Source organism: Aliivibrio thorii (genome assembly GCF_057368585.1).
In genome coordinates, this window is sequence record NZ_CM170654.1 from 461,371 (window position 1) to 576,713 (window position 115,343).

At 39.6% G+C, this 115,343-nt stretch carries 92 protein-coding genes, 1 tRNA gene, 3 rRNA genes and 1 other RNA gene (3 of these 97 cut by a window edge); 58 read left to right on the plus strand and 39 right to left on the minus strand.

Features of this window, described 5'->3' with window-relative positions; genetic code table 11:
- Together AC2IP4_RS02060 and AC2IP4_RS02065 are read right to left on the minus strand one after the other, a co-directional pair.
- Nucleotides 1-714 carry the 5' portion of a GntP family permease gene (locus tag AC2IP4_RS02060; protein WP_130046224.1) on the minus strand. The gene continues 552 nt to the left of window position 1, outside the view, so only the first 714 of its 1,266 coding nucleotides appear in the window; the start codon lies at nt 712-714; its stop codon lies off the left edge, out of view.
- A gap of 126 nt (nt 715-840) precedes the next feature.
- Nucleotides 841-1,986 (minus strand): sugar diacid recognition domain-containing protein, encoded by a 1,146-nt coding sequence (locus AC2IP4_RS02065; RefSeq protein ID WP_486306745.1) that lies wholly within the window; start codon nt 1,984-1,986, stop codon nt 841-843.
- Nucleotides 1,987-2,119: 133 nt separating this feature from the next.
- Between AC2IP4_RS02065 and AC2IP4_RS02070 the strand changes: the two genes are divergently transcribed.
- The 6 genes from AC2IP4_RS02070 to AC2IP4_RS02095 all read left to right on the plus strand — a co-directional run bounded on the left by AC2IP4_RS02070 (nt 2,120) and on the right by AC2IP4_RS02095 (nt 8,166).
- A complete protein-coding gene (locus AC2IP4_RS02070) occupies nt 2,120-2,488 on the plus strand; it encodes a YacL family protein (protein ID WP_375321196.1) in 369 nt (122 codons plus the stop codon).
- A gap of 167 nt (nt 2,489-2,655) precedes the next feature.
- Nucleotides 2,656-2,994 (plus strand): P-II family nitrogen regulator, encoded by a 339-nt coding sequence (gene glnK, locus AC2IP4_RS02075; RefSeq protein ID WP_375321195.1) that lies wholly within the window; start codon nt 2,656-2,658, stop codon nt 2,992-2,994.
- 17 nt (nt 2,995-3,011) lie between these two features.
- Nucleotides 3,012-4,241 (plus strand): ammonium transporter, encoded by a 1,230-nt coding sequence (locus tag AC2IP4_RS02080; RefSeq protein ID WP_486306743.1) that lies wholly within the window; start codon nt 3,012-3,014, stop codon nt 4,239-4,241.
- Nucleotides 4,242-4,413: 172 nt separating this feature from the next.
- On the plus strand, nt 4,414-5,427 hold the full coding sequence (locus tag AC2IP4_RS02085) for a Fe(3+) ABC transporter substrate-binding protein (RefSeq protein WP_375321193.1): 1,014 nt from the start codon (nt 4,414-4,416) through the stop codon (nt 5,425-5,427).
- 67 nt (nt 5,428-5,494) lie between these two features.
- Entirely contained in the window at nt 5,495-7,126 is a 1,632-nt protein-coding gene (locus AC2IP4_RS02090) for an ABC transporter permease (protein WP_486310507.1), read from the plus strand.
- Nucleotides 7,126-8,166 carry an ABC transporter ATP-binding protein gene (locus AC2IP4_RS02095; RefSeq protein WP_375321191.1) on the plus strand — a complete coding sequence of 347 codons (1,041 nt, stop codon included), beginning with the start codon at nt 7,126-7,128 and terminating at the stop codon, nt 8,164-8,166. The genes AC2IP4_RS02090 and AC2IP4_RS02095 overlap by 1 nt, the downstream gene beginning before the upstream one ends.
- Nucleotides 8,167-8,257: 91 nt before the next feature.
- Here AC2IP4_RS02095 and AC2IP4_RS02100 read toward each other — a convergent pair whose 3' ends face one another.
- The 15 genes from AC2IP4_RS02100 to hemL all read right to left on the minus strand — a co-directional run bounded on the left by AC2IP4_RS02100 (nt 8,258) and on the right by hemL (nt 31,997).
- On the minus strand, nt 8,258-9,670 hold the full coding sequence (locus tag AC2IP4_RS02100; protein WP_130046217.1) for a phosphoglucomutase/phosphomannomutase family protein: 1,413 nt from the start codon (nt 9,668-9,670) through the stop codon (nt 8,258-8,260).
- A gap of 79 nt (nt 9,671-9,749) precedes the next feature.
- The gene (locus AC2IP4_RS02105; protein WP_486310508.1) at nt 9,750-12,155 is read right to left on the minus strand and encodes a glycoside hydrolase family 94 protein; all 2,406 of its coding nucleotides are present in this window, start codon (nt 12,153-12,155) and stop codon (nt 9,750-9,752) included.
- A gap of 38 nt (nt 12,156-12,193) precedes the next feature.
- Nucleotides 12,194-14,095, minus strand: a complete 1,902-nt coding sequence (locus tag AC2IP4_RS02110) for a beta-N-acetylhexosaminidase (protein WP_375322822.1) — start codon at nt 14,093-14,095, stop codon at nt 12,194-12,196.
- Nucleotides 14,096-14,117: 22 nt separating this feature from the next.
- The gene (locus AC2IP4_RS02115; RefSeq protein ID WP_486310509.1) at nt 14,118-14,993 is read right to left on the minus strand and encodes a glucosamine kinase nucleotide-binding domain-containing protein; all 876 of its coding nucleotides are present in this window, start codon (nt 14,991-14,993) and stop codon (nt 14,118-14,120) included.
- Nucleotides 14,994-14,995: 2 nt separating this feature from the next.
- A complete protein-coding gene (locus AC2IP4_RS02120; RefSeq protein WP_486310510.1) occupies nt 14,996-16,714 on the minus strand; it encodes a glycoside hydrolase family 9 protein in 1,719 nt (572 codons plus the stop codon).
- Between the two features lie 48 nt (nt 16,715-16,762).
- On the minus strand, nt 16,763-17,758 hold the full coding sequence (locus tag AC2IP4_RS02125; RefSeq protein WP_375321188.1) for an ABC transporter ATP-binding protein: 996 nt from the start codon (nt 17,756-17,758) through the stop codon (nt 16,763-16,765).
- A gap of 22 nt (nt 17,759-17,780) precedes the next feature.
- Nucleotides 17,781-18,764, minus strand: a complete 984-nt coding sequence (locus tag AC2IP4_RS02130) for an ABC transporter ATP-binding protein (protein WP_060994148.1) — start codon at nt 18,762-18,764, stop codon at nt 17,781-17,783.
- Nucleotide 18,765: 1 nt separating this feature from the next.
- Nucleotides 18,766-19,791 carry an ABC transporter permease gene (locus tag AC2IP4_RS02135; protein WP_060994147.1) on the minus strand — a complete coding sequence of 342 codons (1,026 nt, stop codon included), beginning with the start codon at nt 19,789-19,791 and terminating at the stop codon, nt 18,766-18,768.
- 2 nt (nt 19,792-19,793) lie between these two features.
- Nucleotides 19,794-20,780 carry an ABC transporter permease gene (locus AC2IP4_RS02140; RefSeq protein ID WP_105055449.1) on the minus strand — a complete coding sequence of 329 codons (987 nt, stop codon included), beginning with the start codon at nt 20,778-20,780 and terminating at the stop codon, nt 19,794-19,796.
- Nucleotides 20,781-20,924: 144 nt separating this feature from the next.
- Complete coding sequence (locus AC2IP4_RS02145; RefSeq protein WP_486310511.1) at nt 20,925-22,598, minus strand: ABC transporter substrate-binding protein; 1,674 nt, start codon at nt 22,596-22,598, stop codon at nt 20,925-20,927.
- A gap of 598 nt (nt 22,599-23,196) precedes the next feature.
- Nucleotides 23,197-24,531 carry an IS4 family transposase gene (locus AC2IP4_RS02150; RefSeq protein ID WP_486310247.1) on the minus strand — a complete coding sequence of 445 codons (1,335 nt, stop codon included), beginning with the start codon at nt 24,529-24,531 and terminating at the stop codon, nt 23,197-23,199.
- A 133-nt stretch (nt 24,532-24,664) separates the two neighbouring features.
- Nucleotides 24,665-28,045: a response regulator gene (locus AC2IP4_RS02155; RefSeq protein WP_486310512.1), complete on the minus strand. Its 3,381-nt coding sequence runs from the start codon at nt 28,043-28,045 to the stop codon at nt 24,665-24,667.
- A gap of 164 nt (nt 28,046-28,209) precedes the next feature.
- Nucleotides 28,210-29,229, minus strand: a complete 1,020-nt coding sequence (gene rsmC, locus AC2IP4_RS02160; RefSeq protein WP_486310513.1) for a 16S rRNA (guanine(1207)-N(2))-methyltransferase RsmC — start codon at nt 29,227-29,229, stop codon at nt 28,210-28,212.
- A 125-nt stretch (nt 29,230-29,354) separates the two neighbouring features.
- Nucleotides 29,355-30,440 carry an AI-2E family transporter gene (locus AC2IP4_RS02165; protein WP_375321185.1) on the minus strand — a complete coding sequence of 362 codons (1,086 nt, stop codon included), beginning with the start codon at nt 30,438-30,440 and terminating at the stop codon, nt 29,355-29,357.
- Between the two features lie 261 nt (nt 30,441-30,701).
- Nucleotides 30,702-31,997: a glutamate-1-semialdehyde 2,1-aminomutase gene (gene hemL, locus AC2IP4_RS02170; protein ID WP_486306736.1), complete on the minus strand. Its 1,296-nt coding sequence runs from the start codon at nt 31,995-31,997 to the stop codon at nt 30,702-30,704.
- 234 nt (nt 31,998-32,231) lie between these two features.
- Here hemL and erpA point away from each other — a divergent pair, with 234 nt between their 5' ends.
- From erpA to AC2IP4_RS02185, 3 genes are all read left to right on the plus strand, one after another.
- Nucleotides 32,232-32,573, plus strand: coding sequence for an iron-sulfur cluster insertion protein ErpA (erpA, locus tag AC2IP4_RS02175; protein WP_045101254.1), 342 nt, complete (start codon nt 32,232-32,234; stop codon nt 32,571-32,573).
- Between the two features lie 138 nt (nt 32,574-32,711).
- Nucleotides 32,712-33,824 (plus strand): efflux RND transporter periplasmic adaptor subunit, encoded by a 1,113-nt coding sequence (locus tag AC2IP4_RS02180; RefSeq protein WP_486310514.1) that lies wholly within the window; start codon nt 32,712-32,714, stop codon nt 33,822-33,824.
- A gap of 9 nt (nt 33,825-33,833) precedes the next feature.
- A complete protein-coding gene (locus AC2IP4_RS02185; protein WP_486310515.1) occupies nt 33,834-36,929 on the plus strand; it encodes an efflux RND transporter permease subunit in 3,096 nt (1,031 codons plus the stop codon).
- Between the two features lie 60 nt (nt 36,930-36,989).
- Here the strand turns inward: AC2IP4_RS02185 and shyC are convergent, their stop codons facing one another.
- The 4 genes from shyC to mtnN form a co-directional block, all read right to left on the minus strand.
- Nucleotides 36,990-38,297 carry a peptidoglycan DD-endopeptidase ShyC gene (shyC, locus tag AC2IP4_RS02190; RefSeq protein WP_181044627.1) on the minus strand — a complete coding sequence of 436 codons (1,308 nt, stop codon included), beginning with the start codon at nt 38,295-38,297 and terminating at the stop codon, nt 36,990-36,992.
- A gap of 187 nt (nt 38,298-38,484) precedes the next feature.
- Nucleotides 38,485-39,096: a TRIC cation channel family protein gene (locus tag AC2IP4_RS02195; RefSeq protein WP_105055440.1), complete on the minus strand. Its 612-nt coding sequence runs from the start codon at nt 39,094-39,096 to the stop codon at nt 38,485-38,487.
- A gap of 43 nt (nt 39,097-39,139) precedes the next feature.
- Complete coding sequence (locus AC2IP4_RS02200; protein ID WP_375321181.1) at nt 39,140-40,093, minus strand: cobalamin biosynthesis family protein; 954 nt, start codon at nt 40,091-40,093, stop codon at nt 39,140-39,142.
- Nucleotides 40,094-40,157: 64 nt separating this feature from the next.
- Complete coding sequence (gene mtnN, locus AC2IP4_RS02205; RefSeq protein ID WP_486310516.1) at nt 40,158-40,853, minus strand: 5'-methylthioadenosine/S-adenosylhomocysteine nucleosidase; 696 nt, start codon at nt 40,851-40,853, stop codon at nt 40,158-40,160.
- A gap of 464 nt (nt 40,854-41,317) precedes the next feature.
- Between mtnN and AC2IP4_RS02210 the strand changes: the two genes are divergently transcribed.
- The 4 genes from AC2IP4_RS02210 (at nt 41,318) to rrf (ending at nt 46,545) form a co-directional block, all read left to right on the plus strand.
- Nucleotides 41,318-42,860: ribosomal RNA gene (locus AC2IP4_RS02210) — 16S ribosomal RNA — on the plus strand.
- A 65-nt stretch (nt 42,861-42,925) separates the two neighbouring features.
- Nucleotides 42,926-43,001, plus strand: a tRNA-Glu gene (locus AC2IP4_RS02215).
- A 403-nt stretch (nt 43,002-43,404) separates the two neighbouring features.
- Nucleotides 43,405-46,295 (plus strand): 23S ribosomal RNA (locus AC2IP4_RS02220).
- A gap of 134 nt (nt 46,296-46,429) precedes the next feature.
- A 5S ribosomal RNA gene (gene rrf / locus AC2IP4_RS02225) occupies nt 46,430-46,545 on the plus strand.
- Together the 16S, 23S and 5S rRNA genes with 1 tRNA gene alongside form the textbook arrangement of a ribosomal RNA operon.
- A gap of 485 nt (nt 46,546-47,030) precedes the next feature.
- Here the strand turns inward: rrf and AC2IP4_RS02230 are convergent.
- The 3 genes from AC2IP4_RS02230 to gltB form a co-directional block, all read right to left on the minus strand.
- Entirely contained in the window at nt 47,031-47,465 is a 435-nt protein-coding gene (locus AC2IP4_RS02230; protein ID WP_486310517.1) for a DUF1499 domain-containing protein, read from the minus strand.
- 110 nt (nt 47,466-47,575) lie between these two features.
- Nucleotides 47,576-49,048, minus strand: coding sequence for a glutamate synthase subunit beta (locus tag AC2IP4_RS02235; protein ID WP_486310518.1), 1,473 nt, complete (start codon nt 49,046-49,048; stop codon nt 47,576-47,578).
- Nucleotides 49,048-53,595 (minus strand): glutamate synthase large subunit, encoded by a 4,548-nt coding sequence (gene gltB / locus AC2IP4_RS02240; protein WP_486310519.1) that lies wholly within the window; start codon nt 53,593-53,595, stop codon nt 49,048-49,050. The genes AC2IP4_RS02235 and gltB overlap by 1 nt, the downstream gene beginning before the upstream one ends.
- 569 nt (nt 53,596-54,164) lie before the next feature.
- Here gltB and mnmL point away from each other — a divergent pair.
- The 3 genes from mnmL to AC2IP4_RS02255 are packed head-to-tail and all read left to right on the plus strand — an operon-like array spanning nt 54,165 to nt 57,979.
- Nucleotides 54,165-55,106 (plus strand): tRNA modification radical SAM protein MnmL/YtqA, encoded by a 942-nt coding sequence (mnmL, locus tag AC2IP4_RS02245; RefSeq protein WP_486310520.1) that lies wholly within the window; start codon nt 54,165-54,167, stop codon nt 55,104-55,106.
- 54 nt (nt 55,107-55,160) lie between these two features.
- Nucleotides 55,161-57,524, plus strand: coding sequence for an aerobic respiration two-component sensor histidine kinase ArcB (gene arcB, locus AC2IP4_RS02250; RefSeq protein ID WP_486310521.1), 2,364 nt, complete (start codon nt 55,161-55,163; stop codon nt 57,522-57,524).
- Between the two features lie 8 nt (nt 57,525-57,532).
- The gene (locus AC2IP4_RS02255) at nt 57,533-57,979 is read left to right on the plus strand and encodes a membrane lipoprotein lipid attachment site-containing protein (RefSeq protein ID WP_375321174.1); all 447 of its coding nucleotides are present in this window, start codon (nt 57,533-57,535) and stop codon (nt 57,977-57,979) included.
- A gap of 80 nt (nt 57,980-58,059) precedes the next feature.
- Here the strand turns inward: AC2IP4_RS02255 and arcA are convergent, their stop codons facing one another.
- The gene (gene arcA / locus AC2IP4_RS02260; protein WP_060991794.1) at nt 58,060-58,779 is read right to left on the minus strand and encodes a two-component system response regulator ArcA; all 720 of its coding nucleotides are present in this window, start codon (nt 58,777-58,779) and stop codon (nt 58,060-58,062) included.
- A 446-nt stretch (nt 58,780-59,225) separates the two neighbouring features.
- Here arcA and AC2IP4_RS02265 point away from each other — a divergent pair, with 446 nt between their 5' ends.
- The 4 genes from AC2IP4_RS02265 (at nt 59,226) to thrC (ending at nt 64,806) form a co-directional block, all read left to right on the plus strand.
- Nucleotides 59,226-59,702, plus strand: a complete 477-nt coding sequence (locus AC2IP4_RS02265; protein WP_375321173.1) for a putative 4-hydroxy-4-methyl-2-oxoglutarate aldolase — start codon at nt 59,226-59,228, stop codon at nt 59,700-59,702.
- A gap of 406 nt (nt 59,703-60,108) precedes the next feature.
- Complete coding sequence (gene thrA / locus AC2IP4_RS02270; RefSeq protein ID WP_486310522.1) at nt 60,109-62,568, plus strand: bifunctional aspartate kinase/homoserine dehydrogenase I; 2,460 nt, start codon at nt 60,109-60,111, stop codon at nt 62,566-62,568.
- Nucleotide 62,569: 1 nt separating this feature from the next.
- Nucleotides 62,570-63,526 carry a homoserine kinase gene (thrB, locus tag AC2IP4_RS02275; protein ID WP_151654501.1) on the plus strand — a complete coding sequence of 319 codons (957 nt, stop codon included), beginning with the start codon at nt 62,570-62,572 and terminating at the stop codon, nt 63,524-63,526.
- Nucleotides 63,523-64,806, plus strand: coding sequence for a threonine synthase (gene thrC, locus AC2IP4_RS02280; RefSeq protein WP_375321171.1), 1,284 nt, complete (start codon nt 63,523-63,525; stop codon nt 64,804-64,806). Before thrB ends, thrC begins: the two co-directional genes overlap by 4 nt.
- Nucleotides 64,807-64,942: 136 nt before the next feature.
- Here the strand turns inward: thrC and grcA are convergent, their stop codons facing one another.
- Nucleotides 64,943-65,320, minus strand: a complete 378-nt coding sequence (gene grcA / locus AC2IP4_RS02285; RefSeq protein ID WP_060991789.1) for an autonomous glycyl radical cofactor GrcA — start codon at nt 65,318-65,320, stop codon at nt 64,943-64,945.
- A gap of 362 nt (nt 65,321-65,682) precedes the next feature.
- Between grcA and nfo the strand changes: the two genes are divergently transcribed.
- From nfo to AC2IP4_RS02300, 3 genes are all read left to right on the plus strand, one after another.
- The gene (gene nfo / locus AC2IP4_RS02290) at nt 65,683-66,528 is read left to right on the plus strand and encodes a deoxyribonuclease IV (protein WP_375321170.1); all 846 of its coding nucleotides are present in this window, start codon (nt 65,683-65,685) and stop codon (nt 66,526-66,528) included.
- A 2-nt stretch (nt 66,529-66,530) separates the two neighbouring features.
- Nucleotides 66,531-67,199, plus strand: coding sequence for a uracil-DNA glycosylase (ung, locus tag AC2IP4_RS02295; RefSeq protein WP_375321169.1), 669 nt, complete (start codon nt 66,531-66,533; stop codon nt 67,197-67,199).
- A gap of 99 nt (nt 67,200-67,298) precedes the next feature.
- A complete protein-coding gene (locus AC2IP4_RS02300) occupies nt 67,299-67,826 on the plus strand; it encodes a hemerythrin domain-containing protein (protein ID WP_105055426.1) in 528 nt (175 codons plus the stop codon).
- Between the two features lie 185 nt (nt 67,827-68,011).
- On the opposite strand, the gene AC2IP4_RS02305 is transcribed toward AC2IP4_RS02300, so the two are convergent.
- The gene (locus tag AC2IP4_RS02305; protein WP_060991785.1) at nt 68,012-68,191 is read right to left on the minus strand and encodes a DUF3545 family protein; all 180 of its coding nucleotides are present in this window, start codon (nt 68,189-68,191) and stop codon (nt 68,012-68,014) included.
- Nucleotides 68,192-68,932: 741 nt separating this feature from the next.
- Here AC2IP4_RS02305 and AC2IP4_RS02310 point away from each other — a divergent pair.
- The 4 genes from AC2IP4_RS02310 (at nt 68,933) to AC2IP4_RS02325 (ending at nt 73,213) form a co-directional block, all read left to right on the plus strand.
- Complete coding sequence (locus AC2IP4_RS02310; RefSeq protein WP_375321168.1) at nt 68,933-70,366, plus strand: alanine/glycine:cation symporter family protein; 1,434 nt, start codon at nt 68,933-68,935, stop codon at nt 70,364-70,366.
- Between the two features lie 113 nt (nt 70,367-70,479).
- Entirely contained in the window at nt 70,480-71,259 is a 780-nt protein-coding gene (gene yaaA, locus AC2IP4_RS02315) for a peroxide stress protein YaaA (RefSeq protein WP_486306732.1), read from the plus strand.
- Between the two features lie 255 nt (nt 71,260-71,514).
- On the plus strand, nt 71,515-72,375 hold the full coding sequence (mscS, locus tag AC2IP4_RS02320; RefSeq protein ID WP_486306731.1) for a small-conductance mechanosensitive channel MscS: 861 nt from the start codon (nt 71,515-71,517) through the stop codon (nt 72,373-72,375).
- A gap of 142 nt (nt 72,376-72,517) precedes the next feature.
- A complete protein-coding gene (locus AC2IP4_RS02325) occupies nt 72,518-73,213 on the plus strand; it encodes an oxidative stress defense protein (protein WP_375321165.1) in 696 nt (231 codons plus the stop codon).
- A gap of 87 nt (nt 73,214-73,300) precedes the next feature.
- Here AC2IP4_RS02325 and serA read toward each other — a convergent pair whose 3' ends face one another.
- The 5 genes from serA to zapA form a co-directional block, all read right to left on the minus strand.
- Entirely contained in the window at nt 73,301-74,530 is a 1,230-nt protein-coding gene (serA, locus tag AC2IP4_RS02330; RefSeq protein WP_375321164.1) for a phosphoglycerate dehydrogenase, read from the minus strand.
- Between the two features lie 202 nt (nt 74,531-74,732).
- Nucleotides 74,733-75,389 (minus strand): ribose-5-phosphate isomerase RpiA, encoded by a 657-nt coding sequence (gene rpiA, locus AC2IP4_RS02335; RefSeq protein ID WP_375321163.1) that lies wholly within the window; start codon nt 75,387-75,389, stop codon nt 74,733-74,735.
- Nucleotides 75,390-75,581: 192 nt separating this feature from the next.
- A complete protein-coding gene (locus AC2IP4_RS02340; protein WP_375321162.1) occupies nt 75,582-76,163 on the minus strand; it encodes a 5-formyltetrahydrofolate cyclo-ligase in 582 nt (193 codons plus the stop codon).
- Between the two features lies 1 nt (nt 76,164).
- A non-coding RNA gene (ssrS, locus tag AC2IP4_RS02345) (6S RNA) lies at nt 76,165-76,345 on the minus strand.
- A gap of 38 nt (nt 76,346-76,383) precedes the next feature.
- Nucleotides 76,384-76,710: a cell division protein ZapA gene (gene zapA / locus AC2IP4_RS02350; protein WP_375322820.1), complete on the minus strand. Its 327-nt coding sequence runs from the start codon at nt 76,708-76,710 to the stop codon at nt 76,384-76,386.
- A 252-nt stretch (nt 76,711-76,962) separates the two neighbouring features.
- Here zapA and AC2IP4_RS02355 point away from each other — a divergent pair, with 252 nt between their 5' ends.
- From AC2IP4_RS02355 to AC2IP4_RS02365, 3 genes are read left to right on the plus strand one after another with little or no spacing between them, the layout of a single operon-like run.
- Nucleotides 76,963-77,532, plus strand: coding sequence for a YecA/YgfB family protein (locus AC2IP4_RS02355; RefSeq protein WP_486310523.1), 570 nt, complete (start codon nt 76,963-76,965; stop codon nt 77,530-77,532).
- A gap of 14 nt (nt 77,533-77,546) precedes the next feature.
- The gene (gene ubiH, locus AC2IP4_RS02360; RefSeq protein ID WP_375321160.1) at nt 77,547-78,734 is read left to right on the plus strand and encodes a 2-octaprenyl-6-methoxyphenyl hydroxylase; all 1,188 of its coding nucleotides are present in this window, start codon (nt 77,547-77,549) and stop codon (nt 78,732-78,734) included.
- Between the two features lie 2 nt (nt 78,735-78,736).
- Nucleotides 78,737-79,948, plus strand: coding sequence for an FAD-dependent 2-octaprenylphenol hydroxylase (locus AC2IP4_RS02365; RefSeq protein WP_375321159.1), 1,212 nt, complete (start codon nt 78,737-78,739; stop codon nt 79,946-79,948).
- A 72-nt stretch (nt 79,949-80,020) separates the two neighbouring features.
- On the opposite strand, the gene AC2IP4_RS02370 is transcribed toward AC2IP4_RS02365, so the two are convergent.
- On the minus strand, nt 80,021-80,224 hold the full coding sequence (locus AC2IP4_RS02370; protein WP_375321158.1) for a DUF1107 domain-containing protein: 204 nt from the start codon (nt 80,222-80,224) through the stop codon (nt 80,021-80,023).
- A gap of 539 nt (nt 80,225-80,763) precedes the next feature.
- Nucleotides 80,764-81,720: a tRNA-modifying protein YgfZ gene (gene ygfZ, locus AC2IP4_RS02375; protein WP_375321157.1), complete on the minus strand. Its 957-nt coding sequence runs from the start codon at nt 81,718-81,720 to the stop codon at nt 80,764-80,766.
- A gap of 181 nt (nt 81,721-81,901) precedes the next feature.
- Between ygfZ and AC2IP4_RS02380 the strand changes: the two genes are divergently transcribed.
- Nucleotides 81,902-82,162 (plus strand): FAD assembly factor SdhE, encoded by a 261-nt coding sequence (locus AC2IP4_RS02380; protein ID WP_060991771.1) that lies wholly within the window; start codon nt 81,902-81,904, stop codon nt 82,160-82,162.
- 70 nt (nt 82,163-82,232) lie between these two features.
- A complete protein-coding gene (locus tag AC2IP4_RS02385) occupies nt 82,233-82,523 on the plus strand; it encodes a hypothetical protein (RefSeq protein ID WP_181044593.1) in 291 nt (96 codons plus the stop codon).
- A 40-nt stretch (nt 82,524-82,563) separates the two neighbouring features.
- Here AC2IP4_RS02385 and nadB read toward each other — a convergent pair whose 3' ends face one another.
- On the minus strand, nt 82,564-84,183 hold the full coding sequence (nadB, locus tag AC2IP4_RS02390; protein ID WP_375321156.1) for an L-aspartate oxidase: 1,620 nt from the start codon (nt 84,181-84,183) through the stop codon (nt 82,564-82,566).
- A gap of 317 nt (nt 84,184-84,500) precedes the next feature.
- On the opposite strand from nadB, the gene rpoE reads away from it, so the two are divergent.
- The 11 genes from rpoE (at nt 84,501) to acpS (ending at nt 93,708) form a co-directional block, all read left to right on the plus strand.
- The gene (gene rpoE / locus AC2IP4_RS02395; RefSeq protein WP_061003248.1) at nt 84,501-85,079 is read left to right on the plus strand and encodes an RNA polymerase sigma factor RpoE; all 579 of its coding nucleotides are present in this window, start codon (nt 84,501-84,503) and stop codon (nt 85,077-85,079) included.
- Between the two features lie 30 nt (nt 85,080-85,109).
- Nucleotides 85,110-85,730 (plus strand): RseA family anti-sigma factor, encoded by a 621-nt coding sequence (locus tag AC2IP4_RS02400; protein ID WP_375321155.1) that lies wholly within the window; start codon nt 85,110-85,112, stop codon nt 85,728-85,730.
- Nucleotides 85,730-86,707: a sigma-E factor regulatory protein RseB gene (gene rseB / locus AC2IP4_RS02405; protein ID WP_375321154.1), complete on the plus strand. Its 978-nt coding sequence runs from the start codon at nt 85,730-85,732 to the stop codon at nt 86,705-86,707. The genes AC2IP4_RS02400 and rseB overlap by 1 nt, the downstream gene beginning before the upstream one ends.
- 5 nt (nt 86,708-86,712) lie before the next feature.
- Nucleotides 86,713-87,198, plus strand: a complete 486-nt coding sequence (locus AC2IP4_RS02410; protein ID WP_375321153.1) for a SoxR reducing system RseC family protein — start codon at nt 86,713-86,715, stop codon at nt 87,196-87,198.
- An 89-nt stretch (nt 87,199-87,287) separates the two neighbouring features.
- Nucleotides 87,288-89,081 (plus strand): translation elongation factor 4, encoded by a 1,794-nt coding sequence (gene lepA, locus AC2IP4_RS02415; protein ID WP_105055407.1) that lies wholly within the window; start codon nt 87,288-87,290, stop codon nt 89,079-89,081.
- Nucleotides 89,082-89,199: 118 nt separating this feature from the next.
- Entirely contained in the window at nt 89,200-90,102 is a 903-nt protein-coding gene (gene lepB / locus AC2IP4_RS02420) for a signal peptidase I (protein ID WP_375321152.1), read from the plus strand.
- A 10-nt stretch (nt 90,103-90,112) separates the two neighbouring features.
- On the plus strand, nt 90,113-90,784 hold the full coding sequence (gene rnc, locus AC2IP4_RS02425) for a ribonuclease III (RefSeq protein WP_060991764.1): 672 nt from the start codon (nt 90,113-90,115) through the stop codon (nt 90,782-90,784).
- Complete coding sequence (era, locus tag AC2IP4_RS02430) at nt 90,784-91,749, plus strand: GTPase Era (protein WP_105055404.1); 966 nt, start codon at nt 90,784-90,786, stop codon at nt 91,747-91,749. Before rnc ends, era begins: the two co-directional genes overlap by 1 nt.
- A gap of 134 nt (nt 91,750-91,883) precedes the next feature.
- Nucleotides 91,884-92,600, plus strand: coding sequence for a DNA repair protein RecO (gene recO / locus AC2IP4_RS02435; RefSeq protein ID WP_486310524.1), 717 nt, complete (start codon nt 91,884-91,886; stop codon nt 92,598-92,600).
- The gene (pdxJ, locus tag AC2IP4_RS02440; protein ID WP_375321150.1) at nt 92,597-93,328 is read left to right on the plus strand and encodes a pyridoxine 5'-phosphate synthase; all 732 of its coding nucleotides are present in this window, start codon (nt 92,597-92,599) and stop codon (nt 93,326-93,328) included. Before recO ends, pdxJ begins: the two co-directional genes overlap by 4 nt.
- Nucleotides 93,328-93,708 (plus strand): holo-ACP synthase, encoded by a 381-nt coding sequence (gene acpS / locus AC2IP4_RS02445; RefSeq protein WP_486310525.1) that lies wholly within the window; start codon nt 93,328-93,330, stop codon nt 93,706-93,708. Before pdxJ ends, acpS begins: the two co-directional genes overlap by 1 nt.
- A 38-nt stretch (nt 93,709-93,746) precedes the next feature.
- Here the strand turns inward: acpS and barA are convergent, their stop codons facing one another.
- Nucleotides 93,747-96,536, minus strand: coding sequence for a two-component sensor histidine kinase BarA (gene barA / locus AC2IP4_RS02450; RefSeq protein ID WP_375321148.1), 2,790 nt, complete (start codon nt 96,534-96,536; stop codon nt 93,747-93,749).
- A gap of 174 nt (nt 96,537-96,710) precedes the next feature.
- On the opposite strand from barA, the gene rlmD reads away from it, so the two are divergent.
- From rlmD to rpoS, 15 genes are all read left to right on the plus strand, one after another.
- On the plus strand, nt 96,711-98,027 hold the full coding sequence (gene rlmD, locus AC2IP4_RS02455; protein ID WP_375321147.1) for a 23S rRNA (uracil(1939)-C(5))-methyltransferase RlmD: 1,317 nt from the start codon (nt 96,711-96,713) through the stop codon (nt 98,025-98,027).
- A gap of 71 nt (nt 98,028-98,098) precedes the next feature.
- Nucleotides 98,099-100,336 carry a GTP diphosphokinase gene (relA, locus tag AC2IP4_RS02460; RefSeq protein ID WP_375321146.1) on the plus strand — a complete coding sequence of 746 codons (2,238 nt, stop codon included), beginning with the start codon at nt 98,099-98,101 and terminating at the stop codon, nt 100,334-100,336.
- Between the two features lie 203 nt (nt 100,337-100,539).
- A complete protein-coding gene (locus AC2IP4_RS02465; RefSeq protein ID WP_375321145.1) occupies nt 100,540-101,673 on the plus strand; it encodes a flagellin in 1,134 nt (377 codons plus the stop codon).
- Between the two features lie 875 nt (nt 101,674-102,548).
- A complete protein-coding gene (gene ltrA, locus AC2IP4_RS02470) occupies nt 102,549-103,784 on the plus strand; it encodes a group II intron reverse transcriptase/maturase (protein ID WP_375321735.1) in 1,236 nt (411 codons plus the stop codon).
- A 109-nt stretch (nt 103,785-103,893) separates the two neighbouring features.
- Complete coding sequence (mazG, locus tag AC2IP4_RS02475) at nt 103,894-104,715, plus strand: nucleoside triphosphate pyrophosphohydrolase (protein WP_375321144.1); 822 nt, start codon at nt 103,894-103,896, stop codon at nt 104,713-104,715.
- A gap of 131 nt (nt 104,716-104,846) precedes the next feature.
- A complete protein-coding gene (pyrG, locus tag AC2IP4_RS02480; RefSeq protein WP_375321143.1) occupies nt 104,847-106,487 on the plus strand; it encodes a CTP synthase in 1,641 nt (546 codons plus the stop codon).
- Nucleotides 106,488-106,566: 79 nt separating this feature from the next.
- Nucleotides 106,567-107,865, plus strand: coding sequence for a phosphopyruvate hydratase (gene eno, locus AC2IP4_RS02485; RefSeq protein ID WP_130047765.1), 1,299 nt, complete (start codon nt 106,567-106,569; stop codon nt 107,863-107,865).
- A 172-nt stretch (nt 107,866-108,037) separates the two neighbouring features.
- Nucleotides 108,038-108,322, plus strand: coding sequence for a cell division protein FtsB (ftsB, locus tag AC2IP4_RS02490; RefSeq protein ID WP_375321142.1), 285 nt, complete (start codon nt 108,038-108,040; stop codon nt 108,320-108,322).
- A gap of 3 nt (nt 108,323-108,325) precedes the next feature.
- Nucleotides 108,326-109,036, plus strand: coding sequence for a 2-C-methyl-D-erythritol 4-phosphate cytidylyltransferase (gene ispD / locus AC2IP4_RS02495; RefSeq protein WP_375321141.1), 711 nt, complete (start codon nt 108,326-108,328; stop codon nt 109,034-109,036).
- The gene (gene ispF / locus AC2IP4_RS02500; RefSeq protein ID WP_486306726.1) at nt 109,036-109,512 is read left to right on the plus strand and encodes a 2-C-methyl-D-erythritol 2,4-cyclodiphosphate synthase; all 477 of its coding nucleotides are present in this window, start codon (nt 109,036-109,038) and stop codon (nt 109,510-109,512) included. The genes ispD and ispF overlap by 1 nt, the downstream gene beginning before the upstream one ends.
- A 12-nt stretch (nt 109,513-109,524) precedes the next feature.
- Nucleotides 109,525-110,571, plus strand: a complete 1,047-nt coding sequence (truD, locus tag AC2IP4_RS02505) for a tRNA pseudouridine(13) synthase TruD (RefSeq protein ID WP_375321139.1) — start codon at nt 109,525-109,527, stop codon at nt 110,569-110,571.
- 19 nt (nt 110,572-110,590) lie between these two features.
- Nucleotides 110,591-111,364 carry a 5'/3'-nucleotidase SurE gene (surE, locus tag AC2IP4_RS02510; protein ID WP_375321138.1) on the plus strand — a complete coding sequence of 258 codons (774 nt, stop codon included), beginning with the start codon at nt 110,591-110,593 and terminating at the stop codon, nt 111,362-111,364.
- Complete coding sequence (locus AC2IP4_RS02515; RefSeq protein ID WP_375321137.1) at nt 111,364-111,990, plus strand: protein-L-isoaspartate(D-aspartate) O-methyltransferase; 627 nt, start codon at nt 111,364-111,366, stop codon at nt 111,988-111,990. Before surE ends, AC2IP4_RS02515 begins: the two co-directional genes overlap by 1 nt.
- 83 nt (nt 111,991-112,073) lie before the next feature.
- Nucleotides 112,074-113,000 (plus strand): peptidoglycan DD-metalloendopeptidase family protein, encoded by a 927-nt coding sequence (locus tag AC2IP4_RS02520; RefSeq protein ID WP_375322819.1) that lies wholly within the window; start codon nt 112,074-112,076, stop codon nt 112,998-113,000.
- Between the two features lie 55 nt (nt 113,001-113,055).
- The gene (gene rpoS, locus AC2IP4_RS02525; protein WP_105055389.1) at nt 113,056-114,018 is read left to right on the plus strand and encodes an RNA polymerase sigma factor RpoS; all 963 of its coding nucleotides are present in this window, start codon (nt 113,056-113,058) and stop codon (nt 114,016-114,018) included.
- An 83-nt stretch (nt 114,019-114,101) separates the two neighbouring features.
- Here rpoS and AC2IP4_RS02530 read toward each other — a convergent pair whose 3' ends face one another.
- Nucleotides 114,102-114,725 (minus strand): CDP-alcohol phosphatidyltransferase family protein, encoded by a 624-nt coding sequence (locus AC2IP4_RS02530; RefSeq protein WP_486306725.1) that lies wholly within the window; start codon nt 114,723-114,725, stop codon nt 114,102-114,104.
- A protein-coding gene (locus tag AC2IP4_RS02535; protein ID WP_375321135.1) for an ATP-binding cassette domain-containing protein crosses the window boundary here: on the minus strand, nt 114,718-115,343 show its 3' portion. It continues 22 nt past the right edge of the window; the window shows 626 of its 648 coding nt (coding positions 23-648); its start codon lies off the right edge, out of view; its stop codon occupies nt 114,718-114,720. Before AC2IP4_RS02535 ends, AC2IP4_RS02530 begins: the two co-directional genes overlap by 8 nt.
- Nucleotides 115,325-115,343: the final stretch of an ABC transporter permease gene (locus tag AC2IP4_RS02540; protein ID WP_375322818.1), read on the minus strand. The gene runs 1,679 nt beyond the window's last position; only the last 19 of its 1,698 coding nucleotides appear in the window; its start codon lies off the right edge, out of view — the gene reads right to left on this strand; its stop codon occupies nt 115,325-115,327. Before AC2IP4_RS02540 ends, AC2IP4_RS02535 begins: the two co-directional genes overlap by 41 nt.

A 115,343-nucleotide genomic window follows, 5' to 3' on the forward strand; every position in this document is an offset into this window, starting at 1 on the left:
AGGACGTAAAGCAAGAAGGCTAATAGCAACAAGAGGAGCGACGATTGAAGTAACGAAACTTGGTAAACGAGAGTGATCAACTGCTACGACTTCGTGCTCTTGAACTTTGCTGCCTTTGTTAACTAATTTCTTAGCGATGAAGTAAGCGAAAACTAAGCCGAATAAACCAGGGATCACTCCTGCCGCCATTACTGAAGTTAAAGGAACATTAAATGCGTCAGCTGCTGCAATGGCGTTTGGATTCGGTGACATAACGTTACCCGCTTTACCACCACCAACCATAGCTAATAGAATCGCCATTTTGGAAAGATCAGCACGACGAGCAATGGCCAGTGCAATAGGAGCCACAGTGATAACAGCAACATCAACAAAAACCCCAACGGCGGTTAAGATCATTGTTGCTACCGCTAAAGCCAGTAAAGCTCGAGTTTCCCCGACTTTCTTTACAATGGTTTCAGCAATAGAGGTTGCGGCACCAGATTCGATTAGAACACCAGCAAGAACACCAGCAGCTAGAATACGAAGCACAGCAGTAACAATACCTTGAGCGCCACCGATCATTAAGTTAACGGTATCTGTAAGTGATACACCACCAATAACACCACCGATTAAAGCACCAATGATCATGCCATAAGCTGGTGGTACTTTTTTCAAAATGAGTGTTATTGCAACGGTTAAGGCGGCGAGTGCACCTAAAGTCGATACTTCGATCATATTAACGTTCCATTTAATAATTAAGATGTCAGTAATCTATCTTTAAGTGTGGAAATAAGCTTTAGACGAATGAACAAATTTTATCGCTGGGGTGTACTTTTGATTGTGCAATTGCACAAATGTGTATTATTTATAACTTGATAACGTCGCTAAATATAAATAAGTGCGATCATTTATCTTATTGATATCTAAGCCGGTTTCGTGCTGTATTTTGTCTATTCGGTAACGAAGTGTATTTCGATGAATATGTAGTGCATTGCAGGTTTGAGCTGAATCACAATTATGATTAAAAAAAGTGCGTAATGTTTTTAGTAAACTTCCTTTTGTATCAACAGTTAATAGCTTTTGTAGTGGCAACATTAATTGTTTTGAACGCCACGTATCACTACGCAAGCCATCAATAAGAACCGGTAATACGTTATCTTGATAAAATAGAATGCGACTTTTAGAATTTGCAGTATTCATTGTCGCTTTCGCAGTCATATAAGATTGTGCAATTCCTTCTAAGTTAGGGAAGTAATCACCAAGCGCTATTTTTATTGTGAATTTTTCATCATGGGAGATCCGTTGGAAAAGTTGACGAATACGTTTTTCTTCATGACTTCTATTCCACCCTGATTCAGTTAATGTGATTGGTTTTAAAACGACGACTTCATTTAAAGTTACAGAGCTTATCGCAACCAAATTATCTCTTTCAGGAAATTCAAGTAAGTGGACTAATTTTTGTAAATGAGTGAGAGATAGGTTTTCCCCATTAAATGAATCGACTTTAATGATGGTCGCAATTCGAGGTTGATTAAGATCGAGTTCTAATCGTTCTGCAATCGAATACAATTGCTGAGTATTGAGATCTGAGGGTTGGATAAGTTGCAGTACTAATTCTTCTTTGTGTCGTTTACTCCACTGTATTTCTGTCATTAGCGCTGCTTGCTCAATAATCAGCTCTGCAGTCATTTTTACTAACTCACCGTATTGCTGAATATCAACAGGTTTTCCTGAAATACCAACGACCCCAATTACATTATTCTGAAAAATAATAGGAAGGTTGATCCCAGCTTTTACCCCTCGTAATTGTTGGGCTGTCGCATGATCTATTTCCACAATCCTATTTTCATTAATCGCTAAAATTGCACCTTCATGACGGCAGTTAAGACGAGATGGATCGCCAGAACCAATAATGACACCATATTCATCCATGACATTTACGGAATGTTTAATGATTTTCATTGAGCGTTCAACAATCTGTTTCGCTATTACGGTAGTTAACTGCATTATATTGTCTCTGTTTATCGTAGGTGGTTTGCTATAAAAATAGTAGCGATGGGATTATACTTAAGGAAAATAGCTCGGCATTGTCTTTGATTAAAAACGTGTGAGCTAATACCAGTTAATCGTAGGATATCCGATGGATTACGAATTTAAGAAAAATACACTTGATGGTACTTACCACGCCAACTTCTCTATGGGTCATGAAGCGATGGGGCGGTGGCTCGTTGAGGATGTAGCAAAAGGCACTGAATTATTAGCTGAGTTGTATCAACAAATTACAGCAATAAAAAACACACAAGATGAATGGAGATACTCAGGAAAAGTAATGACACTGATCTTGACAGATCAAGAAGTTATTGTGCAAGAAAATGCGTTATTTGAACATTCAGAAGAGGAATTCGAAGAAGACATTCGTATGTATGATGATGAATGTATTTCAGTATGTGGGTTAGAGGACTTTGAAACGATGCTCCAAAGCTGGGAAGCATTCATTCGACGTTTTTAATTCGCATTATAATTGCTCATTATTCGGGAAAGGCTGCACTAAATAAGTGCACCCTTTTTTTTTTTGAAATTAATTTCTCATCAAGTTATTGATTATTAATTATTTTAAAAGTTGGCACATGAATTGGATTGTTAATTATAAGTTACAAATAATTCAAGGATTGAAGCATGAAAATAATTAATGCCATTATAAAACCGTTTAAATTAGAGGATGTACGTGAAGCACTCGCTGATGCGGGAGTAGATGGAATGACGGTATCGGAAGTCAAAGGATTTGGTCGTCAAAAAGGTCACACTGAATTGTACCGAGGTGCAGAATATCAAGTCGATTTCTTGCCAAAAGTAAAATTAGAAATTGCAGTCCAAGCTGATCGTGTTGATAGCATTATTGAAGCGATAACCAAGGCGGCTCATACCGGAAAAATTGGTGACGGTAAGATTTTTGTTTATGACCTTCAGCAAGCGGTACGTATTCGTACTGGCGAAACTGACACTGAAGCACTTTAAGGATAGAGGACAATATTATGGAACTTTCAACAACAGTATCAGAACTGCGTTACGCCCTAGATACTTTTTTCTTCTTAATGTCAGGTGCTTTGGTTATGTGGATGGCAGCGGGTTTTGCCATGCTAGAGGCCGGTTTAGTTCGTTCAAAAAATACGACAGAAATTTTAACTAAGAACCTGTGCCTATATGCGATAGCTTGCACCACGTATTTAGTTGTCGGCTATAACATCATGTATGTCGATAATACGGCGGGTGGAATCATACCTTCTATTGGCGCTTTAATTGGAACTCAATCAGAAGGGGCAGATCATTCACTAGAGTCTGACTTTTTTTTCCAAGTCGTTTTCGTTGCTACCGCAATGTCGGTCGTATCAGGTGCAGTAGCTGAACGTATGAAACTTTGGTCTTTCCTTGTGTTCTCTGCCATTTTAACTGCCTTTATTTATCCAATGGAAGGGTATTGGACGTGGGGTGGTGGTTTCTTATCTGAAGCAGGGTTTAGTGATTTTGCTGGTTCTGGTATTGTTCATATGGCTGGTGCTTCGGCCGCATTAGCTGGCGTACTATTACTTGGTGCTCGTAAAGGTAAGTACGGTAAGAAAGGTCAAATTTATCCAATTCCAGGTTCTAATATGCCACTGGCAACATTAGGTACCTTTATTTTATGGTTTGGTTGGTTCGGATTTAACGGAGGTTCTCAATTAATGATTTCAGATTTTGAGAATGCAACCGCAGTTGGTCAAATCTTTTTGAATACCAATGCCGCCGCAGCAGCTGGTGCAATCACAGCGTTATTTGTGTGTAAAACGACATGGGGTAAAGCGGATTTAACCATGGTTCTTAATGGGGCATTAGCTGGTTTAGTTGCTATAACTGCGGATCCTTTATCACCATCACCTTTAGCGGCTGTAAGCATTGGTGCGCTTGCTGGTGGGATAGTTGTCTTTAGTATTGTTGCTTTTGATAAAATTAAGATTGATGATCCGGTTGGTGCAATTTCAGTTCATGGCGTATGTGGATTATTTGGTTTGATGGTTGTTCCACTTAATAATCCTGATGCAACTTTTGGGGCTCAATTGTTTGGAGCTGTGGTTATCTTTGCTTGGGTATTTGGATCGAGTCTTGTTGTTTGGTCAATATTAAAAACAACTATGGGAATTAGAGTTACAGAAGATGAAGAACTTGAAGGAATGGATGTCCATGATTGTGGTATTGATGCTTATCCAGAGTTCGTTAGTGTAAAATAAAAGAGTACGTAAATAATTTGTTACATATTTTAAGCCTTAATGCCTTGGTATTGAGGCTTTTCTCTATAAAAAAATGGCTGAGATCATTGTCATTTTTAGATTGATTCGTATAATAGCGATATTGATAAGTATTCTTATTACCATTTGTAACTAGAGATTTTAAAGGAATATCATGAAAAAGTTATTATCAGTTTCTGCACTAATCGCAGGTATGTTTGCACCAAGTGTTATGGCTGCTGAAGAAGTTAATGTTTACTCTTACCGTCAACCTTTCTTAGTTGAGCCAATGTTTAAAGAGTTTACCAAAGAGACTGGTATTAAAGTTAACGTGAAATTTGCTAAAAAAGGTTTGGCTGAAAAGCTAGCTCAAGAAGGTGAATTAAGCCCTGCTGATGTTATCTTAACAACGGATATTAGTCGTCTTGCTGAGTTAACAAATAAAAATCTAGTTCAACCAGTAGATAGCAAAACGATTGATGCTAACGTTCCTGCTCAATACCGTGATTCTGATGATGAGTGGTTCGCACTAACTCTACGTGCTCGTAACGTATATTCATCTCGTGACCGTGTTGGTAAGTTAGGCGCTGATTTTGATTATGCTGATTTAGCAAACCCAGAGTGGAAAGGTAAAATTTGTACTCGTAGCGGTAAGCACCCTTACAATGTTTCTCTTGTATCATCTATGATCGCTCATCATGGTGAAGCTGAAACAAAAACATGGTTAGAAGGCGTAAAAGATAATCTTGCTCGTAAGCCACAAGGTAATGACCGTGCACAAGTTAAAGCAATTAAAGAAGGTCTTTGTGATGTCGCTTTAGGTAACAGTTACTACCTAGGTAAAATGGTTAATGATCCTAAGCAAGTTGCATGGGCTGAGTCTGTATACATTAACTTCCCTAACCAAAACACTGATGGTACTCACGTAAATATTAGTGGTATGGCAATGGCTAAATACGCACCTAATAAAGGCAATGCCTTGAAATTAATGGAGTTTTTAACGGGTGATGTTGCACAAGGTATGTACGCTGAAGTGAACTACGAATACCCAGTAAAATCTGGTGTTAAGCGTTCTGAGTTAGTTGCATCTTGGGGTGATTTCAAAGCAGATACGCTATCTTTAGATGCGATTGCAGATAACCACACTAAAGCGATTAAACTTTTAGATGAAGTTAAATTTGATCTTTAATTTGATATTTACTATTGGTGAGGTAACAATACCTCACCATCTTAAAAAGAGCCTTGCAGTTTAGGCAATGAAAGAAAAATTATTATTCTGGAAAACCAGTAGTTGGAGTTTATCTCTACTACTGGTTTTGCCGATCTTAGCGATCCTATATACCGCACTAGGTAATACAGATGATATCTTTACTCATCTGTTTAATACCGTATTACCAACCTATACGCTGAATACGGTGTTATTAGTCTTTGGTGCGATGTTCTTTTCCTTAATTTTAGGGGGCCCTTCTGCATGGTTTATGGCCATGTGTCGTATACCTTCCTCGTCAGTTTTACAATGGGCTTTAGTTCTTCCTTTGGCTATGCCAGCTTATATTGTGGGATATATCTATACCGATTGGCTTGATTTTGCAGGACCAATCCAAGTATTACTCCGCGATATCACTGGATGGCAATCTTACGGTGATTATTGGTTCCCAGATATTCGAACCTTAACTGGTGCCATTCTTGTAATGTCTTTGGTGCTATACCCATATGTATATTTACTTGCTCGTGCTGCATTTATGGAGCAAAACATCAGTTTGCTACAGTCGGCGCGATTATTAAAATGTACTCCTTGGGAGAGCTTTAAACGCATATCGCTACCTCTAGCAAGACCTTCTATTGCGGTTGCTTTATCTTTAGTTGCGATGGAAGCGTTAGGGGATTTTGGTACGGTTAGCTATTTTGCAGTAAATACATTAACGACGGCGGTTTATGATACGTGGTTAGGTTATTCGAATTTGAATGCCGCAGCTAAAGTGTCAGCGTTTATGTTGATGGGTATTTTATTGTTGATCAGTGGTGAGCGTTATAGCCGTCGTAAACAAAAAATTTTCCAAGAGAAGTTTAATACCAACGAAGAGTTTCAATATGAACTTCATGGCTGGAAAAAGTGGGGCGCATTCACTTGGTGCTGGGGATTAGTATCGATTGCTTTTACTTTTCCGCTATTACAGTTAATTAATTACTCTTTTCATTATTTTGAAGAGAGTTGGACGGCAGAGTTTCAAGAGTATGCCGTCAATAGTTTATATGTCTCATCTATTGCGGCGTTCATTGCGGTAATTATTGCCATCGTGGTTAATTTTTTACACCGTCTGCAACCTAGCAGTAAGTGGAGCGTGCTCCCGATGCGCTTAGCATCACTTGGTTATGCGGTTCCCGGAACAGTGCTAGCGATTGGTGTAATGTTACCTATGATTGGTTTGGATCATTTAGTTAATGATATTTCAAAGCAATTAGGCTTTGGAATGGTTGGCTTAATTTTCTCGGGTTCAATCTTTGCGTTAATCTTTGCTTCAGTGACGCGTTTCTCTGCGGTCGCCATTGGGTCGATTGAAAGTAACTTAAATAAAATTCCACCGTCACTAGATATGGCATCACGCACTTTAGGCTGTGGAACATGGTCTATGTTGCGTCGAGTGCATTTTCCATTAATACGTCGTGGGTGTTTAATTGCTGGTTTGTTAGTGTTTATAGAAACAATGAAAGAGTTAAATGCAGCATTGCTATTGCGCCCATTTAACTTTGAAACTCTCGCAACGTATGTATTTAATTTTGCTTCTGATGAGCAATTAGAGATTGCAGCAATGCCTGCGGTATTATTGGTATTGGTTGGATTGATCCCATTGATCATTGTTAACCGTTCTTTGGAGCAACAGCATTAATGAATTCTGCATTATCTATATCTAATTTAACCTGTCGCTATCATGATCAGGATATTTTATCTCAGCTCTCTTTAGATGTTGAATCGGGTGAAATTGTTTGTTTGCTAGGTGCGAGTGGCTGCGGAAAAACCACTCTTCTAAAAGCGATTGCAGGTCTCTTGCCTCTGTCTGAAGGTGAGATGAACCTTAATGGTAAAGTGATTACTGATAATAATACTTGGTTACCGCCAGAGCAGCGAAATATAGGTATGATCTTTCAAGATTATGCGTTGTTTCCACATCTTACGGTAAGTGAAAATATCGGATTTGGCTTAAAAAAATGGGAAAAGCAGCGAGCAATAGATAAAGTAGAATCTATGCTTCATCTTGTGCACTTAAGTGGCTTTGGTGATCGTTATCCTCATCAACTATCGGGTGGTCAGCAGCAGCGTGTCGCGATTGCAAGAGCACTCGCAAGTGAACCTGATCTTCTGTTATTAGATGAACCATTTTCTAATATCGATACACAGGTTCGTCACGATCTAATCAAAGAGATCCGCCGTATCTTTAAAGCGCAAGGTGTAACGGCTATTTTCGTTACTCATAGCCGTGAAGAAGCATTCGCTTTCTCTGATAAATTGGCAGTAATGAACCATGGTGTGATTGAGCAATTTGGCAGTGCTAATGATTTGTATTATTCCCCAAACAGCCGTTTTGTTGCTGATTTCTTAGGTGGTGGTTCTTATGTTTCAGGGACTATCCAGCAAGATGGAAATATTGATAGTGCGGTTGGTTTGATCTCTTGTGGTCGCAGTACTGAAGATACAAATAAAAAAGCCGATGTTTTACTTCGCCCACAAAACATTACGTTATATAGAGACGCATCAGGCAGTGCTATTGTTAAAGAGTTACAGTTTATGGGTGATACGTGTCGATATGTGATTGAAGATGATGAGACGCAATTGATTGGTGTTTCTAATGATTCTTTATCTAATGGTGAGAAGGTGAGAGTTGAAATTAAACCTCATTGCCCAATTGTATTTCTTCAAGAAAATAATTAAACCTTGAGATAAAAAGAACCCAGCTAATCGACTCAAGTATTAGCTGGGTTAAGTCTTTAGAGACGTATTTTTATTAAAAATACGCAGGAAACTAAAGAGAAAGGAAAGCTTTCATTTGATTCAGTACTTTTTCTGCTGTTAGTTGGTCTTCCATTTCAGCAAAAATTCTTAGCAATGGCTCTGTTCCTGAGAAGCGAGCAATCACCCAACCACCATTTTTGAAATAGACTTTCGCACCATCTTCATAGCTTACTTTTTCTATTTCATATTCAAATTCAGGCAGTTGTTTTTCAATATAAATTTTATTGTACAGTGCTTCTTTTTCACTTGATTTAAAAGTACAGTCGCCTTCGGCTGTGTAGGCATAACCATATTTAGCATAAATTTCATCAAGCATTTCAGATAGTTTCTTTCCTGTTACACTGATCATTTCAACTAATAAACTTGAAGCGAATACGCCATCTTTACCTTTAATATGACCACGAATAGTTAAGCCACCCGAGCTTTCACCACCAAGTAAAGAGTCATCTGCTTCCATTTGTGAACTAATATGCTTAAAGCCTACCGGAACCTCAAAGCTCTTTTCACCGTGATCCGCGGCAACTTTATCTAATAAGTGAGTGGTCGCGATATTACGCACAACAGAGCCTTTCCAGCCTTTGTACTCAAGTAGGTAATAATAAAGTAGCAATAGCACTTCATTTGGGTGAATAAAATTACCTTTTTCATCAATGATACCTAGACGGTCAGCATCACCATCGGTACCAATACCAATGTCATAACCATCATGAGCAACTAAGTGTTTTAAACGATAAAGTGTTGCTGCATTTGGAGATGGCATTAAACCGCCAAAAGAAGGGTTTTCACCATCATTGATAACGTCAACATCACAACGAGCACTAATTAATACGGTCTGTAGGGCATTTTTTGCTACACCAAACATAGGATCGATCAGTACACGTAAATTCGCTTTTTTAATGGCTTCCATATCGATAAAGTTAACGATGGAATCAACGAATGCGTTCATTGGATTGATGATTTCAATGCAACCATCATTTAATGCATCTTCAAAATCGACACTGCTGACATCTTGCTGCGTCAAATGAGCAATTTGTTGCTCAATTTTTTGAGTGATTATTTCATCAGCATCGCGGCCGCCTTCAATGAAGACTTTAACGCCGTTGTAATCAGCAGGGTTGTGAGAGGCTGTAATACAAGCCGAGTAAATACACCCCATCTCTTTTGCTTGAAACATAACAATCGGGGTTGGAACGAATCGGTCAATAAAACTGACTTTAATGCCATTTGCTGCGACAACTTCAGCAAACCATTTACCTGCTTTATCTGAAAGAAAGCGACGGTCATAACCGATAACAAAGCCTTTTTCTTGCGCTTGTTCATTGATCATAATATTAGATAGGGCTTGAGCAACAAGGCGAACATTGTCTTTAGTGAATTCTTCACCAATGAAAGCACGCCATCCGCCAGTACCAAATTGAATCATTGTAAATTCCTTTTAGAGCAAGGAGCTTGCAATAAGCTCCTTACTTTTATCATTTAAATTAAGCGTTAATTAAACGTACTTAACCCATGATTACGATAACGTCGTTCACACTGCCTTCTGCTTGAACAGGGACTGCGCCATTAACTTCTTCGCCATTAATCGTGATAGATTGAACGCCTTTACTTACTGAGTTAGGGTTCTTAACTTGAATGTTGTATGTCGCACCACGCCATTGACGAGTCACCGAGAACTCAGGCCAATCTGTTGGAATACAAGGATCAATCGTTAACCCTTCAAATCCAGCACGTACACCAAGAATAAAGTTAGTTACTGCGAAGTAAGCCCAACCAGAAGTACCTGTTAACCAAGGGTGGTTAGCTCGGCCATGATCTTGATGATCTTTACCCATAATAAATTGTACGTATGAGTATGGTTCTGCAACACGCTTTTCAATCATGTCATTTTGGTTGTATGGGTTTAGTGCGTCGTAGAATTTCATTGCACGGTCGCCACGACCCAGTTTCGCTTCTGCTACCCAAGCCCATGGATTTGGATGGGAGAAGATTGCACCATTTTCTTTTACGCCTTGGTAAACACGAGTAACAAAACCGATATCATCGTTTGGTGTTGCGAATGAAGGCGAATTTAGGTGTAAACCGTATTTAGAGAATAAGTTCTCATCAACCGCATCCATCGCTTTCTCACCGCGCTCTTGAGATACAGCACCAGATAAAACCGCTAAGGTGTTTGATTCAAGGTGAACACGGCCTTCAGTTTGCTGTGCTGTACCAATTTTGTCGCCATCTTTGGTTAGACCACGAATGTACCAACCGCCTTCTTCATCCCAAAGATGAGTTTCACACGCTTCGCGTACATTAGCTGCCATTTCCGAGTATTTAGTTACATCAGCGTCATTATTACGGAATTTTGCTAAATCTAGGAATTCTTCTAATGCCCAGAAATGTAAGAATGAAACCATTGATGATTCACCACCACCCAAGTTCAGGCAGTCATTCCAGTCAGCACGTAAACCTTTACAAATACCAGTACGACCAACGTATTCTGCAGAGAAATCTAACGCCGCTTTCATGTGCTCATAAACAGTAGCGTTACCGCCATCAGCGTATGGGATCACTTCGTCGAAGAAAGAGTGTTCGCCAGTTTCCATTACATATTTGATGATCGTCGGAACGATCCATAAATGGTCATCAGAGCACGTATCTTCAATGCCGTGGATCTTATCGTCATCCGATGGAGTAGGAACAACGGTTGGTGATTTTGATGGTTTCACGTCTGCTTTTGCAGGATCGAACCAGTCAGGATCAAATAGGTGTAGACCGTAACCCGCTTTAACTTGGCCACGTAATAAGTCTACGATACGTTTGCGAGTCATTTCAGGGTTTGCATGAGGTACAGAGATCGCATCTTGAGCGGTATCACGGTAACCAAGACCCGTACGTCCGCCTACTTCGATGAATGAAGCAAAACGAGACCAAACCACACAGGTTTCAGCTTGATACAGTGTCCAAGTGTTGATCATTGTATCCAAACCTTCGTTTGGTGATTTAACTTGGAACTTATCGCAACGCTCGCTCCAGTGATCTTTAATCTCTTGGAAAGCGGCATCAACATTAGCAACGTCTTGGTATTTTTGACGTAGACGCTCACCGTTGCCTTTGCCTAGACCAAGTACGTAAGCAAAACGAACTTCTTCACCCGGTTGAATAGTAAATTGCTTATGAAGCGAACCACAGTGGTTGTAACAGGTTTGTGCTGAGTTAGAGCATTGACCTTTTTCAACCGCAATTGGGTTTGCTTCGTCACGGTATGCGCCTAAGAAGCTGTCACGTTGTCCGTCGTATGAGTCAGGATCAAACGTAGATGCTAAGTAGTAGAAACCTTCAAAATCATTGGTGTTGTAGTAAAGATCGTATTCGATCACACCTTCATTGTAAGAGGTACCTGCAGAGTACAATGACATTTGGTGGTTTTGGTTATCTGATTGGATATGGCTGAATGAGAATTCAACAAAAGAGAATGCAGAGATAACACGAGGCTTATCGCTAGTATTCTTAATAACCACATCCCACACTTCAGCGTCTTCACCTTTTGGAACAAATAAGGTTTTAGTCGCTTCAATGCCGTTGTAATCACATTTGAATTTAGAGTAAGACAGGCCGTGACGAACTTCGTAGCTTGCTTCATCTAAGCTTTTTGCTACAGGTTGCCATGAGATTGACCAGTAATCGCCAGTTTCATCATCACGAAGGTAAACATAATGTCCAGGGCGATCAAATGTGCCGTTTGGACGGAATTTAGTAACACGATTATACTCAGGAGAGTTATAAAAAGAGTAACCGCCAGCATTGTGAGAAATAACCGTACAGAATTTCTCTGTACCTAAATAGTTAGTCCATGGTGCTGGTACGTCAGGGCGAGTGATTACATATTCACGGTTATCGTTATCAAAAAAGCCGTATTTCATTGTTTTATCCTTAACTAAAATACTAATAATTGGGTGACTTATGGTTGACGGAAATTAATACCCTGACGTGTTAGGGTTGGTAATCGTCCATTTAACCTTGATAAAAAGTCTGTCCAGTTTCTGTGTTGTTTTTGTGTCCACATACCTTCAGACATAGCTAAAAGGCGTGGGAAAATCATGTAGTCCATACGCTCTTGGTTATTGATGATTTCACACCAAAGCGCGCATTGAATACCAAGAATTCGTTTACGAATAGGGTCGTTATCAGCAAGTTCTGCTAATGGTTCATAGTTATATGCATCTTCAAGAGGAAGTACATTAGCCCAATCAACCCCCGGTTCTTCAGGAGCATAATCTTGAGCCATATCTAGATAAGTCGTTTGTCCTGGTTGAAGTACCACATCAAAGCCTTGTTTAGCGCAATTAAGTGCCGCTTCTTCGCTTAACCAAGAGTAAATCACTGTGTCTTTACTGACTTTATTACCATGTTGAGCTTCTTCCCATCCAAGCATTCTTTTACTAAGCTGCTTTAATTTAGTTTCAGCATGACGAAGTAGGTGGCCTTGAAGTTCTACTGGATCGCTATAGCCTTGTTGTTCCATTAGTTCTTGGCATTTTTGGCTGTCTGTCCAAACGCCTTTTGGAACTTCATCAGCTCCGATATGAATATATGGAGCAGGGAAAAGTGCAGCAACTTCTTCAAGTACCGTATCAATAAAGGTGTAAGTTCCTTCTAATGCAGGAGAAAGTACATTGTCTGTGTAATGTTGGATACTGCGATAATTTGAGTGATCGTCGGTATCAACTAATAAATGAGGTAGTGCTTTGATTGCTGCGCGGCAGTGCCCAGGAATATCGATTTCAGGGATCACGGTAATGCCACGTAATTCAGCATAAGCGATCACTTCTTTAATTTCTTCTTGGGAGTAAAAGCCACCATGAGAGCCAGCGACATGCGTATATTGGGGCTCTAAAAGATGGTTAGGCCCACGCCAAGCACCAACTTGAGTTAACTCTGGAAATGCTTTTATCTCAACACGCCAGCCTTCGTCATCGGTAAGGTGCCAATGGAATACATTAAATTTGTATTGAGCTAGTTGATTAATTAAACGCTTTACTCGTTCAAGTGGATGGAAGTGTCTTGCGCAATCTAGCATCATGCCACGGTAATGAAAGCGTGGTTGATCTTTAATTTTTACACATGGTACTAGTTGCGTGTCTTCATTAATTAATTGCAATAATGTAGCGCAAGCATGAGCAAAGCCTTCACTTGAACCTGCATGGAGTGTGATTTTATCTTCCATCACTGAGACTTGGTAAGCCCCTCTATCTAGTGTTGGATTAGCAATAAATTGGATCTGTCCATTATTATTAAGAAGATGTTTTTTTGATGTAATTATCTCTAACTCTTCACTTAACCATGTTGCAGGGCCTTCTGCTAAATGAGTTTGAAGCTCAAGTGAGGAATTCGTTAAATTAAATAACCCATCAAGGCGTTGTACTGATTCTGGTTTTGGAATTAGTGATAGTTCAGCAGGCGCAACTCTTGGCATTTGAGTTCGTTCTGTATGTGGTGATGCTAATACTAGTGGAGAGATTGAAACCTCTAAAAATTGAGGCTTTTCGCTATCAGCAATGAATATCGTTGCATCATCAAAACCATCAGAAATAAAACGAAAAGGAGCGGTTCCAATGCTGAATTCTACGTAGTAATGGTTGTTCGCTTTTAGTACTTTGTTATCATTTGGAATCAGCTTACAGAAGCTACCGATTTGTTCTAAAGTTCCTTGAGTATTGCTGTTCGGAGTAATGAAGCGATCAATTGTAAAATGAAATTGCCAATCATGAAGGTCTGCATCACTTAAATTGTGTAGCGTTAAACCAAATCGGCTTAGATTGTCTTTTTCAGACAAAACAACAAGATCTACACGATAATCCATCATCTAATTCCCTATAAAAATACTAGAACAAATTATGTTCTAATTTTCCTGCCATCATGATGCCACCTTCAATCGCATCACATTGTGGTTGTACCAAATACTGACGAATAGAAGGCGATAGCCATTCAACAATGCGTTCACCAATACTTCCCATTAGCGCAATTTGTGTTGCGCCTTTCTTATTTAAAGCCGTTAAGAACATTTCTATATGGCTAGCTGTTTGTTGTAATAGCTCAATAGCAAGATCATCCCCTTTTAATGCAAGAGCGAAAATGGTTGGAGAAAACTGTCCGTAATCACATGGGCGAGCCGTTTTAGACCAATCAACAATGCTATCGATGTCATGATTAAAGTGCGCTAACACATGATCGGTTAGAGCAGTAGTAGGTTTAATACCATCAGAAGCTAAAAGCGTATTTTGAATTAAATGAAGGCCCATAATTGCACCGCCACCTTGGTCAGATATTGGAAATTCTCGACCACCAACGACATGTTGCTGAGCATCTTGAATGTAGATACCACAAGAGCCAGTTCCAGCAATCATGATTGCTCCATTTTTGCCTTTATGAGCCCCTAAACATGCGCCGTAAGCATCAGTGTTCAATGTCATTGAGGCAAAAGGGTGTTTCAATTGCATAAATTTATGCCAAGCTGATTTTTGCTCTGCACCAGCAAGGGCAAGACCAACGTGCATTGTTGCAAAATCATTTTCTGATAATTTATTTTGTGCTGCCGCTTGGGTAATCGCAGTAATGATTGAATCCATTGCAACTTCAATACCTAATAAGATATTGGCACTGCCGCTTTTCGCTTCACCTAATAATTCACCTTGTGCATTGCGAATTCGAGCGCGACAAGAAGTGCCACCACCATCAATTCCAACATATAAATAGCTCATGACTATTCTCCTAGTTTCGCTTGGTAAGATGATTGAGTCATAATTGCTAATAAATACCATGCGCCGTGAGGGATCCATTGTTCACCCCAACGCCAGTTTTGTAGCATATCTTCACCGTGTGGTGCAGGATTGAAAGCGATATCTTCTTCATCATCAAAACCACCAGTAATGCCATTACAAACACCACCTTTAGCATTAAAAAAACCAAGATGAGGAAGGTAATCAGGGTTGTTATGACCATGGCCATCTAACATACACATATCATAAGGATTTAATCCTAATACCCAGTTCAAATTATTCTGAGCAAAGATCTCTAATTTTTGTTTAATATCAGTACAAGTAATATGAGGTAGGACTAAATAGCTCATGCTAGCTAACGAACTTAGGCGAGCATTTTCTCCTTGCCACCAGTAGCCTGATTCATTGTCATGAGCGACAAAAAAGGCACTGCGTTTTTCGCCATTAACGGACTTAACGTATTGTCTTGGATAACCGAATGGATTGAATGTTTCTGAAGAGATAGTTAATTCAAACTCAACAGCTTGGTTGATAATTAATTGAGTATGAGCTTTACGGCTATTGTCAGTTTCTATTTCTAAGTATTGAGATAGTGCAATCGCAGGAAGACCAGCTTCTGCTGCATGGAAATAAGGACGTTCGCCATTTTGAGTTGCAGACCAAAAGTTGCTTTGCTGCTCATCACTTTGTTGGCGAGCTGATAATCTTTCTGTCCATGAACGAGCTTCCAGTAAAAAGGCATTATCTTGAGTTGTTTTGAATAGCTCGATAACAGCAAGAAGAGCACAATATTCATCAATGATATTCTCTTCGCCATTATTTAAATAATTAAGGTTATGTTCTTTTAGGTGCCAATAACCTTTTACCGCCGCGCCTAAATAGTTTTCACGAGTAAATTCACCATCAATATCTAAGCGAGCAGCAGAAGCAAGAGCCGCAATTGCGATGCCTCCACCTTGGCGGAAACCTGCTTGGTAATCATCAGATTTAAGACCCTCTTGAGTAGCGTAAGCACAGATATCACGTTGATTGATATCTTTACTCCACTTATCAAATACGGTCATGTAAAAGAAACCTGCCGGATTTTGCATTCGAACTAAAAAGTCAGCACCAAACAATGCCTCTTCGGTAAGGCGGGTGCGAGAGAATGCAGCAAAACTCGATAGGTTTTGAGTTAATTCAAGCCCTTTCAGCATATTCCAAACAACCATTGGAATTTGTTGAGGGTTTAAGTAATTAGCGTAAGAAAGGTGACTGAAGTATTTACTTACATCACCAGACGCGTCGTACCAACCACCATGAACATCGACGGTTTCATTACTCTTTAATACAGGAGCTTTCTTATCGTGTTTATCAAACATCCCACCACAACGTTGCGATTTAAAGTAGTGCATAACATCAGAGAATGTATGACTCATTAATAGGTTGGTTTTGATAATAAAAGGGTGAGAAATCGCCCCTTCGATTACAAGAATGAACTCTCCCTGTTCTGAAAATTCATTAAATGAAATTTCAGCAAAGTAACCTTGATGCCAATGAGCAACTTGGTTTGATGAAGAAATAGAAAAACGGTGTTTTACCTGTTGTGTTTGAGTACAAACAATTTGACCAGAGATTGGCTGCTCTAGGGCAGTGGTAGCCAATAATACCGCTGATTTCGGTCCGTTTGTTTCATATCCAATATGGTTAGTTAACAGTTGCATCTATTTCTCCAAAATACCAATTACTGCTGTTCGATATTACTAATGAAATTAATTTTCGTATAAGTAACAACGAACAAAATGGTTGTCTGACAGTTTTGTTACGCCAGGCATACGTTCTTTACATTTTTCTGTTACGTGAGTACAACGACCTGCAAATGGGCAACCTGCTGATTCTGGTGTCCAAAGAGGGATCTCGCCTTTGTTGCCTTTCAGTTTGGTATGAATCGATTTACTTGGATCTGGCACTGCAGAAACTAATAGTTGTGTATATGGGTGCTGAGGATCGTGAATGATTTCATCAGTGTCGCCCCATTCAACCATGTGCCCCACGTACATTACCGCGAGATCTTCTGCGATATAACGAGCGGTTGCGATATCGTGCGTGATGTAAAGTAGAGACATTTCTTTCTCAAACTTCATCTCTTCCATTAGGTTAAGAACGCCCGCACGGATAGAGACATCAAGCATTGAGGTCGGTTCATCAGCAAGCACTACCTCTGCACCAACCGCTATATTTCGAGCAAGGTTGACACGTTGACGTTGGCCACCAGAAAGTTGGTGCGGGAATTTAGCCGCCGTTTCTTTTGGTGGGATCAACCCCACTTGTTCTAGAAGATCATAAACGCGATCCTCCAGCTCTTTTTGATTACCTGGAGCCACTTTCTTATGAATAAGAAGTGGTCTAGCAAGGTGATGAAAAATATTATGGGTTGGGTTTAAAGAACCAAACGGGTCTTGCCATACCATCTGTACGCCTTCACGATATTTCATGAGATCATTTTTCTTAACGATATCTTGAATATCACGGCCTTTGTATTCGATTACGCCGTCTGTCGGTGCGTACATTTTTGCGATCATTTTTGCTGTGGTGGATTTTCCCGAACCCGACTCACCAACAACGGAAAGACCACGGCTTTTGTACATTTTGAATGATACGTCGTTGATCGCTCGCATCATTGGGTTTTTAAGTGCGTTGCTACTTACAGGGAAATCTTTAACTAGATTTTTGCCTTCAATCAGTAGTTCGCCAAATGCTTTGCTCATAATTTACTCCAGAAAATCCGTTTTATGCTTTTGCTTGTGCAATTGTCTCACCGTAAAGGTGGCAATTTGACAAGTGACCAGGCTCAATCTGACGAAGCTGTGTAGGAATCGTACGACATGCTTCATGTACACGATCACAACGAGACTGGAAGCGACAACCTTGCGGTATTTCTAATAAATTAAGAGGATTTCCTGGGATACCTGTTAATTTTGTTTTTGGCCCCGTTAGTGGTGGGAATGAACTACCCAGCCCTTTTGTATATGGGTGGTAAGGAGAGGTTAAGATCTCTTTGGAAGAAGCAACCTCTATCAATTCACCTGAGTACATGATCCCAATGCGATCAGAAAACTCAACCATTAGTGATAAATCGTGCGTAATGAATAAGATTGAGAAACCAAACTCTTCTTTAAGCGCATAAATTTTCTGTAAAATTTCACGTTGAACCACAACATCAAGTGCCGTTGTTGGTTCATCCATGATGATCATTTTAGGGTTAAGAGCTAATGCAATGGCAATAACCAAACGCTGACGCATACCGCCAGAGAACTGGTGAGGATAATCACTTAAACGACTTGGGTGAATATCTACTATTTCTAATAGGCCTTGAGCACGAGTAATCGCTTGTTCACGAGTCATTGTGGTATGGCGCATGATCACATCACAGAACTGCTCTTCCATCGGAAGTACAGGGTTTAATGCGTTCATGGCACTTTGGAATACCATTGACATTTCACTCCAACGGAAAGCCTGCATTTGTGGGTCGCTATATTTTAAAATATCTTGACCATCAAATATAACCTCACCACCGGTGATGAATGCTGGCGGCTTATGCAGGCGCATTAAAGAGAATGCAATGGTTGATTTACCACAACCTGATTCACCAGCTAGACCAAAGACTTCACCTTTACCGATGTCAAAACTCACATTGTTTACAGCACGCACATCACCTGATTCAGTAATGTAATCCACACACAGATTGCGGATAGAAATTTGTGGGTCAGTCATATCAATCTTCCCTGTTCCAATTTAATACTGGTTTAGCTAAATCTGGTTTACGTTCATTCGTATCTTGGGTTGCTAATTTTTTCCAGCGTTTCATTCCTTTGTGAGAACGAAGTTGTGGGTTAGCAATTTCATCTACTGCAAAGTTAAGCATTGCAAGGCCTACAGCTAGAATAGTCAGTGCCATACAAGGAGCGATTAATTCCCACCATGCGCCAATTAAGATAGATGAAGACGTTTGTACGTTGTACAGCATGATGCCCCAACTAATTGTACTTGGGTCACCTAGACCTAAGAATGAAATTGTTGCTTCCATCATGATTGCGTACATTACTGAACCGATGAAACTTGCACCTACAATTGAGATAAGATTTGGAAGAATCTCAACAAAGATGATGCGCCATGATGATTCACCTAGTACCTCAGCAGCTCTTACAAATTCTTTTTCACGTAATGCTAAGGTTTGAGAGCGAATTACACGTGCGCCCCAAGCCCAGGATGTACACCCGATTATGAGGGCTATGGTCATAGGTCCAGCTTCACCAATAAAGGCGGCAAGAACGAACAGTAATGGATACTGAGGAATAACCAGCATGATGTTCATCGCAGCCGTTAATATGTCATCAACTTTGCCTCCGAAGTAACCAGCAGAGATCCCGATAACCGTTGCTAAGAAACACACAACTAAACCTGCACTAAAGCCAACCGCTAGTGATACACGAGCACCATGAGCAAGTTGAGACCAAACGTCACGACCCATACGGGTTGTTCCCATTACGTGGTCTGCTTTTTTAGACATTAGTAATGTACGACGATCGGTTGCTAAGTTTTCAGAAACCCAACCGTCAGGGTTATTTTCAGCTGCGTTTACAACGAAGCTAGGGTATTCATGTGGTTTACCTGTTCGTTTATCTGGAGCGTGGTCGCTAAGAAATGGGGCGAAGACAGCAACAAAGATAAACATGAATAGGATACCTAAGCCAAACAGTGATTTAGGGTTACCAGAAAGAAGTTTAATTAAGCCTTTCATTATTATTTTCCTCCCTTGCGTAGGCGAGGGTCTAGAACTACATATAACATGTCAGCGAGAAGGTTAAAGAACAACATGAACAGAGTCATGATAAGTAGCTGACCTTGAAGAACTTGGTAGTCACGAGACGTAATTGCATTAAACAATACTGAGCCTAGACCTGGATAGTTAAAGATAATTTCTACGATAAGTTGGCCACCAATAGCCATGCCAAGAGACATAGAAAGAGCGGTAACACTTGGAAGCATTGCGTTACGTGCTGCGTAGTTAAATACAACTCGGTTTTCGCTTAATCCCTTACCTTTAGCCATAGTGATGTAATCTTCGCCTAAAAGGTTAATCATATTGTTACGCATGTTGATTAAGAAACCACCAATTTGAACAATTGAAGCACAGATCAGTGGGAGAATTGCATGGTAAGCAACATCTTTTATGAATACCCAGCTCGTCCAGTCAGGAACAACACCAGGAGTATACGCATACCCTGTTGGGAACCATTTTAATCCAACCGCAAAAGTAAACATGGCAAGCATCGCGATAACCACTTGTGGTACCGCTTGAATAACTAGCATCCCTGGAGAGATAAATGTGTCATATGCACTGCCGCGTTTCCAAGCTGCAAAAATACCTAAGATTGAACCTAAAGAGAAAGAGATAATAACTGCAGTACCAGCTAAGAAAAGAGACCAACCAAATGCGCCACCTAATAGTGTATTTACACTTAGAGGGTAGAATTTGATAGATGTACCTAATTCCCAAGTTAGAATGTTTTTAATGTAGATAAAGTATTGTTGATAAAGTGGACCATCAACAAAACCAAGCAGTTGTTTCATAGCTTCGATACGCTCAGGAGTTACCTGAGTTGTGGCATTCGCAAACATCATGACAACAGGGTCACCTGGCATTGCTCGCGGAATGATAAAGTTAATCGTTGCAGCAACGACCAACGCAATAAAATAGAACGATAAACGTCTTAGAAAAAATCCCATAACTCACACCTTACTCATCCAGATATTATTTGCCTGACCTGGAAATCAGGACGAAAAATCCCCTGACGACAAGCGCCAATCCTTTAGCTAGTAGGGAAGGGGAGAATACGCGGTGCACAAGATATGCACCGCAAGGCTTACATATTACTTAACAGGTTTTAGGTCAAGAACGTGTAGAAGACGCTCAGGAATACCAGCCCAGATGTTTGGACGGCCCTTAGGATTCTTCTCGTTCCACCAACCAGTGAAGCGTTTTGTATTATATTGGTACATGTAAGCACCAGACATAATAGGAAGTGTTACTTGGTTTTCAGCGATGATTTTCTGAATACCATGAGCGATTTCAATTTGCTCTTCTTTGTCTGCTGTCTTGTAGAAGCTATCAAGTAGTGCATCTAGTTTCGCATCTTTGAAGTAATGCATTGCGAAACGAGGCATACCATCACCTTCTTGTAGTGCTGAGTTGTATGCACTGTTCCAGTATAGGTGTGGATCCGCACCGTGGAAGTAGTTAGTGTAAGCTAGGTCGTATGTACCTTCTAACATCGCTTGGTTATAAACTGCGAATTCAGGTGTACGAGCTTTTGCTTTAATGCCAACTTCATCTAGCTGCTCAACAGCAAGTTGTACTGTGTTGTTGAAGTCAGTCCAACCGTTTGGAGATTGAATTAGAAGTTCAAATGATTTACCTGATGGAGTATCAACATAACCATCGCCATTCACATCTTTAAAGCCAGCTTTAGCTAATTGCTTCTTAGCGCCTTCAACATTGTAAGTATTAAATTTCTTATACTTATTATGAATCGCTTCATCAGACCATGCTTCAAATGCATAACCAAGACCTGATGCGAAATCATTCACTGTACCACCACCGTAGAATGCTATGTCGATGATAGTTTGACGGTCAAGAGCCATACCCATAGCACGACGGAATTCAACGTTTGTTAACGCTTCATTTTTAGCTGCATCTGGGTTTTTGAAGTTAACCATTAATGCTTGTGTACCTGATGGCGGGTACCAGTATTGGTGGCTAGGGCTTGCTGATGCGTAAGTACGGTCGATGTCAGGAATGAAAGATGAAGTCCAATCTAGCTCAGAGTTTACGATTTTACCAAGTAGTTGGTCATTGTTCGCAATTTGAGGAACACGTAGACAGTCAACATCTAGGTTATCATTATCCCAATAGTTAGGGTTACGACACTGAATGTAAAGTTGCGGTGTAAATGTATCAATTTCAGTGAACGGACCTGTACCAACTGGATTTTCATTGGTGAACGTTGTTGGATTTTCTACTTTAGACCAAACATGTTCTGCAACGATTGGTACTAGAGAAATTTCATAAGGTACGTTTGAATTCGCTTCTGATAGGCTGAATTTTACTTGGTATTCATTTAGGCGTTCAACTTTTGTTATCCACTTATTGATACCACGTTGATCAAGCTCAGGCTTGTCTTTTAGCAACTGATAAGAATACATAACATCGTCAGCAGTAAATTTTTCGCCGTCAGACCATTTAACGCCTTTACGAATGTCAAAAGTAACACTCATTAGGTCGTCAGACATGCGGAAGTCTTCTGCAAGACGCATTACTGGCTCATTACCGTGCATTTCATTAAAGATAACTAGTGGTTCGTAAACAAAATCTGTTGTTGTTCGAAGGTTAGTTGCAAGGTATGGGTTAAAGTTTTGAATCATTGTAGGGTAGAAATCAGGTACTACTGTTAGCTCACTTCGTGCAGCTGCATCCGTAGCTGCAAAACCCGTTGTTGCTGCAAGCACTGCAGCAGCTAGTGTAGTTTTTTTAATATTGGCAAGCATAGCTGTTCCTTACTCTTTGCTTTATGTTTCACTATATATACGTATTTAACAATTTGATAAATACACATTGAGGCCTACCTCAAATCCAGTTTTTTCCAGAACATCCTAAACAGTTGTTGAGTGGTCTGTAGGCCTTGGGCATGTATAGGAAACAGTTTTATCACTAAAACGTCAATTTCGATTCCCGTTAAAAACGGCAAAATCCCTTTTTATAACGTTAAAAACGTCATTATTGATATTGTTGGTTGTTTTTTGTCCGTCATTTTCAATGTGATATTGCTCCCGTTAATACCATTTTTTATGGTGTGTTGTTAGTGGGTGCTTACCTTATTATTCTTTGTTTTATAGTCATTACTTTTCTTCTGAATAGATAGTGACAGTGATCACTTGTGATCTGTATCGTTAATTTTTTTGCTAAAATTATCACTTTAGATTTGTTGTGAGTGGCTTCTCATTATCATGACAAAAGTATTAAGACTGTGTTATTAGATAATTTTTTTCCTTAAAGAATAGATATTTTTACAGCTATTTTAATCTTATTTTGGCTCGTAAAATTTCAACGGAAAATAAAAAAGCCTGCAATAAATGTTAATGCCAGTCAGTTAAGCTGACTGGCTTTTTTCTTTTTCCAGCAAGGGTACTTCACGGCTTTAGCTCGAACTCTCCTTGGATAGCGCCTATCTTCTCTCTTTGGCGGTAAAATGTAGTGAGCGGTATTTGCCTGTAAAGAGGCGATAGTCTTCGGGATATTACCTGCACTATTTAGTGACATTGTGTACAACATATTTATGATTGCCAGCGAGCATGATGTGAAACTTAATTGGTTTGCGTGAAGCCCCTTCACCGTATGTGACATCTTAACCATTTGATATCTAAGTAAGTTATAACCAAGTAATATCCCCCATAATTCTTGTCTAATCATCTCAGGCTTTTTACTTCGAAGGTGATGCTCACTATTTAGAAGCGTCTGTTTCATTTCTCTATAACCGACTTCTATCTCCCAACGCTCACTGTACAGCTCTACCATTTCAGACGATGGAAAACGCATTGGATCAACCATTGAAGTTAAAATTTGAGTCTCTTTTCCTTTCACTTTTTTACTCACTAACCGAGCTTCAATATATTCCGGCAGATCAAGGAACTTCTTTCTAGCTTGTGGCGATGTTTTTAAACGCACTAATTTATCTTGTCGACCTAAAGTTCGTACTTCCTCATATATTGTTCCTTTCTTCACAGGAAGCAACCAATGACGTTCCGATCCTGTTGTAGACCATTTATGAAGTAAGCCAAGGGAATAAAATCCTTTATCAAACAAAGTTATAGAGTTATCTGGAGTGGATGAGATAAGTTGTTCAGCTAAAACCATTTCACTGACTTTTGTGCTATCAAAAGCACTATTGATCAATAAATGGCTAGTGAGTTCCATTTGGCATACCATTCTGATTTTAGGGTAGCAGGTTTCGCCATGCTGATTACTTTTAGGTTCAAATACTTGAAGGTTTTCTTTTGTGTCAGGCGCTCGCCAAACTACGCCATCAACACCTAATAATTGTAAACCGTTCCATGTTGGATGGTTTGCTTCGGTATTCCAGATTTCAGCTGTTGATGTGAAAATATGTCTTACTGCTTCGCTTCCAAGTCTTTGTCTCGCTTGAACTACTGCACTCGGAGCCACTAGTGGCCGCTTTCCTGGCAGCATAAGCTGCATATTACTGGTAATGTCCCAGACTGACTCATCTCGATAGAAAGCCATGCCTAACACAACCCAAATCATCATATCTAATGGTAATCGGCGCTTACGGATCGTAGCTATCCCAGCCTCTTCTAAACATTGATTAATAAATTCAGGAGGTAATATATCACTGAGTTTTCCGAGAGAATCAGAATCAGGGACGAAATCATTAGCCAGTGTTAGAGCTTTAGTTAGTTGCATAAAAAATCCGATATTGGTTACCCAATATCGGATTTTGAAGGTTTTTAACGATCAGTCAAATGATCTGGAAAATTTCTTAACTGATCGGCATTAGCAATAAATGTAGGCTTTTTTATACTTAGAGTGTAAGGCGTTAGTTGGATGAGATAAGTATTTTTAGCTTATCTTTTATTCGAATTAGCTTATCTCGCTGAGGATTATGCAGTTCACAATGGTCAAGTATATACTCAAGAGTACTAATGACTGTGCGCCATCTTGGTGTCTTTGGTAGGGTCTCAACTCGGAGGTATTTATCAAGAGTTCGTGTTTGTAAGGTACTTCTATCTAAATAAACTCGCCATAATCCACTCTCTTCTGCGAGAGTGTATTTTGTTTGCCCTGTACCTTCTTCCCAATATGTTAATCCTGATGTCATACCATCAACAATAAGTTCTCTCATAATGATGCCTTTATCTTCTTTGTTCTCATTTGCTTTATTAGCAAGTTGAGCGATATCGCCTCCAACCAATGATAAAGAATCTAGTTTTTGTTTATCTCCTTCAAATGCGAAGGCTGAGAGTGCCTCTACGGCGTTTTCTAAGTCATGAATACGTTGCTCACTGGCTTCATGTGTGTGACTAACGATAAGCATTAATGAGAGCCCTGATTCTGCTGGTAAATGCAAAAGATCAGCATTTATCTGTTCGATACTGCCGTCAATGTATACATCAATGTTGCCTCTGTAATTTTGTTTATTTTCAATTAAGCTTCTTTTTGCAATAAGCTCATCAATAGTATAACGAGACAATTGCTCTTCGGTTCTTTGAAATAACTTGGCGGCGGATTGGTTTACGTATTGAATGTATCCATCATTCTTTGCACACACAATTGCTTCATGAGCATGATTGAGCTGTTCGAGTATGTGAGCTTGAGTTTCTAATAAACTGGCTTCAATTTTCTCTCTGTGACGAATTTCTTGCTGTAAGCGCCCATTCTCGTTAAGGAAGACTTCAGCCTGACTTGCTTGAAGATGTGCTTTAATTCGAGCTGCTAATTCTTGTTTATTAAATGGTTTACTTAAATAATCATTTGCCCCTGACTCAAATCCTCTAATGCGATCTTGGGTTTGATTTAATGCCGTCAGCATTATGATTGGAAGTTGTGAGTGGTCATATTGTTGTCTTAATGATTGACATACTTCATAACCACTCATTCCAGGCATCATAACATCGAGAAGAAGCAATTCTGGTTTTTCTTCTTGTAGTACTTGTAAAGTCTCAGGTCCATCATTTGCAGTTTTAACTCGGTAGCCTTCTAACCTTAAAAAACTGCTTAATACTTGAAGATTTACTGGTTCATCATCCGCAACAAGTAATAAAGGACCGTCAGGGTTTTCTGGTGATTTTTCAGCTAATTCATCTAAATTATATTCTAATATTTCAGGCGTTTGATAATGAGCAATATCTTCTTTAGAAAATTGTTTGTATTGCTGGATTTGTGCTTTTGTTGCTAAAGGGATTGTGAAGCTAAATGTCGCTCCAACCATAGGCTGGCTACTTACATATAAAGAACCTCCCATTAACTCGATTAATTGACGACTAATGGATAAACCAAGTCCTGAGCCTTGACGATAACGGTTAGAGTCATGTCCTGCTTGTATTAAAGGTTCAAAGATATGCTCTAATTCATCCGCAGGGATCCCATGTCCAGTATCAACGACTTGAACTCGTAAAAATTGGTCAATAACACTTGCAGATATAACTATTTTACCCTCTGAAGTGTACTTAATCGCATTACCAATTAAGTTATATAAAACTTGTTCAAGTCGTTGTTCATCGGCGTAAACCGAAGGTAATGATTTATCGACTTGATTAATGATACGAATCGATTTGTGGCCTAATAAATGTTGTGATAATTCAAGAACTAAGCTTGTTGCTGAAGAAAGATCGGCCACATGTCGATTAATATCTAAATTACCATGGCGCATCTTATGGTAATCCAGTAAATCATTAACAAGGTTTGTTAATCGTTGGCCGCTATTAATTATGATCTCTAATTGGTGCTTATGAGATGCAGATATCGGCCCATTAGCACCTGTGTAAAGTGCTTCAGCAATACCGACCATGCCATGTAAAGGGGTTCTTAATTCATGAGATGTAGTGGCTAGGAATTCATCTTTTAATTTATCAGCAGCTTCTAATTCGTTATTTTTATTTTGGATAACCGTTAAGTTTGCTTCAAGCTCCTCATTTTGAGCTTTAATTAATTGGATTTTCTCTCTGATAGAACGTTGCATACGGGCAAAGCTTACCGCAAGGCGACCAATTTCATCTTTTCTGTCAGTGCTGATCATATCTTGATCTAAATCTCCTGCAGATACTCGTTCTGCTGCCCATGTTAATCTTAATAAAGGGGCGGTTATTGAGTTTGATAAAAAATGAGAGGCAATAACAACGCTGACTATCGCGATAATCATAGCAATAATAAAAATCTGTTCTAGTTGTTGTATGCGAGCAAAAGCTTCTTTCTCTGGTAGCTCTATAGATAAGCCCCATGTGTGATCATCTATATGTATTGCAGTGAAAGCTGCCAGCACTTTTTGCTCGTTTTTATCCATGAAGCTACCGACATCGGTTTTTCCTGATAATGCAGCCGCCATGTTTTTAGATAAATTTTTATCTGTATCGCTTGTACTAATACGCGAATAAGAGTCTTCACCAACGAAGTAGGTTTTAATTGATGTATTTTCTTGAGTGTTATCTAAGAGGTTTGCAAGTCCTGTATTTGGTAGCTTAAATAATACGAAACTATGTAAATAACCTTGCTGGACAATAGGAGCTGCAAACCACGAGATACTTTCACCATTTACATAAGAAAAGTCTGAAAATATAACAGGTATGTTGTCTTTGTTTTTAGAGTTTTCAACCATAGTTCGCACGTGGCTATAAGTCTTTTCTAATGTGGTTCCTTTATATTTACCTGTCAGTAAGTTGGTACCGTAGTTATCTTCTTTTTTAGTTGAATAGACGACATTACCATTGATATCAACAAGTAATATATCTGTAAAATCAGAACGTTTGAGTAACTCTTGATAAGCCCAATGATAACGTTTATGTAGAAGGCGATAACGTTCACTGCCAATATATGAATCTGATTCAGGTAAAATACTGGTTCGAACTTTATCTCCAGAACCTTCGATATATCGTAATTGAGCATTTTTTCTTGCGTTCTCTATCGATGTTCCTAAGCTAGGGAATGCGCTGATTAAACCATAGAATCGGCCACCACTTGCATTCGCTAATTCTGAACGAGCAAAACCTAAGACTTCAGATTCTCTGGCTTTAAAGTAATTACTAACTTGTTGTTCTTTATTGTCTCGTAATGAAACAAGGTGAGCGGTACTTTGTGTTGCTAGATCTTGGCTATGAGAGTGAAGAAAGAAAATAGCAATAATTGAAAGTGGTGTAATACTTAACACGAGGAATGCTAGCATTAACGTATTTTGAAGACGTTTAAAGTGTTGTTTTTTTTCCATTTTAAGGCCTAGTCTGCACTGTTATCCATTCAGCGAAATTGACACAATTAACGTGTCAGTAAACATGTGTTTGGGGATTTTAACGAGAAGCTCTGTTGCCTCTTATACGTAAATTACGTTAAAAATCAAGCAACAGAGCATTAAAGTGCGGCGGTAGACAATAATTATTTTTGAGCTGAATAGATTTTGAATTTATTATTCTTCGCTAAAGTTTCACAATGCCCAAATGCATTTTCAATAATTGGAGGGTATTGTAAAAAACTATTGGCAACTAAAATAAGTTGTCCTTGATGAGTGAGATTTTGTGGTGCTTTCTCAAGTAATTCTTCGGTTGAAGAGTAGTGAGTTTTTAACCCTGCATGAAAAGGTGGATTACTTACAATAAATTGATAGTTTTCTTTGGTATTAGAGTACACATCACTCGCAAATACATTACCTTCTATGCCATTTGCTTTTAATGTTTCAATCGAAGATGCAATCGCTAGAGCACTTATATCAACCATATCTAAATGAATTTTAGGATTTAACGTTTTCATTACTGAACCTAAAACACCTGCACCACAACCAAAATCAAGTACGTGTCCACGCAATGATGGCAGTGTTTGTAGTAGTAATTCAGAACCCTTATCAAATTCACCATGACTAAATACACCAGGTAGGCTTCTTACTTCAATTGTGTGCTCTTCAAATTGAACTTGATACTCTTTAAACCAATCTTGTAGGGTGAATGTAGGAACGTTTTCTGTACATTGTCCCCAATAAAAACTGCAACGACGAGCTGAATCCAATTTATTGATAGGCCCTAAATCGGCAAACATTTTTTCAATGCTTTTCACACCACTTCTGTTTTCACCGACAACAATGATTTCGGTATCTTTACCTAGTTTTGCTAGTAGCATTGTAAGTAAATATTCAGCCTCAGCTTTTGCTTTTGGCCAATAAAGTAAAATCATATCAGCATTGGTGTCTTCTATTAACTCTGCGCCGAAATGGCACTTGATAGATTGATGTTCTGAAAATTGCTGATAGTAAGCGTAATTGGTGGTAAAGATAGATGTGGAAGCACAATGTTTATCTAGCTCAATAGGAAAATCATCAATGAGCTCACCGGCAATAAGAACATGCTTACCTTCAAAATAGGCAAGTTGACGCTGAGTGATTTGACTTGGAGCAGAGTAAGACATAATGGCCTCGAAAGAATACAAAAACTGGCGAGATTGTCCCACAAAGAAAGGGGAAGGAAAAGAAAAGTAAGAGGCTGTTTACGTGAGTAAATAAATACAGCCTCTACCTAATAGAGCTTAAGGTGTTAATTTTTATCTTGTTGGTCTAAAAATGATTTAAATTCAGTTTCATACATATTAAATAGAACTAGAGTTAATGCAAAAATTATAGGGCCATAAATTAAGCCAATTAAGCCATACAGGTGAATACCACCTAATAAGGAGAAGAAAATAAGCAACGTATTCATACCTGAGTTACCTTGCATTAATAATGGTCGAACGATGTTATCAATTGAACCTACGACCAATACTCCCCAAGCGGTTAAGAAAATTGCCCATTCCCATTGGTTCGTTAATAGCAGATAAATTGTTGCTGGCACCCAAATAAGAGCGGTTCCAACAACAGGGATAAAGGAAGCAAACCCCATCATTGTTCCCCAAAATAGACCAGGAAACCCTGCTAACCACATCGCAAAGCCACCAGCTAAGCCTTGAGCTATCGCGGTCAAGAAAGATCCAAGAATTGCTGACTTTGACACTTCTTCAATTTCGTCAAGTAAGCGGTCTTCTTGACTTCTTGAAAGAGGAAGTACATGGCGAAAAGCTGAAATGATTTTATCTTGATCTCGTAATAAGAAGAAAAGAACAAATAACATTAAGAAGAAATTCATTAGGACATTAGTCACATCTCCTAATATTTGAGCACTGACGCCAACAACTTTTGTTCCTACTTGTGAAGCAAGTTGAGCGATTTTTTGAGTAATTTCAGCAGGGTCAATAGCGTCAAAAGGTAAATGTTTATTAATAAAGGCTAAGACTTGAGAAACAATAGGGTGTTCAAATAAGGTTTGAACACCACCTTCAGTAACCCAATGATAAGCATCTTTTGAAAATGTAGCACCTTGTTGAACAAGAGCTACAAAGACAAAAAATAAAGGAATAGCGATAATAAAAGTTAAAGCGGTACAAGATAAAATTGCAGCTGTATTAGGGCTATTTGGTAATTTTCCGCTGATTTTATTATGTAGAGGTGCAAATAAAAGAGACATAATAAATGCGAGAACAATCGGGTTTAAATAAGGTTGTATTAATAGGAAACACGCATAACCAGATGCGAGTAAGGCTGCAATTAAAACCCAATGGCTAGAATTTAGTTTATTGAAATGAGACACATTCTTCCCTTATGATGCTGTAAGCTATTTATAAGTAATGATGGTAAGTTAAGTTATATAGATACTTGGTTAGCTTAGCAAGAATATAATGGAGAGTAATTATGAGCTGTTGTGGGAAAGATACGTGCAGTAGTAATAAAAAAAGAACATTACCAATTATACCAATTATTGTTGTAGGGTTAGGAATATTAGTGATGTATTTTTGGCAATAAAAATGGCCTCTCTAAGGGATAGATAAGCCATTATTTAATTACTTTGTGTTTATTTCGCTTCAGAAGCCATTTTTGCAAAGCTACGATCTGCTGCTTCTAACGTTGCTTCTATTTCTTTTGGGCCGTGAGCTAAAGAGGTAAAGCCAGCTTCAAAAGCTGAAGGAGCAAGGTAGACGCCATGTGTCAGCATTAGATTGAAAAAACGCTTGAATTGATCGATATTACATTTGGTTACGTCTTCGTAAGTGGTTACTGTCTCTTGATCTGTAAAGAAGAAACCAAACATGCCGCCAACGTAATTTACCACCATTGGGATACCGTGTTTATTTGCTAGCTCTTTTAAGCCTAGCGCTAATTGTTTGGTTGTAGTTGCAATGCGCTTTTCATTGCCTTCTTCTGTTAGCACTTTTAAACAAGCAAAACCAGCTGCCATTGCTACAGGGTTACCAGAAAGTGTACCTGCTTGGTAAACTGGACCAGTAGGTGCGATGTATTGCATAACATCTTTACGGCCACCAAAAGCCCCAACTGGCATACCGCCACCGATAACTTTACCTAAACAAGTTAGGTCAGGCTTAATATTGTAATAGCCTTGAGCACAATTCTCTGCAACACGGAAACCAGTCATTACTTCATCAAAGATTAATAGGGCGCCTTCTGCGTCACAGATTTCACGAAGACCTTCATGGAATCCTTCAACAGGTGGAATACAATTCATGTTTCCTGCGACTGGTTCAACAATAATACAAGCAATTTCATCTTTGTTAGCGGCAAACATTTCACGCACAGAGTCCAAGTTATTGAACGTTGCTGTTAGTGTATATTTTGCAAAATCAGCAGGTACGCCAGGAGAACTTGGTTGGCCAAGAGTTAGTGCACCAGAGCCTGCTTTTACTAATAAGCTGTCTGCATGGCCGTGGTAACAACCTTCAAATTTCATGATCTTGTCACGGCTAGTATAACCACGAGCAAGGCGAATAGCGCTCATGGTTGCTTCTGTACCAGAACTTACCATACGAACTTGTTCCATTGATGGAACTAGTTCAGAAACAAGTTCAGCCATGTCAATTTCAGTCTCTGTTGGAGCTCCGAAACTTAAACCACGCTGCGCTGCTGAGATAACAGCTTCACGAATAGCTGCATGGTTATGACCAAGGATCATTGGGCCCCAAGAGCCAACATAATCAATATAAGCTTTACCATCGGCATCAAAAATTAACGGGCCATCGGCACGCTCAACAAAAATTGGTGAACCACCAACGCCAGCAAAAGCACGAACAGGAGAGTTAACACCACCAGGAATTTTATCTTGAGCTTTTGCGAATAGTTCTGCTGATTTGGTCATTACTTATATCCTCATAGTAATTAATTGGACCAGTTGGCGGTTATTGTACCTAAATTGAATCAGAATGCTTGAGTTGATCGTATTAATCCCCATCTAATAAGTAAATAATCGTGTTGAATGAGAGATGACTAGCGCTGTTTGGTACGATGGAAGTATTGAATACTTGAATGAAACAGTCAGGTATTAGATAATCAGAATTAAAATAGAATTGGAAACCAATCTTGAGAGGTTTAAATGAGTGATGTATCTGTGCCGTTAACGTTTTCTGATGTTGCAGCAGCAAAAGTAAAAACGTTAATAGCAGAAGAAGAAAATCCAAATCTAAAACTACGTGTTTATATTACAGGTGGTGGTTGTAGTGGTTTCCAATACGGATTTACTTTCGATGAAGACGTAAACGAAGGTGATATGACACTTGTAAATGACGGCGTTACATTGGTAGTTGACCCTATGAGTTTACAATACCTAATTGGCGGCGTTGTTGATTATACAGAAGGCTTAGAAGGGTCTCGTTTCTTCATCAATAACCCTAATGCAACGACAACATGTGGTTGCGGGGCATCATTCAGCGTTTAACTGCTGATATAGAAGGGTAAGTGGAGGTTTTCTCACTTCCCTTTTTTTATTTAATTTATGTATAAAGGTTTATTAGTTTCACAGTAAATTAGGATGTATTACTGTTTATCTACCTCTAAAGCACTAAGGATTGTTGCTATGGGTAAATACGCACCTGCTTTTTTTTCCTATCTTATTCATCGACCATGGATAATCTCATCTTTTTTATTTCTCAGCTTATTTTTATGGATAATGAGCGGCCCTTCTCATGCTGAAGATTCAGAAGTAAAACAAACGAGCCCAACACTTAATGTTCCTTTTGCTAACGTCATTGTTGAGCACTTTCAATCAATACCTACTCATAAAACTATTTCTCTTTATGGCCGAACAGCTCCTGATCGTCAAACGACCTTAGGTGCTCAAGTTGCCGCTCAAATTGAAACATTTCTAGTAAAAAAAGGGGAGCGAGTAAAAAAAGATCAACCTATTGCTCTCTTAGATATGGCAGATCTAGATTTACAATTGAGCCAAGTAAAGGCGATTTATTCAGTTCGTTTAAAAGAATTTAATGCAGCGAAACAGCTTCGTCGTAAAGGTTTGCAAGGAGATGTCGCTTTTAGTAAAGCCCAAGCGTCGTTAGCTGAAGCTAAAGCGAGAGTTAGAAATGCTGAACTCATTCTTAAAAATACTACGATTACGGCACCATTTGATGGTGTTGTTGAGCACCTTTTTGTTGAAGTCGGTGATTTTGTTAGTCGCGGTGATCCCGTTGCAAAATTGGTTGTTTTAGATCCTCTTGTTATTGAAGTCAATGTCAGTGAAAGACATATCGAGCAGCTAGTGAAACATCAAAAAGCCGAAGTAATTTTTATTAATGATACTTCTATAGAAGGGGATATTCGATATATTTCAAGGGTGTCTTCTTTATCAACGAATACATTTGCTGTCGAAATAGAAATTCCTAACACGGGCGCTCAGATCTTTGCTGGAATGAGTGCTGAGGTGGTTATAAACCTTGCTCTTCAACCAGCAATAAAGGTTTCTCCTGCAATGCTCGCATTGAATGAAGGTGGGGATTTAGGGGTTAAAACTGTGGTTCAAAGTGAGGGGAACTCAGAGAGCGAACTACGTGTTAAATTTATTCCTATTCAATTAGTAAAAGCAGAAGATGATGGTATTTGGCTAACAGGGCTTGGTAATGATGTTGATATCATTACGGTAGGACAAGGATTTGTCCGTGATGGTGATTTTATTCACGCTCAACGAAAATAGGGAAGTCATATGTTAGCTATTATTAATGCAGCATTGAGTCGCTCTCGAACTATGTTAATGCTATTGGTATTACTGTTTATTGCTGGTATCTCTACCTATATTATCATCCCAAAAGAGTCAAACCCTGACATCACTATACCTATTATTTATGTGTCCATGAGTCATCAGGGGATTTCCCCTGAAGATTCAGAGCGTTTGCTTGTTCGTCCTATGGAGCAAGAATTACGCTCTATTGAAGGTATTAAGGAAATGACGGCAGTCGCTGGTGAGGGGCATGGTTCGGTAACTCTGGAGTTTAGCGTAGGAACGGATTTAGATAAGGCGTTAACAGACGTTAGAGATGCCGTTGATTTGGTAAAACCAGATTTACCAGAGGAAAGTGATGAGCCAACGGTAAATGAAGTCACTTTAGCTGCCGAGCAAGCGGTTCTTTCTGTGGTGTTATATGGCACGGTACCAGAGCGTACGACCGTTCAAATAGCTCGTCAATTACGAGATAAGTTAGAAAGCTATAAACAAATTTTAGAGGTTGATATTGCCGGTGATCGAGAGGATGTCGTTGAAATTATTGTCGATCCTCTTTTATTAGAAAGTTACGGATTAGATCAAGCCGCTATTTATAATCTTATTGCACTGAATAATCGTGTAGTAGCTGCAGGGTTTGTTGATACTGGTTATGGACGATTTTCAGTTAAAGTTCCTTCTGTTTTTGATTCATTAAAAGATATCCTTGAGCTACCGATTAAAGTGGATGGTAAGCAAGTTGTTACCTTTGGGGATATTGCAACGGTTCGAAAAGCCTTTAGGGATCCAAACAGTTACGCTCGGCTAAATGGTGAAAAAGCGATTGTTTTAGACATCAAAAAACGCTCTGGTGAAAACATTATTGAAACTGTTGAGATAGTAAAAGCGGTTTTAGCTGGTGCTCAAGAGCTTGATTCATGGCCAAATAATTTATTAGTTAAATACACGTGGGATGAGTCAAAAGACGTTAAGGTCATGCTTAATGATCTTCAAAATAATATCCTTTCAGCCATCTTATTAGTCGTGATTGTGATTATTGCTATTTTGGGGGTAAGAACGGCTTTACTTGTTGGGATCTCTATTCCTGGCTCTTTTTTGACTGGATTGTTGGTATTGGCTTTATTTGGTTTAACGATCAATATTGTAGTGTTATTTTCACTTATAATGGCCGTTGGGATGTTGGTTGATGGCGCTATTGTTGTTACCGAGTATGCAGATAGAAGAATGCAAGAAGGCGCGCATAGAGTAGAAGCTTATCGAGAAGCGGCTCAGCGAATGGCGTGGCCAATTACGGCATCTACAGCGACAACATTAGCAGCTTTTGCTCCTTTATTATTCTGGCCAGATATCACTGGCGAATTTATGAAATATCTGCCGCTCACTTTGATAGCAACATTAAGTGCCTCCTTGTTTATGGCACTTTTATTTGTTCCTGTATTAGGGAGTTTATTCGGAAAATCTCAGCAAATATGTCCTGAGAAAAAAGAGAAATTATATGCCTTGAGTCATGGTGATTATAATAAGGCTGAAGGGATTACGAAGGTTTACTTTCAAACTCTTTCCATTGCATTAAAGCACCCATTTAAGATCTTATTTCTTGCTATTATATTCTCTATTGGTATCGGATTTACTTATGCTAAAGCTGGCTTAGGTGTGGTTTTCTTTCCTGATGTTGATCCGCCTTTTTTAACCGTTAAAGTTCGATCTTATGGGGATCTTTCTATTAATGAAAAAGATAAATTAATGGTTGAAGTTCAGGAACAAATTCTAGGAATGGATGAGTTAGACAGTGTTTATACTCGAACGGGGGGCGATGATGATATTGGGCAAATACAAATCACACCAGTGGATTGGCAATACCGCAGATCAGTAAAAGAGATTATTGAAGATTTAAGGTTAAAAACAAAGGATGTTGCGGGAATTGATTTAGAGTTCAGTACACCGAATGCTGGTCCTCCAAGTGAGCATGATTTAGTGATAGAAATGAGTGCTCGTAATGGGAATGACTTAAATCAAGCAGTCAAGCAAGTTAGGTCTTGGCTTGATGGGAATATTGCTTTTACTAATATTAGTGATACTTCAAACAAGCAAGGTATTGATTGGAAAATTGATATTCGTCGAGATGATGCCGCACGTTTTGGAGCTGATGCAACTCTTGTCGGTAATACGGTTCAATTTGTTACTAATGGTCTGAAGATTGGTGACTATTTACCAGATGATAATGATGAGCAGGTTGATATTTTAGTTCGTTTCCCTGAAGAGCATCGAGACATTGGACGCTTTGATGAATTAAGAGTAAAAACGGCATTGGGATTAGTGCCTATTACTAATTTTGCTCGAATTATCCCTACTCACAAACAAGATAAAATTCATCGTATTGACGGCCATAGAATCCTAACGGTTAAAGCTGATATGAGTGAGGGGTATAATTTAAGTATTGAGTTACCTAAAATTGAATCGGCTCTTGTTGCTTTAGATTTACCTGAAGGTGTTGAGTTTAAATTAAGGGGGCAGAATGAAGAGCAAAATAATTCTGCAGCATTTCTTCAGAATGCTTTTATTGTTGCTTTAGCGGTAATGGCAATAATTCTAGTCACTCAATTTAATAGTTTCTATCAGGCCTTTTTAATTTTAAGTGCGGTTCTATTCTCCACGGTTGGAGTGTTTGCTGGTTTACTTATATTTCAACGTCCTTTTGGTATAATTATGTCAGGGATAGGGGTTATATCCTTAGCGGGAATCGTCGTTAATAATAATATTGTGCTTATTGATACTTACAACACTTTACGTAAAGACGGTCTTGAAAAAGTTGATGCAATTTTACGTACTGGAATTCAACGTTTAAGACCTGTACTGCTTACAACAGTAACAACTATCTTAGGTTTAATGCCCATGGTTCTTGAAATGAATATTGATTTAGTTAATCAAAAAGTTGAATTTGGAGCGCCAAGTACACAGTGGTGGTCTCAATTAGCAACAGCAGTTGCTGGAGGGTTAGCATTTGCTACAGTATTAACTTTGGTATTAACACCGTGCTTATTAATGCTTGGTAGAGATAAAGATATAGATAGAAACGATTAAAAAGATGCCCTAATGAATATTACGATCATTAGGACAATTATTATGATGGTGATTTATTGTTTAGTGAGTGATTACTGGGTGGTTACCTACAATAAATTCGCTGTATTGTTCTAACTGCTTTAAGCGCTCTTTAGCAACGACTTCAAACTCTTTTTTATCGTTACCTGTTAACGATTTTGATTGAGGTAAAGAGACGGTTCTTGCATCTTTATGAACGCCATTTACCAAAAATTCATAATGTAAGTGGGGTCCAGTGACTCGCCCAGTTCCACCAAGCGTACCAACTGTGTCGCCTTGTTTCACTCGTTGGCCAGCTTTAACATAACGCTTAGTCATGTGTAGGTATTTAGTAATGTAAGTATTACTGTGACGAATGAATACATAGTTACCATTAAATTGGTTATAACCTGCTTTATCTACAACACCATCACCTGCGGCCCAAATAGGAGTACCGACTGGAGCTACATAATCGGTTCCTCTGTGTGCTTTTCTTTGCCCCGTTACTGGGTGTAATCGACGAGGATTAAAGTTAGAGCTAACATAACGAAAATTGATTGGTGAGCGTAAAAAAGCTTTTTTCATGGCTCGACCATTTGGTTCGTAGAAATTTCCATTTTTATCATTACGAATAGCAGTAAAAGTATCTCCACGATTGGTAAATGAGGCGGCGATGATATTACCTTTTCCGGCGTATTCGCCTTCGACATACTTTTCTTCATAAAGAACTTTAAAGTTATCGCCTTCTCGAATATCTAGTGCAAAGTCGATATCCCATCCAAAAATACCAGCCAGTTCCATAATTTGATTTGCATTTAAGCTTGCACCAATAGAAGCATTCCAAAAGTTGGAGGTAATGGTTGCTTTGGTGTAATTCAGTTGAGTTTCTATTTCTTGTTTTTCAAATAGACCAAGGTAATTATCGCCTATTTTATTAATACGGTAGGTTTCAAATTTACTGATAGGACGAATAAGCTGAATGATTTCTTGATCTTGATTAAAACCAAACTTTAATTTATCTCCAGGACGAAGACGAGTCAGCTGTGTCTCAATTTCTTTATCACTGCTAGTTAAATTATAAAGTTGGCGAGCGGTTAAGCCAACCCGACTAAATAAGACGGACGCACTTTCTCCCGGCTTAACAGTGTAGGTTTCCCAAGAAAGTTGTTTGTTTTTTTCGGTTAGTTCATGCGAAACAAGAGATTCCTGACGGATCTCTACAGGATAGCTTTGGCCAATTGATAGTTTGTAAAACCCAGAATCGGGTGCAACAGTATCGGGAATCGTGGCAATGGTTGCCGCTATACCAGCACTACAAATACCAATAAGAATGCGATGAATTACAGGAATGCGAGTTAATTTAGATAATATCATTCGATTAGGTAGTAAATATTGAATACAAATAACAACATAGAAGTGTAGCCTGTTTTGCAGTTAACTACTATGAAACGGGGTTATAGTTAAAGCTTGGTCACCTTTTTTCTCATAAAAGTTCAATAAATCGTCAAGCTTAAGGTAAGTAAATAAATAGGCAGTCGATATCCTGCCTATTTCGCTATTACTTGTTCAATGCAAATGTTGGTAATGAAAGGTGCCATCGAATTGCTGCTAATCGAATAACTAAGGTGGTGGCGACCCCCATCAGCATAGCGGTTGAACTCTGAACATTGCATTCGAGTGCTGAGGTATGAACGATACCTCCTGCAATACAAGCTGTAGCATATACCTCACTTCTTAGTACCATTGGTACTTCACGTGCAAGCACATCTCTAATTATTCCACCGCCACAACCGGTAATTACTCCCATAATTACAGCCACCATAGGATCTGCATTATATTTTAATGCTTTCTCAACGCCGATACCGACAAAGACTGCTAATCCAATAGCATCGGACACTGGCAAAACATACCAAGGGAGGCGTTTAGGTTTTCTAATGATTAACATGGTTAAAATGCAGGTAATAAAAATGACTAATAAATAGTTAGTATCAGTAATCCAGAAAACAGGGGTAGCACCAAGTGCCATATCTCGAATAGTGCCTCCACCGATAGCGGTCACACTCGCAAGTACTGTGACGCCAAAAGGGTCCATTTTTAACCGTCCTGCTAATAACACTCCCGAAATAGCAAAGATGGCGGTGCCGAACATATCAATTATATAGATTAACATCTTGTCCTCTATGACTTACTGCATGATGTTGTTGAGAGTACAGTTATAAACCATGTTTGATTATAACCATTAGAGTGCTTTGAAGGATTAGCCAGATAGCTATTCTCCAACTTAAAAAACGATGTATTTGCGCTAAATGAATAGCAGAAGGAGCTATTTTACCTCCAAGCTTTGATCTAGTGATTTTATTGCCTTGATAAATAACAGGACCGCCCATAGAAAGCTCAAATTTTTTACCAATAATGATAAGTAGCCACGCATTATTTGTATTTGCCCAACTCTTACGTTGTTGGTTGAGTGTTTGAAGTGTTATTTGGAAATGCTTTCCAATAAGGCACAGCAAACTAAAAAGTTTGAGAGGAATAAAATCAAGAAAGGTTTGTATAGTTAATGCGGGATTACCAAAAGGTCTGAATGAATCTCTTGAAGGAGACCAAGCTCTTGCTAATTCTAATGATAGGCGATAGATAAATGCACCTATTCCTCCTGCAATACCGTACCAAAATAAAACGCCGATAACCGTTCTTGCGTAGCCTAAAATTATCGTTTCTGCGCTTGCTTTGCCTAAGCCTAATATAGATAAAGGTTCAACCTCTCTATTAATCCATGGCTGTAGCGCTTCTTTGGCATCTTTCTTATTGTTCTGATTAATTGCTTGAATCGTTGCTTTACAGAGTTTTTCAACCCCTCGCCATTCTAATGAAATAAGCAATAGGCCTAAATTAAATAGAGGAAGATTCCAAGCGATTGGTTGAGCGGCAATACATACAATAAATGCAGGAATGATCATTAACGTCCAAGCTAGAAAGCCAGAAAGAAAACGTTGTTGGTAAGATCGAGCTGTATTTACTTTTGTGGCTAACAATTCAGCGAATTTTCGCCAGATAGTCATTGGGTGAGCATGTACGGGAATAGGTAGAAGTAAATGAAATAATAATGCTCCCCATAAAACCAATAGAGAGTAATCAGCAATGAGTAGAGATAATTTTTCAGACATATATGTTTACTATATAGAGGGAAAGAATTGAGCTAACTAATTTGCTAGCTCAATTACGTTGCAATTATTTTAGCAATGCGACCATTTTAGTCACCATTTCTGATGAACTTTGCGCTGCAAGAGGTAAAAACTCCTCAAAGCTCATTGGTGACTCTTTATCAGCGACATCTGAGATTGCACGAACAACAACAAATGGAACTTCAAATTGATGACAAGTTTGAGCAATTGCTGATGCTTCCATTTCAACAGCGATAACTGATGGGAAGTGAGTGCGGATAAATGCTTGACGCTCTGGAGTACATACAAAAGCATCACCAGTACAGATTAAGCCACGTACAGCGTGTTTATTTTCCATTTGTGTTAATGCTTGCTCTGCCACAGACATTAATTTCTCGTCGGCTTTGAAAGCAGCTGGTTGCTGTGCCATTTGCCCTATTTCGTAACCAAAAGCTGTTACGTCTGCATCATGGTGACGTACTTCTGTTGAAATTACGACATCACCAAGATTTAGTGATGAATCAAACCCACCAGCTGAACCTGTGTTTAGTACAAGATCTACATTATGATCTGAAATAAGTAATGTTGTACCTACTGCAGCAGCAACTTTACCAATACCAGATTGTAGCAATACAATGTCAGCGCCAGATAATGAACCTGTATGGAAAGTACATCCTGCTTTTGTTGTTGTCGTTAAGCCTTCAATCTGTTCTTTTAGAATGGCAACTTCTTGTTCCATTGCACCAATAATGCCGATTTTCATGTGTATATCTCAATAAAGTTTGAATAGGTGATAATTGTAACATAGCTATTAAAGAGTGAGGAGCTAAGAGTAATGAGGTTAATTACGTATAAAATGGTGTTTTTAGATTGATATTTGCCCGGATTGTTTAATTATTATTCGAACGATATTGTTTTTAATAAAAAGCCTTGCACTAAATTCTGAATTGCCTATACTGCGCATCCACTGACACGGAGCGAGTGATTTAAATCACAGTATGCCTTGTTAGTTTGCTCTTTAACAATTTGAAACCTATTAATCTGTGTGGGCACTTGTGAGTTGATAATCATTAGTTTGCTCTTACTTCTCGAAGTAAGACGAACAAAATAATCAATGAACTGAGTGACTACACAAAATTACTTTTATGTAACAATCAGTATTAATCATTGAGCCGGTTTTGTTTCTGCTTCTCTTTATATAGAAAAGACAGAGCAACCAAAAAACTTTAATTGAAGAGTTTGATCATGGCTCAGATTGAACGCTGGCGGCAGGCCTAACACATGCAAGTCGAGCGGTAACAGGAATTAGCTTGCTAATTCGCTGACGAGCGGCGGACGGGTGAGTAATGCCTGGGAATATGCCTTAGTGTGGGGGATAACTATTGGAAACGATAGCTAATACCGCATAATGTCTTCGGACCAAAGAGGGGGATCTTCGGACCTCTCGCGCTAAGATTAGCCCAGGTGAGATTAGCTTGTTGGTGAGGTAAGAGCTCACCAAGGCGACGATCTCTAGCTGGTCTGAGAGGATGATCAGCCACACTGGAACTGAGACACGGTCCAGACTCCTACGGGAGGCAGCAGTGGGGAATATTGCACAATGGGCGAAAGCCTGATGCAGCCATGCCGCGTGTATGAAGAAGGCCTTCGGGTTGTAAAGTACTTTCAGTCGTGAGGAAGGGTGTGTAGTTAATAGCTGCACATCTTGACGTTAGCGACAGAAGAAGCACCGGCTAACTCCGTGCCAGCAGCCGCGGTAATACGGAGGGTGCGAGCGTTAATCGGAATTACTGGGCGTAAAGCGCATGCAGGTGGTTCATTAAGTCAGATGTGAAAGCCCGGGGCTCAACCTCGGAACCGCATTTGAAACTGGTGAACTAGAGTGCTGTAGAGGGGGGTAGAATTTCAGGTGTAGCGGTGAAATGCGTAGAGATCTGAAGGAATACCAGTGGCGAAGGCGGCCCCCTGGACAGACACTGACACTCAGATGCGAAAGCGTGGGGAGCAAACAGGATTAGATACCCTGGTAGTCCACGCCGTAAACGATGTCTACTTGGAGGTTGTGGCCTTGAGCCGTGGCTTTCGGAGCTAACGCGTTAAGTAGACCGCCTGGGGAGTACGGTCGCAAGATTAAAACTCAAATGAATTGACGGGGGCCCGCACAAGCGGTGGAGCATGTGGTTTAATTCGATGCAACGCGAAGAACCTTACCTACTCTTGACATCCAGAGAATTCGCTAGAGATAGCTTAGTGCCTTCGGGAGCTCTGAGACAGGTGCTGCATGGCTGTCGTCAGCTCGTGTTGTGAAATGTTGGGTTAAGTCCCGCAACGAGCGCAACCCTTATCCTTGTTTGCCAGCACGTAATGGTGGGAACTCCAGGGAGACTGCCGGTGATAAACCGGAGGAAGGTGGGGACGACGTCAAGTCATCATGGCCCTTACGAGTAGGGCTACACACGTGCTACAATGGCGCATACAGAGGGCTGCAAGCTAGCGATAGTGAGCGAATCCCAAAAAGTGCGTCGTAGTCCGGATCGGAGTCTGCAACTCGACTCCGTGAAGTCGGAATCGCTAGTAATCGTGAATCAGAATGTCACGGTGAATACGTTCCCGGGCCTTGTACACACCGCCCGTCACACCATGGGAGTGGGCTGCAAAAGAAGTGGGTAGTTTAACCTTCGGGAGGACGCTCACCACTTTGTGGTTCATGACTGGGGTGAAGTCGTAACAAGGTAGCCCTAGGGGAACCTGGGGCTGGATCACCTCCTTAAACGATAGATTACGATTTATGAGTGTTCACACAGATTAATATGGTTTTAATTTAGAGTATCCAGTGTCCCGTTCGTCTAGAGGCCTAGGACACCGCCCTTTCACGGCGGTAACAGGGGTTCGACTCCCCTACGGGATACCATCTTTAAGTATTCTCTCTTTGAGAGTCTTTAAAAATGGTTACACGCATAAGCGTGAAATCGCTCTTTAACAATTTGGAAAGCTGACTGATTTAGCTTAATTTATTTTTACTTTTCAAAAAGTAAAACAAAACAGCTCAGGCTGTAATTAAGTTAAATCAAAATTTAAAAGTTCTTAATATCTTTTGTTTATCTTAGATAAACAAATTAAAAACACATTCAAGTGTTCTTGGTATTATTTTGTTTCTACTTTTTAAAGTGGAGATAAAGAGCGAATCCGGCGAAAATCAAAACTCTCTATCTTCTATACAGAGACAGAAAGAGTTTAAACCTTGGTTGCTGCTTTTGTCTTCACTTTTGAAAAGTGAAAGCAAACGGTCCATACGAAACCTCTTGGGGTTGTATGGTTAAGTGACTAAGCGTACACGGTGGATGCCTTGGCAGTCAGAGGCGATGAAAGACGTATTAACTTGCGATAAGCGTAGATTAGGTAGTAAAAACCATTTGAGTCTACGATTTCTGAATGGGGAAACCCACTAGCATAAGCTAGTATCACTACATGAATACATAGTGTAGTGAGGCAAACCGGGAGAACTGAAACATCTAAGTACCCCGAGGAAGAGAAATCAACCGAGATCCCGAAAGTAGCGGCGAGCGAAATTGGGTTAGCCCTTAAGCTTTTAATGAGACAGGTGAAGCCTCTGGAAAGTGGCGCGATACAGGGTGATAGCCCCGTAACCGACATCTCATCATCAGTGAAAACGAGTAAGGCGGGACACGTGATATCCTGTCTGAATATGGGGGGACCATCCTCCAAGGCTAAATACTACTGACTGACCGATAGTGAACCAGTACCGTGAGGGAAAGGCGAAAAGAACCCCTGTGAGGGGAGTGAAATAGAACCTGAAACCGTGTACGTACAAGCAGTAGGAGCACCTTCGTGGTGTGACTGCGTACCTTTTGTATAATGGGTCAGCGACTTATATTCAGTGGCAAGGTTAACCGTTTAGGGGAGCCGTAGGGAAACCGAGTCTTAACTGGGCGTTCAGTCTCTGGATATAGACCCGAAACCAGGTGATCTAGCCATGGGCAGGTTGAAGATTGAGTAACATCAATTGGAGGACCGAACCGACTAATGTTGAAAAATTAGCGGATGACTTGTGGCTAGGGGTGAAAGGCCAATCAAACCTGGAGATAGCTGGTTCTCCCCGAAATCTATTTAGGTAGAGCCTCGGACGAATACTACTGGGGGTAGAGCACTGTTAAGGCTAGGGGGTCATCCCGACTTACCAACCCTTTGCAAACTCCGAATACCAGTAAGTACTATCCGGGAGACACACGGCGGGTGCTAACGTCCGTCGTGGAGAGGGAAACAACCCAGACCGCCAGCTAAGGTCCCAAAGTTATAGTTAAGTGGGAAACGATGTGGGAAGGCTCAGACAGCCAGGATGTTGGCTTAGAAGCAGCCATCATTTAAAGAAAGCGTAATAGCTCACTGGTCGAGTCGGCCTGCGCGGAAGATGTAACGGGGCTAAACTATACACCGAAGCTGCGGCAATACAGTTTACTGTATTGGGTAGGGGAGCGTTCTGTAAGCGGTTGAAGGTGCGTTGTAAAGCGTGCTGGACGTATCAGAAGTGCGAATGCTGACATGAGTAACGATAAAGCGGGTGAAAAACCCGCTCGCCGGAAGACCAAGGGTTCCTGTCCAACGTTAATCGGGGCAGGGTAAGTCGACCCCTAAGGCGAGGCCGAAAGGCGTAGTCGATGGGAAACGGGTTAATATTCCCGTACTTCTTACAATTGCGATGGGGGGACGGAGAAGGCTAGGTGGGCTTGGCGACGGTCGTCCAAGTTCAAGTGTGTAGGCTGTATTCTTAGGCAAATCCGGGAATACACTAGGCTGAGACACGATGTCGAGCTACTACGGTAGTGAAGCCATTGATGCCATGCTTCCAGGAAAAGCCTCTAAGCTTCAGATTGTAAGGAATCGTACCCCAAACCGACACAGGTGGTCGAGTAGAGAATACTAAGGCGCTTGAGAGAACTCGGGTGAAGGAACTAGGCAAAATGGTACCGTAACTTCGGGAGAAGGTACGCTCCTAGCGGTGATGAGACTTGCTCTCTAAGCTGCCGGGAGTCGCAGATACCAGGTGGCTGCAACTGTTTATTAAAAACATAGCACTGTGCTAAATCGTAAGATGACGTATACGGTGTGACGCCTGCCCGGTGCTTGAAGGTTAATTGATGGGGTTAGACTTCGGTCGAAGCTCTTGATCGAAGCCCAAGTAAACGGCGGCCGTAACTATAACGGTCCTAAGGTAGCGAAATTCCTTGTCGGGTAAGTTCCGACCTGCACGAATGGCGTAATGATGGCCACGCTGTCTCCACCCGAGACTCAGTGAAATTGAAATCGCTGTGAAGATGCAGTGTACCCGCGGCTAGACGGAAAGACCCCGTGAACCTTTACTACAGCTTGGCACTGAACATTGACCCTACATGTGTAGGATAGGTGGGAGCCTTTGAAACCAGTACGCTAGTATTGGTGGAGGCAATCTTGAAATACCACCCTTGTATGCTTGATGTTCTAACGTTGGCCCCTTATCGGGGTTGCGGACAGTGCCTGGTGGGTAGTTTGACTGGGGCGGTCTCCTCCCAAAGAGTAACGGAGGAGCACGAAGGTGGGCTAATCACGGTTGGACATCGTGAGGTTAGTGCAATGGCATAAGCCCGCTTGACTGCGAGAATGACAATTCGAGCAGGTGCGAAAGCAGGTCATAGTGATCCGGTGGTTCTGAATGGAAGGGCCATCGCTCAACGGATAAAAGGTACTCCGGGGATAACAGGCTGATACCGCCCAAGAGTTCATATCGACGGCGGTGTTTGGCACCTCGATGTCGGCTCATCACATCCTGGGGCTGAAGTCGGTCCCAAGGGTATGGCTGTTCGCCATTTAAAGTGGTACGCGAGCTGGGTTTAGAACGTCGTGAGACAGTTCGGTCCCTATCTGCCGTGGGCGTTGGATGATTGAAGGGGGCTGCTCCTAGTACGAGAGGACCGGAGTGGACGAACCTCTGGTGTTCGGGTTGTCACGCCAGTGGCATTGCCCGGTAGCTAAGTTCGGGATCGATAAACGCTGAAAGCATCTAAGCGTGAAGCGAGCCCTGAGATGAGTCATCCCTGATACTTTACGTATCCTAAAGGGTTGTTGGAGACTACGACGTAGATAGGTCAGGTGTGTAAGTGCTGCGAGGCATTGAGCTAACTGATACTAATTGCCCGTGAGGCTTAACCATACAACACCCAAGGGGTTTTAACGGATTCGTTAACCAAGAACCATATTGAATGTGATTAAGAACAGCTCTTTATATAGAAAAACAGCTTTCCAGATTATTATTTATCTCTTATTGAGGTAGATAGAAAGAATTTGCTTGGCGACCATAGCGTTATGGACCCACCTGATCCCATGCCGAACTCAGAAGTGAAACGTAATAGCGCCGATGGTAGTGTGGGGTTTCCCCATGTGAGAGTAGGACATCGCCAGGCTCCTATTTATTTTTACTTTTTGATAAAAAGTAAAATCAAAAATAGCAATATGCTGAATAGACACTGCGGAGTGGTAGTTCAGTTGGTTAGGCTTTTTATTGGAGAGCTTAGCGGCCAGTCACGCCGGGGGCGTGTTGCTCTCAAGGTTAATAGAAAGTCCCGTCCACTCCGCCACTATACTAAGAAGCCCTAATCGAAAGATTAGGGCTTTTTTACGTCTGTATAAAAGTAAAATGATGCAGAATAGACGCAGTGAAGTGGTAGTTCAGTTGGTTAGACTTTCTATTGGAGATCTTAGCGGCCAGTCACGCCGAGGGACGTGTCGCTTTCAAGGTTGATAGAAAGTCCCGTCCACTCCGCCACTATACTAAGAAGCCCTAATCGAAAGATTAGGGCTTTTTTACGTCTGTATAAAAGTAAAGTGATGCAAAATAGACACAGTGAAGTGGCACTTCAGTTGGTTAGACTTTCTATTGGAGAGCTTATTATTTAGAAATTATGTTTTGCTCTAGTAGCATCGTTCTTAATTGTTCTACGCGTTTTCTATTTACACCAAAGTCAGAGTGTCCAGTACGAGACTCAGAGCGAACAATAAGGTTACTGCCTTCTATTCTAAGCTCTAAGTCATCAACAAAGCGAAAGACCGTACTTGTTGATTCTATTCTGACGTAGTTTTCGCTCATCACTGCAATCTTTGCACCTTTGAGCTGCTCTGCTATTTGAGCGATAGACTCTATTGTTGCGTTGGGACTGTTTAGAGTAAAAGGTGCAGCGCTGAAATCAGCTCTAGTTTCTAATGTTGAGATGCAGTTTGGTTTATCAGCACACATCATTTTTGACTTATCAGGCATACTATCGACTCCTTTACTGCAGGCGGTAAGTGTTAGCAATATTGAAAATATGGTGAGTATTTTTATCATAGGTAAGTTCATTATTTTGAATAGGCGTTGTCAGTATAGAATAAAAAAGGCCAACATCGAAATGTTGGCCAAAGGTTTGGAAGGAAACCTGAATTAATCTATTTTAAAAACTATGATGCAGATAGCATTAGTGAATCCGCTTTTGCTTCTAGGTTCGAGTTACCCATTAGGTAAGCATCGACTTCTCTAGAACATTCACGGCCTTCATTAATACAACGAACAATCAGAGATTGACCTGTACGCATATCACCCGCGGCAAAAACACCTTTTTGATTGGTTGCATAGCCATCTGTTGCTACGTTACCACGGTCATCCAGTTTAATATCTAGTTGAGCTAATACACCTGTAGGCTCAGGATGTAAGAAGCCCATCGCTAAGAATGCTTGATCACAAGGGATCACTCGCTCACTACCAGCGATTTCATCAAATCCTGGACGTTCACCTGGTTTCGTGTCTTGCCAAACGATATCAGCAATACGAAGACCAGTTACATTACCAGCATCATCAGAGATAAACTCTTTGGTTAGGATATTCCAATGACGCTCACAGCCTTCTTCGTGAGAAGTGGTTGTTTTCATGATCATTGGATATTGAGGCCAAGGCATATTTGCAGGGCGTTTCTCTGGTGGGAGCGGCATGATCTCAACCTGAGTAATACTTGCTGCGCCATGACGATTCGATGTACCTACACAGTCAGAACCTGTATCGCCACCACCAATAACAACAACATGCTTACCTTTAGCGTGGATCTCTTTAGTTTTAAGATCCATATTATTAGCACGGCGATTGTTTTGACCTAGGAACTCCATCGCAAAGTGAACGCCATTGAGTTCACGACCTGGAATTGGTAGATCTCGTGGAACAGTAGAACCACCAGTGAGTAGAACGACATCGAAGTCTTGGCGTAATTGCAGGGCGTTAATACCGACACCAATATGCGCATTTACTTCAAACTTGATACCGGCATCAGCCATTAAGTTGATTTTACGATCAATGATATCCATACCTAACTTGAAATCAGGGATACCAAAGCGCAGTAGACCACCAACTTTTTCATCGCGTTCATAGACAGTGACAGAGTGACCAGCACTGTTTAATTGTTCAGCCGCGGCTAAACCAGCAGGACCTGAACCGATAATAGCAACCGTTTTTCCTGTGCGAGAACGAGGTTTTTTAGGTTGCGCGTACCCTTCACGGTACGCGGTTTCTACAATCGTTTTTTCGATATTACAGATAGTGATTGGGTCTTGATTGATACCAAGAACACAAGCACTTTCACAAGGAGCAGGGCACACTCGACCGGTGAATTCAGGGAAGTTATTGGTTGAACTTAAGATCTTCCATGCTTCTTCCCAGCTATCACGGTATACCGCATCATTAAACTCAGGAATGATGTTACCGATAGGGCAACCGTTGTGACAAAAGGGAACGCCACAATCCATACAACGAGAGGCTTGTGTGCCAATCTTATCGCCAAATTCTTCGTTTAAAACAAATTCTTTATTGTCTTGAATTCGAACCGTTGGGTCGAGTTTCTTTGGTAGCTCACGACCATGTTCTAAAAATCCAGTAGGCTTACCCATTATACTGCCTCCACTTCTTCCGTTTGTGCCTGTTGTGCTTCAGCTTTACGCTTTTGAAGAACCGCTTTGTAGTCACGCGGCATCACTTTAGCCAGAGAGGCTAAGTTTGCTTCAAAGTTATCTAAGAAAGACTGAGCAACTTCACTTCCTGTGAATTCAACATGCTTAGTTAGCATTTCTAATAGAAGATCTTTATCTTCTTGTTCGATAGGGTCTAGGTCAACAAGTTCAGGGTTTAGTTTGCTTTCGAAATCACCAGACTTATCCCAAACATAGGCAACACCACCGCTCATACCTGCCGCAAAGTTACGACCCGTTGAGCCAAGGATAACGGCAACACCACCAGTCATGTATTCACAACCGTGATCACCAACCCCTTCTACAACGACTTTTGCACCTGAGTTACGTACACAGAAGCGCTCACCAGCCATACCACGAATATACGACTCACCAGAAGTTGCGCCGTAGAAACAGACATTACCGACAATAATGTTATCTTCAGCGACAATCGTTGATTTTTCGTTTGGATAAAGCACTAGCGTACCGCCAGATAAACCTTTACCCCAATAGTCATTCGCATCGCCTTCGACTTCAAATTTCACGCCTTTTGTAAGGAATGCACCTAAACTTTGACCAGCAGAGCCATTGAACTTCACGTTCATTGGTTGTGGTAAGCCTTGGTCTTTATACACTTTTGATATCTCATTCGACAGCATAGTACCTACACTTCGGTCGGTATTTAGGATATCGAATTCAGCAGTAACGGCTTCACCTTTTTCAAGTGCAGGAGTAGCGACTTGAATAAGTTTACGATCCAATACGTCTTCTAGATTATGCTGCTGTTTAATTTGGTTATAGATACCATCTTCAGCACGAGGTTGTTCAACGTGTAGTACTGGTGATAAGTCTAAGTTTTTGTATTTCCAGTGGCCGATATCATCACGAACTTTCAGTTTATGAGATTGACCAACCATTTCATCAATAGAGCGGAAACCAAGTTCTGCCATTACTTCACGTAGACCTTCAGCCATGTACTGGAAGAAAGTAACCACGTCTTCTACGCGACCGTCAAAGCGCTCACGAAGTGTTTTGTTTTGTGTTGCGATACCAACAGGACAAGTATTCTTATGACATTTACGCATCATGATACAGCCTTCAACTACAAGAGCTGCTGTTGCAACGCCCCATTCTTCAGCACCAAGAAGTGTTGCTACTGCAAGATCTCGAGGTGTTTTCATTTGGCCATCAGACTGAACAACGATACGGTTACGTAACCCATTTTTTAGTAGTGTTTGGTGTGTCTCTGCCAGACCTAGTTCCCACGGAAGACCAGTATGACGGATAGAAGACATTGGAGATGCACCTGTACCACCATCGAAACCGGCGATAAGAACGACGTCTGCTTTTGCTTTCGCTACACCAGAGGCGATAGTACCAACACCCGCTTCAGATACTAACTTAACGTTAACGCGGCCTTTACGGTTGGCGTTTTTCAGATCGTAAATAAGCTGTGCTAAATCTTCGATTGAATAAATATCATGATGTGGTGGTGGTGAAATCAGACCAACTCCAGGAGTTGAGTGACGTGTTGCACCGATCCAATCATCGACTTTATCACCCGGTAGCTGACCACCTTCGCCAGGTTTCGCACCTTGAGCCATCTTGATTTGTAGCTCATCAGCGTTAGTTAGGTAGTAAGATGTCACACCAAAACGACCAGAAGCCACTTGTTTGATTGCTGAACGTTCCCAGTCACCATTGTCTTTTTTCTCAAAACGAATCGGGTCTTCACCACCTTCACCTGAGTTAGATTTAGCGCCGATACGGTTCATAGCAACAGCAAGTGTTGAGTGAGCTTCGTGTGAGATAGAACCAAACGACATTGCACCAGTAGCAAAACGTTTTAGGATTTTCTCAATAGGCTCTACTTCTTCTAAAGGAATCGATCCTGCTGGATTTTTGATGAAATCTAATTGGCTACGCAGTGTTGCTGCATCATCACCTTGGTCATCAACCGCTTTCGCGTATTTCTTAAATTGACCGTAATCTTTATTACGAGTTGACTCTTGAAGTAGAGAAATAGTTTCAGGGTTAAACAGGTGCTTCTCACCACGTTGTTTCCACTGATATACACCACCCACATCAAGTACTTGAACTGGGATTTCACGAGTTGGATAGCCAACACGGTGACGGATTAACACTTCTTTTGCGATATCATCAATCGTTAGACCTTGGATACGAGAAACGGTCCCTGTGAAGTACTTATCAACCACTGATTTACTGATACCAAGTGCTTCAAAGATTTGAGCGCCATGGTATGACTGTAGTGTTGAAATGCCCATCTTAGAGAAAATCTTAAGTAGGCCGCCGTTAACCCCTTTACGGTAGTTATCAAATAACTCTTTTGGATGTACCGTCGGATCTAGCTTTTTAACACGTTGAAGTTCAACAATAGTTTCAATCACTAGGTATGGGTTAACCGCATTTGCGCCATAGCCCACCAAGGTTGCAAAGTGATGAGTTTCACGAGCATCGCCCGTTTCAATCACGATGTCACACTTAGCACGTAACCCTTTACGGATTAGGTGATGATGAACCGCACCAACCGCAAGCATTGCAGGGATAGCAGCGTGGTTTGAGTTTACAGCGCGGTCTGTTAGTAGAATGATAGAGTAACCATCAACGACGGCATCTTCAGCATACTGACAGATACGTTTAAGTGCACGCTCAAGCTTTCCTGAATCTTCATTGGCTTGGAAAACGATATCCAGTGTTTTTGCTTGTAGATGTTCGTTATCAATAGCACGCAGTTTTTCTAGCTCAGAGTTAGAAAGAACCGGTGATTCAAGTTCGACTTTCTGACAGTGCTCAGGCGTTTCAGCAAGTAAGTTTTGGTCTTTACCTAAGTAGGTGTTTAGCGACATAACCATACGCTCACGGATCGGGTCGATCGGTGGGTTAGTTACTTGGGCAAACAACTGCTTAAAATAGTTAGATAAATGCTGAGATTGATGAGAAAGAATCGCTAGTGGCCAATCGGCACCCATTGCAGTTAATGGCTCATAAGCCGTTTTTGCTAATGGTAGGATGATCTCATTCACTTCTTCAGAGGTAACACCAAACGCTTGTTGACGATTGAGTAGGCGAGCTGGAGAAGGTTGACTGTATTGGTTGGTTGCTTCAGGTAGCTTATTTAAGCTTAATAGGTTCTCTTCAACCCATTTTTCATAAGGTTGTGATTTCGCAATACCATCTTTTACTTCTTCATCAGAAATAATACGGCCTTGTTCTAAATCAGCAACAAAGATACGTCCTGGTTGTAGACGACCACGGAACTCAATGTTTTCTGGTGCTATTTTTACAACGCCAGATTCTGATGCCATCACCAGGAAGTCATCTTTTGTCACGGTATAACGAGAAGGACGAAGACCATTACGGTCAAGTGTTGCACCTACTTGAACACCATCAGTGAAACAAACAGACGCTGGGCCATCCCAAGGTTCCATTACGTTCGCGTGGTATTGATAGAACGCGCGACGGGTAGGGTCCATGTTTTTATTTTCTTGCCACGCTTCAGGGATCATCATCATTAATGCGTGTGGCAAGCTACGGCCAGACAGAACAAGCAGTTCTAGCGCCATATCAAAGTTCGATGAATCTGAGCTGCCTTCCTGACAAATCGGAAGTAGCATATCCATTTCTTGTTGGCTAAATAGATCAGATTCTATAATAGCTTCACGGGCTTTCATCCAGTTCAAGTTGCCACGAACTGTGTTGATCTCACCATTATGGGCAATGTAACGGAATGGTTGAGCTAGACGCCAGCGAGGGAAAGTATTAGTAGAGAAACGAGAGTGAACCAGCGCTAATGCCGTCACCATCGTTGGATTTTGTAAGTCTAGGAAGTACTGTGGAACTTGCTCAGTCGTTAATTGACCTTTATAAACAAGTGTTTTGTATGATAGAGAGTTGATGTAGAAATCATCACCAATATTAGAAATACTTTCCAAACAGACTCGAACGGTGTAGTTACGTAGAACATACAATTTACGTTCAAGCTCTTCTGGGGTAATTGATGGGCCACCAGAAATAAATACATGCTCAAATTGAGGCTCTGTACTTAGGGGATCGTCACCTAGCATTGAATTATCGACAGGAAGAACGCGATAACCAATGATTTCTAAATCAAGACGTTGAGCATTACGCTCTAAAATATCTCTACATTGTTGACGTTTATGCTCATCTTTAGGGAATAACACAACACCAACACCGTATTTCTCAAAAGATGGCAGTTTAATACCAAGTTTTACGGCTTCTTCTAATAAAAACTCATGAGGCTTCTGTAAAAGAATACCCGCGCCGTCACCACTGCATGGATCACAGCCTTGACCACCACGGTGTTCCATACGAGCAAGCATATCAAGTGCTTGAGTAACCACATCATGAGATTTACGGTTTTTGAGGTGAGCGACAAAACCGATACCACACGCATCATGCTCCAACTCGGGAGTATACATGCCTTGTGTATTCTGCTCTCTATCTACCATAGATACATCCTTCCAGTATTATGCAGACACAACTTCTCTACGTAAGTTTCTGTCTAGTCCTTTGCTAAATTTTAATCGAACTTGCTGTGAGTTAGTCTCAAGAGGTAGCAAGTTTGAATCCATTCTGGTGCTTGCTGGCATCACTTAATATGACGTGCAAACGAACCCAATCCATTGTGATATCTATCAAATACATTTTTATCCGTTGTATTTGTTGTCTGAGGGTAGATATCACTATCGAAACACCACAACATTCGTGTTGATGGCAAATTAAACTATTTTACGATGTAACTATCCTACATTTTTGTCATATTAAATACCAACGAAAGTTGCACGTAATTTTCACTTTTTTTACTCAAAGTGAATAAGTATTTATAATAATTCGGCTTTTTTCGCGTTTAATTGCCAGTTTATGCGTCTTTTATTGATATAAATTACAATTGCGAGTGACTGTTTTCGCTATTATTTACGGTCTTTTTTTACAAACGAGTTAGCAACTTTCACAAATAGAATTGAGACCTCTTTTTATTTGTGAACTAAGTGCTTGATTTATTTAATTGGTTATCGCGATGCAACTTCATGAACTAGCAAATACATTTGGACAGGATTTACAGCGCCGTTATGGCGAAAAAGTACATAAACTTACTCTTCATGGTGGTTTTAGTTGTCCAAACAGGGATGGAACGATAGGAAAGGGGGGATGTACCTTTTGTAACGTGGCTTCATTTTCTGATGAGCAAGAACAGTTTAAATCGATTCATGACCAGTTGGTAGACAGAGCTGGAGAAGTGCAACGCGCTAAAAAGTATCTTGCCTATTTTCAAGCTTATACAAATACGTTTGCCGAAGTTCAAGTACTTAAAAATATGTATGAAGAAGCGCTTAAATCAGCAAATATTGTTGGATTATGCGTTGGAACTCGCCCTGATTGCGTACCAGATGCAGTATTAGATTTATTAAAGGGCTATGTTGATGATGGTTATGAAGTTTGGCTAGAGCTTGGGTTGCAAACGGGCAATGATAAAACCTTAAAACGTATTAATCGAGGTCATGACTTTGCCTGTTATGATGAGATTACTCGTAAGGCGAGATCGCTTGGAATTAAAGTGTGTACTCATTTAATTATTGGTTTGCCGGGAGATACTCAAGATGACTACCGAGTGACATTAGCAAAGGTACTTGAAACGGGGACCGATGGATTAAAGCTGCATCCTTTGCATATCGTAGAGGGAAGCACCATGGCAAAAGCATGGCGAGCAGGAAAAATTGAAGCACCAGAAATGGATGATTATGTTGATATAGCTTGTGAGTTAATCCGATTAACGCCACCAGAGATTGTGTATCATCGAGTGTCAGCAACAGCAAGACGACCTACTTTACTTTCGCCATTATGGTGTGAGCCTCGCTGGTTAGGGTTAACTAACGTAGGTATGGCCCTTAATAAAAAAGGGGCACAAGGCTCCCTGATTGATCAACCTTTCAAATATACCCAACCAATATTGAAAAAATAACTCAAATCGACATAACCCTGATATTATTTGGTTGAATATTATCAGGGTGTGGTTATGAAACAGTTAAAAATTCTCGCGCAATTTTATGTCGATCTTATGGTTAGACTCGGCATTGTTCGTTTTAGTCTCTTACTTGCTATTGCTTTAGTGGCGCTGGCCGTTATCGTTCAAGTTGGTGTTACTCTTTTTTTAAGCGGTGAAGTGAATGATTTAGATATCGTTCGCTCCGTTTTCTTTGGTTTATTAATTACGCCTTGGGCTGTTTTTTTCTTATCGGTTGTTGTAGAACATTTAGAAGATTCGCGTCAGCGTCTTTCTAAGTTAGTAACTAAGATGGAAGAGATGCGTGCTCGTGATTTAGATTTGAACAAAAAATTACAAGGCAATGTAAAAAAATTGAATCAAGAAATTGAAGAGCGTGAAAAAGCAGAAGACGCTCGCCAAGAAGCGATGGAAGACCTTGAAAACGAAGTGTTCCAACGTGAAAAAGCACAATTAGAATTGGCAGAGCAAACGGCTCTACTTCGTTCTTACTTAGATACCTCCCCTGATATTATTTATTATCGTAATGAGTTAGGTCTTTTTTCGGGTTGTAACCAAGCGATGGAAGATCTAACCGGAAAAACAGAAAAAGAGCTGATTGGTTTATCCCCTAAAGATGTTTATAACGCTGAAGTAGCAGCAAAAGTAATTGATACTGATAGACAAGTACTAAGAGACAATAAAGCATTAACTTACGAACAATGGCTTGATTATCCTGATGGACGAAAAGCGTGTTTTGAGCTGAGTAAGATCCCATTTTATAGCAAGGGCGGCCGTCATCTTGGTTTGGTTGGTTTTGGCCGAAATATCACAGAACGTAAAGAGTACGAAGATGCGCTAGAGAAAGCGAGTCGTGATAAAACAACGTTCATCTCTACCATTAGTCATGAATTACGTACTCCGCTAAATGGTATTGTCGGTTTAAGCCGTATGTTATTAGATACCCGTCTTGATGATGAACAGCATAACTATATGCGAACCATTAATGTCAGTGCGATTACTCTTGGTAATATCTTTAACGACATTATTGATATGGATAAGTTTGATCGTCGTAAATTAGAATTACTTCCAAAGCCGCTTGATTTTATAAGCTTTGTTACTGAGGTGGAGAATATTTCAGGTTTAATGGCCGAGCAGAAAGGGTTGCGCTTTGATCTTGAAAGGCTCACTGATTTACCTGCAAATATTAGTGTTGATAGTACACGCCTACGCCAAGTGCTTTGGAATCTAATTGGTAATGCGACTAAATTCACTAAAGAAGGCAGTGTGGTTATGTCTGTCAGTGCTGATATTTACAAAGATAACGCTGAAATTACTTTTGAGATTGAAGACACGGGGATCGGGATCCCTGAATCAGAATTAGAGAATGTTTTTGCAATGTATTATCAAGTAAAACAAGGCAAAGATAATCTACATGCGGTAGGCACAGGAATTGGACTTGCTGTATCTAAAGAGCTAATTAATTTAATGGGTGGGGACATTACAGTAACCAGTGATATTGGTTTTGGGAGTACCTTCATCGTAACGATTAACGTGCCTTTGGTGGATCATGCTGAAGAAGAAGAGGCAATGCCTGAAGCGAAAAGTGCGAAATCATTACGTATATTTATGCTAGAGGATATTGAATTGAATGTAACGGTGGCCTGTTCATTACTTGAAAGCCTTGGTCATACTGTTGATGTCGCAATGTGTGGAGAGGATGCGTTAAAACTGTTTGATCCAAGTAAATATGATTTAGCTTTACTTGATATTCAATTGCCTGATATGACTGGATTTGATGTTGCTCAAGCCCTACGTGAAAAGTTTGATAACCTGCCTCCATTAGTCGCACTCACCGCTAATTTATTAAAAGAGAAAGATGAGTATTTTGAAAAAGGCATGGATGAGGCGATCAGTAAACCATTAAGTGTGAAGGCGTTAACTGAGGTGCTTGAATTGTTCTCGATGTCAGATACAAAAGAGGGACAAAAGAAAAGACAGAAGCCAATAAAAACACAAGAGCAATTAGATAATGAACAATTGATTGATCGTTTGTTAGATATAGAAATGCTAGAGTCATATATTGAGATTGTTGGAACCAAGCCTGTATATGCAAGTATTGAGATGTTTGAAAAAAGTATGAAAGAATACATTCAAATCTTAGATACTAATATGACAGCAAGAGATCAAGACGGTATTGTGTTTGAAACCCATAAAATGAAAGGGGCTGCTGGCTCTATTGGTCTTAAGCATATTCAACAAGTCGCTCAAAAAGCTCAATCACCTGATTTACCAGCATGGTGGGAAAATATAGATGATTGGGTTGAAGAAATTAAAAATGAATATGAAAATGACATTCAAATATTAAAAAGCTGGTTAGAACAGCAAGCTAAATAAGGAAGACTATGAAAAAGGCACTATTTGCTTCTGTAATTATGATTGCGCTTTCTGGTTGTCAAATGACCTCACAACCACAAGTTGATTGGCAGCAAGATAATAAAATAGAAATAATGAATACTCATATACAACTTAATTCGGCGGTATGGATTGATCAAATGCCGACGATAGGCGCAGAAGAAGACGAAAGTAAGTTGAATATGGCCCTGACATTAACATCAAAACAAGTGATTGCACCTGAGTTAGCGATTGAAAAAGTAGTTATTCGTCAAGGTTATGATTCATGGTTATTAACTGATGATGAATTTGAAGTACGAGTTCATGATAATCATACGTGGGAAATTTCAGGTCAATCATTTCACAATATTACAGCAGATCAATTAATTGATATTGCGGTTCAAGCAAATGATGAGTGGATTATTGATAGTGATGTACAGATTGATACTGTTTATTGATTTGTTACTATTACTTACAATAAAAAAATGCCCAGCTAGTGATAGCTGGGCATTTTAATCTTATGAATTAAGAAGGAATATTATAACTCTTCTAAATCACCACAGAAGCGGTAACCTTCACCGTGAATTGTAGCAATGATCTCTGGTGTATCTGTTACTGATTCAAAATGCTTACGGATACGACGAATTGTCACATCAACCGTACGATCGTGTGGCTTAAGCTCACGACCTGTCATTTTTTTCAGAAGATCAGCACGAGTTTGGATCTTACCTGGGTTTTCACAGAAGTGAAGTAAAGCACGGAACTCTGAACGAGGAAGCTTGTAGCTTTCACCGCTTGGACTAACAAGAGAACGGCTATTAATTTCAACTGTCCAGCCATTGAATACATAGCGTTCAACCGTTTTTTTATCTTCAACAGTTGTGCTTTGATTCATTGAACGAGTTAATAAGTTACGCGCACGAATAGTAAGTTCACGTGGGTTAAATGGTTTTGTGATGTAATCATCAGCACCGATTTCTAAACCTAAAATCTTATCAACTTCGTTATCACGGCCTGTTAGGAACATAAGGGCCATATCTCCACGTTCGCGAAGTTCACGAGCAAGAAGAAGACCATTTTTACCTGGAAGGTTGATATCCATAATCACAAGATTAAGCTGTTGCTCAGAAAGCACAGTGTGCATTTCTTCACCATCGCTCGCTTCAAAAACATTGTAGCCTTCAGCTTCAAAAATGCTCTTAAGTGTGTTACGAGTTACATGTTCATCTTCAACGATTAGGATCTGAGGGGTTTGCATGGGCGGTACCTAACTAACTGATTAAAGTCAAAAGTAGAATTAAGAATGTTAATTCTATAATAAAAAAATTTACAAATAGGAATAGATTCTTCAATCATAGACTAAAATGTCAATTGAAGAATAGAAACCTAAACGGTACGCCATCCTTGGTGGTCGTTATTGAATATATACTCAACAACATGATAAAGCTCTAATTTTGTGAGCTCCTAGCTGAAACTCCATTAGAAGGGAGATTTTAATCCCTTAACACCACTCTAACAATAAGCGATTTTTATTTCCATACATTTTATTGATTTAGGTCAATAGCAACCGATATCAATACAGTGTAGTTATAAATATAGGGACATATATATATTAATATTGTAAATATTTATGCTAGTTATCGCTAAGTACTTTAACAAATGTTGTTATAGTCGAATCAATTTTACAAACAAGGAGAAAATAAAATGGATTTATTACCTGATATTTGTGACCAATTTGAAGATAAAGTACAACTCATTGATGTTGAGTTTAAAAATTATGGTGGAAAAGTTTGCTTTTATGGTGAAATTGTAACGGTACGTTGCTACCAAGATAATTCATTAGTAAGGGAGGTTTTGCAAACCAATGGCAAAGGCAAAGTATTAGTGATTGATGGTAATGGTTCTTGCCAAAAAGCGCTATTAGGCGATCAGGTCGCGATGCTTGCGGTTAATAACCAATGGGAGGGTGTCGTCGTTTATGGTGCGGTACGAGATGTCGGCGCCATACAGAGTATGCCATTAGGATTGAAAGCCTTGAATGCTTCTCCTTTTAAAACAGAGAAAAGAGGGGCTGGAGAGCTACAAATATCAGTCACCATTAATACTCAGATAATTTCTCCTGGTGATTATATTTATGCCGACCTTAATGGTGTATTGATGAGTAAAGAGTTATTAATCTAATAACAAAGTTAAATTTAAAATACATATTTAATATTTAAAACTCAACAACTTGAGGCGGTATATTCTTCTTTTGTTAACTGAATGAATAATATTTTCATTGACTTGTTAGAGGAAAGTAAGGTAGTTATTGTATATTGCAAACATTTATTTAGAGTTTTTTATTACATGTTCACTATCAGCTCAATGATTATTACCACAACAATTACCGGCACCATGGTTGCTGGGGTGGGCTGATACGCATAAGTATTTTAAAGAAGCCCGCACTGATTATCAGAGCGGGCTTTTTTTTTTTTGTAATTTTGTTACTAATTCTTAACTACATTCTTTTATTATCAACTGAAAAGGTTATGATGCTAGGTATGCAGTAAGGATATTGCAGTAACACTCGTTTTTAGGGAGGATAGAAATGCGAGTATTAAAGTTTGGTGGTTCGTCATTAGCCGATGCAGATCGTTTTTTGCGCGCCGCAGATATCATTGGCAATAACGCACAACAGCAAGAAGTCTCAGTTGTTTTATCGGCACCAGGTAAAGTCACAAATAAATTAGTTTCTGTCGTTGATAACGTTTTAACTAATGGAGAGGCTGAATTACAGATCTCAGAATTAGAATCTGTATTTTTTGAGCTATTTAATGGTATTTCTACAGCACTTCCGCAAGTTGATCTTAAAACGCTTGAAAATAAGCTAAAAGATTCACTCTCTCAACTTCGTCAATACGTTCATGGGATTACCCTGTTGGGCATGTGTCCAGATAACGTGTATGCCAAAATTATTAGTAAAGGCGAACGCATTTCAATCGTTACAATGAAAGCGGTTCTTGAAGCAAAAGGGCAATCAGCTAGCCTGATTGATCCTGTTAAATATCTATACGCTCGCGGTGATTTTCTTGAAGGTGCTGTTGATGTTGATATCTCAACGCTCAACTTTAAAAATGAACCTTTGCCTTCTGGGCATGTAAACATTATGCCGGGTTTTACTGCGGGTAATGCAAAAGGTGAATTAGTTACTCTGGGCCGTAATGGTTCAGATTATTCTGCAGCTGTACTTGCAGCCTGTCTTCGTGCTGAATGTTGTGAGATCTGGACCGATGTTGACGGTGTCTATAATTGTGACCCTCGATTAGTTGATGATGCACGTTTATTAAAATCATTAAGCTATCAAGAAGCAATGGAACTCTCTTATTTTGGAGCCTCTGTTCTGCATCCAAAAACAATCGCACCTATCGCGCAATTCCATATTCCTTGTTTGATTAAAAACAGTTTTAACCCTCAAGGCCCTGGTACTTTAATTGGACAGGATACTGGCGAAGATAATCTTGCGATTAAAGGAATTACAACACTTAACAACTTAACAATGGTTAATGTTAGCGGTCCGGGAATGAAGGGCATGGTTGGCATGGCAAGTCGTGTATTTGGTGCGATGTCTACTTCTGGTATCTCCATTGTTCTTATTACACAATCCTCTTCAGAGTACAGCATCAGTTTCTGTATTGAAGCTGAAGACAAATGTAAGGCTGAGCAAGTATTAAGAGAAGCGTTTGAACTTGAATTAAAAGATGGCTTACTAGAGCCGGTAGAATTCACTGATAACGTAGCAATTGTTACCTTAGTTGGTGATGGTATGCGTACATCTAAAGGTGTCGCATCTCAATTTTTTACTTCTTTAACTGAAGTAAACGTTAATATTATTGCCATTGCACAAGGTTCTTCAGAGCGAGCAATTTCAGCTGTTATTCCAGAAGATAAAATCTCTGAATCAATTAAAGCCTGTCATGAAAACTTATTTAACAGTAAGCATTTTTTAGATGTGTTTGTTGTTGGTGTTGGTGGCGTTGGTGGCGAACTTGTCGATCAGATTAAGCGTCAGCAGCCAAAACTTGCAGAGAAAGGCATTGAAATCCGTGTTTGCGGTTTAGCAAATAGCCGTGGTTTATTGCTGGATAGTAAAGGTATTCCGCTAGATACTTGGCGTGATCGTATGAGTCATACGTCAGAAGAATTTAGTTTAGCTCGACTGATTGCTTTGGTGCAACGTAATCATATTATTAACCCTGTGATTGTCGATTGTACTTCTGACCATGGAATTGCAGCTCAGTATGTTGATTTCTTATCCGCTGGTTTTCATGTTATTACGCCAAATAAAAAAGCCAATACCGACTCAATGGCGTATTACCATCAATTACGTAATGCAGCGCGCGGTACTCGTCGTAAATTTATGTATGAAACAACAGTAGGTGCTGGTCTACCTGTTATTGAGAACTTGCAAAATCTCATTGCAGCAGGTGATGAGCTTGAAAAGTTCAATGGCATTTTATCTGGTTCTTTATCTTATATCTTCGGTAAGCTAGATGAAGGAATGTCGTTAAGCGAAGCAACAAATGTTGCAAAACAAAACGGCTTTACTGAACCTGACCCTCGTGATGATCTTTCAGGTATGGATGTCGCTCGTAAGTTGCTTATTCTTGCTCGTGAATCCGGCCTTGAAATAGAGCTAGATGATGTAGAAGTTGAGCAAGCTCTGCCACCAGGTTTTGATGATTCTGGCACAGTTGATGAGTTTATGGCTCGCCTTCCTGAAGCGGATGCTTATTTTGCTCAAGAGTCAGCAAAAGCGGCAGAAGAAGGTAAAGTATTGCGCTATGTTGGTGAAATTCTAGAAGGTAAATGTAAGGTACGTATTGCTGCTGTTGATGGTGATGATCCTATGTTTAAAATCAAGGATGGTGAGAATGCGTTGGCTTTTTATAGCCGCTATTACCAACCAATTCCATTAGTATTACGTGGTTATGGCGCAGGAACCGAAGTAACCGCTGCTGGCGTGTTCTCTGATTTAATGCGTACGCTTGGTTGGAAATTAGGAGTATAAAATGAGTGTTGTTGTTTATGCTCCAGCATCAATTGGTAATGTAAGTGTAGGCTTTGATGTATTAGGTGCCGCCGTTTCTCCTATTGATGGCACATTACTGGGTGATCGTGTTTTAGTTGAATTAGGAACCGAAGCTTTCACTTTAGCAACCGCAGGTAGCTTTGTAGATAAGTTACCGGAGAACCCAAAAGAAAATATTGTTTATGATTGCTGGCGTGTATTTGCAAGAGAGCTTGTAAAAAAAGGCACTGAACTTAAACCGATTCATATGGTACTTGAGAAGAACATGCCAATTGGCTCTGGGCTTGGTTCTAGCGCCTGTTCGATTGTAGCCGCATTAGATGCGTTGAATTTATTTCATGATAAACCATTAACAGACATGGAAGTGTTGGCATTAATGGGTGAGATGGAAGGGCAGATATCAGGTGGTATTCATTATGATAATGTTGCTCCTTGTTATCTTGGTGGTCTGCAATTAATGGTTGAAGAGTTAGGTATTATTAGCCAAGAAGTTCCGTGTTTTGATGAATGGTATTGGGTGATGGCATACCCAGGAATTAAAGTATCAACAGCAGAAGCGCGGGAGATTTTACCTTCTCAATACCGCCGTCAAGATGTGATAGCACATGGTCGTAATTTAGCAGGTTTTATTCATGCATGTTATTCAAAGCAGCCTGAATTAGCTGCGAAAATGATTAAAGATGTGGTGGCTGAACCCTATCGTGAACGCTTATTACCTAACTTTGCGAAAGCGCGTGAATATGCTGCTTCAGCAGGAGCACTGACAACTGGGATCTCTGGCTCTGGTCCAACGCTGTTTAGCATTTGTAAAGATAAAGACGTCGCTGAGCGAGTATCTCGTTGGCTACAAGAAAATTATGTACAAAATGATGAAGGATTTGTCCATGTTTGTCGTTTGGATAAGCAAGGCTCACAAGTAACAGGAAGTAAACTATGAAGCTGTATAACATAAAAGAAAATGATGAACAGGTCTCTTTTGGTCAAGCGGTTCGCCAAGGGTTAGGCCGTAATCAAGGACTATTTTTTCCATCAGAATTGCCTAAGTTTGATGATGTTGATACGCTTCTAGCTGAAGATTTTATTCCTCGTAGCACTAAGATTTTATCTGCGTTTATTGGTGAGGAATTATCACAAGATACAGTGAAAAGCATGGTCGAAAATGCGTTTCAATTCCCAGCGCCAATTCATGCAGTAAAAGAGGGCGTTTATGCGCTTGAATTATTTCATGGCCCGACATTAGCGTTTAAAGATTTTGGTGGTCGTTTTATGGCGCAATCTTTAGCTGCGGTGACCGAAGGTAATGAACAAATTACGATTCTAACGGCGACATCAGGTGATACTGGTGCAGCCGTTGCTCATGCATTCTATGGTATGGATAACATTAAAGTCGTTATCCTTTATCCAAAAGGAAAGATCAGCCCGCTGCAAGAAAAGTTATTTTGTACACTAGGCAAGAATATTCATACCGTTGCCGTTGATGGTGACTTTGATGACTGTCAGGCATTAGTTAAACAATCGTTTGATGACGCTGAGCTACGTAAAGAAGTTGGACTGAATTCAGCAAACTCAATTAATATCAGCCGACTAATGGCGCAAATTTGTTACTACTTTGAAGCGGTATCTCAGCTGCCAAAAGAAAAACGTAGTGATATCGTTATCTCAGTACCAAGTGGTAATTTTGGTAATTTAACCGCAGGCCTGTTAGCTAAATCATTAGGCTTACCAGTTAAGCGCTTTATTGCTGCAACTAATGTTAATGATACGGTACCGCGCTATCTTGAAACGGGTAAGTGGGAGCCAAAAACGACGATTCCAACAATCTCAAATGCAATGGACGTGAGCCAACCAAATAACTGGCCTCGAATCGAAGAATTATGTCAGCGTTTAGGCTGGGGGCTAGAAACGCTTGGTAAAGGAGCGGTAACGGATGAACAAAGTGCTGAAACGCTAAAAGCAATGAATGCTGAAGGTTATTTATGTGAGCCCCATGGTGCGATAGCTTATCGTATTCTTGAAGAGCAACTTAATGAAGGTGAAACCGGGCTTTTCTTATGTACTGCACATCCGGCAAAATTTAAAGAAGTTGTGGATGATATCTTAGGTGGTGATCTGGGATTGCCAGAACCATTAGCGAAACATAATGCAATGGAACTGTTATCTGAAGATCTTGCTAATGACTTTGATGCATTAAAAGCGGTATTACGTAAAGTTCAATAATACTGTTGAGATAAAAAAGCCCCTGACTTAATCTTAAAGTCAGGGGCTTTTATTTAGATTCATATAGCTACAAATATAAAAAACGGCACTCATGAGCAATGAGTGCCGTTTTTATTGAATTCAATTAACTCTAAAACTATAGAGTTTCAGTGAATGTACGTGCGATAACGTCTTTTTGTTGTTCAGTAGTTAGAGAGTTGAAACGCACAGCATAACCAGAAACACGGATAGTCAGTTGTGGGTAGTTCTCTGGGTGCTTAACAGCGTCTTCTAATGTGTCACGTTGTAAAACGTTAACATTTAGGTGTTGTCCACCTTCAATTTTTGGTGCTTTTTCAATTGCAACGTCACGGCTTTCATACTCGCCCAGCTCGTTTGCTGCAATTACTTGATCAGCTTCAAAGCCTGAAGTTGCAACAACACAACGCGCTTCATTTTTCTCACTATCTAGTAGCCAGATTGAGTTAAGAAGATCGTCATTTGCAGCTTTAGTAATTTGGATACCTGTGATCATTTTACTTTCTCCTAGTCCACTTTGTGGTTATTTTGTAAATATCTTATGGGTCACATTATATACATGATACCCTTACTTTGTATATTGATATAGGTCAAAAAACTACAAAAAGTGATAATTAATTCATCTTATAAACCTTGCTCTAAATCAATAAAGCACCATATAGCTAGTCTGTAGCACGAAAAATGCAGCCTACCACTTTGTTGTTATATCTTTGTTTTGTTGTAATATTACTACAAAATGGTTTTTTATGTTGGTGCCAAAATAAAGGTTCAATTTTAGTAAAATGATAGAAATACTGACAAATAAAGTGTTTACCGTAATAATAGTGACGACGTTAATTTTGAAAGGAAAGTACAGAGATGAAATATATTGGAGCTCACGTATCTGCGGCCGGCGGGGTTGATCAAGCACCGAAGAGAGCCTATCAAATAGGAGCAAATGCATTCGCACTATTCACTAAGAATCAACGTCAATGGGCAGCCAAGCCACTAACAAGAAAAGTTATCTCTGATTTTAAAGCAAACTGTAAGCGCTTTGGTTTTTCAAGTGATCAAATTTTACCACATGACTCTTATCTTATTAATTTAGGTGCTCCAGAAGAAGATAAGTTAGAAAAATCTCGAGCGGCATTTATTGATGAGATGGAGCGCTGTAATCAGCTTGGTTTAACGTTATTAAATTTCCACCCAGGAAGCCATTTAAAGAAAATTTCAGAAGATGAGTGTTTAGCTTTGATTTCTGAGTCAATTAATTTAGCTCATCAAGCTGTTCCTGATGTGATTGCTGTTATTGAAAATACGGCAGGTCAAGGTACAAACCTAGGATGGAAATTTGAACATTTAGCTCAAATAATCGATCTGGTTGAAGATAAAACACGAGTAGGAATTTGTCTTGATACTTGTCACACCTTTGCGGCAGGTTATGACTTAAGCAGTAAAGAGGCGTGTGAACATACTTTCTCTGAATTCGAACGTATTGTCGGTTTTCAATATTTACGTGGTATGCATATTAATGACGCAAAAATTGAACTAGGTAGCCGAGTTGATCGTCATCAGTCTCTAGGAGAAGGTACGATTGGTTGGGATTGCTTTGAATATATTATGCAAGATAAGCGATTTAATAATATACCTTTAGTTTTAGAAACCATTGATCCTGAAATCTGGAAAGATGAAATAGCTCAATTAAGAAAATTAAGCGAGAACTAATAATGATAATGACTTGGGAACCGGTGTTATCGGCTGAAAAGGAGAAAGTATACTATCAATCGATGATGACCCAAATTGAGAGTGAAAGAGGGGCGGGGAAAATAATTTTTCCTAAATCAGAGGATGTTTTTACCGCATTTGATTTAACTGCTTTTGATGATGTAAAAGTAGTGATTCTCGGACAAGACCCATACCATGGTGCAGGGCAAGCTCATGGCCTTTCTTTCTCTGTATTGCCTGGTATTAAAATCCCACCTTCTTTACGTAATATGTATAAAGAATTAGCGCAAGACATTGAGGGATTTACTATTCCAGACCATGGCAATTTAGAGAGTTGGGCTAAGCAAGGGGTCTTATTGCTAAATACAGTGTTGACTGTTGAAGAAGGAAAAGCTCATTCTCATGCGAAATTAGGTTGGGAGCTTTTTACTGACGCAATTATTCAACATATTAATGAGCATAATGATGATGTGATTTTCTTATTGTGGGGAGCGCATGCTCAGAAGAAAGGGGCAAATATAGATGAGTATCGTCATTCTATTCTAAGAGCTCCGCACCCTTCACCTCTTTCTGCTCATCGTGGTTTCTTTGGTTGCAAACATTTTTCACAAACCAATGAATTACTTAGAATAAAGAACTTATCAGAGATCAACTGGCATTCAGTTACATAGAATCACTGTATAAAATTTGAACTTAATCCTGTTCTCTTATTCCAGTCATATACACTTATAGTAAATAAGGTAATTACTGGAATGGTAAGGGAGGGCAGAATGCTTATAGAAAGTATTTATAAAGAGCACGGCTATATTAATCGTATTATTCAGTTGTTAGATAATAAACTGGCTCGACTGGATGGTGAAAAAAACATCAATTATAATGTGATTCGTGAGAGTGTAGATTATTTATCGTCAGTAGCTGAAAAAATTCATCATCCAAAAGAGGATATGATTTATCAATATTATATTAACCGTTATGGTGAGCATCAAGGGTTAACAAATTTATTGAAAGAGCATGATACGCTGTCGAATGAAACTGAAGAATTCTCTATAGCTATTACGATGATTTTAAATGATTCCATTGTTCCAAAAGAAGTATTTAAGTCTAAGTTAAAAGCATTTACTCATAGGATAGAGCAACATTTGGAGCTTGAAGAAAAAGAAATCTTTCCTTTTTTAAAAGCGCATTTAACGCTTGATGATTGGAAAACGTTAGAACGAAATTGGAGCGAGGAAGAGGATCCAGTTTTTGGAAGTAAAGCTGATAAGCGTTTCTTAGAGCTTGCAGAAAAAGTTCGATAGATGGTTTTTTAAGTAAATAAAAGGAGAGCTACTGCTCTCCTTTTTTATATCTTTCGGCATGTAATACCAACCGTAGTAAATAACTGATTACCCTAGCTGGTTAAAATACTCGATAATTTCGCCTTGTTCTCAAGCATTTTACTGGGCTATTTCTGAGCACTTATTTACTGTTATTGGTATAAGTTTTATTTAAAAATTGCGGAATCGATACTTCCTTTAAAGAAAGGGTCTAACTCTTTTAACTCCTGTAATAGTTGACGACGATCTTGAAGTTCTTCTATTTCACGCCATAAACGCTTTGTTTGTTTCTTCTTCGTTGTCGATGTTTTCGTAGCTAATAAATCATTTAATGTGTACCCATCCATAAGCACCTCGTTTTTTATAAATTAATTAGTTATTACAAAGAGTAAAGTATTTATTTAGCATGTTATTAAGTATCACAGAGTAACGATTATGACCTTGAACTGTTTCGCATTTGTTTCTTTTTGGTGAATGTTTTATGAGATAGTGATCACTTAACTGATTTAAATATAGCCTAAATGAATTAATTACCGCGGTTTTGGTGGATTTATAAGAAAGGATTAAGATATTTTTATGTTTAATTTTTGTTAACTAGGATATTGGTTCTTATAAGATCTGGCGGTACGAATTCTATTCACATTATTTATTAATAAAAATTAGAGGGTCAAAACAAAATTAGTATATTTAAACTTATACCTCTCTGTTTTTTATAGAGACAGAGATATGGAACTTTTATAAACAAAGAGGACGACGAGTTTATTTTTGCACTTATATTACGGTTTGGATGTTATCGTTGTGCTGTTTTATTGTTGTTATTATGAGGTGAGATTCTAGTTTTGTAGACAAAATGTCATTAGCGGAGTCTCTGTTTTCTATTGATTTTTTAGTAAATACTGAGCATCATTCAGCTCGCTAATCTTACTAGGTGAGTAAATATTTACATTTACTGCAAATAAATGAATAGAGTTGCAATAAAAAAGATAACTCAAGCATTCCTGAATAAATAATAGAAAATGAATACAAGATTAGTAGGGACACTTAGTAAAACTAAGTGTAGGAAATATTAGTGTAACGGAGAGGGAAAAGTGACAAGTCTTATTAATTTACTGAATGACTTATTATGGGGTTCAGTACTTGTATATCTACTGGTTGCCATTGGTATCTATTTCACTATTCGATTAGGTTTTATTCAATTCCGCCATTTTGGTCATATGTTTTCGGTATTGAAGAACAGTAGAAAATCAGATCCATCGGGTATTTCATCATTCCAAGCATTATGTACGAGTCTTGCTGCTCGTGTTGGCACAGGTAACATGGCTGGTGTCGCAGTAGCGTTAACTGCTGGTGGTCCTGGTGCTATCTTTTGGATGTGGTTGATTGCCATGTTAGGCATGGCAACGTCTTTTGCAGAAAGTACGTTAGCTCAATTATATAAAACTAGAGATGATGAAGGTAATTATCGTGGAGGTCCAGCCTATTATATGGAGAAGGGGTTGGGAATGCGCTGGATGGGTGTATTGTTCTCTGTCTTTTTGATTATTGCTTTTGGTTTAGTTTTCAATGCAGTTCAAGCCAACTCTATTGTTGGAGCAATGCAAACGGCATTTGGTTGGGAACCTCTTTATGTCGGTATCGCGATTGTTATTATTTCAGCAATTGTTATTTTTGGTGGTTTTAGAACCATTGCTCGTACTGCTGAGATTATAGTGCCAGTGATGGCATTAGCTTACCTAGCAATTGCCATGTTCATTATGATCACGAATATTGAAAAGTTACCAGGTGTGATTACTTTAATCTTTAAGAGTGCTTTTGGTCTTCAAGAGGCAGCTGCAGGTGGTTTAGGCTATGCAATTGCACAAGCGATGATTAATGGTATTAAGCGTGGCTTGTTTTCTAACGAAGCAGGTATGGGCTCAGCACCCAATGCTGCAGCATCAGCTACACCATATCCACCACACCCAGCATCACAAGGTTATGTCCAAATGCTAGGTGTTTTTATGGATACGATTGTAATTTGTTCTGCAACTGTGGCTATTATTTTGATGTCTGGTGAATATGTACCTCATGGTGAGGTGACAGGTATTGAATTAACTCAACTTGCGTTAACAAGCCAAGTTGGTGATTGGGGCGGTATTTTTGTTGCTGTCGCTATTTTCTTTTTTGCTTTTACTTCTATTATCGCAAATTATTCTTATGCAGAGACAAACCTTATATTCTTAGAGCATAACCATAAGGCTGGGATTGGTATTTTCCGTATTGTTGTATTGGGTATGGTAATGTTTGGAGCACTATCTTCGCTACCAACGGTATGGGCTCTTGCTGACGTATCTATGGGGTTAATGGCGATAGTTAATTTAATCGCTATCTCTTTATTATCAGGTACGGTTATTAAGCTTGCAAAAGATTATAATAAACAGCTAAGTGAAGGTAAGGTCCCTACATTCGATAGTAAAGATTATCCAGAATTACATTCTCAACTTGAAGAAGGTATTTGGGATAATGTCAAAGAGCAAAAATGATCATTGCTTTTACCCATTAAATAAATAGATAAAGCCACGCAACCTAGCGTGGCTTTTTTTTATCTTAATCGTTACTATCTTTATATATAAAAATATACAGGGATATCTTGCTCATGCTTATCGTCGTTTCTCCAGCGAAAACTCTTGATTATGAAACACCATTGCCAATAGATACGTTTACTCAACCTGATTTTATTTCAGATTCTGCTGAGTTAATTAAGGTATGTAAGACCTTAACACCTCTTGATATCTCTAAATTAATGAAAGTCAGCGATAAGATCGCAAGTTTAAATGCGGTTCGTTTTGAAGAGTGGTCAACGATGTTTACTCATGATAATGCACGTCAGGCTCTTTATGCTTTTAAAGGTGATGTTTACACCGGATTAGATGCAAATAGCTTAACGAATAGCGATATCGAATATGCTCAAACACACTTACGCATCCTTTCTGGATTATATGGCCTTTTAAAACCATTGGATTTAATGCAGCCTTATCGGTTAGAAATGGGGACAAAGTTAGCGAACAAGCGTGGAACAAACTTGTATCAGTTTTGGGGGAGTGCGATTACACAAAAATTGAATCACGTTATTACTGAGCAAGGAGAGGATGTATTGATTAATCTTGCATCTAATGAATATTTTAAAGCCGTTAAAACAAAAGAATTATCAGCTAAAATTATTACGCCCATTTTTAAAGATTGTAAAAATGGGCAGTATAAAATTATTAGTTTTTATGCCAAAAAAGCCAGAGGTTTGATGGCTCGCTTTATTATTGAAAATAGAATTTCAACAATAGAAGAGCTAAAAAGCTTTACGGTGGATGGATACTATTTTGTTGATACTGAATCATCAGATAGTGAGCTTATCTTCAAAAGAGAAGAACAGAAGAAATAACCGTACTTGATGGATAAAATGTATTTTTAATGTAATTAAAATGTATCGATAATTGTTTGATCTGATAGTATGAGATAGGTTATTGTAATTAGTATTCTTTTTCTTTTCTTACCAGAGAGAATTTAATTAAATAAATAGATTTTAAAAAGGATTTTAGATCAAACTGACACTGGCGGTGTTAGAATTGGTATAAATCGTCAACATAATGGCAATCATCTCAATTTATACTGAGAATAACTATAAAGGACAAATCAAATGGCAGATCAAGGCGCAGTAACTGATTTAGCTACTACTGGAGTAGCAAATTTAGAAACTTGGCTAACAGATAATTCAGAGTTATTTATTACTTATGGTGTAAATATTATTTCAGCATTAGCAATTCTTTTTATCGGTAATATTATCGTTAAGAAAATTGCAAACGGTGTTGGCAAAGCTCTTGAGAAAAAGAAAATGGACAAAGCGGTTGTTAACTTTGTTCATACACTAGTTCGTTACCTTCTATTTATTATCGTATTAATTGCAGCGCTAGGTAAAGTCGGCGTTCAAACTGCTTCTGTAGTTGCTGTTATTGGTGCAGCTGGTTTAGCTGTTGGTCTCGCTCTTCAAGGTTCATTATCAAACTTTGCGGCAGGTGTATTAATTGTAGCATTCCGTCCATTCAAATCTGGCGATTATGTTGAGATTGGTGGTGTTGCTGGTTCTGTTGAATCAATTCAAATCTTCCAAACTGTTTTAACAACACCAGATAATAAAATGGTAGTAGTACCAAACGGTGGTGTTATTGGCAGCCCTATTACAAACTACTCTCGTCATGCGACTCGTCGTGTTGATCATGTAATCGGTGTTTCTTATAGTGCAGATCTTAAGAAAACGAAAGAAGTTATCACTAAGGTTCTTGAGTCTGACGAACGAGTACTGAAAACACCAGCACCGACAGTAGGTGTTGTTGCTCTTGCGGATTCATCTGTAAACTTTGTTGTGCGCCCTTGGTGTAAAACTGACCAATATTGGGACGTTTACTTTGATACGCTTCAAGCGATTAAAGAAGGTCTGGATAACGAAGGTATTGAGATCCCATTTCCACAAATGGATGTTCACTTAAATAAAGTCGATTAAGTTTTATTTAAATCAAAACAATAAATGCTGCCTTAGGGTAGCATTTTTTTTACCTGGTTCTTTGAGGTTATAGGGGCCAGAAAGGGAATCATTTACGTCAATTATGGTCATAACAATATAATGTTATCTTGAGAAAATAAAAATGAAAAAAATTATAACTGCACTGTGTTTATCTGCCTGTTTCTCTCCTGTCGCTTTAGCATCATCACCTGATTTTCCTCATATAGAAGTTTCAGGGAAAGGTGAAGTTTTTGTTGTGCCTGATATGGCTCAGTTTTCTGTTGACGTTATTGAAAATAAAGCAACAGCAGAAAAAGCGAAGCAAGCTGCAGATAAGGCTGTTACTGGTTTTCTTGCTCGCTTAGAGATTCAAGGGGTTAAGCGTGAAAATATTAACAGTGGAAATATTCGTTTAACGCCTGAATATCGTTATCCAAAAGGGCAAAAACCAGAGCTTGTAGGCTACAAGGCGATACGCAATATAACCGTAACTGTATTAGATTTAAATAAATTGAATGGCTACCTAGATAAAGCGTTAGGCGATGGAATTAACCGTATTAATCATATTGAATTAAAAACAAGTAAAGAAAAAGAATATATTGAGGCTGCACGTTTAGAGGCCATTAAAGATGCTAACGATAAAGCAGCATCATTAGCGAAAGGTTTTGGTACAGCAATAAAAGGTGTTTGGAAAGTCTCTTATCATAATAACTATAGCCAACCTGTTTTAATGAAAAGTATGAGAATGGAGGCGGCGTCAGATATCTCAGAAAGCTACCAAGATAACCAAATGGTTATTACTGATTCTGTGTCTGTCGTATATCGTCTTAAAGATTAACCTCTAAAAGAAATTGAATGTAAAAATGGGTTACCCGTAAAGGTAACCCATTTTTTATTTTGACTGTGGGATTAAAGCGTATAAATCTTAGTGGAGAATACGCGCTCGAATTGTACCGTCAATCGCTTTAAGCTGAACAAGTGCTTCTTCTGAACGAGCCGTTTCCACATCAATGACAACATAACCCATCTCTGCCGATGTTTGTAGGTACTGGGCTGCAATGTTAATCCCTTCATCTGCAAAAATGGTGTTAATTTTAGTTAAGATACCAGGGCGGTTTTCATGAATATGTAATAGGCGAGAGGTATCGGTATGTAGTGGAAGAGATACTTCAGGGAAATTAACTGATGATAAGGTTGAGCCGTTATCTGAGTACTTAGTTAATTTACCAGCCACTTCTACCCCAATGTTTTCTTGAGCTTCTTGCGTTGAGCCACCAACATGAGGTGTCAGGATGACGTTATCAAATTTTTGTAATGGAGATTCAAATGGGTCTGCATTCGTTTTTGGTTCAACAGGGAATACATCTACAGCAGCACCACCTAAATGACCAGATTCAAGCGCATCACAAAGATCTTGAATTTTAACGACAGTACCACGAGCTGCGTTGATGAAGATTGAACCTGGCTTCATACGAGCAAATTCATCAGCTCCCATCATATCTTTTGTACCCGCTGTTTCTGGCACATGAAGGGAGATAACATCACACTTATTTAATAATTCACTCATGGTTTGAATTTGAGTTGCATTGCCTAATGAAAGCTTGCTTTCGATATCGTAGTAGTAAACACGCATACCAAGGTTTTCAGCTAAAATACCTAACTGTGTACCGATATGTCCATAACCTATAATACCCAAACGTTTGCCTCTTGCTTCAAAAGAAGCGTCCGCACTTTTTTTCCAGATACCACGGTGAGCTTGGGCATTTTTTTCTGGAATACCACGAAGTAATAATAGAATTTGCCCTAAAACTAATTCAGCAACACTACGGGTGTTCGAGAAAGGGGCATTAAACACAGGAATACCGCGCTTTGCTGCTGCTGTTAAGTTAACTTGGTTAGTGCCAATACAGAAACAGCCCACAGCCACTAATTTATTAGCAGCATCAAACACTTCTTGAGTCAGTTGAGTACGCGAACGCAAGCCGATGAAGTGAACATCTTTTACTGCTTCAAGTAACTCTTCTTCTGATAGTGAGCCTTTATGGTATTCAATGTTGGTGTAGCCGTCAGCTTGAAAGACTTCAACACAAGATGGATGCAATCCTTCTAAAAGAAGAATTTTAATTTTTTCTTTTTCCAGAGATACTTTTGCCATGGCGTTCTTATCCTTAAAAACAAAATCAATAGTGATTGATGGGAAGTGATTATTTATTGATGATTATAAAGTATCAAAAAATAACCAGTTTGGGTAAGAAAATTACGGAATAGTTAATAAAAAACGGCACTAATGAGTACCGTTTGTAATCAAATGACATTTTATCCCTTAGACTTAAGGGATAAGAAGTGCGCTTATTGGATTAAACGAACTTTTTTACACCGTCAGGAGAGCCGACTAATAGTGCATCTGCACCACGATGAGCAAATAAGCCAACCGTTACTACACCAGGAAGTGCATTGATTTTATCTTCAAGCTCTTTTGCGTTAGTAATTTTCATATTGTGAACATCTAAAATAACGTTACCGTTATCCGTTGTTACACCATGGCGGTATTCAGGATCGCCACCGAGTTTAACTAGCTCGCGAGCGACGTAAGAGCGAGCCATTGGAATAACTTCAACAGGAAGAGGGAATTGGCCTAATACTTCCACTTGTTTTGTATCATCAACAATACAAATGAATTTTTCAGAGATAGCTGCAACGACTTTTTCACGAGTAAGTGCAGCGCCGCCGCCTTTAATCATTTCATTTTTACCGTTGATTTCATCTGCGCCATCGACATAAACATCCAGACCAGCAACATCATTACAATCAAATACTTCAATACCCAATTCTTTTAGTTTTTCAGTTGATGCTACAGAGCTTGATACTGCGCCTTTGATCTTACCCTTCATGGTCGCAAGTGCGTCGATGAAATGATTTACTGTTGATCCTGTACCTACACCAACAATACTGCCCGGTTTTACGTATTCTAACGCTGCCCAACCAGCTGCTTTTTTCATCTCGTCTTGAGTCATGACCTTCTCCTAGAAATAATAGAGTTCAAATAAAACGGCTCGATTATAACGTACCGATTTTTCTTCGTCAGAAAAAATAAGTTAATAAACGAGAAAAAATAGGATTAATGCAAACGTTTTCTTTTTGATGCCGCAGAAAGATGACTAACGTTTCAATTTGGTTGGTAATTTATAGTTACGTGTTACTTGGTTCTACCAATACCATGTTTGATTCGGAGTAATAATTCGAGGTAGTGGTATATCCCAAGATTCGATGGGTAATAACTTAACTTGTTGACAAGTGTGGGCAATACCAAGTGGCATTGGGCCTGTTTGAGAATGATGCCAATTAACTAGAGTGCGATCGTAATAACCGCCTCCCATACCTAATCGATTACCTGTTTGATCAAAAGCGACAAGGGGCGTAATGATGATATCAAGTTCATTAACGGGAACGACTTGATTTTTGTCTAATTTTGGCTCAGGGATCTGGTATTTATTTAGGAGCAGTTGGGTATTTGGATTGTATTGAAGAAAAAGTAGATGCCCTTTACTAAAAGGGTGAATAACAGGCAAAGAAACGGATTTACCTTGTTGCCAAAACCATTTGATCAATAGTGATGTGTCGATTTCACCATCTACAGATAGATAAACAGCGATAGATTTTGCGTTTTGAATATAAGGATCGTTAGCGCATTGCAAGACAAGGTCTTCAGCGGCTTGAGTTTGTTCTTGAGGAGATAAAGCGTTGCGATTCTGGCGAATCAATTGTCGAATGTGTCGACGAGATGTCATGGAATACCCCAAAGTGCCGTAGTGGTCGTAGCCCTTGAACCCTAGGTTCAAGGCGGATCAGTAACATTTACCGTAGGCTTCTCAGTACAAGCCGAGCATGCTCAATAGTAAATAAATACTAACCCTAATTTGTGCTTATCGGCTCAGGGACATAGATCCGCCTACAAACACTCCAGGGTAAATTTAATTCTTTTGCTATCCTTAGCCCTTAGCGACAGCTCTATTCTGCCGTATTTTCTTCTATTTGGCTAGGCTTTACGGTAGAAATTGCAGCTTCTAGTGCGCTAGCAAGCTGCCCCATTCGCTCATAAACATCAGATGAATGTTGGCTTGCTTCTTTCTTCGCCATATGTAGTTCATAGCAGATATTTAACGATGTAATAGTTAATAATTGCTCAGTATTGGTTACCTTAGTTCGTTCAGATAATTCATTTACTCTATTATCTAAATCTTTTGCTGCTTCTTTCAACGCAGCTTCTTGACCAGCAGGGCAGTTAACCTTGATGGCTCGTCCTAAGATTTGGACTTGCACGGCTTGGCTTGTCATCAATACATTACTCATCGTTAAACTAGAAGAATACACCGATTTAAAAATACATCAGTGATAAGTGATGAAACTATAAGAAATGCGTGAATAAGATTCAAGTATTTCCCCTCTCTTTGTTGATGGTGGTTAACTATATTCTTAATAAAACAACAATCTGATGAAAAGATACCCAATTGCGAGAGATCGTGAGTTTTCTGAAAATGCGCAAAGTGGTAGCATGGTGGCACTATTCATAAAATCAGAGACCACTCCATGAGCGTAATTAAAATGCCAACCTTCCTGACCGTAGAGTCAGCTTTAAAAGACAGTGGATTAGCAGTAACTCCAGCAGAGTTACATGGTTTGCTTGTGGGGATGATAAGCGGTGGTTTACCACTAGACGATAAAACGTGGAAACCCCTTATTTTTGATTACACAAATGATGGAATGGGATGGCCAGATAGTGCCCTTCAAGTGGGAAGCGCGATTTTCCAATGCACCGTTGAGGAACTGAGTACAGATAACTTTGCTTTGGATATGCTTATCCCTGATGAAACTGAAACGTTAATGAACCGAGCTGATGGATTAAGCGAATGGGTTAATCACTTTATTTCTGGATTGGGTTTGGTGGAATTAAAATTAGATAAAGCGTCTGAATCACTAAAAGAAGCATTATTAGATTTAGAGGAAATAGCTCGTTTAGGGATTGATGAAGAAGATGCTCTTGAAGAACAAGAAAATTTATTTGAACAAGTGGTTGAACATACTCGTATTTGTGTACTTACTATCCATGCTGAATTAGGCCAAAAAGTATACAGCGAAGCATCTAAAACAGTGCATTAATAATAGGTAACGCTATGACACATTATGATGTAGTGATCGTGGGTGGGGCCATGTCAGGTGCCACTTTAGCGTTGGCGCTAGAAAAAATGAATCAAGATACATTATCTATTGCCGTGATAGAGGCAGTAGAGCCTAAGTTGGATCAACACCCTGGCTATGATTCAAGAAGTATTGCATTATCTAGTGGGACGTCTCAATTATTACAAGATATTGATCTTTGGTCTGGTATTGACTCATTTTCGACGCCCATTAATCATATTCATGTGTCAGATCGACATCATATGGGGCTTACCGAATTAACCTCTAAAGAGCTGAATGTTGATGCTCTAGGTTATGTGGTTGAGTTAGCTGATGTTGGTCGTTTTTATCATCAAAAGCTAATGAACTCTCATAATATAGAGCTGCTTTGCCCTGCTTCTGTTATTGATATAAAACGTGATATCTCGTTATCAACACTAACGCTATCGACGGGAGAAGTCATTTCAACTTCTCTCATTGTGGCGGCTGATGGGGCAGAATCAAAGACTTGTAACATAATGAATATTGAAAGTGAGAATGATGACTTTCAACAAGTTGCGATTATTGCGAATGTAACGACAAACATCCACCCTCAAGGTAAAGCATTTGAACGCTTTACTGAGCATGGGCCATTAGCTTTGCTTCCTATGTCTCAGGGGCGAAGTTCATTAGTGTGGTGCGTGAGCCCTGAAGAATCACAACAGATACTCGCATATGATGATGACGCTTTTTTAGAGCACCTGCAGCGTGCTTTTGGGTGGCGTTTAGGGCAGTTTATTAAAACAGGTAAACGAGCGCATTATCCATTATGGTTACATCGCCAGAAACAATACATCTCTCATCGTTTTGCTGCCATTGGTAATGCAGCACAAACATTGCACCCAATTGCAGGACAAGGCTTTAATTTGGGAATTCGAGATGTATTTTCCTTAGCTGAATGCCTTACTAAAGCGCATCGTTCAGGCGGTGATATTGGCGAATATCGCGTACTTTCTGAATATCAAAAACGACGCCAACCAGATCAAATACAGACAATTACAATGACAGCAGGATTAGTTTCTATTTTCGCAAATAACTCATTTCCAATGATTATTGGAAGAAATCTAAGTTTGCGTGCTGTTGATACGTTCCGTTCTTTTTTAAAGCCCCTGACATTACGAGCAATGGGCAGAGTGAATAGATAATTATGATGCAAAGTGTAGATGTTGCAATTATTGGTGGTGGCATGGTCGGTTTGACGCTGGCTGCGGCATTAGAAAAAAGTGGATTAAGAGTTGCGGTAATCGAAAGTAAATTGCCTGAGACTCAGTTAGATAATTTTCCTGATGTTCGTGTTTCAGCAATTAGCCGAGCCAGTGAGCATATTCTTGATAATGTTGGTGCGTGGCAGAGCATTACTTCTCGTCGCGCTGCGTCATATACATCAATGAAAGTGTGGGAGCAAGACAGTTTCGCTCATATTGATTTTGAAGCAGAACAAATTGCACAGCGTAATCTAGGGCATATTGTTGAAAATCGCGTTATTCAATTATCATTACTTGAAACAATAGAGAAGCAAGATAATGTGACTCTACTTGCCCCAGAGTGTTGCAGTAAAATTCTATTTGGTGAAAGTGAAGCTTGGATCAATTTAGAGTCGGGTAAGGCCATTACCGCTAAGTTAGTGGTTGGTGCTGATGGAGCTAATTCATGGTTACGCCAACAGCTTGATATTCCATTGACTCACTGGGATTACGGACATAGCGCGCTTGTGGCAAATATTAGAACTGTTGAGCCGCACAATAAAACCGCACGTCAAATATTTAGACCTGAAGGGCCATTAGCATTCCTTCCTTTAGGTGAAAGTGATTTAAGTTCAATAGTATGGTCATTAGATCCTCTTCATGCCGAAGATTTAGTTTCAATGCCAAAAGAAGAGTTTAATAAGCAATTAACCGCAGCCTTTGATAATCAACTTGGTTTGTGTGAGGTTGAAGGGGAGCGCCAAGCTTTTCCTTTGAAAATGCGTTACGCAAAAGATTTTGTAAAAGAGCGTGTTGTATTAGTCGGTGATGCTGCTCATACAATTCATCCATTAGCTGGACAAGGGGTAAATTTAGGATTAGCTGATGCAGCTGCGTTAGCTGAAACGATTATAGAGTTACACCTAGAAGGTAAAGATATTGGTTTGAAGACTAACTTGAGGCCTTTTGAGCGTTGGAGAAAAGCAGAAGCTGCACAGATGATCGCTTCAATGCAAGGGTTTAAAACGTTGTTTTCAGGCTCCAATCCGATTAAAAAATTGGTTAGAGGGATTGGAATGTCTCTTGCTAATGAAGTAACTCCAGTAAAAGATGAGTGCTTAAAAAGAGCGTTAGGTTTATCTGGTCGATTGCCTAAAATGGCAACGAAAAAGTAATTTTTAGAGCATAAGATATAAAAAAGGTAGCCTAAGCTACCTTTTTTATTTGTATCGATTTTACATATGAGTCTAATAAGAAAGTCTTAATCGAGCTACTTCCAAGTTAATCTCTTTTATCATTCTATATTGTTCACGTTCGGCTTGAGAAGGGACAACTAGTTTCCCCGCTTCAAATCTAAACTCACCAATACCATGAATATGAATCTTTCCGTTAAACAGTCGACTAATATGCTTAGCAATCATACCTGGGGCATAGTGCTTAAAAAATCGCATCACATTATCCTTTAGTGATTAATACTATAAAAGCATTTCCTTTATACCTATTATGCTAATAAATGAATTTTAATTAGCATTATCGATATTACTTTCAGAGCTATTATAAAACAGAAAAGGTGACGGTAGTGTTACAAAAGTAGGATAGAGTGATGAAAGTATTATTTTGGGTGTTTTTATATTCTTAACTTTGATCTTTATTCGATATTAAATAGTATTTTGATGGTGAGTTTAGGCTGAGATAAAAAAAAGCCCGAAATAAATTCGGGCAAACAGTCACAGATGCATTTCCAATATATATAGGTATATTGGAGTAAATTGTTTGGAGTTAAACAATTTATGCGTTCTTTCGTAAGAAAAGAACATAATTAAGATAGCCAACAAACTACCAAGTTGCTACTTATTCATAATAAATAAATAACAATTCATTTTTTTTGCGTTTAATTGTGAGTTTAAGATCAACTTTAAAATGTAATGATGTAAATTGATCCTATTCTCGACACAATTAATACTAACTATCTACAGACTGTTGATTGGTTTTATTCGTCATCAAGTGAATAAGGAAGGGGCTGCTTTTCCCAGATTGACTCTTGAAGTTTAAATTGAGAGTCCTCATCAAGATCATTTGGCAGGATAGCTAGCGCAAGCGTATCACCTTCAGCAAAACGGAAAGCTGATACGATAACGCCACCTTTACGCCAATTATCTCCTACACTTCGCTCAATAGCGTCTCCTGCTATTGGTGTTTTTTCTGAGTGACCTGACAGTAAATACATTGCTCGCTTATTAATGCCACGGTACTTTGCACGTGCTACTGTTTCTTGGCCTGTATAACACCCTTTTTTAAAACTAATACCATCAAGAGCCTGTAGGTTCAGTGCTTGAGGGATATGTTCATTACTTAATGAAGAATCAAGTTGAGGGAAAGCTTGCTGTAGCTGGTAAAGAGTCCACAATTCTTCGTCGCATAATGTCGCTTCAGTTACAGAAGAAAGTAGCTCTTCTTTTTGAGTTATAGTGGTCACAAGTAACCATTGCAAAGCTCCGATTTTTGCAAAAGTACCAAATGCAGAGGCACGTACATTTTCTTGTGAGTCGGTATTATTATTAATCCAGGTCTGGGCTTCTTCTCCTGTAAAACCAAGTAATATTTCATCACTAATCGCGATCTCTACTTTAGAGAATACTGAGTATTTTTTTATTTCAGTAAGTTCAGTTTCTACAGAGCTTCTGCGTTGAAATAAAGCATAGCCTTCATTGTGGTGGAAAAGATGGAATATGCTCCATAACTTGCCTTTTGCATCACAATGTCCACCAAAAGTAATTTCATTTTGAGCTAAAGCAACCACATCACAGGTTACTTGACCATGTAAGTACGATTTTTTATCGTTACCAACCATAGTAATTAACGCCCAATCATTCAGTTCAGAAATCGCAAAGCTTGGAAGTGTGTCGTCTTTTTTTATTGATAACGCTGGGAATAGAGTGCTCATCATAAAATTCTTATTTGGTTAGATTATTTCCTTTATAGTAAATGCCTACATTTTAAATGTCAGTAAAAAGAAACAAGTAGTTTTATGTCTCATCTTCTTCATCTTGTGACTTTAGATCATGGTTGTCATAGAGAGAGACTGATAAACTCAGGCCAGTTATTTCTATTTTTATCTAGGGGACAGTATGTACAGTGTCGAAGAAAAAGCACGAGTCAAGTGGGCTTGCCGTCGTGGGATGCTGGAATTAGATGTGGTAATAATGCCATTTTTTGATGAATGTTTTGAAGAGCTTACCGAAGCTGAACAGCAAGGTTTTGTTTCTTTATTAGAATGTGATGATCCTGATTTGTTTACTTGGATCATGGGTCATGGCCGAAGTGATAACCTTGCTCACGCTGCAATTATAGATAAGATTGTTGAGCATAACCTCAGTAAACTCCGTTAAGGTAACCCTTAACTTTTCTAATGTCGCCTATCTTACTTTGCATGGTTGTTATCTGTGCGCTGGGTGGGCGATGTTATTGTTAGATATTATTCCATTCCCTTTATTGCCTTACCTTTTCTATTATAGTTGCGAACATCTTACTCTTATTTATCATTCTCTTTTAGAGTTGCAAGGTACATATACATTTACCGATAAAGAATCTGATGACCACCGTGATTGGGTTGTTATTAGGGTGTTTTGGTTAAGTCGATGTTTGAGTGTTATTTACGCGAAAAATGCGTATGCGGGTCATTATTTTTATCTGTTTAGCGATGCAATAGATACAAAAAAGCACCATCAATTAATGGTGCTTTTAAGGTAATTAAACAATAGCTAGTGTTTATATTGTTTATTCAAATACTCTATTTAAAGTCTTTTGGCACTAAAATCGTAGGGCCTGATTCTTCTAAAGCTTCTGGATAATCTAGAGTGTAATGAAGACCACAACTTTCTTTACGCTCCATCGCACAACGAACCATCAATTCAGAGACGTCTAATAAATTACGTAATTCAATTAAGTTATTAGATACACGGAAGTTACTATAATAATCGTGTGTTTCTTGCTTCAGTAGTTGAATACGGCGAAGTGCTCGCTCTAGACGCTTGTCTGTACGAACTATTCCCATGTAATCCCACATAAATAAGCGTAATTCATGCCAGTTATGCTGAATTACCACTTCTTCATCCGAGCATTCAACTTGGCTTTCATCCCATGCTGGTAATGACGGTGGTAGTTCTCGATTTTCCATGTCTTTGATGATGTATTCAGCAGCAGACCAGGCATAAACAACGCACTCTAACAATGAATTTGATGCTAATCGGTTGGCTCCGTGAAGACCTGTGTAACTTACTTCCCCAATCGCAAATAAGCCATCAATATCCGTTTGGCCTTGTTTATCAACCATGACACCGCCACAAGTATAATGGGCTGCAGGAACAATTGGGATAGGCTCTTTTGTCATATCGATACCAAATGAAAGCAGTTTTTCATTAATAGTAGGGAAATGGTGATGAATAAAATCGACTGGCTTGTGGCTGATGTCTAAATACATGCAGTCAGCGCCTAAACGTTTCATCTCAAAGTCGATTGCGCGCGCTACAACATCACGAGGAGCTAATTCACCACGCTCATCAAAATCAGGCATAAAGCGAGTACCGTCAGGGCGACGTAAATAAGCGCCTTCACCACGTAATGCTTCTGTCATTAAGAAGTTACGAGCGTCTGGATGGAATAAGCAAGTCGGGTGGAACTGATTAAATTCTAAATTTGCAACTCGACAACCTGCACGCCATGCCATTGCTATGCCATCACCTGAAGATACGTCAGGATTAGAGGTATATTGGTAAACCTTAGAAGCCCCACCTGTGGCTAAAATAACAAATTTAGCGCGAACGGTTTCAACATGTTCGGCATCACGGTTCCAAATATAGGCACCAACGACTTTATCTGCATCACCGCCAATTTTATCTTCAGTGATTAAATCAAGTGCATTATGGCGCTCAAAGATAGAGATATTAGGGTGATTCACAACATTATCTTGTAGCGAGGTTTGCATCGCTTTACCCGTTGCATCTGCAGCATGCAGAATACGACGATGGCTATGGCCGCCTTCACGAGTTAAATGAAATTTAGGATCTGAGATGTCGATTTCTTTTTCATCATCATGATCAAAAGGAACACCACCATCGATTAACCATTGAACGCAATGCTTTGCATTTTCAGCAATGAAGGTAACTACGTCTTTATCGCAGATGTGTGCGCCAGCGACAAGAGTGTCATCAACATGAGATTCAACCGTATCGCTTTCATCAAATACGGCAGCAATGCCCCCTTGAGCGTAATAGGTCGAGCCTTCATTACGAGGCCCTTTACTTAAAACGATCACCTTTCCATGTGGTGCGACTCTAAGTGCAAGTGAAAGACCAGCAGCACCACTACCTATGACTAAAACGTCACAACTGTGTTCATTGGTTATGTTCATATATTCATCATTATCCTGTGATTATCCGAGTATTTTACCAGAATCTATGAGATTGCGTCATATTTTGAGGTGGAATCTTAAATATCAAGAATAAAAAATAGAAAATAGGCCATAAAAAACCGTATAGAAGTCTTAAAGTTAATCATGGAACTATTAAATTGATAAAAAAATGTAATAATAAAGGAACTTTCTAGATATTAGAAACTCATACATAGTGCTCAAGTTAATTGTGATATAGCTAAATTTAAGTGATTAGCTATTGCGTAATGTAAACTTAATGCGCATCTAAGAAGAATAACATGGGAGTACCCGCTCCAATGAGTGAGCAGTTAACAGATCAGGTTTTAATTGAGCGTGTTCAGCGTGGTGATAAGCAAGCGTTTAATCATTTGGTGATTAAGTACCAAAATAAAGTATGCAACCTTGTTGCTCGTTACGTGAAAAATAGTGGTGATGTGCCAGATGTGGCGCAAGAGGCGTTTATTAAAGCGTATCGTGCGTTACCAACCTTTCGAGGGGACAGTGCATTTTACACTTGGTTGTATCGTATAGCAGTAAATACAGCTAAGAACTATCTTGTCGCCCAAGGACGTAGACCGCCAGCATCGGATGTTGATGCTGAAGAAGCCGAATATTATGACGGCGATAGTGCATTAAAAGAGATCACTAATCCAGAAAACTTATCATTGACGGAAGAATTACGACAAATTGTATTTTCGACAATTGATGGTTTACCTGAAGATTTAAAAACAGCAATTACGTTACGAGAACTAGAAGGTTTAAGTTATGAAGAAATTGCTGCTGTAATGGAGTGTCCGGTTGGTACGGTTCGTTCTCGTATCTTCCGAGCTCGTGAAGTTGTTGAGAAAAAGATCCAACCGCTAGTGCAGCGTTAATTATTTTCCAACGGTCAAACGGTGAAGACAATGACTGATAAAGAACAAATTTCTGCGTTTATTGATAATGAAGAGATGGACAATGCGTTCATTGAATCGTTATCGCAACCTGAAAATGCAGAAGCCTGGAAAAATTACCATTTAATTGGTGATGTAATGAGAGGGGATGCACCTGCTAGCAATGAATGGAATATTGCAGCAAATGTCGCACTTGCTCTTGAAGATGAATTCATTCATCAAATGAATGGTAATGTGACGAATTTCATGCCTTCACAACCAACACCTAGTGAAGCAAAGAAGACATTACCAAGTTGGATGACACAATTTAGCCAAGTAGCGATGGCTGCCTGTTTTTCTTTAGTTGTTATTGTTGGTGTTCAACAATATAACGGTGCTGACTCTGGTGTGATTCCTGCTACTAGTGGTGATATACAAGTTCTAGATACCATTCCCTTTAGTGGAACGGCTGAACCAGTGAGCTTAACGCGTGATTCTTTAGTTAAGAAAACATCAACAGAAACTGATGTAATGGAACAGCGCAAACGCATCAATGCGATGCTGCAAGATTATGAATTGCAACTTCGTTTGAATGCTCACGATGGTTCGATTGATCGCAATCTATTAGAGACAAATACACTATTGGCAGAATAATGAAACGTATCCTGATCAGCTTTATTGCCTTGGTCAGCTTCCTCCCAATATTAGCCTCAGCCGAAGATGCACCTTCTGCTGAGGCTTTGTTGCATCAAATGGGAGAGGCAAGCCACAAGTTAAACTATGAGCTTTCCTATATTAGAGTTAAGCAAAATAGCATAGAACCATTTATGTATCGTCACTCTCATTCAGACAAAATGACCCTTTCTCATCTTGTTTATTTGAGTGGTTCTATGAGGGAAGTTATCCGTAGGAATGATGAAATTACCTATTTAGAGCAAGGTAATAAACCTTTTACGATTAAGTCTGAAGCGATTGTTGCTCCAGTTATTCCTTTGTTACATAAAGACGTTGCTTTACTAAAGGAATATTATGATTTTGTCTCAATGGGTAGAGCGAGAGAAGCAGGGGCACCGGCTCAGGTTGTTCGTATTGTTTCACGAGATGGCAATCGTTATTCCTACATTGTCTGGATTGATGAACGCAGTAAATTACCATTACGAACTGACTTAGTGAGTCGTGAAGGGGATATTATTGAACAGTATCGCGTTATTTCATATACGGTGAATGAGCAAATAGCAGAGTATATGAAGCAACGTTTGGGTGATGCTGAATTACCTAAAGTACTGCCTCTTCCTGCTGTGACCGAAGAGAAGTCTGCATGGGAGGTAAACTGGCTTCCTAATGGATTTAAAGATGTTCATTTTAATCGCTATCGCTTAGCAATGAATCAACGTTCAGTTGAGAGTAATATGTATTCTGATGGCTTATTTAATTTTTCTGTCTATATTTCTGAGGCCGATAAGTTAAGTAATAAAGAGCAGTCAATCCGTCAAGGCAGACGTTCACTCTACAGCTATATTCAGGGTGATTATGAAATTAGCGTTGTTGGTGATATTCCACCATTAACGGCAAAGCGCATTGCAGAGTCTGTGGTATTTAACATGCCAGTACTAAAAAGTGAGAGTAAGTAGCGCTTATGATGACAGCACTAGCAACGGTACTTGATATTCAAGACGATATAGTCGTGGTTGGTTGCCAACAAAAAAGCAGCTGTAACCATTGCTCATCGAAAGATTCATGCGGCACAGGTATCGTTTCTAAGGTACTTCCGGGAAAAGTTCATCACTGGGCTTTTCATACGGATAAAAAATTGACAGTAGGGCAAATGGTTGAAATTGGATTGCCAGAAAAAAATTTACTGCAATCTGCCGCAATTGTTTATTTAGTACCTCTGTTTTTTCTTTTGTTCGGCGCGTTGTTTTCAGAATGGTTAATCTCTCCATTAATTGGAATGGGAGAAGCCACTACCATTATGATTTCTGGACTCTCAGCATGGGGAGGGTATTTTTTTGCAAAACGTCTTTCTCATCGTATTGAACAGAACACAGAACAACAAGTTAGCCTAGTCCGAGTCCTTGGTGAGCCCATTTCTGACACTATCTCAGTAAATGCTGCAGGATAAGATAGCGACTTGCGAGGAAATTGGGTAGAATCCCATTACTTGATCTCACGATCCAATCCCATTAACTAATTGAGTTTGTCACGTCATTCATGAAGCATATTCGTAATTTTTCTATTATTGCCCATATCGATCACGGTAAATCAACACTATCTGACCGCCTAATCCAAGTTTGTGGTGGCCTGTCAGACCGTGAAATGGCCGCACAAGTTCTTGATTCAATGGATCTAGAACGTGAACGTGGTATTACTATTAAAGCCCAGAGTGTAACTCTAGACTATACGGCAAAAGATGGTGAAACCTATCAACTAAACTTCATCGATACTCCTGGACATGTTGACTTCTCATACGAAGTATCGCGTTCACTTGCTGCTTGTGAAGGCGCATTATTGGTAGTCGATGCAGGCCAAGGCGTTGAAGCTCAAACGCTAGCAAACTGTTATACAGCAATCGAAATGGACCTAGAAGTAGTGCCAATCTTAAATAAGATTGATTTACCTGCTGCTGATCCAGAGCGTGTTGCAGAAGAAATTGAAGAAATTGTAGGCATTGACGCGATGGAAGCAACGCGTTGTTCTGCAAAAACAGGTTTAGGCGTTGATGAAGTTCTTGAAACTATCGTTAAGTCAATTCCAGCACCAGAAGGTGATCCTGAAGGCCCAACACAGGCCCTAATTATTGACTCATGGTTTGATAATTACTTAGGTGTTGTTTCTTTAGTTCGAGTTAAACACGGCTCACTAAAGAAAAATGACAAAATCAAAGTAATGAGTACAGGCCAAGTTTGGGGTATTGATCGTATTGGTATCTTTACGCCAAAACAAATTGATACTGATGGACTAAATACCGGTGAAGTTGGCTGGGTGGTTTGTGGCATTAAAGACATCCTAGGCGCACCAGTAGGTGATACGCTAACACACGCTAAAGGCGGGTGTGAAGAACGCCTACCGGGTTTCCAAAAAGTGAAACCACAGGTATATGCAGGTCTGTTCCCTGTTTCTTCTGATGATTATGAAAACTTCCGTGATGCACTAGGTAAATTAAGTCTAAATGATGCGTCGCTTTTCTATGAACCAGAAAGCTCAGCAGCACTTGGTTTTGGTTTCCGTTGTGGCTTCCTTGGAATGCTTCACATGGAGATTATCCAAGAACGTCTAGAGCGTGAGTACGATCTGGATCTAATCACAACAGCACCAACGGTTGTTTATGAAGTTGTTTTGAATAACGGTGATTTACTGTACGTAGATAGTCCATCAAAATTACCAGCAGTAAACGACTTAGAAGAAATTCGTGAACCTATCGCTCGTTGTAATATCCTAGTTCCAGCTGAGTACTTAGGTAATGTAATCACACTGTGTGTTGAAAAACGTGGTGTTCAAGTTGATATGGTATATCACGGCAATCAAGTTGCATTGACCTATGATGTTCCTATGTCTGAAGTAGTCTTAGATTTCTTTGACCGCTTGAAGTCGACCTCTCGTGGTTATGCATCACTTGATTATAATTTCCAACGCTATGAAGTATCTAACATGGTGCGTGTAGATGTATTGATCAATGGTGATAGAGTTGACGCATTAGCGATCATTACTCACCATGAAAATGCACAAAGCCGTGGCCGTTTGTTGGTTGAGAAGATGAAAGAATTCATCCCTCGTCAAATGTTTGATATTGCTATTCAAGCTGCGATTGGTGCTCATATTATTGCGCGTTCAACAGTTAAGCAATTACGTAAAAACGTAATCGCAAAATGTTACGGTGGCGATATCAGCCGTAAGAAGAAGCTGTTGAAGAAGCAAAAAGAAGGTAAGAAACGTATGAAGCAGATTGGTAATGTTGAATTACCTCAAGAAGCTTTCCTTGCGATTCTTCATGTAGGTAAAGATTAATTTACAACACCTGATGCTTCAGAGTGAAGTAAACTAAGCTTTATTACAGCTCAAAGAAAGCGATGATCAATGGTCTTCGCTTTCTTTGTTATTGCAACACTTAACTTAAGGGAATGAAATGGCGAACACTTTTTCACTGATTTTAGTTCTTGTAACTCTATTTACTGGTGTTATTTGGGCTATTGATAAATTCGTATTGGCACCAAAGCGCAAGCAAAAAATTGCAGCAGCAAGTGCGCAAGCGAATGGACAAGTTGACGAAGCAACACTTGCAAAAGTTGCTCCACAACCTGCGTGGATAGAGCAATCTGTTTCTATTTTTCCAGTGATTGGCCTTGTTTTAGTGTTGCGCTCATTTATTTATGAGCCGTTCCAGATCCCATCCGGTTCGATGATGCCGACGCTTTTAGTCGGTGATTTTATCTTGGTCGAAAAATTCTCTTATGGAATTAAAGATCCTGTTTGGCGTACACAACTTGTAGACATGGGTAAGCCTGAGCGTGGTGATGTTGTTGTTTTTAAATATCCACCTCAACCAAATATCGACTATATTAAACGTGTAGTAGGTGAACCAGGTGATACTGTTATCTATAGCTCTTCGAAGCAGTTATGTATAAAACCAAAGGGTGAAAGCAAGTGTAATATCATCCCGTTAACGAACATGAAAGACAGTGAATTTATGCAAGATCGCACTAATTTAGTTCAATATACCGAACAGTTAGCGAAAGATACTACGCATAATATTTTGGTTAACCCAATGAGATCTGATCGTGTGTCTATGTATCAACCACGACCAGGTTACAACGAATGGGTTGTTCCGGAAGGAAACTACTTTGTAATGGGCGATAATCGTGACAACAGTGCCGACAGTCGTTATTGGGGTTTTGTACCTGAAGCGAACTTAGTGGGTAAAGCGGTCGGGATCTGGATCAGCTTTGAATTTGAACGTGGTAGCGATAGCGTGCTACCTTCCTTTATTCCTACTGGTGTGCGTTTTAACCGCATCGGTGGCATAGACTGATTGAACTAATATGAATTCTCCACTACAACGCCTAGAAAAGAAAATAGGCTATCAATTTAATGATGAAAATTTTCTAAAATTAGCACTGACACACCGTAGTGCTAATGGTACTCATAATGAACGCTTAGAGTTTCTTGGTGATTCAATTTTGAGCTTCGTTGTTGCTGATGAACTTTACCACCGATTCCCTAAAGTAGACGAAGGTGACATGAGCCGCATGCGTGCAACCTTAGTTCGTGGTCATACATTGGCAGAATTAGGTCGTGAGTTTCAACTGGGTGATTACCTATTTTTAGGTCCAGGTGAATTGAAAAGTGGTGGTTTCCGCCGTGATTCAATTTTAGCTGATGCCGTTGAAGCAATTATTGGTGCGATTTATTTAGACAGTGATACTGAAGTCATTCGTGGAATTATTTTAGCGTGGTACAAAACCCGTCTTGATTCTATTGAGCCTGGAGTTTCTCAAAAAGACCCTAAAACCCGTCTTCAAGAATATCTGCAAGGTCGTCGCAAACCATTACCAACGTACACGGTAACAAAAATTAAAGGTGAAGCTCATAATCAAGAGTTCACTATTGAATGTATCGTAGCAGGCTTGGATGAGCCTGTTATCGGCAAAGGAAGCAGCCGCCGCAAGGCAGAACAGTCGGCTGCCGACATAGCATTAGGACAACTAAACTAATGTCAGATGACAAAGAATTTGATCTAGATGCATACTTCGCATCAGAAGAAAAAACAGAAACAAGTGACAACCAGCACTGTGGCTTCATTGCTATTGTTGGCCGTCCAAACGTAGGTAAATCTACGCTTCTGAACCAAATCTTGGGTCAGAAAATTTCAATAACATCTCGTAAACCTCAAACGACTCGTCACCGTATTATGGGGGTTGATACAGATGGGGATTTCCAAGCAATTTACGTGGATACTCCAGGGCTTCACATTGAAGAAAAACGTGCGATTAACCGTTTAATGAACCGAGCTGCAAACTCATCATTGAGCGATGTTAACTTGGTTTTATTCTTGGTTGATGGTACACACTGGACTCCAGATGATGAGATGGTATTGAACAAGCTGAAAAAAGCAGAGTTCCCTACGGTTTTATTAGTAAACAAAGTAGATAACGTTAAAGATAAAAATGACGTTATGCAGCATCTTCAAACCATGACTGAGAAAATGGACTTTGTTGATGTTGTGCCAATCTCGGCAAAATCAGGCTCAAACGTTGATTTTGTACAAAAGTTGGTTCGTCAGCATTTACCAAAAGCAGTACATCACTTCCCAGAAGAGTACGTGACTGACCGTTCTCAACGTTTTATGGCGTCTGAAATTATTCGTGAAAAGCTAATGCGTTTTACGGGTGAAGAGCTTCCATATTCAGTAACCGTTGAAATTGAACGTTTTGATTACAACCCTAAGATGGATGGCTTCCATATTAATGGCCTAATTCTTGTTGAGCGTTTAGGTCAGAAGAAAATGGTTGTTGGTAAAAATGGCGAGAAGATCAAAGTTATTGGTCGTGAAGCTCGTATTGATATGGAAGAATTATTTGATCGCAAAGTGTATTTAGAGCTTTGGGTTAAAGTTAAATCTGGTTGGGCTGATGATGAGCGAGCACTTCGTTCTCTAGGTTATATCGACGATTTATAGAAAAAGCAGGGTTCAGATCGGTCGCAAGATCCCTTAAAGGGTTCAGAAGAGCCGCGGTAGGCATCGAGTCTTACCGCGGCTCTTCTGAAATTTGCAAGCGAAGCGATCTGAACTCTTATTTATAGGTAAAAAACGTGGAAGAAGGCTTACAACGCTGTTTTGTCCTGCACCGAAGACCATATAGTGAAAGCAGTCTAATTTTAGATGTGTTTAGCGAAGAGTATGGGCGTTTATCTATTATCTCCAAAGGAGCGCGAAGTAAGCGTTCTAATTTAAAAGGTGTACTGCAAGCATTTACTCCACTGTTAATGAAATGGTCAGGTAAGGGTTCGATGCGGACACTGCGTCAAGCTGAAAGCATCAGCTTAGCAATCCCATTAACTGGAATAAATTTATACTCAGCCATGTATATCAACGAACTTGTTGTACGCGTGATTGAACAAGAAACGCCATATCCAGCTCTTTTCCTTGATTATCTCACCGCATTAACAGAATTAGCTCAAACTAAGAATCCTGAACCAACTTTGCGTCGTTTTGAATTAGCCTTGTTATCTTCAATGGGCTACGGTGTAGATTTTTTACACTGTGCTGGTAGTGGTGAAATGGTTTCTCCTGAGATGACGTATCGTTATCGAGATCAGAAAGGCTTTATGGCATCTATTAGACATGATCCTTTAATGAGCTTTAAAGGGAATGAATTAATTGCGATTAGTGAACGTCGATTTGTTACTCCTGAACAATTAAAAGCAGCAAAACGCTTTACACGCATAGCCTTAAAGCCTTATCTTGGCGGAAAGCCCCTCAAAAGTAGGGAGCTATTTCTTCCAAGAACAAGGAGTATTCTAAAATGAGTTCAATTTTACTTGGCGTTAATATCGATCATGTAGCAACCCTTCGAAATGCGCGAGGTACTAAATACCCAGATCCTGTACATGCTGCAGAGATCGCAGAGCGTGCTGGTGCTGCTGGTATTACGATTCACTTACGTGAAGATCGTCGCCACATAAAAGATCGTGATGTGCGTATTTTACGTGAAACGCTACAAACACGAATGAATTTAGAAATGGCAGTGACGGATGAAATGGTTGCAATTGCATTAGATACACAACCTGAATTCGTTTGCCTTGTGCCAGAAAAGCGTGAAGAGTTGACGACTGAAGGTGGTTTGAATGTTTCTGGTCAACTTGAAAAAGTCAAAGCTGCGACTCAAACGTTATCAGAGGCTGGTATTAAAGTCTCTTTATTCATTGATGCAGATAACGAACAAATTGATGCTGCTGTCGCTTGTGGTGCGCCATTTATTGAGTTGCACACTGGTGCTTATGCCGATGCTGAAACCGAAGAAGCACAACATAAAGAACTTAAAAAAATTGCCGCAGGCGCAAGTTATGCTACGAGTAAAGGTCTTATCGTTAATGCTGGTCATGGTTTGACGTACCATAATGTTGAAGCTATTGCTGCATTGCCAGAAATCTATGAATTAAATATTGGCCACTCTATTATGGGAAGAGCTATGTTTGATGGATTAGAGAAGGCGGTCGCTGATATGCATAAAATAATGCTAGGTGCTCGTAAGTAATGGCAATTGTTGGTCTTGGGACTGATATAGCTGAAATAGAAAGGGTTGAGAAAGCCCTTTCTCGTTCAGGAGATGCGTTCGCTGAGCGCATCTTAAGCATATCTGAATTTAGTAAATATCAATCATTAAAGCAAAAAGGACGCTTCTTAGCTAAACGTTTTGCAGCAAAAGAAGCCGCTTCTAAAGCGTTAGGTACCGGTATTGCACACGGTGTTACCTTTCATGATTTTACCATATCTAATGATGAGAATGGTAAACCACTATTAACACTCTCAGGTAAGGCGCTTGCTTTATCACAACAAAAGAGTGTCTCTCATATTCATCTGACTATTTCTGATGAGCGTCATTACGCGGTAGCAACCGTGATTCTTGAATCTTAAGCGTGCTAATATTTTGTGCTAAGTGAGTTGACCTCTGCTCAACTTAGCCATTGTTGTGCATCTTTGGTTACTTTTTCCATTTCATCTTGAAGTTCAAATAATTCAGGCTCAATATCTGCGATTAATTGCTCTTGTCTGAGTGATGTCTCGATTAAATTACATAATTTTTTTAATCGTGGTACACCGCAATAAGAACTACTGCCGTGTAATTTATGGATATACTGACATAACTCTTCTGCTGAAGAATCTCCTTCGAGTGCTTTCTCTATCCATCCATTAACTTCAGGAATGAACTCAATAAGCATTTGTAGCATCTCTTTTGCAAGATCTTCTTTTCCTGCTGACTGTTTTAAAGCGATAGTCCAATCTATGCTTTCGGCAATATTATCTTGAACTTCCTCCATCGACGCCTCCGGAATAACGTCAGGGAGGATAGTTATTTTTTCGACATCGCTATTGTCAGTAAGTGGGCTCCAATGAATGATAACTTGTTGTAATACATGCTCTTCAATTGGTTTTGTTAAGTAATCATCCATTCCTTCATTGATCAGGCGTTCTCGTTCGCCTTCCATTGCATGAGCAGTCACCGCAACAATTGGTGTTTGAGCATTTAAAACCGTTTTACGGATCTCTTTACAGGCCATTACACCATCCATTTTAGGCATTTGGATATCCATTAATATGATATCAAATGTTTGTTCTGTGGCTTGTTGAACTGCATCGATGCCATTTTTACAAGTAACCACCGTCTCAACTTGTTCATGTAAAAGCGCTGAAATGAGTTTGAGGTTTGCTGGGTTGTCATCAACAGCCATCACTTTAATAGGTAAACGCTGCGCTGCATCATGGGATGCCATTAGATCAGGCAGAGCAGGAACCTGCTCAAACTGATTTTGTATTAAGAGCGCATCTAATAGTTTTTTCTTAGCAAATGGTTTTGATAAACATGTTATATGTGGCAGCTGATTCAGCTTTTCTGTTAGGGCAAGTTCAGTGCTTGGTAAGCCAATGACAATCTTTGGACAATAAGGTGATAATTTATCTGAGATGACTTTCAATAATTCTGCACTTGGCTTTGCGTTAGAACTTAAGCTGATCAATGCAAAATCATGGGGTTCAATGTTTTCAGGCAGAGTTGAGCGATAGGTAACAAACACACCATGATGAATGAACTGCTGTTGTAAAATAGAAGCCGACTGCATATTTGGCTCTATTAATAGCAGCTTTTTCTTATCTAACTGTTGAACGTCACGTTCATCAATCATTGGTAATTCAGTTTGAGTCATTTTAACGGTAAACCAGAAGGTAGACCCTTGGTGTAGGCGACTGCTTAAACCAATCTCGCCTCCCATTTGAGCCACTAGTTTTTGTGTAATCACAAGCCCTAGACCTGTACCACCATAGCGTCGAGAAATACTGGCATCAGCTTGACTGAATGCTTGGAAAAGTTGAGCTTGTTGGCGCTCAGAAATACCAATCCCGGTATCTCGAACAACAAACTGAAGATCAATGCTGTTATCATGAAAATGTTTCAGATCAACAGAGATATCAATGTTGCCTTTTTCGGTAAATTTAATGGAATTACCAACTAGATTATTAAGCACTTGTTGAATACGTAATGGATCACCAATGAGGCCTGATGGGACACGTTGATCAATTTTAAGGGTTATTTCCAACCCTTTCTCATGGGCGCTTGGAGCAAGAAGACTAACCACTTCATCAAGGCTGTCTTGAACATTAAATGGCAGGTTCTCAAGCAGTAACTTACCAGCTTCTAGTTTTGAGAAATCAAGAATGTCATTAATGATGGTTAATAGGTTATTTGCTGAGCGTTCAATTGTTTGTAGGTAATCTTGCTGGTGTGCTGAAAGAGAGGTTTTTAGCATTTGGCGCGTAAAGCCAATCACACCATTAAGTGGTGTTCTTAATTCGTGAGACATGTTGGCTAAGAATTCAGATTTAACACGAGCTGCTTCTTGAGCTCGTTTTTTCGCAATATCTAACTCTACGTTTTGAATCTCTAATTGCTCTAAGGTTTCACGCAAGTCAGACGTCGCTTGATCGATACTTTGTTGCATCTCAACATGATATTCAGATAAAGAAATCGCCATGGCATTGATACCATTCTTAAGGGTATCTAGTTCACCATGCAATTTGTTCTCAATACGTACATTTAAATGGCCACGACGGATCCGGTCAACCACACTAACCATATGCGAAATCGGTTGGGTTACATCTTGCATTAAGCGATAAGCAAAAACACCTGACAAACTAAGCCCGAGAATCAAAACAATTAAAGCGGAAAATATTTCTTGGTATTGTTGTAATCGTAAGCTAGATAAATCGAGTTCTATAGCGATGTAGCCCAAAGGCTCATTCATATGTGATGAGTCAAAGTTTGCTGAAAATTGCCCCTCAGGAAGGATAGGGGTTCTTAATATTAATGATTCATCTTGAAATGAAATATCAAGTAATAGAGGAATAGGTTTGTCTTTAGGAAACGTTAAGCTTTCAAAGTTAGGATGGAAGTTGGAGGTTACAAACAGTTCATGTTTTTCATCAAATACGGCAATACTACGCACAATCTTAGAGTGTTTTCGATGAGCGTAGCTGATCAAGCGTCGGACCGCTTCTCGGTTTTTACCCGTCATGCCGTATTCACTCGAAATCGCTAGTGGTTCAATGATACTTGTACCGCTAGAGATCAGTTGAGCTTCCAAATCATTGTATCGGTTCATGGTAAAGAAACCACTAAGTAGTAAACCGATAATTAATGTTGGTGCCAATGTCAGGGTGATGACTCGTGCGCGCAAACCGTATTTTGTCATATTTATTCGTTCTGATTAACTTCCTTGAGCGCGTAGCTTAATCAAGTTAGAGAGTAACCTCAATTATTCTATGTGGAAATCGTAAACTGAAACGTAAATGAATTACTAATCAGCGCTACATCTTAATGTGGTTTCGGTATAATGACGCTAATTTCAGTAAATCAGGCAATAATCATGGCTCAATTCTTCAAAGCTAAAAAGAAAGCTTCAATAAATACTAAGCATCAGTCGGTTGATGTGGTTCGATTAGATCACAATGGCGCAGGTGTCGCTTTTGTAGATAAGAAACCAGTGTTTATTGAAGGCGCTTTACCTGAAGAAAAAGCCATCATTCAATTTACAGAACAGAAAAAACAATACTCTCGTGCTGCACTTATTAAATTGACACAAAAAAGCAGCAAACGCCAAGAGCCTATTTGCCATCATTATCATGAGTGTGGTGGCTGTAATTTACAGCATTTACAACACGATGAACAAATTGTAGCGAAAAATACTAAGCTGCAAGAATTGATGCAAAAACAAGGTGTTGAACATTTTGATATGGTTGAACCTATTGTTGGTAATGAAACAAGTTACCGTCGTCGAGCTCGTATTAGTTTACTGCTAAACAAACAAACGCATCAGCTTGATTTTGGCTTTAGAAAAAAACAGAGTAAAGCCATTGTTAATATTCGTCATTGTCCTGTTTTAGTGAATGAACTTGATCTGCATTTAGAGTCGCTGTATGCCTTACTTAATCAACTTAAAGGCAAAAAGAATTTAGGGCATGTAGAGTTAGTACAAGCTGACAATGGCAGCGTATTACTTATTCGTCATATGGCTGGTTTTAATGAAAAAGACAATCAAGCGTTAGTAAACTATTGTGAAGAACGTAATTTGATCCTATACCTAATGCCTGAGTCAGATGTATTGAATCATGTGCGTGGAGAAGAACCTTACTATGTGATTGATGGTGCGAAAATTTATTTTACGCCAAAAGATTTTATTCAAGTAAATGCTTCGATAAATGAAAAAATGGTAAATCAAGCGCTTAATTGGTTAGATCTTAACGCTGATGATAGTGTCCTTGATTTATTTTGTGGATTGGGTAATTTCAGTTTACCTCTTGCTCAAAAAGTACAAAAAGTGGTTGGAATTGAAGGTGTGGACGATATGGTTCAACGCGCTCAATCAAATGCAAAAAGAAATTCGTTAGATAATGTCACGTTTTATCAAGCAAATTTAGAAGAAAGCATTGATGATCAAGTGTGGGCTAGCACAAAGTTTACAAAGATTTTACTCGATCCTGCCAGAGCAGGGGCTGCAGGAGTGATGCAAACTGTGGCAAAATTGAAACCTCAAACCGTGGTTTATGTATCGTGCAACCCAGCAACACTTGCACGCGATAGCCAATTACTTATTCAACACGGTTACAAGCTTACTAGGCTAGGTATGCTTGATATGTTCCCACACACAGGACATTTAGAATCTATGGCATTATTTGAGCGATAATTAGCGGTAACACTCGCTACGCTTTAGAAGCCCAAAAGAATCATTATAAAATTGGATTATAGGAAACGGACATGGTCGCAGTTCGCGGAGCACATCTTAAGGAAAATGAAGAGTTCGAGTTAGGTGAATGGATCACCAGTCTCGAACAAGACAAAAACACCTCAAAAAAATTGACTGAGGTGTATAAGCAGTGTGAAGAGTTAGTCGCTTCTCATGAAGAAGGACAGCTCTTGCTATGGCGTGGCCGTGAGATGATCGAAATATTGATCACCTTAAGTATGGACAAGCCAACCCTTATTGCCGCTCAGTTATTTCCTTTAGTTTCCTCTGGTTTTTTAGACAGAGAAACGTTAACTGAGAACTACAATAAAGAAATTGAAAAATTGATCGATGGCGTTGAAGAGATGGACGCGATTGGTCAACTGAATGCATCTGTAGGTGCAGAATCAGCGTCTTCTCAAGTGGATAATATCCGTCGAATGTTACTGGCGATGGTAGACGATTTCCGTTGTGTGATCATTAAATTGGCAGAGCGTATTTGTAATCTACGTGAAGTAAAAAACGAACCAGATGAAGTACGCCGAGCTGCAGCAAAAGAGTGTAATAACTTATATGCACCATTAGCAAATCGCCTAGGTATTGGTCAGTTGAAATGGGAAATTGAAGATTACTCTTTCCGCTATCAGCATCCTGATACTTATAAGAAAATTGCTAAACAATTATCGGAGCGCCGTATTGTTCGTGAGCAATATATTGAGGATTTCGTCACCGGATTGAGTGATGAAATGCATGAATATAATATCAATGCAGAGGTGAGTGGACGCCCTAAACACATCTACAGCATTTGGCGTAAGATGCAGAAAAAGAGCTTGGCATTTGATGAGCTGTTTGATGTGCGTGCGGTTCGTATTATTGCTGACAAACTCCAAGATTGTTATGCGGCTCTTGGTGTTGTTCATACCAAATTTAAGCATTTGCCAAGTGAATTTGATGATTATGTAGCAAATCCTAAACCAAATGGATATCAATCTATTCATACAGTGGTATTAGGCCCTGAAGGGAAGACGATTGAAATCCAGATCCGTACCAAGGATATGCATGAAGACTCTGAGTTAGGGGTTGCAGCGCATTGGAAATATAAAGAAGGTTCATCAAACAGCAGCCGTAGTGGCTATGATGAAAAAATTACGTGGTTACGTAAGCTGCTTGATTGGCAAGAAGAGATGTCTGATTCTGGTGAAATGCTTGATGAACTTCGAAGCCAAGTATTTGATGATCGCGTTTATGCCTTTACGCCACGTGGTGATGTTGTCGACTTACCAATGGGGGCAACACCGCTAGACTTCGCTTATCACATTCACTCAGAAGTAGGTCATCGTTGTATTGGAGCTAAAGTAGGTGGACGAATCGTTCCATTTACACATCAGCTGACAATGGGGGATCAAGTTGAGATTATCACCCAAAAAGAGCCTAACCCATCACGAGATTGGTTAAACCCAACACTTGGGTTTGTTAACTCAGGTCGCGCTCGGGCTAAGATTAATGCGTGGTTTAGAAAACAGAGTCGTGAAAAGAATCTTGATGCAGGTAAAGAGATCTTAGAAGTTGAACTTGCTAAGATTGGCGGTACATTAAAAGATGCGGAGAGATATGCTTTAAAGCGCTTTAATGTTAATACCCCTGACGAATTATATGCGGGTGTTGGGAGTGGTGATTTACGTATTAACCAAGTGATTAATCATATTAATGCACTGGTTAACAAACCGACTGCTGAGCAAGAAGATCAAAAAGCTTTAGAGCAACTGCAAGAGTCAGAGGCGAAAGCTCAAGCTCATGCCCAAGCACAAAATAAGAAACGTAATGACGCGGTTGTCGTTGAAGGTGTTGATAATTTAATGACTCACCTTGCTCGTTGTTGTCAACCGATCCCTGGTGACCCCATTGCTGGATATATAACACAAGGTCGTGGTATATCGGTTCATCGCAGTGACTGTGATCAATTAAATGAATTACGCCACCATGCGGCAGAGCGTATTATTGATACCGTGTGGGGCAGTGGTTTTGTCGGTTCTTATATTTTGACATTGCGGATCACTGCAATGGATCGTTCTGGTTTATTGAAAGATCTGACAAGTTTATTTGCTAATGAAAAAGTAAAAGTGTCAGGCATGAAAAGCCGAAATGATTATAAGAAACAACTAACTATCATGGATTTTGATTTGGAAGTATTTAATGCGGATATTCTTGGACGATTAATTACTAGAGTTGAACAAGTAAAAGACGTAATAGAAGCGATTCGATTATCGTAATGATAAAAAAATGAATTGTTAACGTTAAGTTGTTGATTGTTGATAATTATGTTTTTTAAGCCGAATATTATTTATGACATTCGGCTTTTTTATTGAAAAAAGATCTCAAGTTCTGAAAACTCAGGCCGTAAATATGTGTATCAACGATGAATTATAGGCTTCTTATCCTATAACAATAAGTGAAGCCGACCGGAGCAAACATTATGTCAATTTCAGTAAATACAAACATCTCAGCAATGACAGCACAACGTTACATGAACAATGCAACTGCTGCACAAACTGACTCAATGGAGAAATTGTCTTCAGGTTCAAAAATCAACAGCGCTGCTGATGATGCTTCTGGTCTGCAGATCTCAAATCGTATGACAGCACAAACTCGTGGTTTAGATGTTGCGGTTCGTAACGCTAACGACGGTATGTCAATTGCGCAAACAGCAGAAGGCGCAATGAAAGAAACGACTAACGTACTTCAACGTTTACGTGACTTATCGCTACAATCTTCAAACGGCTCAAATACTGACGCTGACCGTAAAGCGATGCAAGAAGAAGCAAGTTCACTGACTGATGAGTTGAACCGTATTGCTGAAACAACGTCTTTTGGTGGTACTCGTTTAATTAACGGTGAGTTTGGTACAAAATCTTTCCAAATTGGTGCTGATTCAGGTGAAGCAGTGGCAATGACACTAAACAGCATGCGTGCTGATGAGTCGACAATGGGTGGTAAATCGTACTTCGCAGAAGAAGGTCGCGATATCAATTGGACTGTAGGTAAAGAAAATACGCAGTTTAATGTGACATACAATGATAAAAACGGCAGCCCTCAAGAAATCAACATCTCAGCAAAAGCAGGTGATGATATTGAAGAATTAGCGACGTACATTAATGGTCAAACAAATGAGCTAAGCGCTTCTGTGACTGAAGATGGTGTACTTCAAGTGTTCATGTCAGGTGAAAATATTTCTTCACCATTAGAGTTTAATGGTTCTTTAGCAAACGAATTAAAAATGGGTGGTGAGTCAGACGATACTGTTGCGTCAATGGACTTAACAACTGTTGGTGGCGCTCAGCGCTCTATTGATGTGATTGATGCTGCTCTAGAGTATGTTGATGGCAATCGTGCTTCATTAGGTGCATTCCAAAACCGTTTTGAAAGTGCAGTTAAAAACTTAACTAACATTAACGAAAACATCACGGATTCAAATAGCCAAATTAAAGACACTGATTTTGCTAAAGAGACAACAAACTTAACGAAGACACAAATTTTAAGTCAATCAAGTTCGTCAATTTTGGCACAAGCAAAACAAGCGCCAAGCATGGCAATGAGCTTATTAGGTTAAGTTAACAAAAAGCCTTCTTAATTTAAGGCGAATGTATTTTTAAAAAAGCGGTGACTATAATGGTCACCGCTTTTTTTTGTTTGCCCAGCAAAGCTGGCAAACCCGTCTGCTTGCAAGATAGCAGAGTCACCCCGACTAAGGGGAAGACAATCTGAATGGCAAGGGCGTCACTGGCTAACGGTGAGGTCTGAAGGAAGCCATAGGAAGTTAGATGTACACAACTAACCGTAACCTGTTTCGGCGGGATTGGTGGGTAAGCGTCCAAAATAGCGCGAAGCCCAATACTTAGTCAGACCAATTCTGTGCTTGAGGGTGGCATATCTAACAGGGAGTCAGTGCAATAACTGGGGAAGCCTGGCATCTAAACTTAATTGTCAGTAAGTGGCTTAGATTCAAGAAGAAACTCAAGATCTAATGCCGATGTGAGGTGGCAGATGAACCCGTAGTAGTGAGTAAGGCTAGGCCTGTGAAAGCCAGTGATGGTGTGGAGGACAAAACCAAGCCGACTATCAGTAATATATCTGATAGAGTCAATTTGAGCCAAAAGCACTTATTGATTGCGAAGGGGGGAAGTGATTTATAAATTACCTTAAAGTGACGTAATTTATGATGGGTTCACGAATTACCAAATAAGGTAAAGTCTCTATTTTAATGGCTAAGGGTGATACTAAAGCTGTGAATAGAACTGGACACGGGGAGTAAGTGTTTCTCTTTACTAGAGGCATAGAGGCGGTTAAGCATATTGCGAATAAAAGGGCGTAGCCTTGCTAGAAAACTTAACGCGACAACGAAATAAACCTAACCAACATAAATAAAGTCAGCAGCAGGTGATGTGAGATAATAATTTGAGAGTACACTATAGCCTTTACGGGCGCATGCTATCACTGCAAGCGCTTTACGTGGCATACAAACAAGTGAGAAAGAATGGAGGCGCAGCTGGTATTGACGGGCAGCGTATCGATGATTTCACACAAAATTTGGAAGTAGAGCTCAGAAAACTATTACTTGAACTACAAGAAAAGCGCTATCAAGCGCGGCCCGTAAAACGAGTTGAGATCGCCAAAGACGATGGCGGTATCAGGTTATTGGGGATCCCCACAGTTCGAGACCGAATTGTTCAACAATGTTTAACGAATATAATGACTCCCATATTTGACCCAAACTTTCATCCATCCAGTTATGGATATCGGGTTGGGCGAAGCTGTCATCAAGCCATCAGCAAAGCTACACTCTTTATACGTAAATATAATAAGCGGCATGTTGTTGATATGGATCTGTCTAAATGTTTTGACATGCTTGACCACGATCTGATAATCAAGTTCGTGCGAAAGCGCATCGTGGATGGCAGTATCTTAGGCTTGATCCGTCAATTTCTAAAAAGTGGAGTCATGGTTGGTGAAAACTGGCAGAATAGTGTAATAGGCAGTCCACAAGGTGGGGTGATTAGTCCACTACTTGCTAATATCTACTTAGATGAATTCGATCAAGAAATGATGAGGCGTAAGCATCGAATAGTGCGATACGCGGATGACATTTTGATATTCTGCACCTCGAAAAAGGGTGCAGAGAATGCATTAAAAGTAGCTAGCCATATTTTAGAAGTAACGCTAAAACTTAAAGTGAATGAGCGGAAAACCCATATAGCACATAGCGATACAGGTATTAAATTCTTGGGAGTGGAAATTTTTACAAATTACACGGCAATTCAAGAAAAGAAGCTCAAAACATTAAAAGCGAAAGTAAGGCAACTCACCAAGCGTAATGGAGGATTGAATTTAGCGAGAGTGCTAAAGCAACTGAATCCAGTGCTCAGAGGGTTTGTAAACTACTTCAAAATAGCCAATATTACGAGCACACTGAAAAGCCTTGCGGCTTGGATAAGGCGGAGATTGCGAGCGGTACAAATGAGTTTATGGAAGAAGCCGTGCAGATTGCATCGTCGTCTTAAGCAACTAAAGTACAAACCGCCATTTAAGTCCATAAAAATGGACTCATGGCGAAACAGTGCGAGTCCGTTAGCAAGCTATGCGATGCCTAATCAGTGGTTCAAAAATCTAGGCTTGTATTCAATAGACGAAGTTAAAACAGGTGTACTCGCTTCTTTTTATTAAGAAATAGTAAATTGCAGGAGCCGTATACGAGGTCCGTACGTACGGTTCTGTGAGAGGGATGAGGCAAAAGCCTCACCCTACTCGATGTTTTTAAATCGAAGGGATAGATATGGCCGCTCAAAATAACATTGAACAGTTACTCTCAATAATGGCTCAATTAAGAGATAAAGAATCAGGTTGTCCGTGGGATAGAAAGCAGACGTTTGATTCTATTATCCCCCATACAATAGAAGAGACTTATGAAGTGGTAGATGCGATTCATAAGAAGGACTGGAGCAATTTAAAAGAAGAGTTAGGGGATTTACTATTCCAAGTCATTTTCTATGCGCAAATGGCGAAAGAAGAGGGGTTATTCGATTTTAATGATGTAGTAGAGACACTAACTGAAAAGTTGGTTCGTCGCCATCCACACGTCTTTGGAGACGAAGTGTTCTCATCAGAAGAGGAGATAACAGCGAATTGGGATAAAGTGAAGCAACAAGAGCGCTTAGAAAAAGAAGCGTTAAATAACATATCCCAAGAGCAAGGGAGCATATTAGATTCAGTGCCTACCGCTTTACCGGGGTTATTACGAGCAAATAAAATCCAGAAGCAGTGTGCTAAAGTTGGTTTTGATTGGGATGAACTAAAACCGGTTGCTGATAAAGTAAATGAAGAGGTTGCAGAGGTATTAGAGGAAGCTTTAAAAATACCAAGAGATGAAGATAAATTAGAAGAAGAGTTAGGCGATTTACTTTTTGCGACAGTAAATTTTTCTCGTCATTTAGGAAAAAATCCAGAGCAAGCTTTATGTAAAGCAAATGATAAATTTGAACGCCGTTTTCGTCAAATTGAAGCAAACGTCGCCAAAAAGAATAAAAAAATAGAGCAATGTGATTTAAATGAATTAGACTCTGAATGGGAAAATGTGAAGCGAAGCGAGCGGAATTGATTTGGAGCAAAAAATAAATCAATTAACTGTGATACTTTTCACGTTGTGGCGATAAAGCGGTTCTGGTATATTCACTTCCCGTCCAGATGAAATCCATTTTTATTCCTCATTACACCAATTTCAGGTAACGTATGACGACGAATTACATTTTTGTAACTGGCGGGGTTGTATCCTCACTAGGTAAAGGTATTGCAGCAGCATCATTAGCAGCTATTCTTGAAGCTCGTGGCTTAAAAGTCACTATGATGAAGCTTGACCCATACATCAACGTTGATCCAGGCACAATGAGCCCAACTCAACACGGTGAAGTATTCGTCACGGAAGACGGCGCAGAAACAGATCTAGACTTAGGTCACTACGAGCGCTTCATCCGCACCAAAATGACTAAGCGTAACAATTTTACCGCTGGTCGTGTATACGCAGATGTTCTACGTAAAGAACGTCGCGGTGACTACTTAGGTGCAACAATCCAAGTTATCCCTCATATTACTAATGCGATTAAAGAACGTGTTATTTCTGGCGCTGAAGGCCACGATATCGCAATCGTAGAAGTTGGTGGTACCGTTGGTGATATCGAATCTCTACCGTTCATGGAAGCGATTCGTCAGCTAGCAGTAGAGTTAGGCCGTGAGCGTGCTATGTTTATGCACTTAACACTGGTTCCTTACTTAGGCGCTGCAGGCGAGCTTAAAACTAAGCCAACTCAACACTCAGTAAAAGAACTACTATCTATCGGTATCCAACCAGATATCCTAGTTTGTCGTTCTGATCGTGTTATCCCAGCGAACGAACGTAAGAAAATTGCTCTTTTCTGTAATGTTCAAGAAAAAGCAGTTATCTCAATGAAAGACGTAGATTCAATCTACAAAATCCCACAACTTATCAAAGCACAAGGTACTGATGATCTAGTATGTCAACGCTTTGGTATTACAGCTCCTGAAGCTGATCTTTCTGAGTGGGAACAAGTAATTTATGAAGAAGCGAACCCAACTGGTGAAGTTACTATCGGTATGGTTGGCAAATACATTGAATTACCAGACGCTTACAAGTCAGTAAACGAAGCATTAAAACATGCGGGCTTGAAAAACCGTCTAAACGTCACTATTAAATATGTAGATTCACAAGATGTAGAATCTAAAGGTACTGAAATCCTAGAAGGTCTAGACGCAATTCTAGTTCCTGGTGGTTTCGGTGACCGCGGTGTTGAAGGCAAGATCCTTGCTGCTCAATACGCTCGTGAAAATGAAGTACCATATTTAGGAATCTGTCTGGGTATGCAAGTTGCGTTAATTGAATATGCGCGTAACGTTGCTAATATGGAAGGGGCTCACTCTTCTGAATTCTCTAAAGACACGAAGTTCCCTGTAGTTGGTTTAATCACTGAGTGGATTGATGGCGACGGCAACGTTGAAGAGCGTACTGAGAAATCAGATCTAGGCGGTACAATGCGTCTTGGTTCTCAACTATGTCACCTTGCTAAAGGTTCAAAAGCTCGTGAGCTTTACGGTAACGGAACTGTTGAAGAGCGTCACCGTCACCGTTATGAAGTAAATAATAATTTACTTCCTCAGCTTGAAAAAGCCGGTCTTAAGATTTCTGGCCTATCAGCTGATAAGAAGCTGGTGGAAATTATTGAAATCCCTAACCACCCATGGTTTGTGGCTGCTCAATTCCACCCAGAATTCACATCAACACCTCGTGATGGTCACCCATTATTTGAAGGTTTTGTTAAAGCTGCGGGCGTAAATGCACGCGGTGAGTTCGAAAAGTAATAGGATATTACGGATAGCTGCTCAATGTTGTAGCAGCTATTTTTAGCTTTTAAATTAAAGATAAAGTAGAGGAAACACAATGTCTAAGATCGTTAAAGTTCTAGGTCGTGAAATCATCGATTCTCGTGGTAACCCAACAGTTGAAGCTGAAGTTCACCTAGAAAGTGGTTTTGTAGGTATGGCTGCTGCTCCATCTGGCGCATCTACAGGTTCTCGTGAAGCTCTTGAGCTACGTGATGGCGACAAATCTCGTTTCCTAGGTAAAGGTGTTCTTAAAGCTATCGCAGCTGTAAATGGTCCAATCGCAGAAGCTCTAATCGGCAAAGACGCGAAAAACCAAGCTGAAATCGACCAAATCATGATCGATTTAGATGGTACAGACAACAAAGCAAACTTCGGTGCTAACGCAATCCTTGCTGTTTCTCTAGCGAATGCTAAAGCAGCTGCAGCAGCTAAGTCTATGCCTCTTTACGCTCACATTGCTGACCTAAACGGCACTCCAGGCGTATTCTCTATGCCTCTACCAATGATGAACATCATCAACGGTGGTGAGCACGCTGATAACAACGTTGACATCCAAGAGTTCATGATCCAACCAGTTGGCGCTAAAACTCTTAAAGAAGCTCTACGTATCGGTGCTGAAGTATTCCACAACCTAGCTAAAGTTCTTAAGTCTAAAGGCTACAGCACTGCAGTTGGTGATGAAGGTGGTTTCGCTCCTAACCTTAAATCTAACGCTGAAGCTCTAGAAGTTATCGCAGAAGCTGTTGCAGCTGCTGGTTACGAGCTAGGTAAAGACGTTACTCTTGCTATGGACTGTGCTGCTTCTGAGTTCTTCAACAAAGAAGACGGCATCTACGACCTTAAAGGCGAAGGTAAGAAATTTACTGCTGAAGAGTTCAACCACTACCTAGCTGGTCTTGTTGAGCAATTCCCAATCGTATCTATCGAAGATGGTCTTGACGAGTCTGATTGGACTGGTTTCAAACACCAAACTGAACTTCTAGGCGACAAAATCCAACTAGTTGGTGACGATCTATTCGTTACAAACACTAAGATTCTTGCTCGTGGTATCGAAGAAGGCATCACTAACTCAATCCTTATCAAGTTCAACCAAATCGGTTCACTTACAGAGACTCTAGCAGCAATCAAGATGGCTAAAGATGCTGGTTTCACAGCAGTTATCTCTCACCGTTCTGGCGAAACTGAAGATGCAACAATTGCTGATCTAGCAGTTGGTACAGCTGCAGGTCAAATCAAAACTGGTTCTATGAGCCGTTCTGACCGTGTTGCTAAGTACAACCAACTAATCCGTATCGAAGAAGCTCTAGGTGAACTAGCGCCATTCAACGGTCTTAAAGAAGTTAAAGGTCAATAATCTCAATTTTTGAGAGTATGACTTGATTCTTTAATCGTTCGATTAGAATTTAGATATAAAAACCGTCTCATTTGAGGCGGTTTTTTTTATTTCAGTAAGACAGCTAGTGAAGTTCTAATGATGGATTGATATAGTTAGCTTTCTTTTATCATTTCTTATTTTCGGAGCTATTATGCGTACATTTGCCATTTTCTTACTGATTGCTTTAGGGTGGTTGCAATACACCTTATGGTTTGGAAAAAATGGAATGTCCGATTACGCACAGGTCTCAAACGATGTCACATTGCAAGAAGAGGTCAATCAAGGTTTACGCAATCTAAATGAACAAATGTTTGCTGAAATCGATGATTTGAAAAAAGGCTCAGAAGCAATTGAAGAGCGTGCTCGACATGAGTTGGGAATGATAAAAAAAGGTGAAACATTTTATCGAATCATTGATGAAAATAGTGAAGGATAAGTCATGATCTCTTTACCTTCTATTACTGCTATCGTTCCTGCTGCTGGTGTCGGCAGTCGTATGAAAGCAGATCGTCCTAAGCAATATTTATTATTGAATGGAAAACCGGTCTTAGAGCACACGCTTGAACAATTACTGTCTTACCCTTTAATTGATACTGTCATTGTTGCAGTTAGTGATACTGACCCGTATTTTGATGAATTAGCGATAGCTAAAGATAAACGGGTTATTCGAGTTTCTGGTGGGGCAGAGCGAGCCGATTCTGTGCTTTCTGGATTAACTTATGTAAAAAATAATCAGCTGAGTGAATGGAGCATGGTTCATGATGCCGCTCGTCCTTGTATCCGTCATACTGATATTGAAAAACTGATTGAGGAAGTAGTACCCCATCATGTGGGGGGGATTCTTGCTTCTCCTGTCCGAGACACGATGAAGCAAGCGACACCTGAAAATAAGATTGATACAACCATTGATCGTAGTGTGCTATGGCATGCATTAACACCTCAACTTTTTACCACAGATCTTTTATATACAGCCTTAAAAACAGGATTAGAGAACTCATTCTTAATCACTGATGAATCGTCAGCGATTGAATTAATGGGGCATCAACCTAAATTGGTTCAAGGCCGTGCCGATAACTTAAAGATCACCCAGCCAGAAGATCTTGATTTAGCAGCGTTCTATCTTCAAAAAATGAAAAAGGAAACCAAATAATGAGAATTGGACACGGATTTGATGTACATAAATTTGGTGGTGAAGGCCCTGTAATTATCGGCGGGGTTAGCGTTCCTTATGAACAAGGGCTTATTGCGCACTCTGATGGTGATGTTGCTCTGCACGCTTTATGTGATGCCTTATTAGGCGCGATTTCAGAGGGTGATATCGGTCGTCATTTCCCAGATACTGATGATAAATGGAAAGGGGCGGATAGCCGAGCTTTGCTAAGAGATGTTTATCGTAGAGTAAAAGAGAAAGGTTTAGTGTTAGGGAACGCTGATGTCACTATCATTGCTCAGGCACCTAAAATGGCTCCTCATATTCAAGCTATGTGTGCTGCTATTGCCGAAGATTTAGAAACTGGCTTAGACAACGTGAATGTAAAAGCAACAACATCTGAACGTCTAGGTTTTACAGGAAGAAAAGAAGGCATTGCTTGTGAAGCAGTAGTGCTATTAGTTAACGTATCTTAAGAGATTCATTCTATGTCAGACATTATGTCTACTTTTTCGTGGTTATACGGAAAGCCAGTGGCGACAGGTAAATTAAAGCAATTACCTGAGCATTTTATCGTTAAAGAAGTATTAGGTTTTACGTTCACAGGAAAGGGTGAACACTTAATGGTTAAGATCCGTAAAACGGGTGAAAACACTAAGTATGTAGCAAACGAGCTAGCAAAGTTTTGTGGTGTAAAATCAAAAGATATTAGTTGGGCTGGCCTTAAAGACCGTCATGCAATAACAGAGCAATGGTTGAGTGTTCATTTACCAAAAAGTGATCATCTTAAATTTGCTTTGTTTGAAGCTACGCACCCAGGTGTTGAAATTTTAGAAATGACGCGCCATAACAAAAAATTGCGTCCAGGTGATCTTCTAGGAAATAGCTTCCAGTTAATAGCGACTGAAGTGACGGATATGGATGATGTTCTGTCTCGCTTGGACAAAGTAAAAGTATCAGGGGTTCCTAATTACTTTGGCTCTCAACGTTTTGGTCATGAAGGCAATAACGTAACAGAAGCTCGTCGTTGGGGTCGTGAAAACGTACGCACTCGTGATAATACAAAACGTAGTTTCTATTTATCAGCGGCTCGTTCATGGATTTTCAATCATATTGTTTCTCAAAGAATAACAGAGGGTTACTTCACTCAACCTGTTGATGGTGATATTCTACTTGATCAAAATGGTCGTACGGTTAATGAGAATGTAACCTCGGAAGAGAATATTCAAAAAGTTCAAAATGGTGATTGGTCAATTAGTGCTGCATTAGCGGGTGATAATCAATTACCAACAAGTGAAACTGCATTAACTCTAGAGCAACCACAACTTGATGCTGAACCAGATTTAATGGCCTTGATCCGTGGTAACCGTATGCGCCATGAGCGTCGTGCTATTGAGTTACACCCAGAGAATCTTAGTTGGTCAGCTGAAGGTGATACGTTAACACTTAATTTCTCTTTAACATCGGGCAGTTTTGCAACCGTAATTATGCGTGAGCTATTGCAAGAAATTGAAGTAGAACGTACATACGAGTAATTCAATTTTAAAGAAAGGAATGGAGATAAGAGTGAATAAGTTGCGCATATTGTTAAGTAATGATGATGGTGTCTTTGCTGAAGGGATAAATACCCTCGCGGTCGTATTATCAGATATTGCGGATATTACTATTGTTGCTCCTGATCGTAATCGTTCTGGTGCATCAAATTCATTAACTCTTGAATCTCCACTTCGAGTTCGTCAAATTGAAACAAATATTCATTCAGTGCAAGGGACACCAACAGATTGCGTGCATTTTGCATTGAATGAATTAATGAAAGATGATCTTCCTGATTTGATTATTGCTGGTATAAACCATGGCGCAAATTTAGGGGACGATACTTTATATTCAGGTACGGTTGCTGCTGCAACAGAGGGGCATTTTCTTGGATTACCCGCAATTGCCATGTCATTAGTAGGGCGTAATCATTTTGATACCGCCGCTCAAGTTGCCTTAGAGTTAGTGCGCAATCATATAGAAAAACCGCTAACAACGGAGAGGGTATTAAACGTTAACGTCCCCGATTGTGCTTATGCACAAATAACGTCTTGGGAAGTGACTCGTTTAGGTGCAAGACATCATTCAGAAAGTATGATTAAAGCAACAGATCCTCGTGGCGAAACGATTTATTGGCTAGGTCCTCCTGGTAAAAAACAAGATGCAGGCAAAGGGACTGATTTTTATGCAATTAAACATAATCAGGTGTCGATTACTCCGCTGCAGGTCGATTTAACCGCTCATGACTCCTTGGCCATGATGGCGGATTGGCTATCAATTGAGAGTACTCACTAATGCTTCATTCTCGAACTGAATTACTTGATCAATTTTTACGTCAACAAGGCATCAAAGACGAAGCGGTTTTATCAGCTATTCGTTTATTGCCGCGTGAACGTTTTGTGTCTGAGGCATTAGCTCATCAGGCCTATCAAAACAATGCATTGCCTATTGGTGAAGGACAAACGATCTCTCAGCCTTATATTGTCGCTAAAATGACTGAGCTACTCATGTTACAGCGAGAGTCTAATGTTCTAGAAATAGGAACCGGTTCGGGTTATCAAACTGCAGTATTAGCGCAATTGATAGATCACGTTAATTCAGTTGAACGAATTAAATTACTTCAATGGAATGCAAAGCGATTATTGAAGCGATTAGACATATATAACATATCAACAAAACATGCTGATGGGTGGAAAGGATGGGCCAGTAAATCGCCATTTGATGCCATCATTGTTACCGCTGCCGCAGAATCCATTCCTGATGATCTATTATTGCAATTAAAAGATGGTGGGAGGTTGGTTATACCCGTAGGGGAGACAGAGCAGCAGTTACTTCGAATTATTCGTCATGGTGATGAATTTCATTCAGAGGCGATAGAAGAAGTTCGTTTCGTCCCATTAATTGCAGGTGAATTAGCATAATCATAATGAAAAAAATAACCGTGACTCCTTCTCGTTTGTGGCTTATTGCCGCTACTTTTATTCTATTACTTTCAGGCTGCTCTATGGGGCCTCATCGTCCTGCTCCTGTATCTAGTGTAAATAAGAGTTCTTCATCGTATGGCGGCGCTGAGCGTGGCAGTTATCGTGGTAGTTACTACCAAGTTGAGAAAGGTGACACTTTATATTTTATTTCTTATGTAACCAATAAAGATGTTAAAGAATTGATCGCACATAATGAATTAAAAGCACCTTATGTGATTCATCCAGGTCAAAAGCTTAAATTATGGGGGCCTAAGTATGTCGCTCCTGCGTATGGCGATGATGGTTATTTAGTTAGTAACAATAGCACCTCTAAAACCACGAATACTGCTGCTGTAGCAGTTGTACCAGTGGCTAATAATAAACCTGTTACCAAGGCTACACCAACAGTGTCGAGTAGCACAAAATCATCATCTGTACAAAAACAAAGCACAAAAAAGGTTGAAAACACCAAATCGAAGGAGTATGTTAAAACTAACAAACCGGTAACAACTGCTAAGTCGAAACCAGTTGCTAAAGCAAAACCGGCAGTTAAACCAAAACCAGTATCTAAACCTAAATCAGTAGAAAAAAAATCGGAAAAGGTAGGTTCCTGGTTATGGCCAACAAAAGGGCGAATAATCGCTAAGTTTTCAACAGGAGATCAAGGAAATAAAGGGATTGATATCGCAGGTCAACGAGGCCAAGACATCATCTCTACCGCTAAAGGAACAGTGGTATATGCAGGTAATGCATTAAGAGGTTATGGTAATTTAATCATTATTAAACATAACGACGATTACTTAAGTGCTTATGCTCATAATGAATCACTGTTTGTTAAAGAAGGTCAAAATATTACCGCGGGACAAAAAATTGCATCAATGGGTAGCTCAAGTACGAGCAGTGTTCGTTTGCACTTTGAGATCCGCTTTAGAGGGAAATCGGTAAATCCACAACGGTATTTACCGTAACAGGGATGACATAGCTGAGTTGTAATGTCTTGCTGGCTCGCCATGGGGAGGCGCTATGAGTAAAAGCAATGCAGTAACTAAAGAAATTGAAGAGTTTGATTTAGATACAGTAAATGACAGTGACGTTGTTGCTGCTGATGAGTCGGAACGTTTAGAGGTCACCAGTTCACAGAAGGTAATGGATGCTACGCAACTTTACTTAGGTGAAATTGGTTTTTCTCCACTACTAACTGCTGAAGAAGAAGTTTACTTTAGCCGCTTAGCTTTAAAAGGCGATGTTGCCGCGCGATCTCGAATGATTGAAAGTAATCTTCGATTGGTAGTGAAAATAGCTCGTCGTTATAATCACCGTGGTCTTGCGTTATTGGATTTAGTTGAAGAGGGTAATCTTGGCTTAATCCGTGCGGTTGAAAAATTTGATCCAGAGAGAGGCTTTCGGTTTTCTACCTACGCTACTTGGTGGATACGTCAAACCATTGAACGTGCCATCATGAATCAAACTCGAACTATCCGCTTGCCTATTCATGTCGTTAAAGAACTGAATGTTTACTTACGTGCAGCTCGTGAATTATCACAAAAACTTGATCATGAACCAACACCTGAAGAAATTGCAGAAAAGCTTGATAAACCAGTGAGTGATGTAAGTCGTATGCTGCGTTTAAATGAACGAGTCGCTTCTGTTGATTCTATGGTGGCTGGTGAATCTGATAAAGCTCTGCTTGATATCTTACCTGATACTAAACATGCAGATCCTGAGTCAGAAACTCAAAAAGACGATATTAATGCCTCTTTGGTTGGTTGGCTTGGTCAACTTAACCCAAAACAAAAAGAAGTCGTTGCGCGTCGTTTTGGTTTATTAGGATATGAAACTGCAACGTTAGAGCAAGTAGGTAAAGAGATTGGATTAACACGTGAGCGAGTAAGACAAATTCAAGTAGAAGGATTACGACGTTTAAGAGAGATAATGACGCAGCAAGGACTGAACATGGAAACCTTATTTGCAGTTGAAGAGTATTAATTACCTCATAGAAATAACTCAGCGTAATAAATAATAAAGCCCCAGCAATATAAGTGTTGGGGCTTTTCTTTTAATAACGTCGTTTAATCTCGTTTTTCATTTTCTTGTAAAGTATGAAATCCTGACCAAATTCGGTTAAATGTGGTTATCCAACATAAAGTCGAATATACATACGCAATGATGATAAAGTGAGTAGGGAATAAGCAAAATAAAACAAAGCAACCAATGGTTTCAGTTCCCTCGGTTAAGCCGCTTATGTAGTAGAGAGATTTGTTTTTATAGACGGGATTATCGATATTTCGTTTTCCAGCCATGATTGCAAAAGCCAAAAAACTACTTCCTGTCCCTATGAAAGAAAATATTAATAACGCACCTGCAATGGCATTCTGCTCTGGATTGGCCAGAATAAAACCAAATGGAATAAGGGAGTAAAAAAGAAAATCCAGACTGATATCTAAAAAACCACCAGAATCTGTTATTCCTGTGATTCGAGCTAAAGCCCCATCTAAGCCATCGCAAATCCGATTTAACAAAATAAAAACCAGTGCGATATTATATTCTTGAAATAGTAATGCAGGAAAAGCTAAAAGCCCTAAAGCAAAACCAAATAGGGTCGTTTGATTCGCTGTTACCCCTAATTTATGTAAGCCAGTTGCCGCTATTGATAGGGTTTTTTTTATTATTTGAATACTGAATTTATCAAGCATTGTTTATCTCCATAGGCCAAAGGAATGTTTGGCTCTCTTTTGGAATATCGTCAATATCATGAGTTACTAGTAGTGTTGGAATGTTGGCTTCTATTAATTGTTCAAAGACCCAATCTCGAAACTGAATGCGCAAGGCTTTATCTAGCTTACTAAAAGGTTCATCCAATAAAGCGACATCAGGTTTAGCTAATAACATTCTAACTAAACTGATCCTAGCACGTTGCCCACCAGATATTTGGTTTGGAAATACAGTGGCTAATGAGTCTAATTGAACATTTTTAAGTGCATTGATTGCATCAACCTTACGTTGAGATCCTTTTATTTTATCTGGTAATGCAAAGGCAAGGTTTTCCCAAATACATAAATGAGGAAAAAGAAGATCTTCTTGAAATAAAATCCCGACTTTTCGTTCGTGAGAAGCGATTTTATTAATTGTTTTATTGTTAACTTCAATGCTACCTGAATAGTTAAAGTCACCGCTTAAATGGCCTGCAATCACGTTTAATAAGGTCGATTTACCACAACCACTTGGTCCCATGACACTAAGTATTTCTCCTTTATTGATAGATAGAGAACAATTACTTAGTAAAGGCGTGCCGTTATGAGTGAGAATGCTGA

Excerpts from the sequence above, each read along its gene's own strand:
- relA (WP_375321146.1), top strand. The coding sequence starts at position 98,099 with ATGGTCGCAGTTCGCGGAGCACATCTTAAGGAAAATGAAGAGTTCGAG.
- AC2IP4_RS02085 (WP_375321193.1), top strand. The coding sequence starts at position 4,414 with ATGAAAAAGTTATTATCAGTTTCTGCACTAATCGCAGGTATGTTTGCA.
- ltrA (WP_375321735.1), top strand. The coding sequence starts at position 102,549 with ATGCTATCACTGCAAGCGCTTTACGTGGCATACAAACAAGTGAGAAAG.
- zapA (WP_375322820.1), bottom strand. The coding sequence starts at position 76,710 with ATGACAAGCCAAGCCGTGCAAGTCCAAATCTTAGGACGAGCCATCAAG.
- AC2IP4_RS02065 (WP_486306745.1), bottom strand. The coding sequence starts at position 1,986 with ATGCAGTTAACTACCGTAATAGCGAAACAGATTGTTGAACGCTCAATG.
- gltB (WP_486310519.1), bottom strand. The coding sequence starts at position 53,595 with ATGGTAGATAGAGAGCAGAATACACAAGGCATGTATACTCCCGAGTTG.
- ubiH (WP_375321160.1), top strand. The coding sequence starts at position 77,547 with ATGACACATTATGATGTAGTGATCGTGGGTGGGGCCATGTCAGGTGCC.
- rpiA (WP_375321163.1), bottom strand. The coding sequence starts at position 75,389 with ATGACTCAAGACGAGATGAAAAAAGCAGCTGGTTGGGCAGCGTTAGAA.
- hemL (WP_486306736.1), bottom strand. The coding sequence starts at position 31,997 with ATGACCAAATCAGCAGAACTATTCGCAAAAGCTCAAGATAAAATTCCT.
- yaaA (WP_486306732.1), top strand. The coding sequence starts at position 70,480 with ATGCTTATCGTCGTTTCTCCAGCGAAAACTCTTGATTATGAAACACCA.
- ftsB (WP_375321142.1), top strand. The coding sequence starts at position 108,038 with ATGCGTACATTTGCCATTTTCTTACTGATTGCTTTAGGGTGGTTGCAA.
- thrA (WP_486310522.1), top strand. The coding sequence starts at position 60,109 with ATGCGAGTATTAAAGTTTGGTGGTTCGTCATTAGCCGATGCAGATCGT.
- AC2IP4_RS02180 (WP_486310514.1), top strand. The coding sequence starts at position 32,712 with ATGGGTAAATACGCACCTGCTTTTTTTTCCTATCTTATTCATCGACCA.
- AC2IP4_RS02365 (WP_375321159.1), top strand. The coding sequence starts at position 78,737 with ATGATGCAAAGTGTAGATGTTGCAATTATTGGTGGTGGCATGGTCGGT.
- pyrG (WP_375321143.1), top strand. The coding sequence starts at position 104,847 with ATGACGACGAATTACATTTTTGTAACTGGCGGGGTTGTATCCTCACTA.
- truD (WP_375321139.1), top strand. The coding sequence starts at position 109,525 with ATGTCAGACATTATGTCTACTTTTTCGTGGTTATACGGAAAGCCAGTG.
- AC2IP4_RS02355 (WP_486310523.1), top strand. The coding sequence starts at position 76,963 with ATGAGCGTAATTAAAATGCCAACCTTCCTGACCGTAGAGTCAGCTTTA.
- AC2IP4_RS02410 (WP_375321153.1), top strand. The coding sequence starts at position 86,713 with ATGATGACAGCACTAGCAACGGTACTTGATATTCAAGACGATATAGTC.
- AC2IP4_RS02385 (WP_181044593.1), top strand. The coding sequence starts at position 82,233 with ATGTTATTGTTAGATATTATTCCATTCCCTTTATTGCCTTACCTTTTC.
- AC2IP4_RS02265 (WP_375321173.1), top strand. The coding sequence starts at position 59,226 with ATGGATTTATTACCTGATATTTGTGACCAATTTGAAGATAAAGTACAA.
- arcB (WP_486310521.1), top strand. The coding sequence starts at position 55,161 with ATGAAACAGTTAAAAATTCTCGCGCAATTTTATGTCGATCTTATGGTT.
- AC2IP4_RS02305 (WP_060991785.1), bottom strand. The coding sequence starts at position 68,191 with ATGGATGGGTACACATTAAATGATTTATTAGCTACGAAAACATCGACA.
- rpoS (WP_105055389.1), top strand. The coding sequence starts at position 113,056 with ATGAGTAAAAGCAATGCAGTAACTAAAGAAATTGAAGAGTTTGATTTA.
- lepA (WP_105055407.1), top strand. The coding sequence starts at position 87,288 with ATGAAGCATATTCGTAATTTTTCTATTATTGCCCATATCGATCACGGT.
- AC2IP4_RS02080 (WP_486306743.1), top strand. The coding sequence starts at position 3,012 with ATGGAACTTTCAACAACAGTATCAGAACTGCGTTACGCCCTAGATACT.
- grcA (WP_060991789.1), bottom strand. The coding sequence starts at position 65,320 with ATGATCACAGGTATCCAAATTACTAAAGCTGCAAATGACGATCTTCTT.
- AC2IP4_RS02195 (WP_105055440.1), bottom strand. The coding sequence starts at position 39,096 with ATGTTAATCTATATAATTGATATGTTCGGCACCGCCATCTTTGCTATT.
- pdxJ (WP_375321150.1), top strand. The coding sequence starts at position 92,597 with ATGAGTTCAATTTTACTTGGCGTTAATATCGATCATGTAGCAACCCTT.
- AC2IP4_RS02235 (WP_486310518.1), bottom strand. The coding sequence starts at position 49,048 with ATGGGTAAGCCTACTGGATTTTTAGAACATGGTCGTGAGCTACCAAAG.
- thrC (WP_375321171.1), top strand. The coding sequence starts at position 63,523 with ATGAAGCTGTATAACATAAAAGAAAATGATGAACAGGTCTCTTTTGGT.
- AC2IP4_RS02520 (WP_375322819.1), top strand. The coding sequence starts at position 112,074 with ATGGGGCCTCATCGTCCTGCTCCTGTATCTAGTGTAAATAAGAGTTCT.
- thrB (WP_151654501.1), top strand. The coding sequence starts at position 62,570 with ATGAGTGTTGTTGTTTATGCTCCAGCATCAATTGGTAATGTAAGTGTA.
- mazG (WP_375321144.1), top strand. The coding sequence starts at position 103,894 with ATGGCCGCTCAAAATAACATTGAACAGTTACTCTCAATAATGGCTCAA.
- serA (WP_375321164.1), bottom strand. The coding sequence starts at position 74,530 with ATGGCAAAAGTATCTCTGGAAAAAGAAAAAATTAAAATTCTTCTTTTA.
- rsmC (WP_486310513.1), bottom strand. The coding sequence starts at position 29,229 with ATGTCTTACTCTGCTCCAAGTCAAATCACTCAGCGTCAACTTGCCTAT.
- surE (WP_375321138.1), top strand. The coding sequence starts at position 110,591 with ATGGAGATAAGAGTGAATAAGTTGCGCATATTGTTAAGTAATGATGAT.
- AC2IP4_RS02115 (WP_486310509.1), bottom strand. The coding sequence starts at position 14,993 with ATGAGCTATTTATATGTTGGAATTGATGGTGGTGGCACTTCTTGTCGC.
- rlmD (WP_375321147.1), top strand. The coding sequence starts at position 96,711 with ATGGCTCAATTCTTCAAAGCTAAAAAGAAAGCTTCAATAAATACTAAG.
- AC2IP4_RS02515 (WP_375321137.1), top strand. The coding sequence starts at position 111,364 with ATGCTTCATTCTCGAACTGAATTACTTGATCAATTTTTACGTCAACAA.
- AC2IP4_RS02530 (WP_486306725.1), bottom strand. The coding sequence starts at position 114,725 with ATGCTTGATAAATTCAGTATTCAAATAATAAAAAAAACCCTATCAATA.
- nadB (WP_375321156.1), bottom strand. The coding sequence starts at position 84,183 with ATGAACATAACCAATGAACACAGTTGTGACGTTTTAGTCATAGGTAGT.
- AC2IP4_RS02400 (WP_375321155.1), top strand. The coding sequence starts at position 85,110 with ATGACTGATAAAGAACAAATTTCTGCGTTTATTGATAATGAAGAGATG.
- lepB (WP_375321152.1), top strand. The coding sequence starts at position 89,200 with ATGGCGAACACTTTTTCACTGATTTTAGTTCTTGTAACTCTATTTACT.
- AC2IP4_RS02370 (WP_375321158.1), bottom strand. The coding sequence starts at position 80,224 with ATGCGATTTTTTAAGCACTATGCCCCAGGTATGATTGCTAAGCATATT.
- AC2IP4_RS02130 (WP_060994148.1), bottom strand. The coding sequence starts at position 18,764 with ATGACTGACCCACAAATTTCTATCCGCAATCTGTGTGTGGATTACATT.
- AC2IP4_RS02105 (WP_486310508.1), bottom strand. The coding sequence starts at position 12,155 with ATGAAATACGGCTTTTTTGATAACGATAACCGTGAATATGTAATCACT.
- rpoE (WP_061003248.1), top strand. The coding sequence starts at position 84,501 with ATGAGTGAGCAGTTAACAGATCAGGTTTTAATTGAGCGTGTTCAGCGT.
- ispD (WP_375321141.1), top strand. The coding sequence starts at position 108,326 with ATGATCTCTTTACCTTCTATTACTGCTATCGTTCCTGCTGCTGGTGTC.
- AC2IP4_RS02185 (WP_486310515.1), top strand. The coding sequence starts at position 33,834 with ATGTTAGCTATTATTAATGCAGCATTGAGTCGCTCTCGAACTATGTTA.
- AC2IP4_RS02090 (WP_486310507.1), top strand. The coding sequence starts at position 5,495 with ATGAAAGAAAAATTATTATTCTGGAAAACCAGTAGTTGGAGTTTATCT.
- era (WP_105055404.1), top strand. The coding sequence starts at position 90,784 with ATGTCAGATGACAAAGAATTTGATCTAGATGCATACTTCGCATCAGAA.
- mscS (WP_486306731.1), top strand. The coding sequence starts at position 71,515 with ATGGCAGATCAAGGCGCAGTAACTGATTTAGCTACTACTGGAGTAGCA.
- AC2IP4_RS02070 (WP_375321196.1), top strand. The coding sequence starts at position 2,120 with ATGGATTACGAATTTAAGAAAAATACACTTGATGGTACTTACCACGCC.
- erpA (WP_045101254.1), top strand. The coding sequence starts at position 32,232 with ATGAGTGATGTATCTGTGCCGTTAACGTTTTCTGATGTTGCAGCAGCA.
- ygfZ (WP_375321157.1), bottom strand. The coding sequence starts at position 81,720 with ATGATGAGCACTCTATTCCCAGCGTTATCAATAAAAAAAGACGACACA.
- AC2IP4_RS02145 (WP_486310511.1), bottom strand. The coding sequence starts at position 22,598 with ATGCTTGCCAATATTAAAAAAACTACACTAGCTGCTGCAGTGCTTGCA.
- rnc (WP_060991764.1), top strand. The coding sequence starts at position 90,113 with ATGAATTCTCCACTACAACGCCTAGAAAAGAAAATAGGCTATCAATTT.
- rseB (WP_375321154.1), top strand. The coding sequence starts at position 85,730 with ATGAAACGTATCCTGATCAGCTTTATTGCCTTGGTCAGCTTCCTCCCA.
- AC2IP4_RS02255 (WP_375321174.1), top strand. The coding sequence starts at position 57,533 with ATGAAAAAGGCACTATTTGCTTCTGTAATTATGATTGCGCTTTCTGGT.
- AC2IP4_RS02325 (WP_375321165.1), top strand. The coding sequence starts at position 72,518 with ATGAAAAAAATTATAACTGCACTGTGTTTATCTGCCTGTTTCTCTCCT.
- arcA (WP_060991794.1), bottom strand. The coding sequence starts at position 58,779 with ATGCAAACCCCTCAGATCCTAATCGTTGAAGATGAACATGTAACTCGT.
- ung (WP_375321169.1), top strand. The coding sequence starts at position 66,531 with ATGATAATGACTTGGGAACCGGTGTTATCGGCTGAAAAGGAGAAAGTA.
- mtnN (WP_486310516.1), bottom strand. The coding sequence starts at position 40,853 with ATGAAAATCGGCATTATTGGTGCAATGGAACAAGAAGTTGCCATTCTA.
- AC2IP4_RS02140 (WP_105055449.1), bottom strand. The coding sequence starts at position 20,780 with ATGGGATTTTTTCTAAGACGTTTATCGTTCTATTTTATTGCGTTGGTC.
- barA (WP_375321148.1), bottom strand. The coding sequence starts at position 96,536 with ATGACAAAATACGGTTTGCGCGCACGAGTCATCACCCTGACATTGGCA.
- AC2IP4_RS02200 (WP_375321181.1), bottom strand. The coding sequence starts at position 40,093 with ATGTCTGAAAAATTATCTCTACTCATTGCTGATTACTCTCTATTGGTT.
- AC2IP4_RS02110 (WP_375322822.1), bottom strand. The coding sequence starts at position 14,095 with ATGGATTATCGTGTAGATCTTGTTGTTTTGTCTGAAAAAGACAATCTA.
- eno (WP_130047765.1), top strand. The coding sequence starts at position 106,567 with ATGTCTAAGATCGTTAAAGTTCTAGGTCGTGAAATCATCGATTCTCGT.
- AC2IP4_RS02120 (WP_486310510.1), bottom strand. The coding sequence starts at position 16,714 with ATGCAACTGTTAACTAACCATATTGGATATGAAACAAACGGACCGAAA.
- AC2IP4_RS02100 (WP_130046217.1), bottom strand. The coding sequence starts at position 9,670 with ATGATTCAATTTGGTACTGGCGGATGGCGTGCTTTCATTGGTGAAGAA.
- nfo (WP_375321170.1), top strand. The coding sequence starts at position 65,683 with ATGAAATATATTGGAGCTCACGTATCTGCGGCCGGCGGGGTTGATCAA.
- AC2IP4_RS02155 (WP_486310512.1), bottom strand. The coding sequence starts at position 28,045 with ATGGAAAAAAAACAACACTTTAAACGTCTTCAAAATACGTTAATGCTA.
- ispF (WP_486306726.1), top strand. The coding sequence starts at position 109,036 with ATGAGAATTGGACACGGATTTGATGTACATAAATTTGGTGGTGAAGGC.
- mnmL (WP_486310520.1), top strand. The coding sequence starts at position 54,165 with ATGCAACTTCATGAACTAGCAAATACATTTGGACAGGATTTACAGCGC.
- glnK (WP_375321195.1), top strand. The coding sequence starts at position 2,656 with ATGAAAATAATTAATGCCATTATAAAACCGTTTAAATTAGAGGATGTA.
- AC2IP4_RS02230 (WP_486310517.1), bottom strand. The coding sequence starts at position 47,465 with ATGATAAAAATACTCACCATATTTTCAATATTGCTAACACTTACCGCC.
- AC2IP4_RS02465 (WP_375321145.1), top strand. The coding sequence starts at position 100,540 with ATGTCAATTTCAGTAAATACAAACATCTCAGCAATGACAGCACAACGT.
- AC2IP4_RS02300 (WP_105055426.1), top strand. The coding sequence starts at position 67,299 with ATGCTTATAGAAAGTATTTATAAAGAGCACGGCTATATTAATCGTATT.
- AC2IP4_RS02135 (WP_060994147.1), bottom strand. The coding sequence starts at position 19,791 with ATGAAAGGCTTAATTAAACTTCTTTCTGGTAACCCTAAATCACTGTTT.
- AC2IP4_RS02380 (WP_060991771.1), top strand. The coding sequence starts at position 81,902 with ATGTACAGTGTCGAAGAAAAAGCACGAGTCAAGTGGGCTTGCCGTCGT.
- AC2IP4_RS02095 (WP_375321191.1), top strand. The coding sequence starts at position 7,126 with ATGAATTCTGCATTATCTATATCTAATTTAACCTGTCGCTATCATGAT.
- AC2IP4_RS02340 (WP_375321162.1), bottom strand. The coding sequence starts at position 76,163 with ATGACATCTCGTCGACACATTCGACAATTGATTCGCCAGAATCGCAAC.
- acpS (WP_486310525.1), top strand. The coding sequence starts at position 93,328 with ATGGCAATTGTTGGTCTTGGGACTGATATAGCTGAAATAGAAAGGGTT.
- AC2IP4_RS02125 (WP_375321188.1), bottom strand. The coding sequence starts at position 17,758 with ATGAGCAAAGCATTTGGCGAACTACTGATTGAAGGCAAAAATCTAGTT.
- AC2IP4_RS02150 (WP_486310247.1), bottom strand. The coding sequence starts at position 24,531 with ATGCAACTAACTAAAGCTCTAACACTGGCTAATGATTTCGTCCCTGAT.